Origin of the sequence: Endozoicomonas sp. GU-1, assembly GCF_027366395.1 — a bacterium.
Taxonomy (GTDB): Bacteria; Pseudomonadota; Gammaproteobacteria; order Pseudomonadales; family Endozoicomonadaceae; genus Endozoicomonas.
Genome location: NZ_CP114771.1, coordinates 3,114,256 through 3,229,598, shown reverse-complemented (window position 1 = coordinate 3,229,598; position 115,343 = coordinate 3,114,256). Strand labels below are relative to the sequence as shown.

Here is a 115,343-nt window from a genome sequence, read left to right as displayed (position 1 = left end):
GGATGGGAAAGTTGGCCAAAAGTTCAAAAGTTCAAGGTATTTGGAATGATCGTTTAGACAAGATCTGTCTGCTATCGTCACTGAAGAAGGCGGGATGGAGTTTCGGCTGGATTGTCCAGAACCATGCCAGCAGCGAAAAGGCACCAGATGTTCACGTTGTTCGAGCCAGTTACGATCGCCACCTGTCTGCTATCGACACTGAAGAAGGCAGAATTGATCGGGTAGTCATGTCTCAGAATGACCTTATTCACCCAGCTGCCGTTGGCACAACGGCCAGAGACTACAGCAGTACCATCATGGCTTGCGGTTACCAGATGGGTGCTGTCGGCGTTGAAACGTGCGGAATAGATCGGGCCGGCATGTCTGATAAGAGCTTTTGGCAGCCACTTGCCGTGCCCATCGTAACTGTAGATTTTTACCTTGAATTTGCCAGGAATGTTGTTGTTCCAAAGGCTAACCCGGCTCCAACAGAAAGTGGCAATATGTCTGCTATCAGGGCTGAAGCTGGCGTTATTGTCTGGCCCTTGAAAGTCATGGGGCATGGTGCCGCTTTCTGTCCAGCCTCTGGTTTCATCATAACTGTATATTCTGGTAGTGAGATAATCAGTGCTAATGATCGCCGCATGTCTGCTATCGGGACTGAAGAAGCCTCTTTTGCTCTCTTCCAGACAGGGAATAGAGGTCGGTATCCAGTTGCCGCGTTTGTCGCAGCTGCGGATTTCAAGGTTAAATGTATTTTTGCTAACCATCACATGACGGCTATCGGCGCTGAATTTGGGCCAATACCGGGCACCATTGTAGATAATAATCGGGATATTGCCGGTTTTCTCTATCCAGTCGCTGTTGCTGTCGCGACTGAGGATTTTCATGGTTATGCTGTCAGTTTCACCGTCTTTCCGGTTGAAGGTAATGACATGGCGACCATCGGGGCTGGCGATAACCCGTATGACCGAGCCTCCGTTGTCAGTGAGGGGTGCACTCTCCAGCCAGCCGCCATCTTTGTTCAGGCTGAGGATTTTTGCGATCTTTGCGTTGATCCCTTCAATATCACTGTACATCAGCACATGGCTGCCATCGGGACTGAAGGTGACTGATTCGGCAGAGAAGTCACTGGTGGCCTCTAATGTCCAGCCACCCTCCTCGTTCCGTCTGTGGATTTTTGTGCACGAGTTCGAGTGGGTCAGTACCCGGCTGCCATCCGGGCTGAAGCGAGCCTGCAAATTTCGCCTGAAATCGGTAATATCCGCTGCCAGCGTCCAGCGACCAGTGTCGTTCCAGCTGTGAATTCTGGCGCTGCCATCATCACAGGTAATGACGGCATGATGACCATCGTAACTTAAATCAGCTGAGCAGATCGTGCCTCCATGGAAAATGTCAAGTTGCTCAGTACAGCTCTTGTCGGCGTTATATGCGAAGATTTTTGCGGTATGTTTTCTACAGGCCAGCACATGACGGCTGTTGCTCTCAAAGTTGTAGAGAGGACGACTTGTGTTGCTCTCGTAATCAAAGTTAAATCTGGCTTGTTTATGCCATGAGCTGTTCGCTGTGTAGCCAAAAATTAGCCCGGTACGGTAGTTTTTCAAGATCACTAACTGGTCGCCACGAGTGTTCAAGCTGAGGGTATTACCATCAACACCAAGAATTTTCGTTGCCAGAACCGGTTCGAATTGTCGACAGTCAGCCATCAGTTTGCTCACCGTGTAAAACAGGACCTGGGGGAAGTATTTCCTTTTTTGTGTTTCACCGGTTTTACGACCGTCGTCTGTTGTTTGCGCTGCAAGGTATTGGCTGCAAAGTTTACCGACTACCGCTGTATCGGTGGTAAATTGCCTCAGCCAGTGCTGCAGGTCACGATCACTGATGTCACGGGCAATCTCTTTAAACTGGTTCTGCTGGTGTGTTGCCAATTTTGCAAACCACGATCTGGCCAGCAGATGTTCATCGGTGATTACCTGGTTTAAATACGTACACGTTTTTGCGGTGGCGAGTATCTCCCGGAAAGATAAATAGCCCAACAACCTGAGCAAGGGAGGCTCAGGCAAATACAATAATGAACATTGGTCCTGGCAGGGTACAACCGACATACCGTTGCTGTTCCACACATAACGGGATATCTCAGGTGTTACTCCGGCGCAGTCCGGGTTATCGCCATAATTGCCCCTGGTGTTTACAGTAATGGGAGGTTCCATTGTGAATTGTGATCTTCAGGTGGTTGCCACTCAGATATCTTGGATGGGGTTGCCGGGCAAAAGTTCACAGCAAACGGAATGATCGTATAGCACCAATTCCGCCTTCATAGAATTGTCATATTTGAGCTCTATATTTGATTCCTGGAAGTCAAGCAAGGAGGCTCACGCTGAAATGAACTCCCCAATCGCCTTGTCATGCAACTCCTCGGAACGAGAAAAACATATCGTTCTGCGGGTTAATCGTTTGAGGCGGGTACGGAGTGTCAGGTTTGTTCTCTCAATACTTTGCCACTTTGCCGTGAAAAATATTTTCACGCGCCAACGATCCCTCATGATCTTTCTTGATGGAACAGGGCGCAGATTCCGGCCCGAAATATCGCTATGGACTGAATTCGGCTTGCATAGTTTCGTTCAAAGACCTGCCCGCATTGACAAGACGCCAGATATTCACAATGTGTTTGCCACTTACGGTGACCACCTGCCTGCTATCAACACTGAAGATGGCAGATCGGACCGCAAAGCTATGCTTCAGAATGGCCTTATTCACCCAGCTGCCGTCGGCATAGCGGCCCAGGATTACTGCAGTACCATCCGCGCTTGCGGTTACTATATGGCTGCCATCGGCGTTGAAGCGTGCTGAACGGATCGGGCCAGTATGGGTGATAATGGCTCTTTCTCGCCAATTACCGTTCCCAGTACGACCATAGATTTTTGCGTGATATTTGGCACTGCCATGGGCTCGGCAACAACAGCCACAACAGAAAGTGACAATATGACGCCCATCAGCACTGAAGCTGGCGTCAATTTGTGGCCTGTTGTGGTCATGGCGAATGATGTTTTTTTCAATCCAGCCTCTGGCTGCGTTAAAGCCGTATATGCTGGCGGAGCGATGACCTGGGACGATTACCACCGCATGGCTGCTGTCGGGACTGAAGAAGGCTCTTTTAATTTTTCCCCTCAAGGGAATAGAGTTCTGCATCCAGTTGCCGTGTTTGTCACAGCTGAGGATTTCAAGGTTAGAAAGATCTTTGGCAGCCATCACATGGCAGCCATCGGGGCTGAACTTGGGGGGCAGGTCAGGGTCAAGGGGGTTAATAATGGGGATATTGCCGGTTTTCTCTGTCCAGTTGCCGTTGCTGTCACGACTGAAGATTTTTAGGGTTATGCTGTCAGTTTTAGCGTTTTGGTGGTTGACGGTAATGACATGGCAACCATCGGGGCTGATTGTAGCCCGTATGATCCAGTTTTTGTTGTTACCGAGGGTAGAGCTATCGAGCCGGCAGCCATCTTTGTTCAGGCTGAGGATTTTTGCCATCCCCCTGACACCGAACATCAGAACCTGGTTACCATCTGGGCTGAAGGTGACAGATTTGGCATCGAAGTTACTAGTGGCCTCCAATGTCCAGCCACCTTCCCCGTTCCGCCTGTGAATTTTTGTGCATGAGTCTGAGTGGGTCAGTACCCGACTGCCATCGGGACTGAAGCAAGCCTTCAAGCCCCGCCCGCCGTCGGCAATGTCCGCAGCTAACGTCCAGTGACCGGCGACGTTCCAGCTGTGGATTTTGGCACTGCCATCATAACAGGTAATAACTACCTGATGACCATCGTCACTTAAGTCAGCTGATATGATCCTGTCTTTATGGACAATGGAGAGTTGTTCTGTGCAGCTGTTATCGGCGTTACAGGCGAAGATTTTTGCGACATGGTATCCATCCCAGGCCAAGACATGATGGCCGCTGGTCATGAAGCTGGTCTCGACGGTGGGGGAAGGAGGGTTGACCCAGGAATGATAGCTGAAACCCGCTTGTTCATTCCATTGGCAGTACGCTGTGAAGCCAAATATTGTCCAGGTATGATTGTTTCTGAAGATCACTAAATGGTCGCCATGGGTGCTAAAGCTGACGGTATTTACATCAGGGTTATTAAGAATGCTCTTTGTCAGAACCGGTTTGAATTGTCGACAGTTAGCCATCAGTTGACCCACCGTGTAAAACAGGACCTGGGGGAAGTATTTCCTTTTTTGTGCTTCACAGGTTTTAAGATCGTCGTCTGTTGTTTGCTTTCCAGGGCATTGGCTATAAAGCTTATCGGCTACCGTTGTATCCATGGTAAATTGTCCCAGCCAGTACTGCAGGTCAGGATCACTGATGTCCCGGGCAATCTCTTTGAACTGGTTTTGCTGGTGTGCTGCCAATGTTGCAAACCACCTTCTGGCCAGCAGATTTGCATTGGTGATTACCTGGTTTAAATACGTACACGTTTTTGCGGTGGCGAGTATCTCCCGGAAAGATAGTAGCCCAGCAGCTTGAGTATGGGAAGCTGTGGCAAGTTCAGTAATGAACATTGGTCTTTGGGCACAACCGATATACCGTTACTGCTCCCTGCACTCCCCACACAATGGGGGGCCTCAGGCGTAACTCCCGCGCAGTCCTGGCTGCTGACATAACTGCCGCTGGTGTTCACGGTAACGGGAGGTTTCATTGTTAATTGTCATCGTCAGGTGACTGCCAATCAGATGTCTTGGATGGGGTTGCCGGGTAAAAGTTCAAGGCATTCGAATAAACCTGATTAATCTTCCCGTGCGTTCTGTGAATGGGTCGATAGACCGACCCGACATGTTTCTCAATTCTGTCTGTTTGCTTCCGGCTTTTGGTTGCCAGCATGCAGAACAACACCCTGGCCAGTCGCAGCCTGTGGGGTTCCGGGCGGATTGTCCAGAACCATGCCAGCAGCGACAAGACGCCAGATTTTCACGTTGTGCGAGCCACTTACGGTCACCACCTGTCTGCTATCGACACTGAAGAAGGCAAATTTGACCCGGCGGGTATGTCTCAGAATGGCCTTATTCACCCAGCTGCCGTCGGCACAGCGGCCAAAGATTACTGCAGTACGATCCTCGCTTGCGGTTACCAGATGGGTGCCATCGGCGTTGAAACGTGCGGAATAGATCGGGCCGGCATGGCGAATAAAGGCTTTTGGCAGCCACTTGCCGTACCCATTGTAACCGTAGATTTTTACCTTGAATTTGCTACGAATGTTATCGTTCCAAAGGGTAACTGGGTACCAACAGAAAGTCACAATATGGCTGCTATCAGAACTGAAGCTGGCGTCAGTGTATGGCCCGTCAAGGTAATGGGGAATGATGCCGCTTTCTGTCCAGACTCTGGCTTCATCATAACTGTATATTATGGTAGTGCGATAACCAGCGCCAATGATCGCCGCATGTCTGCTATCGGGACTGAAGAAGCCTCTTTTTCTCTCTTCCAGACAGGGAATAGAGGTTGGTATCCAGTTGCCGCGTTTGTCGCAGCTGCGGATTTCAAGGTTAGATGTATTTTTGCTAACCATCACATGACGGCTATCGGGGCTGAATTTGGGCCAATACTGGGCACCATTGTGGATAATAATCGGGATATTGCCGGTTTTCTCTGTCCAGTCGCTGTTACTGTCACGACTGAGGATTTTCATGGTTATGCTGTCAGTTTCACCGTCTTTCTGGTTGGTGGTAATGACATGGCGACCATCAGGGCTGGCTATAACCCGTATGACCGAGCCTTCGTTGTGCGTGAGGGGTGCACTCTCCAGCCAGCCACCATCTTTGTTCAGGCTGAGGATTTTTGCGATCTTTGCGATGATCCCCCGATAACAACTGTACATCAGCACATGGCTGCCATCGGGACTGAAGGTGACTGATTCGGCATAGAAGTCACTGGTGGCCTCTAATGTCCAGCCACCCTCCTCGTTCCGTCTGTGGATTTTTGTGCACGAGTTTGAGTGGGTCAGTACCCGGCTGCCATCCGGGCTGAAGCGAGCCTTCAAGCGCCGCCTGACATCAGTAATATCCGCTGCCAGCGTCCAGTGACCAGCGTCGTTCCAGCTGTGGATTCTGGCGCTGCCATCATCACAGATAATGACTGCCTGATGACCATCACAACTTAAATCAGCCGAGCTGATCCTGCCTTCATGGAAAATGGTGAGTTGCTCCGTGCAGCTGTTATCTGCGTTATATGCCAAGATTGTTGCGGTATGTTTATCACAGGCCAACACATGACGGCCGTGGGTCTCAAAGTTGGAGATAGGAAGATCTGCGGTGAGCCAGTAATCGAAGCTAAAACTGGCTTGTTTATGCCATGGGCTGTTTGCTGTGTAGCCAAAGATTGTCCCGGTATGATGGTTGCTCAAGATCACTAAATGGTCGCCATGGGTGCTCAAGCTGATGGCATAACCAGGAGTATCAAGAATTTCCTTTGCCAGAACCGGTTTAAATTGTCGACAGTCAGCCATCAGTTTACTCACCGTGTAAAACAGGACCTGGGGGAAGTATTTCTTTTTTTGTGTTTCACCGATTTTACGACCGTCGTCTGTTGTTTGCTCTGCAAGGTATTGGCTGCAAAGCTTACCTGCTAGCGTTGTATCCGGGGTAAATTGCCTCAGCCAGTGCTGCAGCTCACGATCACTGATGTCACGGGTAATCTCCTTGAACTGGTTCTGCTGGTGTGTTGCCAATTTTGCAAACCACGATCTGGCCAGCAGATGTTCATCGGTGATTACCTGGTTTAAATACGTACACGTTTTTGCGGTGGCGAGTATCTCCCGGAAAGATAAATAGCCCAACAACCTGAGCAAGGGAGGCTCAGGCAAATGCAGTAATGAACATTGGTCCTGGCAGGGCACAACCGACATACCGTTGCTGTTCCACACATAACGGGATACCTCAGGTGTTACTCCGGTGCAGTCCGGGTTATCGCCATAATTGCCGCTAGTGTTAACGGTAATAGGAGGTTCCATTGTGAATTGTGATCTTCAGGTGGTTGCCATTCAGATATCTTGGATGGGGTTGCCGGGCAAAAGTTCACAGCAAACGGAATGTTCGTCTGGGAGGCTGACCGAAAACCGCTTTGGCAGTCTATTCTCGGTCAGCCTCCTAGCCACAACCTTTCTTGCCCTGTGTACAACCTTTGCCTACGATAGTATTACTATTTCAATTTAGTAATACAGAAAGAGGTGTGACGTGCATAAACTAACGACCAAAAGACAAGTGACTATTCCTCAAAGTATCTGCCAAAAGCTCGGGCTAAAACCAGGCGACTATATACAGGTTTTCGAGCGCGATGGTGTGGCACATTTGGTAAAGATGACCTCCGATGACCTTTCTGGCACCATCAAATTACCTGGTGATACCCATCAACACTTAACGCGAGAGGACACCAGGAAGGCCATCAAAAACAAAACCGCCAGAAAATTCGCGGGCGAATCATGATTGCTGTTGATACAAATGTACTGTTGCGTTATCTGATAGCGCCGGTCGATGCCCGTAACCCGACCTGGCAAGCGAGAGTGGCGGCTGAAACCATTAATTCTGCTGACTCCGTTTACCTCTCAGACATTGTCCTGGCCGAAACCGAGTGGGTGCTGGAAACCGTCTTTGAATTAACCAAAGCAGAAATACACTCCGTTCTCAAACAGCTCGCCAGTAACACCCGGTTCATTTTTGAAGACTGGAGTGCCCTGCAGAGCGCGCTTATGGATTACAGCGAAACTCCCAAAGTGGATTTCTCTGATGGTCTGATTGCCCGACGTGCCACCAGCAAAGGCACCCAAACGCTCTACAGCTTTGAAAGCCGCAAAAAGCTGGGGGCTTTATCCATCGTCACCACGCTGGTAAAGGAGCAAGTTGGGAGTGACTGAGGAACGCCTCCTGCTCCCCGTAAAGCCACCCTTTAAAAATGAAAGACCCGGCCACGGTTTGCTTTCTTCACTTTTTAAAAAATGGGTGTCCTTTTTCTTTCTTTTTCTTTTTTTTCTTTTCATAGAATTGTCATATTCAAGCTCTATATTTGATTCCCGGAAGTCAAGCAAGGAGGCTCACGCCTCAGATCAACCTTTGATAGCCCTTAATGATGAGAAGGTGCTGTTAATCGAACAGGGCGCGTAAATCCTGGAGAGCAAATGATGAAAATAACAACACACGTAACGGCATTTAAGCGAGTCCTGGCTGTGTCTGCTACCGCAGCGCTGGCGTTGGCCAGTGGTGCTGCCATGGCCAGCCAGCTGGATCCATCCCTGCCAAAGTACAGTAAGTCCAGTGGCGTGTCCGGTAACCTGTCCTCCGTGGGTTCAGACACGCTGGCAAATCTGATGACGCTCTGGGCCGAAGATTTCAAGCGCATTTATCCCAATGTGAATGTTCAGATTCAGGCGGCGGGTTCTTCTACTGCACCTCCCGCTCTGACCGAAAGTACCTCAAACTTCGGCCCCATGAGTCGGAAAATGAAGGACAAGGAGCTGGAAGCATTTGAGAAAAGGCATGGTTACAAGCCAACGGCCATTCCTGTGGCGATTGATGCGCTGGCGGTCTTTGTCAACAAAGATAATCCCATCAAAGGCCTGACCATGGCCGAAGTGGATGCGATTTTCTCGTCAACCCGCAAGTGTGGCGCAGAAAGTGAAGTGAAGACCTGGGGTGATATTGGTTTGAGTGGATCCTGGCAGAACCGCTCTGTGCAGCTGTACGGACGTAACTCGGTATCCGGCACTTATGGCTACTTCAAGAAGAAGGCCCTGTGCAAGGGGGACTTTAAAAACAGTGTGAATGAGCAGCCAGGTTCCGCCTCAGTGGTTCAGTCGGTTTCTGCATCGCTGAACGGTATTGGCTATTCCGGTATTGGTTACAAAACCTCCAGTGTGAGAACCGTTGCACTGGCGAAGAAAGAAGGCCAGTCCTTTGTTGAGGCGACGCCGCTGAATGCAGTTGATGGCAGCTATCCTCTGTCACGTTTTCTGTACGTGTATGTGAATAAGCAGCCTAATAAGCCACTGTCTCCCCTTGAGCGCGAATTTGTTAAGTTGCTGCTCTCAAAACAGGGGCAGGAAGTGGTTGTGAAGGATGGCTATATCCCACTGCCAGGCAAGGTGGTTGATAAATACCTGGCTAAGCTCGGACTGGATAATACGACGATTGCCAGCAAGTAATGTGATTGTCCAGTTGATATAAAGCCACTGTCTTCAGTGGCTTTATTTTTTGGTTAACCCTTCAAAGGATACGCATTAATTACAGAATCATCGCCGCGATCCAGGCAAGCAGGATCATGGGAATGTTGTAGTGCATAAACGTTGGAATAACGGTGTCCCGGATATGGTCGTGCTGGCCATCCACATCCAGCCCGGCGGTTGGGCCAATGGTGGAGTCGGAGGCTGGAGAGCCTGCATCACCCAGCGCGCCGGATGCACCAACAAGCGCTGCGGTTGCCAGAGGTGAAAAGCCAAGGGCCAGCGCCAGTGGGACATAGAGCGTGGCAATAATGGGAATGGTTGAGAAGGAAGAACCAATGCCCATGGTGATCATCAATCCAACAACCAGCATCAGCAATGCGGCCAGTGCCTTGCTGCCATAAACCAGCTCTTCAACCATGGCCACCAGGGCAGGAATATCCCCGGTTGTCCTGAGTACTTCGGCAAAGCCAGAGGCAGAGATCATGATAAATCCACACAGGGCCATCATTCTTACACCTCGGGCAAAGACATCATCCGCTTCCCGCCAGTGCACAATGCCGCCGAGGATCATCATCATAAAGCCTGTGGCTGCACCCATGGCCATGGAGTCGGTGAACAGTTGCACGCCGAGTGCCGCAGCAATGGATACCAGGGTAATCAGCACGGCCTTTGGCTCCATGGATGGCAGCTCTTCCTTAGCGGTTTTCAGGGCGCTCTCTGCAATGTGGTAGTGGCGGGGTTTACGGTAAGTCCAGAACACAGCCACAAGCAGACCAATAAACATGCCCAGTACCGGCAGAGCCATGGCCGATGGCATCAGGTCAGGATCAATGTTCAAGCCATTATCGTTGAGGTTGCCCGCCAGGATCTGGGTCAGGTAGATATTGCCGAAACCGATGGGAACCAGCATATAGGTGGCGATCAGACCAAACGACAGGGTGCTTGCTACCGCCCTGCGGTCCAGCTGTAAGGAGCTGAAAACACCCAGTAGCGGTGGGATCAGAATAGGAATAAAGGCGATGTGTACGGGGACCACATTCTGGGAGGCAAAGGCCATCAGCAGAATGCTTCCGAGGATCGAGATTCTGAGGCCAGCTGTTTTGTGGGTCTTGGCTACCCTCTGAATAATTCGATCGGCCAGCCACTGGGGAATCCCGGATGCGGATATAGCCATGGCAAAGGCACCCAGCATACCGTAGCTGATGGCGATGCTGGCACCACCCCCCAACCCTTCGGCAAAAGCGGACAGTGTGGCATCAAACCCCAGTCCACCGGCAAGACCTCCACCAATAGCCCCGAAAAAAAGGGCAAGTACAACGTTTACACGCAAGACACTCAAGGTCAGCATGATGGCAACAGCCAAAATGACAGCGTTCATAGTAATCCAGTTTGTGTTCTTTTGAGTTATAAGCGGTTTGCGATACTTCAATCCACAGCATTATCCACAGCACGATCTATAACAGATCAGTCTATAGCAGATCAGTGCAGAGCTCGTCAGGAGCTGTCGCATTCCTTGATTGGCTGTGCCTTGAGCTCTTTTTCTAGTTGCAAATTAATATATTACACATTGAGGCTAGAAGCTCAGGCGATAAAAGTAAATGTATTCGAGCAGGGTCGAATCAGCCGTTCAATGGTGATGATGGTGTCGGTGGGCATGCAGGGAAGGGATCATGGAAAGGGCAGAGCTACATTGTTCTGATTGGGTGTCAGTACCGGGTATTGTTAGCAGATTTCTGGGTAACATCGTTATTTTCTCTGATCATGATGCGCTTGCAACAGGCCTGTAAGCTCGGTAATTCAGGCTTACAGCCGTTATTGGCAGCCACTAAATTACAATGATCTGTCGGCCCGGGCAATGATTTTTTCCCGGTGTCACATTACTGTCATATTGATTCTGTAAGTTACGGGCATGATTTAATCAGACTTGCGCCATGTATCAAAATTCGATGGATAACAGCCCGGGTATTGATTTCAATACACCGGCACTAAAAAAATATCGTTCCCTGCGCTTCTTGAAAGACCGTCTCGCCCGCTGGGGTGTTGCCTCCGGAGGTCTTGGCGTGATTGTGGCGATTCTCCTGATTTTCTTTTACCTCCTCTACGAGGTCCTGCCGCTATTTAACCGCGCTGAGATTACCCGGGTTGCTTCATACCCATCGGCCCTGACTTTCGTTGATGAGCCAGTTGCTACAAAAAAAGCACCGATATTTCTCGCCGTTGAAGAGCAGGCCGAAGTGGCCATGCAAGCAGAGGCTTCCGGTAATCTGCGTTTTTTCTCCTCCCAAACCGGTGAATGGCTACAGAATGAGTTGCTGCCAATACCTGCGGGCAATGAGGTGGTCAGGGTGGTCAGGGATGCTGCTGGTTCCAATCTGATGGCGGCCGGTCTTACCAACGGTGAGGTCATACTGTTTGATCAGGGCTATAGGATTACCTGGCCAGATGACCGCCGGAAGATCACACCGGAAGTCAGCTACCCCTATGAGCGGCAGCCCTTTGCCATCAAGGACTTTTCGGCTCCGGTTGCACAACTGGCCATCAGTGACGGTGAGGAAAAGCTGTTGATGGCCGCCAGCAGCAATAACCACCTGGTGATGGAGGTTGTCCATAAGGAAGCGGATTTTTTAACCGAGTCCATCACTGTTGAGCAGCAGTCCGTCACCCTGCCGGTGATCAGCGGGCTTTCTGCGCAGGGTGGCCTGGATATCCGCCGGTTGCTGATTGATCCGGAACAAACCTGGCTTTATGTCCTCAGCGGCAGCAATCAACTGACGGTGATCAATATCAGCGATATTGACCGTCCCTATATCCATGAGACGCTCAATCTGACCGCTAAGGGAGTGGACGTTACCACGATGACGTTTCTGTTGGGCGGGGTATCCCTGCTGGTGGGTGACTCAGAAGGCAATATCGCCCAGTGGTTTATGGTTCGTGAAGATGGCCGTCTGAATTTGCACAATATTCGCTCTTTCAGCCTCGGCAGTGACCCCATCGACAAGATTGTTCCGGAGCATCGGCGCAAAGGCTTTCTGGCGTCGGATGTGAAGGGGCAGGTCGGTCTGTATTACACCACGGCAAACCGTTCTCTGCTGGTGGAGCCATTGGCTGCGGGTCGAATAGATCAAATGGCCGTAGCGCCAAGAGGCAATTATCTGATTCTGGCCAGCCAGGGTGAGACGCAATTCCTGAAAATCGACAATGAGCATCCGGAAATATCCTGGTCTGCCCTGTGGGGTAAAGTATGGTATGAGTCTTACAACCAGCCGGATTACATCTGGCAGTCCTCGGCATCAAATAATGACTTTGAGCCCAAGCTGAGCCTGATGCCGCTGTCATTCGGGACGCTCAAGGCGGCGTTTTACGCCATGTTGCTGGCAGCGCCACTGGCCATTTGTGCGGCTATTTACACCGCCTACTTTATGGCTCCGGGCATGCGCAGAAAGGTAAAGCCGGTGATCGAGCTGATGGAGGCCCTGCCTACGGTCATTCTTGGTTTTCTTGCCGGGCTCTGGCTGGCCCCGCTGATTGAAAATCAGCTGGTGGGTATTTTTGCCCTGTTGCTCTTTGTGCCAGCGGGCATCCTGATGTTTGCTTTTGCCTGGGATGGCTTGCCTGCAACGATACGTCACCGGATTCCTGACGGTATGCAGGCCGGATTGCTGGTGCCCGTGGTGTTACTCAGTGGTGCCCTGGCCATGTCGCTCAGTTCCAGTCTGGAACTCTGGCTGTTTGACGGTGATATGCGTACCTGGCTGACCACCGAGCTGGGCATTCCCTATGACCAGCGTAATGCCCTGGTGGTAGGACTGGCCATGGGTTTTGCCGTTATTCCAACCATATTTTCCATCGCGGAGGATGCGATATTCAGCGTACCCAGGCACCTGACCTATGGTTCCCTGGCGTTGGGAGCAACACCCTGGCAGACCCTGACCCGGGTGGTTCTTCTGACCGCCAGTCCGGGTATTTTCTCTGCGCTGATGATCGGTATGGGAAGGGCAGTAGGTGAAACCATGATCGTGCTGATGGCCACAGGGAATACGCCCATTATGGATGCCAATATCTTTGAGGGTATGCGGACGCTGGCGGCCAATATTGCGGTTGAAATGCCAGAGTCTGAAGTGGGCAGTAGCCATTACCGAATTCTCTTTCTGGCCGCTCTGGTGCTGTTCCTGTTTACCTTTGTGGTGAACACGGCGGCGGAGATGGTGCGTCATCGACTTCGTAAGAAATACAGCTCGCTCTAAGAAGGGAAAAAGGATAAGAAATGACTATGAATAATTCCCTTCAAAGCCCCGGAAAACGCTCTGTTGGTGCATGGATTAACAGCGGTGCCCCCTGGGTCTGGCTAAATGCCGGTGCGGTTGCCATCAGTCTGGTTCTGGTGATCGGGCTGCTGGGGTTGATCGCTGTGCGCGGGCTGGGGCACTTCTGGCCGGGCCAGATTATGGTGGCCGATTACCAGCCTCCGGGGCAGGCCGTCCGAATGGTTGCCGGAGAGATTACTGACAGTGAAGAAGTCCCTGCGGCTCGTTTGGAGTCGTCTGGCCTTGAGGTGATCAACGGTCAGGAGTTATATACCCGTGATCTGTTGAAGCAGGGCAATCGGGACCTGAGTGGTGCTGACTTTGTCTGGATCGTCGATGAGTGGCTGAGTAATCGCCAATACCCTGAAGACATTATGGTGCTTGAGCGTCGTGAATGGGGCAATTTCTACGGCTTCCTGGAGTCCGTTCAGGAAGATGGTGTCACCGTTGCCAGCGGTGAATCGGCCTGGACCGTTTTCAATAAGCGTTTGGATCGGGCGCTCGGGATTTATCAGGCAATCTACCAGATTGAAAAGCACGACATTGGCTCAATAAACGCCGCAATAGAACAGCTGCGTCTGGCCGAGCGCCGTCTGGAGCTGAGCGGTGATAGGGACCCTGTCCGTCAGGCAGAGATTCAGGCGGAGCGAAAACAGCTGAATCAGGAATATCAGCAACTGGAAAACCAGCTGGGCGATCTTTACCGGGCGTTCAACCGTGACAGCTTTGTGGCCAGAACCGTTGCTGGTCAAACCCTGGAACAGCCAATCAGTAAGGTGGTGCGTGCCTATCAGCCCAATACCCTGTCACTGACCGATAAAATAGGTTTCTACTTTGACAAGGTCGGTGAGTTCATCCTTGATGATCCCAGGGAGGCCAACACCGAAGGCGGTGTCTTCCCCGCCATCTTTGGCACAGTGATGATGGTAATTCTGATGTCCATTATGGTGACCCCTTTCGGTGTTATCGCTGCTGTCTATCTGCGAGAGTACGCCAGTCAGGGCTGGATGACCCGGGCCATCCGGGTGGCAGTTAATAACCTGGCGGGGGTGCCCTCCATCGTTTACGGGGTGTTTGGTCTTGGTTTTTTCATCTACTTTGCCGGGGCAGAAATCGATAATCTGTTTTTTGCTGAGGCCCTGCCATCCCCCACCTTTGGTACTCCGGGGCTGCTGTGGGCATCCATCACCCTGGCTCTGTTGACCCTGCCGGTGGTGATTGTCGCCACGGAAGAGGGGCTGTCCCGTATTCCCCGCTCCGTTCGGGAAGGGAGCCTGGCCCTCGGTGCCACCAAGGCGGAAACGTTGTGGCGGGTGGTGCTGCCCATGGCCAGCCCGGCCATGATGACCGGTTTGATTCTGGCGGTTGCCCGTGCGGCAGGGGAAGTGGCACCACTGATGCTGGTGGGTGTTGTTAAACTGGCTCCCAGCTTGCCGCTGGATGGCAACTACCCCTATCTGCATCTTGATCAGAAGTTCATGCATCTGGGCTTTCATATTTTTGATGTGGGTTTCCAGAGCCCGAACGTGGAAGCCGCCAGGCCGCTGGTGTATGCCACTGCGTTGCTGCTGGTGATGGTTATTGCTGTGCTGAATCTGTCCGCCGTTGCGATTCGCAACCGGTTACGGGAAAAATACAAGAGCCTTGAGGACTGAACACGATGTCTGCGGAAGAGCTTTATAACGTCATCGATAGAAAGCCGGAAGGGGATGAAAAAAAAGATGAAAGCCTGAACAAGACTTTGAGTGAGGCTCTTACTGTGAAAACCGCCATAACGTATCCTGAAAACAGCCCTGAGAAGTACGCCAGTGTTACCGCTGATGGTCGTGCTGAACTACCTTCCGCACTTCCCGGAGCTGTTAATCCTGAGTCTCTTGGGCGTGGTCGTTCTGTACTGAACCTTGAGCTTGAACCGACCAGTATGGAGGTGTCTGGGCTGAACCTGTTCTATGGCGAAAAACAGGCGCTGTTTGATGTCTCCATGAAGATACCGCAACAGCGGGTAACAGCTTTTATCGGACCTTCGGGCTGTGGTAAATCCACGCTGCTGCGCAGTATGAACCGGATGAATGATCTGGTGGATGGCTGTCGTGTGGATGGGCAGATACGGCTCACCGATACTTCCGGTGTGCAGCAAAATATCTACGAGAAATCCGTCAATGTGGCTGATCTTCGTCGCCGGGTGGGGATGGTGTTCCAGAAGCCCAACCCATTCCCAAAAAGTATTTATGAAAATGTTGCCTATGGCCTGAGAATTCAGGGCATCAATAAAAAGCGGGTACTGGATGACGTTGTGGAGTGGGCGCTGAAAGGGGCTGCGCTCTGGAATGAAGTGAAGGACCGCCTCCATGAAAGCGCACTGGGCCTGTCCGGTGGGCAGCAGCAGCGTCTGGTTATTGCCCGGACCATTGCGGTGGAACCCGAAGTATTGCTTCTGGATGAGCCTGCATCTGCACTCGACCCTATCTCCACTTTGAAGATTGAAGAGTTGATCAATGAGTTGAAGTCCAGATTTACCATTGTGATTGTCACCCATAACATGCAGCAGGCGGCACGGGTGTCGGATTACACCGCATTTATGTATATGGGGCGGATGATTGAGTATGGCGACACCGACAGACTGTTCACCAACCCCCGCAAGAAACAGACTGAAGACTACATTACTGGCCGTTATGGCTGAAGAGCTTTCCTGAATCTCAACAGCTTCTGGCCGCCTCCAAGGATTATCCATGCCTAACCAAAGCGATTTGCTGACCCACCATATTTCCCAGCAGTTCAACCATGAACTGGAAGAGCTGCGCAATAACCTGTTGTCCATGGGCGGCATGGTTGAGAAACAGGTCAGTGATGCCATTGAGTCACTGATCAATGCCGACAGTGACCTGGCCATCGTTGTTTGTGAAAAAGACACCGACATCAACTTTATGGAAACGTCCATTGATCAGGAGTGTTCCAGAATTCTGGCCCGCCGCCAGCCTGCGGCCAGCGACTTACGTCTGGTTCTGGCATGCACCAAAGTGGCCACGGACCTGGAGCGCATTGGTGATGAAGCGGCCAAAATTGCCCGATTTGCCATAAAATTGTCAGAACAGGGGGAAGCACCCAAAGGCTATATTGAAACCCGTCATATTGGCAGCCATGTCCGCCAGATGACTCAGGATGCCCTGAATGCCTTTGCCCGGTTTGATGCAGAGCAGGCCCTTGCGGTGGCCAAAGAGGATAAAGCGGTGGATCGGGAGTATAAAAGTGCCACCCGTGAACTGGTGACTTATATGATGGAAGATCCCCGCTCCATTACCCGGGTGTTGAATATTATGTGGGTATTACGCTCCCTGGAGCGGATTGGTGATCATGCCAGAAATATTGCCGAGTACGTTATTTACCTGGTCAAGGGTAAGGATGTCAGACACATTGGTCTTAAACGGATGCAGGAAGAGGTGTTTGATAAGCAGCTGGATGATTGAAAAAGTACTGTCTTTTAATTTAATCGAAATGGTTTAGGGGAATTAAATTCCCCGTTTTTTTATTTCTGATATGAACACACATTTAAAAATGTGGTTTTCAATTTTTTATTTTTCAATTAGCTGTTTGGTATTTTGCGCTAGTCTTTAGTTATTAATACCTTTCAGGCAATCATGCTGTTTGTTTCTGAATCAATCTTTTGTAAAAAAACACGGATGAAACAATCAGCAGGTAGCTATGAATTACTCCAGTACCCTTCATGACGGCTGGGATATCCCTGATGAACACCCCGTCAGCAGCGATGACCTTCTTGAATGCCTTGCCTTGTTAACCCGCCATTATGGTAATCCGTATTCACGGGAATCTTTAAAAGCTGGAATGCCCCTTGAGAAAGGCAAATTTACTGCTGAAGTATTTATTCGATCGTCTGAAAGAGCAGGTCTGGCCTGTAAAGTTCATAAACGGGAGATTGCCGAAATATCTTCACTGGTTGTTCCTGCCGTATTGTTATTGAATAAACGCAAAGCCTGCATTTTATCTGATATTGACCACGCAGAAGGCACTGCCCGGATTATTATGCCGGAAACCGGTGAGGGCACGACAACAATCAGTATTGAAGAATTAAATGAATTTTACAGTGGCTATGTTATCTATGTCCGTGAAAAGCATCGTTATGATCGTCGGACCCCACAGAAATTAACGGTTAAATCCAGACATTGGTTCTGGGGCACTGATTCTCGGTTCATGGAGAATCTACCGTGATGTTTTATTGGCATCACTGTTGATCAACGTCTTTGTGGTTGCCAGCCCGCTGTTTGTGATGAATGTGTATGACCGGGTGGTTCCCAACCAGGCGTTTGATACACTCTGGGTTCTGGCCGTTGGTGCGTTTATTGTTTTCAGTTTTGATTTTATTCTGAAAATGGTGCGCAGCTATTTTATTGATCTGGCCGGTAAAAAGTCCGATATTCTGCTCTCTTCTGCCATCATGGAGCAGGTCCTGGGGTTGAGCATGAAGGCCAGGCCCGCTTCAGTGGGTTCCTTTGCGAAAAACCTTCAGGACTTCGAAAGTATTCGGGAATTTATTACCTCTTCAACGGTCACGGCGCTGGTTGACCTGCCGTTCACCTGTATCATTCTTTTCGTGATATTTATGCTCGGTGGGCCGACGGCAGTGGTACCTCTGGTCGCCATGCTCATCATTGGCCTCTACAGTTTCTTTATTCAGGAGCCTCTCAAAAACTCCGTTGAAAAAACACTCCGTTCCAGCCAGCAGAAAAATGCCACACTGATTGAAAGCCTCTCAGGCATGGAAGCCCTGAAAATTGCCCAGGCCGAGAGTGATATTCAGTACCGTTGGGAAAAAGCCGTCAGCCATATTGCCACCTGGAGCATTAAAACCAAACTGCTCAGTGCTTCTGCCACCAGTTTCAGTGCCTATGTTCAACAAATGGCCAATATAGGCATGGTTATTCTTGGGGTTTATCTGATCGCTGAAGGCGAGTTGAGCATGGGGGGGCTGATTGCCTCGGTCATGCTGTCTGGCCGCTGTCTGGCACCCATGGCTCAGATTGCCGGGCTGGCAACCCGCTATAACCAGGCCAAATCGGCTCTGGATGGCCTGAATCAGATCATGGACATGCCCACCGAACGTCATGAAGACAGGGATTACGTTAATCGTCCGGACCTGAAAGGCAGTATTGACTTTGATGGGGTTAACTTTTCCTATCCCGAGCAGGAAATTCAGGCCTTAAGAGATGTCAGCCTGAGCATTAAAGCCGGTGAAAAGGTTGGGATTATCGGGCGAATTGGTTCCGGCAAGACAACCATCGAAAAGCTGATACTGGGACTTTATGAACCGGGAGAAGGCGCAGTTCGGGTTGACGGTGTTGATTTACGACAGATCAATCCCACTGACCTGCGCTCCAGTATTGGCTGCGTTAGCCAGGATATCACACTGTTTTACGGCTCCATTAAAGACAATATCACCCTGGGGGCAAACCATGTTGACGACAGCCAGTTGCTTGAGGCTGCTGAGATTGCCGGAGTAACGGAGTTTGCCAATAAGCACCCTAACGGGTTGGATATGATTGTGGGTGAGCGCGGACAAAACCTGTCCGGAGGGCAGCGACAAAGTATTGCCCTGGCCCGTGCCCTGCTGATGAATCCACCGATTCTGGTGATGGATGAGCCATCCAGCTCCATGGATAACACCACAGAGCTGCGAATGAAGGAGCAGCTCAAGACCCGGTGCAGCGGCAAGACGTTGATATTGGTTACCCATAAGGCCTCAATGCTGGATCTGGTGGATCGACTGATTGTAATGGACAGTGGACGTATTGTTGCGGATGGACCCAAGGATCAGGTACATGCGGCGTTAAGGCAGGGCAAACTCAAAATAGGATAGGCTGGAATGAGTAGCAGCGATGATAAGGACGTAAAGGGTGCGACAGAGGCTCCTGTGAATCAGACTGAACCGTCAGAAGGCCACACTACCAAGTCGGCTGAGTCAGAACAGTTGATGCCAAGCCTGGCATTTAGTGTTGCTGATGGCCAGGAGCAGAGTGCTTCTGAGGATGGCAAAAGGGAGGATTCTCTGGAGAACTCTTCAGAGGCTTCTTCAGAGAACGCTTTAGAGTCGGCTGAGTCAGAACAGGAAGTGTCAGGCCAGGCATCTAATGTTGCTGATGACCAGGAGCAGAGTGCTCCTGAGGATGGTAAAGGGGAGGATTCTCCGGAGAACTCTTTAGAAAAGATAGAAGACACAGTGCTACCAGATGATATGGAATATATCTCTGATACCAATGTCGCCATGCTGATAAGAACGCCAAAAGGTGGCCGTTTACTGATATACACTATGCTGTTGGCGCTGTTCTCCGCCATCGTCTGGGCCAGTGTTGCCCGGTTGGATGAAATTACCAGGGGCCTGGGGATCGTCATTCCATCCTCGCGGTTGCAGGTGGTGCAAAATCTGGAAGGTGGGATTCTGGAGCAGATTTTTGTTGCAGAAGGGCAACAGGTGCACTCCGGGCAACCGTTGATGCAGCTGGATGACACCCGTTTCTCTTCCACCTTTCGGGAAAGTGCCATTGAGTATTACAGCGAGCTTGCCAAAGCGGCCAGACTGAGAGCCGAGTTGTCGGGTGAAACATTGAACTTCCCGGCTGAGTTGGACGACTATCCGGCTTATATGGAGCGAGAGCGGGAAATTTTTTATCAGCGTGCCGACCGCTTCATTGCAGAGCTCAATGTTGCCCGGGAGCAGGCTGTCCAGGCTGAGCATGAGTTAGCCACCACAGAGGATCAGCTGATATTTTTGACCACCAGCTTTGAACTGGGACAGGATGAACTTGAATTGACCGTGCCTCTGGCAGAGCAGGGTGTTGTCTCCAGGGTTGAGCTGATTCAGTTAAGGCAGCGGGTGAATGACCTTGAGTCACAAATGCGGAGAACTGAGCTGAGTATTCCAAAGTTACAGGCGGCCTATCAGGAGGCGCTGTCCCGTAAAGAAGAGGTTTTTCAGGAATACCGTGCTGATATTGTTCAGGAACTCAAGGAAACGGAAGTTCATCTGGATCAGTTAGGTGAGTCTAACCATGCCCTTGAAGACCAGGTAGACCGGACTCTGATCAAATCACCCATGGATGGCATTGTTAAGAAAATCCATGTCACTACGCTGGGTGGGGTCGTTCAGCCCGGCATGAGTCTGCTGGAGATTGTGCCCCTGGAAGATAACCTGATGATTGAGGCGCAAATTCAGCCCAAAGACATTGGTTTTCTGCGCCTGGGGATGAAAGCTGTGGTTAAGCTGACGGCCTATGACTTTGCGATTTATGGTGGGCTTGAAGGTGAGGTTGAGCACATCAGTGCTGATACCATCAAGGATGAGCAAGGCGAGAGCTTTTATATTGTCCGAATCAGGACCAAAAATAACTTCGTCGGCTCAGAAGATAAACCGCTTATGATTATTCCCGGTATGAGAACCAATGTGGACATTATCACCGGAGATAAGACGCTGATGGCCTATCTGCTTAAGCCTATTCTCAGGGCCAAGCAGAATGCGTTGACAGAAAGATAAACAGGATGAGGCTGGTTTCCGGTGTGATCATAGCCACTGAAGCGGCCAGCCTTACTCAATCATTGTATCCGGTGCGATTCGGGTATTGTGCAGTTGCCACTGATCAATATCTGAGTCTTTGATAATGGTTCCGATAAAACAACTCTGGCTGAAGTGTGCATCGGTCAGGTCGGTATGCTCGATCAATAAATGATTCAGATGGCAGTGGGTAAAGGATGGTGCTTTTTCCACACTGAAGCAGTCGGTGAACACGCCTTCATTGAAGCTGACTTTGTTGAATACGGCATTATCCAATTGGGCGCTGGTTAAGCTGACACGTTCCCAGACACACTGAGATATTTCGGTATTGGCCAGACTGACAGACTGCAGTTCACAGTCAGCCATGGTTACTTCATTCATTGTTGCCCCGGAAAAAGAGGGGCCTTCATCAAAACTTTCACACCCTTTGAATGATGCGTTTTGGATCGCCGCATTGTTGAATGCGGTTTTGGTCAGGGTACAGTGACGAAACTCCATATCCTGAATCTCTGCCTGTGAGAAATCGGTATTATCAAAGAATCCGTGGATGATATGACTGTTGTATAAACGTATTTCCCGGCAAGAGCTGTTGTGGAAGGTTTGTGCGGTCATATCACAGTTTTCAATCACCGCTTTATCCAGCATGGCATGATCAAAATTCGCTGCTGAGAGGTCGGAATCAATAACCCTGGCATTGGCCAGGTTGGCGTGACGAAGGTCGGCCCCGTTCAAATTACAGCCATCCAGAATGCAGTCCCGCAGATCGGTATGGCGAAAATCGGCACCACGCAGGTCACAGTTTTTCCAATAAACGCCGCGCAGTTTGCCGGACCGGAATTTACAGCGCTGCATCAGGCTGTTTTTAAAACGCATGCGCTCCAGATCCCGATGGTTCAGAGATAGCCCTGTGAAGTCGGATTGATCCGGAGCGGTCCATCCGGGGTGGAGACTTTCCAGCAATGCCCGTTGCCGCGCAGCCTTCTCTTTTTCCTGCTCAAATTGAGAAGCCTGCCCTGATGCCTGTTGGACCTGATACTGGCCAACCTCTTTGCTGACCAGAATACTGTTATTGGCTCTTAAGCCAGAGGTTTTGAGCCCATCGGTATCCAGAATATTGTGGTTACCCGACGTTGTTGAAACTTTCTTTTTTGGTGAAGACTTCTGTTCTGCAGACTTCGATGATGGGCGTTGTTTCTGTGGCACAGGTGGAAATCTCCGGACAAACTCGTTTCATTCTGAGTCGCCCGGATAGGTTAAAGGTTTAGCCCGGATATTTCATAAACGTGCTCCCGATCTCGCTTGTCCTTTGCCGCTCTAAGGGAGTTTTGTTCAGTCGACCGTACTCCCCGGTACGGCGCTCCCTCACAAAATCCCTTAGAGCGACAAAGTCCTGCGCGAGATTCGGGGCAGTTTATGAAATATCCGGGCTAATACCTGTGAAGTTTTCGCTGAAGCTTTTCCGGTAAATACAAAGCAAGATATGCCCGTGCAGCTCTCCAGCCTTCCATAGCCATTGTCGGGGTGATATTGCCAAATTCCTGATGAGACATGGCGTACACTTTGTCGGCTATTTGCAGGGCAATGGCAAAAATATTGTAGTCCCCGGGCAGCATCGGTAATTCAAAATAACGTTGATAGATACTCTCGATCTGCCTGCCCAGATCATCATCGTGCCGATGATCTGCGGCCAGAATATCAACATGCAGATGCTGCCCGAGTATCAATGCCCGAGCCATCTCATTTTGCTGATAATACTGCTGCATACGTGTTTCCAGAATAAAGCCAATATCACTCCAGTGGTTAATTTCCTGGTCAGGCAGAGGCTTTGAAACACACTCATCAAAGGCGTCAAATACTTCCTCAGCCAGAGCCTGCAGCAACACTTCAATCTTTGGAAAAAAATGATATAGGGAAGAGGGTGGAATGCCTGCTTTATGGGCAATATCGTACAGCGAAAGACTGGGGGTTGATGCTGTGGTAATCATCTCCCGGGCAACACTCAGTATTTTCCGGCGTCGCTCCAGACTTCTGGCCTGCAAGCGCCTGCCCTTTGGTGTGCCAGCCTTATCACTGGCCACCTTCTCAACTGGCAAGACATCCACTTAACTTCTCCTCACGTATCTGACGTTTACTGCGCATCCATTCACCGACGCCTATCACTAGCAAAAGGCCGAGCATTGTAGATGAGGTATGCAACAGATCATAGGTACCCAGCGGGAAAATAAAAAAGAACACAGCCATGACTGTTAGTATCCATGGTGAAAAAGCCGCCGCCCTGATCGCCCAGCTATCACGGATCAATTGCAGCCCATGGTTCGGGGAGAGGTCTCGCTCTTTCAACACCAGATAAGCCGGGAACAACAATAGGTAAGGGAGTAAAAAAATCAGATTGGCAAATGAGAACAGCGACCAGTAGAGGGCGTCAGCGGAATCGGCCATGACGCCATAAAGCAAAATGGCCAGCGATGCCAGAATACCACTCAGAACACTGGCTCCGACCGGCGTACCAGAGGTTGGGTGCTCAAGACCAAACAGCGCAGGCAGCTCTCCGGAGTGAGCCGCTTCAGCCGCTGCGTAGTTCGCTCCAATACTCCAGGTCACCATGTTGGCAACCAGGCTGAACATAATCAGTAGTCCAAGCATAAGGAGGAGGATGTCACTGCCGGGCAATGGTGCCACTATCCGTTCCAGTGTGGCCAACAGGCCATTGATCAAACCGATCTGTTCAACCGGCAGTGCGGCTAATATGCCGAAAACAGCAAACAGGTAAAAAATGGTAATGAGCCCAACGGCCATCAGTTGAGCAAACGGTAAATCTTTTTCGGGATCTTTTATTTCATCCCCGATACAGCTAATAAGGTCGAAGCCAACCAGAGAAAAGATAATGACCGGGAAAAACCGTAAGCCATCATCAAGGCTTGGCGTCAGGGTTTGCAGGTTAATCGGATTGGCTAACCCGGAGTGATAAGCCGTCATCACGCCACCAATGCCAAGCAGAAAAACCACCACTATCTTACAACAGGCTCCGGCATTGGGAATCCACTTCCCGGTGTCCAGGGACAGACAACAGATCAACACCGTCAGCCAGGTGGCAACCAGCGCAAACAGTATCTGGTAAGTGAGCGACATTGTTGGCCAGAACATCTGCGCGAAAACACCGGCCATCATGATAAATGTGGCCGGCATCCACAGTGCAACATTCACCCAGTACAACCAGCTGGTGCGAGCAGACCAGCCCGCGCCAAAAGCCAGTTTCACCCAGTGAACAATGCCGCCACGGGATGGCCAGCGGGTGCCCAGCTCAATGCTGATTAATGCGTAGGGAATGGCAAAAAAGAGGAAGGCAATCAACCACCAGGTCAGGGATTGAACCCCGACCGACGCTGCTGCTGCCAGACCGTCAATCGTCAGAACGGCGCTGAGAGTGAACAGGGTAATATCTTTGCGAGTCAGGCGTCGGTGAATATTCATGGATCACCATGCTGGTTATGTTTTTATTGAATCATTTTTTTATGGAACACAGTGGGCCAGATCCGTCTGGCCCGATGACTGGCTTACACCGCAGGCACCTGCTGGGTAATACAGTGAATGTTACCGCCGCCAAGCAGTATCTCTCTGGCATCGACACCCACCACTTCATAGCCTGGGTAGATATCTTGCAGTAATGCTTTTGCCTCTTCGTCGTATGCGGGATCCAGCAGTGGCAGAATGATCCGCCTATTGGTAATCAGGAAGTTAGCGTAGGAACCGGCCAGACGCTCACCGGCGCTGCGCTCCATGCCTTCACAGATATCGATACCACCCGCCTCATCTTCCTGAATGTAGAGTGGGCCGGGAATATGCATCTTATGAATCTTCAGCTGACGACCACGGGCGTCTGTTGCTTCAGACAGTACCCGGAAAGCTTCCTGAGAGATCTCATACTGGGGATCGTTCTCATCGCTGCACCAGGAAAGAATCACTTCACCCGGACGAACCACATGAATCAGGTTATCCACATGTCCGTTGGTTTCGTCGTTATAAAGACCCCGTGGAATCCAGATCACTTTCTCGATGTTCAGGTAGTCACCCAGAATCTCTTCAATCTCAGCCTTGCTCAGATGAGGATTACGGCTTTCATGGAGCAGACACTCTTCGGTGGTAAACAGGGTGCCTTCACCGTCGACATGAATGGAGCCACCTTCAAGAATTAATGGTGCACGGTAATGGTCATCACGGTTGATCTCACAGATTTTCCGGGCCACCTGGTCATCCCGATCCCATGGGAAATACAGCCCGTCAACCAGGCCACCCCAGGCGTTGAATTCCCAGTCCACACCACGACGTTCACCTTGATCATTCACCACATAACTTGGGCCAATATCACGCATCCATGAATCGTTGGTAGCCATTTCCACCACCCGAATATGCTCTGGCAGCATTCTACGAGCGTTGTCGTACTGTGCGGCAGACACTGCCATGGTCACAGGTGTCACTTCGGCAATGGCTTTGGCAACATTGGCGAACACCTGCTGTGCTGGCTTACCACCGTAACGCCAGTTATCTGTCCGCTCTGGCCATGCCATCCACATTTCTGCATGGGGCTCGTGCTCACCAGGCATGCGAAAACCATCGTGTTTTGGAGTACTTTCCCGGGACTTGCTCATTTGTCTTTTCCTTACGGCTTTATTGTTACAACAATTGAGTCATTAAACATTGGATTGCTCAGGCGGTGGCCACTTGCATGCGTCTGGCTGCTGTGCCCAGTATCCATTCACCAATACCAATCGTGATGGCGATACCCAGGGCGACAGGCAGGGAGTAACTCCAGTCAACATTGCCATTGCCGATGTCCGGGAAGACAAAGAGAACAACAGCCTGAACAATAAACAGGAAGCAGATGGTGCTGAGTACGGCCTGAACCGCTGTGCTTCCGGGCACTTTGTAAGGGCGTTCTCTGTCAGGGTCGCTGACACGCAGTTTGAAGAACGCCGGGAACATAAACAGATAAGGCAGCAGGAAGATGCAGGACGAGAAGGCAAAGATTGACCAGAACAGCTCGTCACTTTCACCGGAAGTCAGGCCATAGAGCAGGATAACCACGGTAGATACCATGCCGGTAATCATGTTTGCACCCACCGGGGTTTTGTGTACCGGATGCTCTTTAGCGACAAATCCAGGCAGTTCGCCCGCTTGCGCAGCTTCCATGGCGGCACGGCTGGCACCCATCGTCCAGGTGGTCATATTGGCAATGAACGTCAACAGCGCCAGAGAACCAATGCCGTATACCATGAATTGGCCAAAAGCACCGTCTCCAAACAGAGTTCTCAAAGTGGAGACAATACCAGCAACCAGACCAATCTCTTCTACTGGCAATGCCAGCAAAATGCCAAGGGTTCCGAAGACATAAAGTCCGGTAACAATGGCGGCTGAAATCAGAATGGATTTGGGAATATCCCGGCGTGGGTTTTTGATTTCCGAGCCCATGCAGGCAATCAGCTCAAAGCCCATCAGGTTGAAGATAATGACCGGCAGGAAACCAAGGCCTGAATCAATAGAGGGCATCATTGAGCTCAGGGTAAATTCATTGGCAACACCGTTCTGGCTGGCATACCAGAAGCCGCCGACACCCAGAACCACAATAACAGTAACCTTGAACAGTGCCCCAAGGTTGGTTACCCAGACACCGGCATCCACAGAGATATTACAGATCCAGATAGTCAGCCAGGTCAGACCAATACAGATCAGGATTTGCCACCAGAGCCCAAGGTCCGGAAAGAACATCTCGGCAAACATACCGGCAAACATGATGTATACCGCAGGCATCCAGAGCCCAACGTTAATCCAGTAGAACCAGGTGGTTCTTACCGCCCACTTGAAGCCAAAGGCTTTTTTTACCCAGTCGTATATTCCGCCATCTCCGGGATAGGTGGTGCCAAGCTCTGATGAGATAAGGCCGTAGGGAATCACAAAAAGAACCAGCGTAATAAGCCACCAGACGATCGATGATGGACCGATTGACGCACTGGCCGTCAGCCCGTCAACCACCAGTACAGCGCAGACACTGAACAGGGTCAGGCTGGGCAACCCCATTTTCCCCGTTGCTTCATTGGACATTATTGTTTCCCCTCTAAGGCAGCTGTTGGCCGCTTATTATTCAATCCGGCAGTCAGTTACCGGGATCAGCCAGCTTTCTGAATGCGGGATCAGTCAAACATCGATTTATTTTCAGATATGTAAACATGATAAATATCGGTTTATTTTCGATATTGATCTAAATCATTTAATTGTTCTTATTTGCTGTGGAAATTATTTCCAGGTGAGGTTTCGGTCGTTTTAGTCCTGCCGGGTGTCTGCTATTTATGCAAAAAATCTCATCAGAATTAAAAATAAAATCAATATTTATCAATATTGATCTGAATCAATGCTGATAAATATCGGGATTTTATAGTGTGCTCAACGACGGGAGCACAGACGACAAAAGTGCTCCTAAGCTTCAGTTTCCAAGACCTGCTGATGGAGACACCATCAGTTCCAAGAAAAGACGGATGCACCGCTCCGGGCAAACCGGGCGTGCATTGCATAAAGACCAGGAGTATTACCATGAAACTGCCATCTTCCAGTGCTACCAACCTGCACAAGCCAGAACTGAAGCACTTCCTGAAAACTCAGGATTACACCCGTAAAGACCTGGAAGGCATTCTGGAGTTGATGGGCCTGCTTAAAGAAGCACGTAAGGCCAATGCCGTTCCTCAATTGTTCAAAGGCAAGTCGGTTGCCATGATTTTTGAGCAGCCATCCACCCGTACCCGTGTTTCCTTTGAAACTGCGGCCACCATCCTTGGTGGACATGGATTGTTCCTGTCACCAAAAGATATCCACCTGGGAGCGAAAGAAAGTCTGGCAGACACTGGTCGTGTACTTTCCCGTATGTGTGACGTCATCCTGGCCCGCGTGGATGACCATAAAACGGTTGCCGGCCTGGCTGAACACGCCACTGTTCCGGTTATCAATGGTCTCTGTGACTGGCTGCACCCAACCCAGATGATGGCCGACCTGTTCACCATGATGGAACACCTGCCTGAAGGCAAGAAAATGGACGATCTGACCGTTGCCTTCGTTGGTGATGCCACTAACGTCTGTTCCGACCTGATGTTCTGCTGCACCAAATTTGGCATGCACTTCAAACACATTGGCCCTAAAAAGTATCAGGCTCCTCAGCTGTGGCAGGATATCGCCAAAGAAAACTGCGAAATCTACGGTGGTCGCCTCACCGTGACGGACGACACCAACGAAGTAGAAGGCTGTGACATTATTGTTGCTGACAGCTTCTACTGGTTCGGTCAGGAAGCTGAAAAAGAAGAGCGTCTGGCTACCTTCATTCCCAACTATGTAGTGACTGAAGAGATGATGGCCAAGGCCGGTGAAAATGCCATGTTCATGCACTGCCTGCCTGCCAATGACCAGCGCGAGTGCACCAGGGAAGTCATGGATGGACCACGTTCCGTGATCTTTGACGAAGCGGAAAACCGCCTGACCGCTCAAATGGCCCTGCTGGTTTACCTGACTCATAAGCATATTGAAGTGCCAACTGAAGAAACACTGGCTTTCCATCAGGATCGTATCGAAACCTTCCTCAGCCGATTCTAATCAACCGTTTTGGTGGCCCGGCTCCGGGCTGCCATTTTTTTCTCATTCAACCTCAATAAATCATAACGAGGGCTTTTATGGATAAGCCTATTCTGGTTGTCGCTATCGGTGGTAATGCACTGCTGCAGCGTGGCGAGTTAATGAGCTGTGAAAATCAGCGGAAAAGTGTTGCCGCCACTGCTCAGTCACTGGCCAAACTGAGCGAAAATTATCGTCTGGTTATTGTGCATGGTAATGGCCCACAGGTTGGCCTGCTGGCTTTGCAGAACCTCTCTTATCGTGACTGCCCGCCATACCCGATGGATGTTCTGGGCGCTGAAACCCAGGGTATGATCGGCTATTTGCTGGAGCAGGGCATCCGTAAAGAGCTGCCCCAAGCGGAAGTAACCACGCTGGTGACCCAGGTTTTGGTGGATGCCAATGATCCGTCTATTGCCGATCCATCGAAGTTTATCGGTCCTGTGTATGACAGGGAAACCGCTGAAAAGCTGGCGGCAGAGCATGGCTGGACCATCAAACCCGATGGTGCTTACTGGCGTCGTGTCGTTCCTTCACCGGCTCCGGTCAAAGTCATGGAAACGGATGCCATCAAGTGCCTTCTGGATCGCAACCATATTGTTATCTGTGGCGGCGGCGGTGGTGCCCCAGTGGTAAAAAATGGCCCGGACATTGAAGGTTTTGAGGCCGTTATCGACAAGGATGCCACAGCGTCCATGCTGGCTCAGGAAATCGGGGCTGCCGAGCTACTTATTCTGACCGATGGCGCTCACGTGTGTGTCGACTGGGGCAAGCCAAGTGAACGACCATTGACCGATGTTACTGTCACCGAAATGAGAGGCTATGCCTTCGCTGCCGGGTCCATGGGACCCAAAGTGGATGCCTGCTGTGCCTTTGCCGAGAAGACCGGAGGTGTTGGTAATATCGGTGATTTATACCATGCACTGGATGTGATGAACCGGACTACCGGCACCCGTATCCACCGTTAATCTGAACAACGCCTGATGGTTAAGTAGTTAATCATCAGGTTCTTTTTCGGCACCTATTCGATTTCTTGCCAATGGCACCGAAACCTTTTCAGTTAAGCTAATCCGCCCATTCCATTAGCATATTTCTTTAACGCAAATCAGCACTATGCATGAAAAATCGCAGTAACAATCTGAGGCGGTAGATAATGGAACCAATAAAAATAACATCGTTACAAGATTTAGAGCAGCTGGAAAAAGATTATCCCTATGAAAGCCTGAGTCAGTTTGAAAGCACTTACGAAGCTATTATGACCAGCGCCCATTTGCGCCCCGGCAAAACCGCCTTATCCTTTTTTTTAAAGGGCAGTGAATACGCTTCAGCCCATACCATCACCTATGGATCACTGATTGCTCATATCAATCAGACTGCCAACTTTTTCCATTCCATTGGCTTGGGCCCGGATGATGTTGTGGCATTTATCATGCCCAATCTGCCGGAAACCCATTACGTCATCTGGGGTGGGGAGGCTTGCTGTCAGGTATTGGCCATCAACCCATTATTAGAGTCAGAACAAATTAAAGATCTGATCAATTCTGTCAATACGAAAGCTGTGGTTACCATGAATCCAATGAAAAATATTGATTTATGGCCCAAGCTGGAACCCATTATTCCGCAGTTGACCAGTGTCGAACATGTGATCGGTGTAGATATCGCACACTATGTACAGGGATTGACGGGGCCGATCGCCAGAATGATTCAACGAAGGATGCGTAAATCCATTACCATGCCGGCCGGTAAAACCTATTACAACTTTACGCAAAGCATCAAAAAACAGCATGCCGATCAATTAATGTTTGATCGACAGTTCACCAAAGACACCATTTCATCCCTGTTTTGTACCGGCGGAACAACCGGTTTGCCAAAGATTGCACGTCGCACACACGCTAATGAACTGTTTAATGCCCGCTCATTGCAAATGATGAGTCAAAGTACCATGACATCGGAGAAATCCATTCTGGGGGGGGTTGCCCCTGTTCCATGTCAATGGTGCCCTGGTCACCGGACTGGTGCCGCTGATGATTGGTGCATCTGTCGTTATCTGCACGCCACAGGGCTACCGTGGCGAAGATGTTTTTCCGAATTTCTGGGATATCATTGCGCACTTTAAAGTATCGGCATTCAGTGGTGTACCCACGGTATACTCGACCCTGATGAACTACCCAACGAAGGGTAAAGACTTATCGTCATTAGACGCAGCCATCTGTGGCGCTGCACCGTTACCCGTAGAAGTGGCCCGTTCATTTCAGGAGGCTACCGGCGTTGAAATTCTGGAAGGTTATGGATTAACAGAAGCCACATGCGCATCCAGTTTGAATTTATTGCACGGCAAGAAAAAGATCGGCTCTATTGGCGTACGCATCCCCTATCAACAAATGGTTTGTGCTGAACTGAAAGACAATAAAATAGTACGTATTTGTGATACCGATGAAATTGGCGCACTGATCATGAGAGGGCCTAATTTATCGTTAGGTTATCAATTGGACCATCAGAATGAGGGCCTGTGGGTCACTGACGACAATGGTGACACATGGCTCAATTCCGGGGACCTGGCACGACAGGATTCCGACGGTTACTTCTGGCTGACCGGTCGTAAAAAAGAGCTGATTGTTCGGGGTGGCCATAATATTGAACCAAAACTGATTGAAGAAACCATGTGCAAGCACCCCGACGTCACCCTGGCAGCAGCTGTTGGTCGACCTGATGCCCATGCAGGTGAAGTACCGGTTTGCTATGTGCAAATCGCAGATAACAGTCAGGTTTCAGATAAAGAGCTATTAGACTTTGCCAATAGAGAAATCCAGGAAAAAGCCGCTATTCCAAAGGCCGTTCACAAGGTCAAAGAGCTGCCGCTAACCGCCATTGGCAAGGTATTTAAGCCTAAACTTGAAATGCAGGAAATTGAAAAATGCGTCATTGCCCTGGCCATGAAAGAGCTACCAACTGTGCCTGTCACAGTGGATGTCAAACAAGATCCCAAATATGGCATCCTGGCCAATGTGAATCTTGGGGAATGTGATGCAACGTCCCGGGCAGAGTTTGAAAAGACACTGGGTGTCTATACGTTTAAGTCTGCCCTTTCGTAATGGTGTTGCATTAGACTCTTGCACACCATTTCAATGAGTTTGATGTGTACAATCTCCGTTCACCCTGAGCCGAGCCGAAGGGCGCTCAGGACGAACGGAGCCAGGGAGTCATTGATAGAAGGAAGCCATCAATTACACATGCAACCATGTACCAGCCATCTATTCAGGTGGTTACTGTTCTGTGTTTAACCAACAAAAACACAAAGAACACAAAAGAAAGTCTCCTCTTCATGCTATGCCTTTTGTTAGCAACCCCTCCTTAAAGTATTAATTATCCGTTAACTGTGGATTTTTATATGCTTGAAGCCATAAAAAAATACCCTGGTTTTCGACTGGCTCGATAACAAAATGGCAGGTAGCGACGATGAGTTCTATGCAAATCCCCGGGCAAATTCATGAATATCAGCACTTGAGTCATTTGTTAACCCGGCAAAAGGCTGCCTTTTTAAACCAGCCCATGCCCAGTGCCAGGACACGAATAGAAAAGTTAAATGCGTTAAAAACATTAATTATTAACCATACCGATGAAATCGTGGCAGCCATCAACGAGGACTTTAGCAATCGTGCAGAGTCCGAAACCATGCTGGCAGAAATATTTCCATTACTGGATGCCATTGAGTACAGTAAGTCCCGCATCAAAAAATGGATGAAAACCGAGCGTCGAAAAACGCCTCTTAATCTGGCACCTGCCAGCGTCCATGTGATGTACCAGCCTATGGGGGTTATCGGCATTGTTGTGCCCTGGAATTTCCCGGTGTTTTTAGGTTTATCGCCCCTGGTATCGGCATTGGCGGCAGGCAACCGCGCCATGATCAAAATGTCGGAATTTGCACCCGGAACAGCGAATTTAGTGCAGGCGTTGATTGGCCGGTATTTCTCAGAAGACGATGTCACTGTAGTCACCGGTGAACTGGAGGTAAGCACGGAGTTCACTCAATTACCCTTTGACCATCTGGTATTTACCGGTGCTACATCCGTGGGCAAGATCGTTATGAAAGCCGCCTCGGAACACTTGACACCGGTGACCCTGGAACTGGGGGGCAAGTCACCGGCCATTATTCATGAGTCATTCCCTATAGAAGAGGCTGCTGATCGATTAGCCTTTGGTAAAGGTATGAATGCTGGCCAGATTTGCGTGTCACCGGACTATATCTTCTGCCCGGAAAACAAACTGGATGCTTTCGTCAATGCCTTTATCAAATCCATGAGCCAGGCCTACCCGACCCTGCGTGATAATAAAGACTACACGGCCATTATCAACGATCGTCAGCTGCTCCGGCTAAAGAGCTATCTGGACGATGCGAAAGAAAAAGGCGCGACCATTGTTGAAATCAATCCTGCCAATGAAAGTTTTGAAGGCACTCGTAAAATGCCTATGACCCTGGTGCTGAATACCAACGACACCATGCTTATTGAACAGGAAGAGATTTTTGGTCCGCTGATTCCAGTGAAAACTTATCACCGTATTGAAGAAGCGCTTAAGTATGTTCATGACCGTGATCGGCCGCTTGCACTCTACTATTTCGATTACGATAAAAAGCGTGCCGAAACCATATTAAGTCAAACCCATTCTGGCGGTGTGTGCGTCAACGATACGCTGAGCCATGTAGCGGTAGACGATGCACCATTTGGTGGGATCGGCCCCTCCGGCATGGGCCATTACCACGGTAAAGAGGGCTTCGTGAACTTCAGTAAAGCGAAAACCATTGTGCGCAAAGGCCGGATTAATGTGACCAAAATGGTGGCTCCGCCCTGGAACAACGCCATGTACAACATGCTGGTCAAATCGCTTTGGTTTAAGTTTAAGGTGTTAAAGCGATAATCAATCATTCAAAAGTTGAGAAGTATGATGTCGACAATAACAATAAACGACATGCACTATGACTACGTCATTGTTGGTAGCGGCTTTGGCGGTTCAGTCAGTGCCTTACGCCTTAGTCAAAAGGGCTACAAGGTTCTGGTTATAGAAAAAGGAAAATGGTTTAAGGACCATGACTACGCGAAAGGCTCCTGGAATCTTACCAAATGGCTTTGGGTTCCTACTATTGGCTTCCGTGGCATCATGAAGTTAACCATTCTCAAGCATGTGACGGTGTATTCTGGTGTTGGTGTAGGCGGCGGTTCATTAGTTTATGGTGCTACGCTTCCTACCCCAAAGGATAAATTCTTTAGCACTGGCACCTGGGCGAAGTTAGAAGACTGGCAACAGGTACTTAAACCCCATTACGATGAAGCCCTGCGTATGCTTGGGGCCGCTCCCAATCCCAATCTGACCGACGCTGATCAGGTCATTCAGGATCTTGCCAAAGATATTGGTAAAGAGAAAGATTTCCACAATGCCAGGGTCGGTGTCTTTTTTTCAGACCGGCAGGATAAAAGTGAATTTGTTCCAGACCCTTACTTCGACGGTGCAGGGCCTGATCGCAAGCCCTGTATTGAGTGCGCATCCTGCATGACCGGTTGCAGACACAATGCCAAAAACACATTAGACAAAAACTATTTGTACCTGGCGCAAAAATCAGGGGCGGATATCATCTCCGAACAGGAAGTGGTGGACGTACGCCCTTTGAATAAAACCAATGGCAAGTCAGGCTATGAGATTACCTTTACATCTTCACGTATGTTATCCAGCAGAAAAAAGCAACGTGTCACGGCCAATGGTGTGGTTTTCTCCGGTGGCGTGCTGGGCACGGTTAAGCTGTTACTGAATCTTAAGCATAAAAAGTCCCTGACCAATTTATCCGAGGTGTTGGGTGACCATATTCGCACCAACAATGAGACCGTTACGGCGGTGACTTCGTTTAAAAAAGACGTCGATTTCGCCCGGGGTGTCACCATTGGTTCTATCCTGCATACGGATGACAACAGCCATTTGGAGCCCATCAGTCAAAATAACCATGCAGGCTTTATGAAGCTGATGAGTGTTCCAAGAGTAACGGGCAAGAATTTCCTGAACAGATGCCTTTCACTGGCAAAAACCATGGCCGTTGAGCCCATCAAAAACCTGCGAGTACTGCTGACTCCTGATTGGGGAAAAAAGACCATCTATTTGCTATTTATGCAACAGTTGAATAGCACGTTATCCTTTCAGCGGGGAACCGGCGGCATCATCAGCAGTACCACAGGAATAGGGGCAGCACCCTCTTGTACCATCGAAGAGTCCCAGGCACTCACCAGCAAAGTAGAAAAAATTACAGAAGGTAAAGCCTCATCTTCATCACCGGAAGCGCTGTTAGGAACACCAACCACGGCACATATTCTCGGGGGCTGTGTGATGGGCGAGAATCGGTATACCGGCGTTATCAATAATAAAGGCCAGGTCTTCGGCTACGAGAATATGTATGTCTGTGATGGTTCTGCCATTTCTGCCAACCCGGGGGTGAATCCGTCACTAAGCATTACTGCTGTATCGGAATGGACCATGAGTCATATTCCCCATAAGAGTACTTAATGTGTATTCGGTATGGCATATATATTGACTATCAAGGTTGGCAAGCGGCCCTATGCCGCTTGCCGCTCCTCTGCATCAAGACTGGCACAGTTATACTCGTAAACACATTTTCTGAACAGTTGGACATCAGCTGTTGATAAAAGTTCAGTGTTGGAATATCCGGGTTAAACAACTGACCACTGTATATTTCACAGGAACACATATAATATGCCTGAAACCAGCAATACTCATGCTCAGGGCGCTAATGACGTGATCGACATATCTGATATTCACATGATCAAAGTGGTTACTGAAGTAGGCAGTATCAACAAAGCCGCCGAGATATTAAGTGTTTCACAGCCAACCCTGAGCAAAAAAATCAGCCGCCTTGAAAAGAAAGTAGGTGTCGAACTGTTTAATCGGGATAGCGTGGGCATGATGCCCACAGAAGCCGCCAAATTCCTGATTAAAGAAGGCAATGGTCTCAGAGCTCAGTTGCAAGTGATTGAACGTCAGCTGGAGCTTATGTCGGACATGGTGGGCGGTACGGTAAGAGTGGGGGTTGGCCCCATTATCGAACAGCAGCTGTTAGCCAAAGTGTTGCTTGATTTTGCTGAGAGAGATTATCAGTTTAAAATTTCTGTCGTCACGATGTCGGCTGATGCACTGCTGGATCAGCTGAAAAAAAGCAAGATTGATCTGGCGGTTGGCCCCTTTGTTGATTCTGATGTTCCGGATGATATTGTCGCCCCGCTGAAAACCTCAGAAAAACTGGTGGTGGCCGTGCGACAAGGTCATGACGCAGTTGCCAGGCAGGTGGTAGATTTACAGGCGATATCGAACTACAAAATCATTACGCCCAATATACCCGCCAGCCTTGGCGGACAGGTTATGGTGTATCTGGAAAATGCCGAATTAGAGCCGGACATCATTTGCGAAAGTTACACCATGGCAAAATACATCGTCATGAATTCCGATTATGTGACGGCCGGACCGGAGTCTTTATTCCTGAATGAATTTAAATCCGGAGAGCTGGTGAAACTGGAATTTCCCTATGATGTCTATTGGCAGAGTCAATGCCTGGTAAAACCGGAAACCTTATTAATGCCTATTGTAAAGAGGTCGTGGATCTGTTTGCTCAGTATATGGAGGCGCAGTAATCAGCAAAAAGAGAAGCCCCGGGTATGATTAAAGAGGGCTTCCCGGCCTGAGTGACAGGCTAAAGACAGTCGTCGATTATGCTCGAACACGCTTTACCTGCTGGCCCCGTTTCCAAAAGTTGTACAGCACTTTAAACGCTGAAAACGCACCGCGAACCCTGGTCTTAGGGGGCAAACCTTCACTCATCCGGCGAATTTGATCGGTGTACCAGCTGATTTCCATGATAGCCATATCATCGATCTTTTTAATACCAGTGGAAATGGGTTCTACACTGGAACGGTAATTCGTGCCAGTCAGTAGATGGTTGGCCAGATTGGGATCAACGACAAAGGGTCGCGCCAGACCAACCACATCCACTGAGCCGGAATTAATCGCCTCTTCCATCGCTTGCTGGCTTCTGAATCCACCGGTGACCATAATGGGTGCCGATACATTTTTCTTAAGCTGTTCAGAAAATTCCAGAAAATACGCCTCACGCTTCTTTGTACTTTCTTTTTGCTCCCCCCGTCGGTTGACCGGGTTTTCCCAGCTGCCACCAGAAACCTCAATCAGGTCGATGCCCATTTTATCCAGATGCTGACATACCTCGATGGACTCTTCCTGGCTGAAACCGCCTTTCTGGAAGTCTGAAGAGTTTAATTTAATGCCGATACCAAAGCCCTCACCCGCCTTCTCCCGGATGGATGCGTAAATTTCTTTGACAAATCTCATACGATTTTCGAGGGAACCGCCCCATTGATCATTACGCTTATTATGGTTTGGTGACAGGAATTGGCTGATCAGATAACCGTGGGCACCATGAAGTTGAACGCCATCAAACCCTGCTTCTTTTAAGATTAAAGCTGTCGTAGTGAATCGACGAATAATGTCGTTAATCTCACTCTCGGTGAGTTCCCGGGGTGGGATAAACATATCGCTCGCTAAAGGAATGGCAGAGGGTGCCAGAGGTTGGTCATTGAGAAATTTAGGCGATTGCTTGCCCGGATGGTTGAGCTGGGCCCAAATTTGACCACCTTTGGATTTAGCGCCTGCAACCCATAATTCCAACAGTTGAAAATCATCATAGTTTTCAACAGCCACGGCCAGCGGTTCATTGGCATGGCGTTTATCAACCATTATATTACCGGTGATCAGCAGTCCGGAGCCACCTTCTGCCCAGGTTCTGTATAACACTTCAAATTGTCTGACAACACCGCCTTTGCCTGTGGCGATGGCTTCATTCATGGCTGATTTGCAAATACGGTTTTTGAGTACTGAACCAGAACGTAACTTAAGTTCTTCTGATAAAGGCGATGTGGTTGTCATATACGTTCTTCTGACCTCATGGATTAATAATCCTGCTTATTATTTCGTAAGGCTTCATCCTGCGGTAATGAACTTATTTTGCCTGTGTACCAAATAAAAAGCATTGGATAGTCAATTAAAAACAGCCAACATTGATGGACTTGATTAAAGACCTTCGACGTTGACTTCGTAATCCTTTATGGCTTTTCTGATGGTGTCGGGTATTCTGACGGATATGCCTTTTTTATAGTTGCACCAGATACTCGGCACACTTGCGGTAAAGACCGGTTGTTCTTCACCCTTTCGATAAATAGCAGCCTCAAGAATAGCGCTACTGTTTCCGACTTTACTGAATCGTGTACCTGTTTCCAGTTGTGTGGGGTAGTGAAGCTGCTTATTAAATTCGCAGTTTAATCCTCTCATCACCCATCCCTGCTCCGAATCAGGCTTCAGTTCAATCTTCAGTATGTTAAAAAAGTAGTCCAGGCGTGCGGATTCAATGAGTCGCATATAAGCGGCATTATTCAAGTGCCCCAGCGGATCACAATCTCCCCAGCGGACAGTATCTTGATAGAAGTGATTGAATAACGTTCGTTGCATGGGACGGACTCTCTGGATGGATTTTCCCCAACAGGCTGAATAATTTAGAGTAATTTGACCTATTGTAATGGTCCTGAAATATACCTAACGATCTGGATTCCGGATAATGAACTTATTTTGTCTGTGTTCCAAAAAAAAGGCATAGTGAGAATGAGATGCTCGATAAAATACCAATAAATCAGATCATTTCACCCAAGAGAGATTACTGTATTTTCATTGCAGGATGACCCATCCTGACAATCATTTCCTATACACAACGATGCTGGACTATGCACCAGATTCTCAGGGGGTCAAAAAACAATTCACTGTCTATCAAAGTATTTACTTTCTAAGATGGTTTCATAAGAAAAGCACGAAAGGTGAAGATATGAAGTCCATCCGCGTGATGTGTACTATCCAGGAGGGCTCTCTTGGGTATACCAAAATCCAGCAACTGGAATCCTCCATAAAAGATATATACCAAAAGCACTTTGGCCCTGACTATAAACTGGTGTTTATGTGGTTAACCTTGCCCCATGGTCAGGCCTATCTGGCTGGCAAGTTGTCTTCCGCATCCAGTGTACAACTGCCTGTGCAAGATGGCCTGCCAGCATCCAGGCGGCACCCTTTTATGTCGGAAGTGTGCGCTAAATGGCAGGAGATAACCGGTTGCACACAGGATCAGATTATTTTGGCATCCAGTGATTTTACCGAATCGGAAAAGTTTCAGCGGGGTTTGGTCAATCGATTCAAACCGTCCAAACGTAAATCGACCATGTTGAAAATGCTGATGCGCTTTATGATGGGGCGTTTTAAGAAAGGCTATTACAACACCAGTGTTACGTTATAAAAATAAATCAAGGATAGCGCTATGCCACTGTACACTGTTACCACACGAAAAAGCTTACCGAACTCCAGGCGTGTTGAATTAGCTAACTTGATCATGAATGTTCATTGCGGCCTCACAGGTGCTCCGGAAACATTTGTGAACGTGATGTTTTGGGAAAATGCCACGTTAAACGACGGCGTTGCCATGCATGTTTATGGTGGTATACGAAAAGGTCGAACCGCAGAGATGCGAGAAACATTACAAAAGGAAATGTCCAGACGCATCTGCCAATTGATGATACTCACAGACAAAGAGCTGGAAACAGACATGTTTGAGATGCCTGCCCAATGGATCATGGAAGGTGGAGAGATCTTACCCGAACCCGGGGAAGAGCACTTGTGTGAGTGGCTGCAAAACGGGCACGGGACTGAACATAATCAGAAAGCGTTCATTTGATCATAGCTCTTGAATGATTTCAGATAGCGAGATATTACCTCTGGATCAAAAGTCCGAAAAACTTCCAGTGAGAAAAATGTGAAAAGTGATCAGTCCCCGGGGAATGGCTGCCGGAGTACTATAAATGCGCTAATACCCGGCAGCCCCCCGGAGGCTGAGCGAAAATAGTCTGCATGGGAAGGACCTTCAGGATGTGGAAGAACCGGTTTCTTTACGGAATTATGAGAGTTTAACAGGGGATGACGGAGGGGAGTCGGTTCTTATACCCAATAAGAGCATACGAACCGACCTTATAACGAGACCATTTTTACGGTTGTTTCGACATCCCCGGGATCGTTGGAACGCGCCCTTTGAATAAAAATGTCGGTAATTTTATGGCGCTACTTATCCATTGATTCTTTGTAACCAAAGTCACTGATTGTATCCCAGCGACGTTTCAGGTGATGGGCCGACATCTTGGGTTGACGGGTACGGGTAAATGCCCCCTTCTTATTACCATCAACCCGGAGGAAACCTTCCCAGGTCTGGAAGTCCGCGAAGTTCCACATCTGCTCACCAACCACTGCAGAACACCCGTCAAAGGCTTCATGCTGCTGATCAAGGTACTCACACTGGTACTCTTCAGAGAATTGCACACTGGGCAGTTTGTGGATACCGGCGACAGTGTCCGCGCCGTACTCGGTGATGACGATTGGCTTGCCTTCATTGGCCCAGCCTGACAGCTCCTGACTAAACACCTTGGCGGCATTGCGCTGCTCCAGGCCGTTCATCATGTACCAGCCGTAATAACGGTTCAGACAGATCACATCGGCAAACTTGCTTGCACGACATCTACCGTATGGTGCCATCATAAAGTTAATCAGGGTCAGCGGACGGTTCTGCGGGTCAAGCTCACGAGAATACTCAAAAATCTCTTTAAAGTAAGGCTCAGAGGCTTCCTGGGAGGTATCCGGCTGGTTAGACAGGGCCCACATGACCACGCACGCATAGTTTTTATCACGCTGGAACAGTTCACGGATGGCTTCTTTATGGGCAACCATGCCTTCTTTTTGTACTATTGGGCGGTCAAAGAACTTGGACTGGGAAGCACCACCAGCACCGGCAGACACAAAGTTCATCAAGGCATCAAACTGGCCAACCGCAGCCGTCTCATTGATGACCACCAGACCTTTGCGCTCAGCCAGCTGCATAAACTCTTCAGAGTACGGATAGTGAGAGGTGCGGATGGAGTTGGCACCGATCCAGTCAAGTAGTTCCATATCACGCAGGTTCAACGCAGCATCGTAACCACGGCCACGGATATCGGAATCTTCGTGCTTACCAAAGCCTTTGAAATAGAAGGGCTCGTTATTGATCAGGAACTGAGTACCCTGAACTTTAACGGTACGCACACCGACGGCTTGTGGATACTGGTCAACCAATTGGCCATTGTCGTTAATGCTGACTTGCAGCGTATACAGGTAGGCATTACCCGGCTGCCACAGTTTAACGTTGTCGATCTCCAGTGAGCCCTCAGCACCTTCACCATTGGCAACAACCTTGCCGTCTTCGTCCAGGAGTTCAACCGAAACGTCGCCGCTGCCCATCGCGCTGACCCGGTAATCCACTTTACCCAGGCTCTGGTCGAAGTCCGTGGTGACCGTGATATCGTCAACTCGATTCCTGGGCAACGCCATCAGCTTAACGGCACGGTGAATACCGGCATAGTTAAAGAAGTCAAAGAACGGCTTGACCTCTTTGGTACCGTCCATATGGGTAGCAACCCTGCCAGCAGGAATGGTGGCATAGCTCAGTTCATTATTGACCACGACCACCATTTTGTTCTTTTCACCAAAACGAACAACGTCGTTCAGTTGACCGGCGAAAGGCATATAGCCGCCATCGTGGCTCGCGACTTCCACACCATTAACATAAACAATGGCACGGTGGGTAGCACTGCCAAAGCGGACGAATACATCACGATCCTGCCATTCTTCGGCAATGTAAAATTCAGTTTCGTACCAAACATCACCACAGTGATCACGCAGTGCCTTGTCGGTAGTGATGTCATTGTAGCTGGATGGAACGGCCATCAACGTGGTATCAGTCAGGCCATCTTTCCAGCCATTGGTGCGACCTTCCGTTTTCGTGTCGGCGCGGAATTTCCAAATGCCGCTGATGTCGATGATGCGACGGGTTCTGGTTTCGTGTGGGTATAAAAAAGCAGTCATTTTATGCTCCGTTTAACAGCCAGTAACATTGGTTAAAACCTTTGATACTCCAGGCTCTGATCGGTCTGAGAGTGGGAGAGTCGTGAATAGCAGTTCTTTTTGTGAAGAGTTTTAGACCAATATGTCAAACCAAAAGTCAATACCGAAACTATTTTCTAGGATATGCTGAGTCATTTTTCTTGTTCTTGTAAGTCCAATTGCCTGTTATGCTAGAATAGATCGGTAAAAACGGTCAATACCCACGCCATAATTATCAAAACTTTACTGCAACGCACTCGGTTTTTTTGGCATGAATCAGCAAACATGCCACAGGTCAAATCCTTTCCGGTTTACCGCAAAATTGGTTGATCCAATTTGATCAAGTCTGATATAAAAGTCCTGGAATTACATTAGCAACCTGAAGGCAAGCCGGTAATACAATGTTTAACAAAACGTCCAACCAATCCTATCGGCCTCATCCGGATCGTCTTTTTTCCGCAGATAACAGCACCCGCAGTGTCGCACGTGCCCTGTATCAGGAAATAAGACACTTGCCCATTATTAGCCCCCACGGTCATACCGATCCGGCCTGGTTTGCAGACAATCAGCCGTTCGGCAACCCTGCTGCACTGTTGCTTCAGCCGGATCATTATGCGTTTCGGATGTTGCATAGTCAGGGTATATCCCTGGAAAGCATTGGCATCAACAGTAAAGATCCATCCATAAAGGTTGAGCAGGACCCTCGCAAAGCGTGGCAGATTTTTGCCGACAACTACTTTCTCTTCCGTGGCACCCCAACCCGTATGTGGATGGACCACGCCATGACCGAAGTGCTTGGTGTTGATCAGCCGTTAAACAGCAAAACAGCACAAGTGATTTACGATCATATTGACGCTCAGCTGAAGACCGAAGCATTTCTGCCTCGCAGCCTTTATGAGCGCTTCAATATTGACGTGCTGGCGACCACGGAAACCGCTGTTGATACGCTGAAAAGCCATCTGAAAATCAATGCCAGTGACTGGCAGGGACGTGTGATCACTACCTTCCGTCCAGATTCGGTAACGGATCCCTATCATCCTGATTTCTCCGCCCACATGGCATTGCTGGCAGAGCAGACCGGTGAAGATGTCCATCAGTGGTCTGACTATCTGACGGCATTACGCAAACGTCGGCGTTTTTCCAAAGCACGGGTGCTACCGCCACTGACCACAGCTATCCCACGGCTTACACCACGGTTCTATCAGAAGACACTTGTCAGTTACTGCTGACGAAAGCACTGGCCGGAGAGATTTCTGCAGAAGAAGCGCAGCAGTTCTGTGGCCATATGCTGGTAGAAATGGCTCGCATGTCTCAGGAAGACGGCCTGGTGATGCAGATTCACTGCGGTGTTTACCGCAATCACAACCAAAGCCTACTGGCACGTTTTGGTGCGGATAAAGGGGCAGATATTCCCTTGAAAGCAGAGTTTGTTCACAACCTGCGCCCGCTGTTGAATGAAGTGGGCAATGATCCGAACCTGACCATTATCCTGTTTACTCTGGACGAAGATGTTTACGCCCGCGAGCTGGCACCACTGGCGGGTCATTATCCGGCTCTGAAGCTGGGTCCTGCCTGGTGGTTCCACGACAGTCCGGAAGGCATGATGCGCTATCGTCGCATGGTGACAGAAACCGCCGGTTTCTATAACACCGTGGGTTTCAACGACGATACCCGTGCGTTCCTGAGTATCCCTGCCCGTCATGATGTTGCCCGTCGGGTGGACTGTAACTTCCTGGCATCACTGGTATGTGAGCATCGCATTACCGAAGAAGAAGCGCTGGAACTGGCTCACGAGTTAACCAGTGGATTGGCCCGGAAAGCCTACCGATTGTGAGGGGATGGAGATGATTAATAAGCAATATAGCAGCGACAAAATTGCAGCCAACAGCTACGACGCCTCGGAGCTGAGCGCCGGTATTGTGCATATTGGCCTCGGTGCGTTTCATCGTGCTCATCAGGCGCTTTATACCCATGAAGCGATTGCTGCCACCGGCGAGTTTCACTGGGGCATTTGTGCCGCCAATATTTTTGGTGGTCAGGAGCTGGTCGCGGATCTGCAGAGTCAAGACAACGCTTACACCGTCACGGAAATGAATCCGGATGGTTCCCGTACGGTGAAGCTGGCAACGGCTATCCGGCAGTCCCTTGCTGTAGAAGACGATCGACGTCCTCTGCTGGACATTATGGGTGTTGAAACTACCCGTATTGTCTCTCTGACCATTACCGAAAAAGGTTATTGTCTGAACCCCGCTACCGGCAGATTGATGCTGGACAACGCCCTGATTGCCCACGATCTGGCCAACCCACAAAACCCGAAATCAGCCCTTGGCCTGATCGTTACGGCACTGGATCAACGTCGTGCAAAAGGTATCGCGCCCTTTACCGTTCTGAGCTGTGACAACGTGCCAGACAACGGTAAGCGTGCCCGTGCTGCGGTGATCCAGATGGCAGAAGCCATGGACCAGGAGCTGGCAGGCTGGATTCGTGCAGAGGTGGCGTTCCCATGCACCATGGTCGATCGTATCGTGCCGGCGATGACAGAAGAGAGCTTTGCCGATGTTCAGGCTTATCTGGGCACTGACGACAAAGGAGCCATTGTTACCGAAGCCTATCGCCAGTGGGTGATTGAAGACCAGTTCACCCTGGGGCGTCCACCCTGGGACAAGGTAGACGGTGCCATGTTTGTTGCCGATGTGCAGCCTTATGAAGAGATGAAGCTGCGCATGCTCAATGGCAGTCACTCCATTCTGGCTTATCTGGGTTACCTGGCTGGCTACAAAACCATCGACGTTTGTATGCAGGATCCGCAGTTTGTCAAAGTGACCCGTCACTACATGAATAATGAAGCGGCCGCCACGCTGGAGATGCCGGAGCCTACCGACTTTGCCAGCTACGCAGAAAAGCTGATTGAACGCTTTACCAACCCGGGCCTGAAACACCAGACATGGCAAATCGCCATGGACGGTTCCCAGAAAGTGCCTCAGCGCTGGCTGAATTCGGCCAGAACCCTGCTGGCGGAAGATAAGGCATTTGCCGCCATCGCCCTGGGCATTGCCGGCTGGATGCACTACGTATCGGGAACCGATGAGCAGGGCCATGACATCGATGTGCGTGACCCAATGGCAGAGCAATTAAAGGCCACGGCAAGCCAACATCAGGAACATCCTGAGCAGCAGGTAAAGGCATTCCTGGCGCTGGATGCAGTGTTTGATCCGGCCCTGGCGCAGAATGAACGATTCGTTTCGGAAGTGACTAAAGCCTACCACTCAATCCGCGAGCATGGTGCCAAACAGGCAATGGCACTGCTGGCACAAACCCTTTAACCAATGATCTATAAACGGCTTCTGCCCGGGAGAGGATAACATCATGGAACAGACATGGCGCTGGTACGGCCCTAAAGACCCGGTCACCATTCGTGACATTATGCAGACCGGAGCCACCGGTATTGTGTCGGCACTGCATCACATTGCCAACGGTGAAGTATGGAGTATTGAGGAAATTGAAAAGCGCAAGCGGGAAATTGAGTGGGATGAGGAAAAAGGCCGCTCTACCGGATTGCGCTGGTCGGTGGTTGAGAGTGTGCCGGTCTCCGAAGACATCAAAAAACGGACCGGTGACTTCGAACGTCATCTGAAAAACTACGCCACGACCATTGGCAATCTGGGTGCCTGCGGCATCGATGTGGTGTGCTACAACTTTATGCCAGTGCTGGATTGGACCCGTACCGACCTTGCTTATGAAGTAAGAGACGGAAGTCGTGCGCTTCGCTTTGACCGCTACGAGTTCGCGGCGTTTGAACTGTATGTTCTGAAGCGCCCGGGGGCGGAAGTGGATTACAGCGAAGAAGAGCAGGCCAGGGCCAAAGAACGCTTTGCGACCATGACCGAAGCAGATATCGAGCGCCTGACCAAAAACCTGATTGCTGGTTTGCCCGGTGCAGAAGAAGGTTACACCCTGGAGCAGTTCCAGCAGGCGCTGGACAGCTACGCGCACATTGATGCCGAAGGCCTGCGTCAGCACCTGTTTGCCTTCCTGCGTGAAATCGTACCTGCTGCGGAAGCAGCTGGCGTACGTCTGTGCATTCACCCGGATGATCCACCCTGGGCGATCCTGGGTCTGCCACGCATTGCCAGCACTGAAGACGACTATATTCGTATTACCCAGGCGGTAGATAGCATCTATAACGGCATTACTTTCTGTACCGGCTCACTCAGCCCACGGGAAGACAATGATCTGCCGGGCATGGTTGAGCGTCTCGGCAGCCGTATTCACTTTGTCCACCTGCGCAGTGTGGAGCGGGAAGACGATGGCAGTTTCTATGAAGCCAACCATCTGGAAGGCATGGCCAACCTCTACGACGTGACTCGTGCATTGGTCATGGAGCAGCGTCGTCGTAAGGCTGAAGGTCGGGTAGATTGCATGATCCCCATGCGTCCTGACCACGGTCATCAGATGCTGGACGATCTTAACAAGGAAACCAACCCGGGCTATTCCTGCATTGGCCGTATGCGTGGCCTTGCCGAACTTCGTGGCCTGATGATGGGCATTGAACGGAGCCTGTAATGACCAGTCACACAGCCCATGCTGTTCGTGTCGCCTGTATTGGTGAGTGTATGGTGGAGCTGTCACCTGCAGAGAATGGCCTGTTCAAACAGGCCTTTGCCGGTGACACGCTCAATACCGCTATCTATATCGCCCGAACCGCAGCACACGCGATTGATACCAGCTATATCACCGCCATTGGCAAAGATAGCTTCAGTGATCGCATGATTGATTTTTTCCAGCGAGAGAATATCAATTGCCAATGGATTTCTCGGTTACCCGAAAAAGTACCGGGCCTGTACGCCATTGAACTGGACGCCTATGGAGAGCGCAGTTTCAGTTACTGGAGAAACGATTCTGCTGCCAGGGCGTTATTCAGCCATGGTCTTACACCGGCCCAGCGTTCTGAACTGGCGGAATCATTCGACCTCTACTACCTGTCGGGTATCAGCCTGGCTATTTTGGATGAAGTTAGCCGGGAGCTGCTGAAAAAAACCCTGACCAGAGCCAGAGAGCGAGGCGCAAAGGTCGCTTTTGACAGCAACTATCGGCCACGTCTCTGGTCGTCCAGGGAGCAGGCTCAGTCAGTGACCAGCGAGTTTCTTGCGTTAACCGATATCGCTTTGGTCACCTTTGATGACGAGCAGGCACTGTTTGGTGATCAGTCTATTACTGACACCAGAAATCGACTGTCTTCTATTCCTGAAGTGGTCATTAAACAGGGTGGTGATGGCTGCAGCATCATTGTTAACCAGGCATTGTCTTTTGTACCTGCCACAGTTGTCAGTCAGATCGTAGATACTACGTCTGCCGGTGACTCCTTCAATGGTGGTTATCTTGCCCGCAGAATGTCAGGTGATGCACCGGAAACCGCCGCCGCTTTTGCCCACCGTCTGGCGGCAAGTGTCATACAGTACAAAGGCGCTATCATCCCCAAATCTGTTACCTCCCGATTATTGGAACAAACACAGCCATGTTAACCGCCCGTGATGTTTTAAACCGTGCTTTTCCCGTCATGCCCGTGATGGTGATCGATACCATTGACCAGGCCCTGCCCATGGCCAGGGCCCTGTTGATGGCGGTATCTCGGTATTTGAGGTGACCTTGCGCAGCGAGTGTGCCGTTGCTGCGATTCAACGGATTAAACAGGAGATGCCTGACTGTCTGGTGGGTGCCGGTACGGTGGTGGACCCGGAACAATTACTGGCGGTTCATCAGGCCGGTGCCGATTTTGTTATTTCTCCGGGTGCGACCCCTGCGCTTCTTAAGGCGTCCAGAGAGCAAAACATCCTGTTATTGCCGGGTGTATCTTCTCCGTCAGAGGTTATGCAGGCCCTTGATTATGGGTTTGATGTATTGAAGTTGTTCCCGGCAGAAGTCGCAGGTGGGCAATCTATGTTAAAATCTCTGGCTGGTCCGTTTCCTCAGGTGACCTTTTGTCCTACCGGGGGCATTAATCCGGAAAACTACCAGGATTATCTGGCACTGGATAATGTTCTGTGCGTAGGTGGTTCCTGGCTGGTACCTAAATCGGTGGTTGAAAGTGGCAACTGGAGCGAAATCACGTTTTTAGCTAAACAGTTAGCACGCTGATTCCCTGCCGCAATACTTCTCGGGTATTGCGGTATAAAATAAACCAACAGACTCAAAAAGTGGCACAAAACCCAATGCTTGTCCTTTCAGAACCCAAGCGGCTATATCAGAAAATTGGACGTGATATCCGCCAGCAGATTATTGATGGCGTCTACGCGGTAGGCAGCCGCCTGCCGGCTGAACGGGATATTGCAACCATGCTCAATGTCAGCCGCACTATTGTACGTGAAGCGCTGATTATGCTCGAACTGGAAGGCTTGATTGAAGTGCGTAAAGGCTCGGGCATTCATGTTATCGCCAGTGAACGTAACCCGTCGGTCACCGCATCCGATGATCACGATCTCGTCAGTGCCAATGACGTTGGCCCATTTGAGTTACTGCAGGCAAGGCAACTGATCGAAAGCCATGTGGCTGCATTTGCGGCAACCCAGCTGAATAAGTCCAACCTGCAAAACATGAAAGCGGCTCTCGAACTGGAGAAAAAGGAAATTCGCAAGGGCATTAACAGTGGCAAGGGTGATGAGCTGTTTCATATTGCCGTGGCGGAAGCCACCCAGAACAGTGTGCTGGTTGCCTTAACCCAGCAACTTTGGGACATTCCGCAAAAACAGCGCCATGTGGAAACGTCTCCATGAATGGATTGATAAGGTAGACTACCTTGAAGAGTGGGTGAGCGATCATGAAAGGATTATTGAGGCTTTATCCCAGCGCAAATCGGAAGAGGCACGGGATGCCATGTGGCAACATCTTGAGAATGTAAAAACCACGCTCCTGCGGGTTTCTGACAATACTGAAGACTCTTTTGACCGCTTTTTGTTTGACTACAGTCCGTCCGTGATTTCTTAGCAAAGACACAAAGGTTTTCCCGGGTTTGCCTGAGCTACGCTCGGCAAACAAAAAAGATTTCCTTTGTGTTCCTCTCTTTGTGGTTCAAGGCTTTTATAACTTTTGCAATCCTCTCCCCCGGGAAGCACACCGAACCTCTCAGCAAACGAATACCGAAAGAAAGCCTTGATCAAAATAAACATCTGATTTAAATCAATATTAAGAAAAAAATCTTATTTTATACTCGCTGAGCGGTATTTTTTCTTGAATTTTCTTTATAAGCAGTCGTGTAAGTATATCGGCAATTCTTCAAGGGCTACTGATAAAGCCCAGAATCCCGGTAACACGACGGCTGACGTATAGGTATGCGCCAGGCTTATATAGTTAGCAGTTCCATATCATAAATTAGAAATATTGATGGGCTTAGCGATGATAAAAGCAGTAAAGGCTGCCATAGCCGTCGGCATGGCAGTTGTCCTTTCCGCCTGCGGGGGAGCAGAAGAAGCGGTCAAGATGAAAGACACTCTGGTGGTTGGCCAGGGTGCGGATGCCAAGACCCTAGACCCCCATGCCACCAATGACCAGCCTTCTTCCCGGGTGGCGGTTCAGATCTACAGCCAACTAGTTGAGACAGACAAGGACATGAATATCGTGCCTGGTCTGGCTGAATCCTGGAAAAGTCTGGATGACAAAACCACTCAGTTTACGCTAAGAAAGGGTGTCAAATTCCATAATGGTGAAGAACTGAAGGCATCTGACGTTAAATTCACACTGGAAGCCATGATCGCTTCGCCAACGGTGGCTCATATCGTCAACTCCATCAGCACGGTAGAAGTAATTGATGACTACACAGTGAACGTCATCACCAAAGAGCCTTTTGGTCCTCTGCTTTATCATCTAACGCACACTGCTGCATCCATTCTGAATGAAAAAGCCGTTAAAGCGGCGGGCGACAGCTACGGCCAGAAACCAGTGGGAACCGGCCCATACCAGTTTGTTGACTGGGCTGTGGGTGATCGCATCACACTGAAAGCCTTCGATCATTACTACGGTGGCAAACAGGAAATTCCTAACGTTATCTTCCGTAATATTCCAGAAGGCACTAACCGTGCCATCGCCCTGGAAACCGGCGAAATCGATATCGGTTATGACCTTGAACCGATCGACAAAGACACGGTGCGCAGTAAGGACAACCTGACACTGGTGGAAGAAGAGTCGTTCTCTGTTGCCTACCTGGGCTTCAACACCAGAAAAGCGCCCTACGACAATGTGAAAGTCCGTCAGGCGATTTCTTATGCCATCAATGCGGATGACATTGTTGAAGCGGTACTGATGGGTGCCGGTTCCCCGTCAAGCTCACCGATTGGTCCCAAGGTATTTGGCTTCAACCCGAATATCGAAAGATACCAGCAGAACTTCGATAAAGCCCGTGAGCTTCTGACAGAAGCGGGTTATGCCGACGGTTTCAAAACCTCTATCTGGACGAACGACAATCCTACCCGTGTCCAGATCGCCCAGGTTCTGCAGGCGCAGCTGCGTCAGATCGGTATCGATATGTCCATCGAAGTGGTTGAGTGGGGCGCATTCCTGGACGGTACCTCCCGTGGTGACCACGACATGTTCATTATGGGCTGGGTAACCGTGACCGGCGATGCTGACTATGGCCTCTACGCACTGTTCAACTCCGCTACCCAGGGCGGTGCCGGTAACCGTTCGTTCTACAGCAATGCAGAGGTGGACCAGCTGCTGAATCAGGCCCGTACTTCGACTGACGCTGGTGAACGAAAAGAGCTGTACGGCAAAATTCAGGTAATTCTGCAAAACGAAGTGCCTACATTCTCCATCTATGATCAGTACCAGAACATTGGTATCCAGAAGAATGTGCTTGGCTTCAGCATGGCACCTGCGGGCCACCACAAAATCAGAGGTGTCCGCTTCCAGGGCTAATTTGAGTCTGACTATCACGCTGCCCTGTGCAGCGTGACTTTCTGCCCATCAACGCTCTTTACCGATGGGCCCAGCCCCTTATCAGGTGAACCATGCATAGATTTATACTCAAAAGGCTATTGCTGCTGATACCCGTGTTGCTGGGTGTTTCCCTGCTGGTATTTGCCATCATGTCCTTCACCCCCGGCGATCCGGCACAATTGATTCTCGGGGAAAATGCACCGCCTGAAGCAGTGGCCGAATTGCGGGAAGAAATGGGGCTAAATGATCCGTTTTTGCTGCGTTATGCCCGCTTTGTCGGGAATGCGGCGACGGGTGACCTGGGCCAGTCCTACACCAGTGGCCGAGATGTATTTGATGAAATTTTTTCCCGATTCCCTAACACGCTGATTCTTGCAGCGCTGGGTGTGGTGATTGCAGTGATTATTGGAATCCCCATCGGGATCATCTCTGCTACACGACAGTATTCAATGATTGACAGTGGTTCAATGTTTTTCGCCCTGCTGGGTGTCTCCATGCCCAACTTCTGGCTGGGTTTGATGATGATTCTGCTGTTCTCCGTCAACCTCGGCTGGGTGCCCTCCGGTGGCTATTCCAGCTGGAGTTCGCTGATCATGCCCGCGATCACTCTGGGCACCGGTTCTGCCGCCATTATTACCCGGATGACCCGTTCTTCCATGCTGGAAGTCATCCGTCAGGATTACATCCGTACCGCTCGCGCCAAAGGTGTGGCTGAGAATGTGGTGATTAACCGCCATGCCCTGAAAAATGCCCTGATCCCGGTGATCACCGTGATCGGTTTGCAGTTTGGTATGTTGCTCGGTGGTGCGGTACTGACCGAGACCGTGTTCTCCTGGCCAGGAGTTGGCCGGATGATGGTGGACGCGATTCGCCAGAAAGATGCGCCAACTGTTCTGGGTACCGTGGTATTCCTTGCCACCACGTTCAGTCTGGTCAACCTGCTGGTGGATCTGCTGTACGGTTTTGTTGACCCTCGTATCAAATCCCAGTACGCCTAAGGAGCAAGAATCATGTCTCAGGAAATGACGCTGGATCCGGTACAGGGTCAGCTGGATAAGAGCCCGGCAAAAGGGGCACCGAAGAAACGCAGCCAGTGGTTAGAAGTCTGGCATCGTCTAAAGCGTGACAAGATGGCCATGCTGGGTCTGTTGATCATCACCCTGGTGGTATTGGCGGCCATCTTTGCCGATGTGATTGCCGACTATGAGACAGTGGTCATTGCCCAGAATCTTTCTGATCGTCTGCAAGGACCCAGTGCCCAGTACTGGCTGGGAACCGATGAGTTTGGCCGGGATATTTTTGCCCGGATCATTCACGGCACCCGGGTCTCTCTGATGGTGGGGGTACTCTCTGTGGCCATCGCCATTGTCATGGGCGGCGGGCTCGGTGCAGTGGCCGGTTACTACGGCGGCAAGATCGATAACGTTATCATGCGGGTGATGGATATCTTCCTGGCCGTACCCAGTATTCTGTTGGCCATTGCCATTGTTTCCGCGCTCGGGGCCAACCTGATGAACCTGATGCTGGCCATCGCGATTTCCAGCGTCCCTACCTACGCACGTGTGGTGCGGGCATCCGTGCTGACCATTCGTGACCAGGAATTTATCGAAGCCGCCCGGGCTATTGGTGCCAGTGACCTGCGGATTATTTTCCGCCATATCATTCCTAACTGTCTGTCGCCGGTCATTGTACAGGGTGCGCTGGGGGTGGCGGGTGCCATTTTGTCCACAGCGGGTTTGAGCTTTATTGGTCTTGGTATTCAGCCACCCGAACCGGAGTGGGGGGCAATGCTTGCCGGTGGTCGTCAGTATCTGCGTCATGCATGGCATGTGACGACCTTCCCGGGTCTGACCATTATGATCACGATTCTTGCCCTGAACCTGCTGGGTGATGGTCTTCGTGATGCCCTTGATCCACGACTGAAACATTAACAGATACCTATTAGAGAAATGCTATGACAGAACAAGCAAACACACAGGATCTGTTGTCTATAGAAGACCTCAGCATCGTGTATGAAGTGGATGGTGAAACCACCTACGCGGTCAACGGCTTGAATATCACCCTGAAGCGGGGGGAAACCCTTGGTTTGATCGGCGAAACCGGTGCCGGCAAAACGACAACGGCCCTTGGTATTATGGGCCTGGTGCCTAACCCTCCGGGTCGGGTTGTCAGTGGTAAAGTGGTCTTTGATGGTGAAGACCTGCTGCAAATGCCACAAGAGAAAATGCGTGGCGTTCGGGGTAATCGGATTTCCATGATTTTCCAGGATCCCATGACCTCTCTGAACCCGGTGATGACGGTCGGGGAGCAGATTGCCGAAGTGATCCTTATCCACGAAGGCGTCAGCAAAAAAGCGTCTTTCCAGAAAGCTGGCGAGATGCTGGAGATGGTGGGCATTTCGGCGGCCCGGGCGGGGGACTTTCCGCACCAGTTTTCCGGCGGTATGAAACAACGGGTAGTGATTGCCATTGCTCTTGCCTGTAACCCGGATCTGCTCATTGCTGATGAGCCCACCACAGCGCTGGATGTCACCATTCAGGCCCAGGTACTGGATCTGATGAAAGATCTGAAAAGTCGTTACAACACCGCGATGATTCTGATCACCCACGACCTGGGGGTGGTTGCCCAGGTGTGCGACAAAGTGGCGATTATGTACGCCGGTGAAGTGGTGGAGAGCGGTGATATTCGCGATGTCTATGAAAATACCAAACACCCTTACACCAGGGGGCTTTTTGGTTCGATTCCCGATCTCGATCACTCCGTTGGACGACTGAACCCCATTAAAGGCATGATGCCGGACCCGACAGACCCACCGTCCGGTTGCAAGTTCCATCCCCGTTGTCCGGATGCCACAGCAACCTGTGCGGCATCAGAACCGGCACCGGTTTTGACCGAAACCGGCCATGTTGCCCGCTGTCTTATGTTGCAGTCGATGGTAGAGCCAACAGACGTTAACAGGGTGCAGGGGTAAGGTTATGTCAAACACTATTCTGGAAGTCAGAGACCTCAAAAAATATTTCCCGACCCCCAAAGGCACACTGCATGCCGTAGATGGCGTTAACTTTGCCATCAAGAAAGGGAAAACCCTGGGCATTGTCGGTGAGTCCGGCTGCGGTAAGTCCACCACCGGCCGGGTCATCCTGCGTTTGCTGGAAGCCACCGATGGCGACATCCTGTTTGAAGGGCAGAATATTTGCCACTTCAAAAAAGACCAGATGCGACGACTGCGTGAAGATATGCAGATTATCTTCCAGGATCCTTTTGCCTCTTTGAACCCCCGGATGACCGCCAGTGAGATCATTGGTGAACCGCTGCTGATTCACAACAAAGTGAAGAATAAGCAGGAGCTGACTGAACGTGTCGCTGAATTAATGGAGCTGGTTGGCCTTAGCCCTCGACTGGTCAACACTTATCCCCATGAGCTGGACGGTGGTAGACGGCAGCGTATTGGTATAGCCCGGGCGCTGGCACTGAAACCAAAGTTCATTATCTGTGATGAGCCGGTATCGGCGCTGGATGTATCCATTCAGGCGCAGATTCTGAACCTGATGCAGGATCTGCAGGAGCAGCTTGGACTCACTTATATCTTCATTACTCACGATTTATCGGTGGTTAAGCATTTCTCCGATGAAATCGCGGTTATGTACCTGGGGCAGCTGATTGAGAAAGCACCGGCCAGGGATTTGTTCAGCAACCCGACTCACCCTTATACCAGGGCTTTGCTATCGGCTATTCCTTCGATTCATCTGGACCATAAGATGGAACGTGAGGTGCTGCAGGGCGAAATTACCTCGCCCATCAACCCGGCACCTGGCTGTCGCTTTGCGCCCCGTTGCAAGTATGCAGCACCAGAGTGCACCTCCAGAGAGATTCACCTTAACGAGATCAATGATGGGCACTTTGTTGCCTGTGCCATGGTCGGGAAAGGGTGACCCTCCTGAAATTCATGAGGTGATACCCCTACCATTCGTGCTGAGGCCTGTCGAAGGGTGCTTGGCACGATCTATCAGAGTCCGGATAACTTCAACCCGGAAGGAACGTTCTTATTATTTTGTTGTCCATTATTTCCTGACACCGGCATTCATAATTCAGGCATGGATGATCAAATGGACAAAACAACCAATGAAACTATCTACCACTCCTTGCCAAATCAAACAATAACCCATTCTTTATTACATCGAGCGGGAGACAAAAGGAAAACATCACTCTTTCCCGATGACTTGGCAGCGCCTGAGCAGCCTTCAGAAAAGCGATCAAGATTAATAGAACCGCAAAAAGTCCCAACGCCTGACTTAGGACAAAGGACAACAGTCGCCTGTCAAGTTACCTCTCACTTGCAAAGCGATCACCCCACCGCCCGCTCAACGGATCAGGAAGCGGCCCATCAGAGCCTGAGCACCGGTGAGTTCTTTTTTGCCAATACTCCGTTAACCCAACAGCGAATTATTGATCAATTACGCCGTGAACAGCCTGCAACGTATTGCATTCGCGCGCTGGATGATCTGGAAAAACAGGGCCTGATGCAACAAACCTGGCTTGAGGGCGGCCAATTACAAAAAGCAGAAGGCCGACTGTTTACGGATAAGCCGATGACCCTGGTGTTTGACCTGACTTCCATGACACCCGGTGATATCGCCAGCTTTAATGACCTTCTTCAGGCAGGCCCCAAGTGTAACGATAAACCACTGGGCGACCACATCCGGCGGGTATTTCTGGTCAACCACGGGATGCTGGACGGAAGTAAGCCCGCCAACCCCGACCTCTGGCGCAGATTAGGGCAAATGCCGGAAAAGACCCTATCAGAAGCCGACGGCAATATTGCCGATCCGGTGACCGATGAAACCTTGCTGGCCCAAAAAACCACGGAAGATATCCCGGCCAATGCTCCCCGCATCACCCTCGACTTTGCCACCACCGACCACTGGTACCGCCGACTGTTCGGCGGTATCACCCTCAATGACCGGGGGCAGCTGTTTTTTTCGGATGGTGCCCTGGCCAACCTGAAAGAGAATACCCACCTGGTGTTTAACAACGCACCCTGGGAAGACACTGGCTTTCAGACAGCCCTGGCAACGGCCATACGGGTTGGCGGATTCACCGCCAACAAGCAATGGGTCCGGCTACCTGAGCAGATATCCCTGTCCGTAGCCCATGTCGGTGCCACCGAACTCAACGCCCGGAAAGAGCAGACGATCAGCGACAGCACCGTTTTTTGTCCCCAAAGCCCGTTTGTGGTGATTAACCGCAGCTCAATCGAGCGTCTCAAAGGCCACGTGATGGTAGAGGGCACTGCCGTTGTGCAAACGGATATGCTCGCTAATCTGCTGCAAGGTTGCAGGCAACTGGTGCTTACTGGCGAGCTGGATGACAAACAGTGGTTATGGTTATTGTGCCGACTGGAGGAATTACCGGCGAGTAAAAGACCACAGTTGTTTGCCAATTTGCCAACCGATTTGTTGCTCCCTGCAAGGGCTGGCGACTGTCCAACCACGGGAGCCTGCAACCCACACTGCGCCACTTTCACTTATCAGATTAACCCCGGGGATACCCTGGAATCCCTGCAACAGGTCAACCTCACCAGCCAGAGCCGTTTCACTTTTTCCCTGACCAACAGCCGACTGCTGGATGCCCTGGTCAATGGGATGCCAACAACCCTTTATGGTCTGGAGTGCAACCCGGAATTGGCTGCCAACCTGGAAACCCTGTTATTGCCCGACCCTTACCTGTTTATTCATGGGCATAAGATGGATCTACCAAAGGCACAGGTCACCTTCATGCCTCCCCCGGGGCAGCAAACCACCGGCTCAGCATTGATCAACGCCCTGCTCAACGTTTCCGACAGCCCACCACCCGCACCGGAAAACCCGGTCTACTCACTGCTGATGTCTCTGCCCCAATCCTATAAAAAGCGCTATCCGGACAGGCCGCCCTGGACCGGGAGGATTTTCAGTATCGGTTTGAGCAACAGGGCGAGGCAGAACGCCTGCTGGACGGTAGCCCCGGGCTGCTGCCCTGCCATCAACGCCGAGCCTTGCATGTGCTGTTGGCCAAGGCGTATCGCGGCGCTCCGGAGATTTACAGTTTCATCAAGGCGAAAATTGCCGGTTATTATCCGGATCAGCCCACCGACAACCGTGCCGACCGATCCGCCCTGGAGCACTGGCTGGCCCGACACCCGGCCCCGGAGCTTAGGGACATCAAGGCCGATTTCTGGGCGCTGGCCCGGCACTGTCCGGCCACGGTTCACCAGGACAGCAAAGAATCGGATGACATAAATAACAACTCGGTGAAAGAGCTCGCCACTTATGTGGTCGCCGCTGCGCGCCGCGCACGGCAGCAGCCCATGGCACAGCGATTGGGTGTGGATCTTCGGCTGGCCCGGCAAAAACGCTTTTTTGATGGAAACCTGCGCTCAACCTTAAAAGATACCCTGATTGCTCACCGGGCATCACTCAGGCAGGGCAACATCATCAGCCAAACAGTCGGGACGCTGGAGAGCCAGATTGCCGCCATTCTGATGGGGGATCAGACCGATCAACAGAAATCACAACAGATCCGGGAATTACTGGCCACCCACTTTATTGATGATCAGTTACCCGGGCCGTGTCAGGATCTGCCCGATGCCCTCCTTGCCCGACAGCGCCATCACTGGTCCCGGCAGGAGCGGCGTCTGGAGCATTTGGCCCAGAGGGTCCGGAAGCATCCCGTGGTGTTCCTGCAGGGTGAGGCCGGAGCTGGCAAGACCTTTATGGCCAGAGCCATTGCGGCCAGGGCTGGTTATCCAGACTGTCAGGTGCTTCAGCTTGGGCCCAACCATACCTCAGAAGCCCTGTTTGGCGGACCGCAGCTGGTCAGTTATTCAGTGGGCAATGGGGCGGAGGACCATGCCACCGAATTTTGTGAAGGGCCACTGCTGCAGTGGGCATTATCGAAAGATCCACCCCTGCTGGTGCTCGATGAAGCCAACCTGGTGCCAGAGGGTCTGCTTGCCCCCCTGGCCGGTTTAACCCGGAAGCCGCCGGTACTCCATTATCAGGGCCGGGAGTACGAACTGAAGGACCGGCACCGGATTATTCTCACCGGTAATCCGGATCATTATTCGGGACGGCACCTGGATAACACGCTGAAATCACGGATTCCCACCTTCTTTTATAACCCCTTGCCGGAGACCGTGCTGGCCAACGCCATCATTCTGCCCAATCTACCGCAGGTCTGGCCTGATCACCTGAAACAACAGGCCCGTGACCGGCTATTAACCCTGTACAACCAGTTCCGGGAGCTGCAGGACCAGACCACACCCAGAGATATCACCGATGTGCTGGCCACCGTTCGCCAGATTCTCCGTCACTGTTCCGCGACCGGGGACGACACGCCAGCGCAAGTCAACGCCCTGATCAGGCGGGCATTTATGGACAGTCTGGCCGGTGCTGTAACCACGGAATACCAGCAACGGCTGAGAACCCTCAACGTCTGGTACCGGGGCCAGTTCAAGGAAGATCCGTCCCTTTTGGCGGGGGTTGACGCGAGCTTTACTGATTTTATCCAACGATTGCAGGCCGCCAACCCCGATGGTGACTTTTCTGCGGAGCCTGTCCGGCAGCTGGTCTACCACTACTGGCAAAGTCTGGACAAGGATGACTCGGGACGCACCGCCATGCTGGTGGAAGGGCCGGCGGGCTGGGGCAAGGATTTTGTGCTAAAGAGAACCATCCGGCTCTGGCAACAACAGCAAGAGAGGAAACAACAGCCAGTACGTCCGTTTGTTCATATCAATGCCAACCCGAACCAGTGGACCTATTTGGCAGAAAGCGTCAAGCAGGCGATGAGCCGGGGGCAACTGATCGCCATCAGTGAGCTTAACCTGATTCCCAGCCACTATGTAGAAGGGTTGCTGAATCATGTGTTGACCGGCCATGCAGCACGGGGATTTCGCCTGTTTGCCACCATCAATCCCGGCTATTTTGCCGGACGGGAAGCGCTGAGCAAGGCCCTGACGAGCCGCTGCACCCAGGTCAGGCTGGCAGCCCTTACCCCGGAAGAACTGGAAGGGCTGGTGCAGGGTTTGCCCAAGATACCTGACGGGTTGCCCAAGTGGCTGGCGGGTCACTTCCACCAACTGGCCACAGCACTGCATCAGCAGAACCGCCCGGTGCAACTGGCACTGGACGACCTGTTCAGCAGCGCCCGGCAGCTGGCCAGCCAGCGGCCTGAACATTGGCATCAGGCCTTGCGAAAACACTTGTCACTGCCCTTTCGTGCCTTGCCGACACCGCTGCCTCCGCTGAAGGAGGATACCGCACGCCTGGAACGAATCCAGCAGGAAGAACAACGGCGCCGGGACCTTGAGGCCAGCGCCAATAGCATACCCGGACTGTTGACGCCCATCACGGTAATATTCGGGCCTGTAACCCGTTGTGCTGACCGGATAATCACGGTGACACGGGAAGCAACAGATCAGGACGTCATGACCATTGCACAAGCCATGCAGCAAAATATGGAGACCAGCCGCAATAGCGGATCAATGGTAAACCCGCAACAAACCGGTCGTTCGGCTTACCCTTGTAAATTTGGCGATATTGTGGATCCCATCTACTACACGGTCGCCAGGTACTACCCCGAAGACCCTTACGATGCCCGCCAATATCGTCTCACTTTTCAGGAGACCCGTCTGGATGAAGATGGCCGGTTGCGTGACTACCCCATCGACTGGACAAATGGCACGCTAACACCGTTGCCAGGATGGCCAGATGATAGCGCCTGGCGGACCAACCTTGGCGCAGATGAACTGCCCGGCAAGCGTACGCTGAGCCTGAATAATCAGTGGCAGCCCTTGCCTGCCCTGACGCCCAGAGACCAGCTCCGGGCACTGCGCTGCACCCCGAAAATACCCATTGAGCTGGCTCGAAGCGAGCTGACAGGGCAACTGTTAATCAAAAGTCAGGCATCCTCAGCGTCACCGGTAACGGTGGACTTTATCATTGCCCCCGGGCAAACCTATTTTACCCAACTGAGACCGGGCGAATGGCTGACATTACCAGAGGGATTATGCAGTCAACGGCTTGAAGATCTCCTGACAGAGAATATTTTTTACTCCGAAACCAACACCTGCAAAGCCTATGCAGAGCTGCGTAACATCCATGGGATCCCGGATATCCCGCAACGACTCAGGGCGTTGCGGGGTTGGCTGGATACATTTTCCGATAGCAAAAATGTGACCGGGCAAGATGAACAGCTGTTGCTGAATATGCTCAGGGAGAAACAGGGGGCCTGCCGACACAAGGCGACGATCTTCCAGGTGCTCTGCCACTATTGGGGTATTCCTGCGCGGCAAGTAGAGAATGCCTCGCATTGTTTTGTTGAGATCAGCCCCGATGGCGGCCGCACCTGGCGACAATACCAACTCGGGGGTGGCGGACGGTCCACAGCAGATATCACAGAATACGACTGGGGGGAGTATCATCGACCAGGCCATTCTGTGCTGAAGCCACCCGAGGATTATGCCTATTCCGACCAATTTACCGATTCATCGCGCAACCTCTATGATTTAATTGATGCGAACCTTGATTGCCTTGCAAACCAATTACTGTTAAACAAAAACAAATCAGCTGTGACTGATGTTATGCACACACTTGAAGATATCTACTCTGTATTCCACAGAGAACCTTTAGACCCCAGCCTTAACAAAGATTTGCAGAAAAATTGGGGGGTACTATTATCGCCACAAATGTTTTACCGGTTTGGTAAAAACATAAATAAATGGAAAAGTATCATAGAAAAAAGCGCCTGGCTTATGGTGGATAATAGGGGCAAAAGCAATGCGATACATTGTTTCATGACTGTGGAAGTAAAGATATTATATCACCTGATAGATGCACAACAGCCTGATGTACCCTATTTGAACTGGCTATGTGATCTTTACCAATCAGTGCCTGAATTTCTGAAATATGTATTATTGTCCATCTTACAGACCTTCTCTGAGTCCTGTGACTCCTGTCAGTTAAAAGACCAGGTAAAATTAATGCTTGTGTCTTATCCTTTAAAACCCACGAAAATTAACATTGATGCTGATGAACAAAAAATTTACCAGGTACGATTATCAAAGCTCTGCAAAAACTTTATCCAAACGATGACCATGAGCCACTCACTTTTGGAGCGACTATCACAGCCTCGCATCCATCAACAACTCCACCACCAGCCTGTGGGCAATAGCATTATCATCCCTGAAAAGCTTATGTCCGGAGAGGCTGCTTTCCTGAGCGTATCAAAATCTACAAGCTACAAACCCATTATCTTCGATTGTACTTCCTTCCCAGACCAGGAGATAGACGACAAGATTGCTGGATCAATAAAATCCAGAGTAAGGTCAGGAATTATCGAAATATCCATGAGTGAAAAGCATGTAGAGTTAAGCGGGTTAATAAAAAAAATATTCTTTTATTGGCTGGTAGCACATCACATGAATGATACCACTTCTCCCGTTTGGCTGACTTGCTATTATGATAACTATTCCAGGACAATGCAGCCTTACATTGATAATTGCCTTACGCTTGATGACTGCAAAGTTGAGCCCATGGCCCAATTAAAATTACCCCCGGAACGTATAAAATACTGTTTTAACCAACCTTCCGCTGTCGTTCTTCAAACGGATGATTTGCTGGTCCTTTTAGATGAGTTTCTTGCATTGATTGCAGATTAGAAAAATAGGGAGAAGGAGTAACTGCTCAAAATTTGGTGGTAAAAATGCATTTTCTGGAAAAATTTTATCGATTTTACTGGGCTGCAGAGGTGTCTGTGTAAAATTTCCCGCCAAATTTTGAGCAGTTACGAGAAGGAAACATTCTTATTATTTTGTTGTCCTTAATCTCATGACACCGGCATTCATAAATCAGGCACGGATGATCAAATGGACAAAACAACAAATGAAGCTATCAATTATGACTCCTTGCCAAGTCAAACAGTAAACCACTCCTTACCACATCAGGAGGGAAACATAAGGAAAATATCGGACTTCTCCGATGAAGAGGCACAGCTTCAGCAATCTTCAGCAAAGCGATCAAGATTCATAGAACCCCAAAAAGTCCCAACGCCTGACTTAGGACAAAGGACAACAGCCGCCTGTCAAGTTACCTCTCACTTGCAAAGTAATCAATCCAGCGCCCGCTCAACGAATCAGGAAGCGCCCCATCAGAGCCTGAGCACCGGCGAGTTCTATTTTGCCAATACTCCGTTAACCCAACAGCGAATTATTGATCAATTACGCCATGAACAGCCTGCAACGTATTGCATTCGCGCGCTGGCTGATCTGGAAAAACAGGGCCTGATGCAACAAACCTGGTTAGAGGGCGGCCAATTACAAAAAGCAGAAGGCCGACTGTTTACGGATGAGCCGATGACCCTGGTGTTTGACCTGACCTCCATGACACCCGGTGATATCGCCAGCTTTAATGACCTGCTTCAGGTGGGCCCCAAATGTAACGATAAACCACTGGGCGACCACATCCGGCGGGTATTTCTGGTCAACCACGGGATGCTGGACGGAAGTAAGCCCGCCAACCCCGACCTCTGGCGCAGATTGAGGCAAATGCCGGAAAAGGCCGTATCAGAAGCCAACTGCCATATTGCTGATTCGGTGACCGATGAAACCTTGCTGGCCCAAAAAACCACGGAAGATATCCCGGCCAATGCCCTCCGCGTCACCATTAACTTTGCCACCACCGACAACTGGTACCACCAACTGTTTGGTGGTATCACCCTCAATGATCGGGGTCGGCTGGTTTTTGCTGAAGGGGCCCTGGCCAACCTTAAAGAGAATACCCACCTGGTGTTTAACAACGCACCCTGGGAAGACACTGGCTTCCAGACAGCTCTGGCAACGGCCATACGGGTTGGCGGATTTACCGCCAACAAGCAATGGGTCCAACTGCCTGAGCAGATATCCCTGTCCGTAGCCCGTGTCTGTGCCAGCCAACTCAGCGCCTGTAGAGAGCAGACGATCAGCGACAGCACACTATTCCAACCCCAAAACCCGTTTGTGGTGATTAACGGCAGCTCAATCGAGCGTCTCAAGGGTCATGTGATGATAGAGGGTACTGTCGTTGTGCAAACGGACATCTTTGCCAACCTGTTGCAAGGTTGCAGACAGCTGGTGCTTACTGGCGAGTTGGATGACAAACAGTGGTTATGGTTACTGTGCCGACTGGAACAGTTGCCGGAGAGTAAAAGACCATGGTTGTTTGCCAATTTACCAACCGACCAGTTGCTTGCGGCAAGTGCTAACCACCGGCCACACACAGAAGCCGCCACTGCCACCTATGAGATCAACCCCGGGGATACCCTGGAATCCCTGCAACCGGTTAACCTCACCAGCCAGAATCGTTTCACCTTTTCCCTGACCAACACTCGATTGTTGGATGACCTGGTCAATGGAACGCCAACAACCCTTTATGGTCTGGAGCGCAACCCGGAATTGGCTGCCAATCTGGAAACCCTGTTATTGCCCACCCCTTACCTGTTTATTCATGGTCACAAGATGGAACTGCCAAGGGTACGGGTTACCTTCATGCCTCCCCCGGGGCAGCAAACCACCGGCTCGACATTGATCAACGCCCTGCTCAACGTTTCCGACAGCCAACCACCCGCACCGGAAAACCCGGTCTACTCCCTGCTGATGTCACTGCCCCGATCCTGTCAAAGGCTCTACCCGGACAGGCCACCCTGGACCGGGGAGGATTTCCAGCTTCGGTTTGAGCAACAGGCCGAGGCAGAACGCCGGCTGGACGGTAGCCCCGGGCTTCTGCCCTGCCATCAGCGCCGAGCCTTGCATGTGCTGTTGGCCAAGGCGTATCGCGGCGCTCCGGAGATTTACAGTTTCATCAAGGCGAAAATTGCCGGTTATTATCCGGATCAGCCCACCGACAACCGTGCCGACCGATCCGCCCTGGAGCAATGGCTGACCGACCACCCTGTCCCAGAGCTTAAGGACATTGAGGCCGATTTCTGGACGCTGGCACGGCACTGTCCGGCCACGGTTCACGAGGACAGCAAAGAACCGGATGACATAGATAACCACTCGGTGAAAGAGCTGGCCACTTATGTGGTCGCCGCTGCTACCCCCGCACGGCAGCGACCCATGGCGCAACGATTGGCGGTCGATCTTCGGCTGGCCCGGAAAAAAGGCTTGTTTGACGGGAACCTGCGCTCCACCTTAAAAGATACTCTGATCGCTCACCGGCAATCTCTCAGGCAAGACACCATCATCAGCCAAAAGGTTGGGACGCTGGAGAGCCAGATTGCCGCCATTGTGGATCAGGCCGATCAGCATAAATCTCACCAGATCCGGGAAATACTGGCCACGGCCTTTATGAATGATCAGTTACCCGGGCCGTGTCAGGATCTGCCCGACGTATTCCTTGCCCGGCAGCGCTCTAACCGGTTCCGGCAGGAGCGGCGTCTTGAGCATTTGGCCCAGAGGGTCCGGGAGCATCCTGTGGTGTTCCTGCAGGGCGAGGCCGGAGCCGGCAAGACCTTTATGGCCAGGGCCATTGCCGCCAAGGCTGGTTATCGAGACTGTCAGGTGCTTCAACTTGGACCCAACGACACCCAGGAAGCCCTGTTTGGTGGCCCGCAGCTGGTGAGTTATGCAATGGGCAATGGGGCGGAGGATCACCGCACCGAATTTCGCGAAGGGCCACTGCTGCGATGGGCATTGTCGGACGATCCGCCCCTGCTGGTGCTCGACGAAGCCAATCTGGCACCAGAGGGTCTGCTTTCCCCTCTGGCCGGTTTAACCCGGCAGCCGCAGGTGCTCCATTATCAGGGCCGGGAGTACCGACTGCCTGAACAGCAACAGCACCGGATTATTCTCACCGGCAATCCGGACCATTATTCAGGGCGGCATCTGGATAATACATTAAAATCACGGATTCCCACCTTCTTCTACAAACCCCTGCCGGACACCGTGCTGGCCAACGCCATCATTCTGCCCAACCTGCCACAGGCCTGGCCTGAGCACCTGAAACACCAGGCCCGTGACCGGCTATTAACCCTGTACAACCAGTTCCGCGAGCTGCTGGAGCAGACCACACCCAGAGATATCATCGATGTGCTGGCCACCGTTCGCCAGATTCTCCGTCACTGTGCCGCTACCGTGAGCACCCCAGAGCAAGTCAACGCCTTGGTCCGGCGGGCATTTATGGACAGTCTGGCCGGTGCTGTAACCACGGAATACCAGCAACGGCTCAGAACCCTCAACGTCTGGTACCAGGGCCAGTTCAAGGAAGACCCGTCCCTTTTGGCGGGGGTTGACGCGAGCTTTACTGATTTTATCCAACGACTGCAGGCCACCAACCCCGATGGTGACTTCTCACCAAAGCCTGTCCAGCAACTGGTTTACCGCTACTGGCAAAGTCTGGACAAGGATGACTCGGGGCGCACCGCCATTCTGGTGGAAGGCCCGGCAGGCTGGGGCAAGGACTTTGTGCTGGACAGAACCATCCGGCTCTGGCAACAACAGCAAGGGATGAATCGCCCGTTTGTCCATATCAATGCCAACCCGAACCAGTGGACCACGATGACCGAGCGCATTACACAGGCCATGAGCCAGGGGCAACTGATCGCTGTCAGTGAGCTTAACCTGATTCCCGGCCACTACGTAGAAGGGTTGCTGAATCATGTGTTGACCGGCCATGCAGCGCCGGGATTCCGCCTGTTTGCCACCATCAATCCCGGCTATTTCGTCGGACGGGAAGCGCTGAGCCTGGCCCTGACCAGCCGCTGTACCCAAATCAGGCTGTCTGCCCTTGACTCGGAAGACCTGGCAAGGCTGGTGCAGGGATTGCCCGAGATACCCGAAGGGTTGCCCCAATGGCTGGCGGGTCACTTCCACCAACTGGCCACAGCGCTGCATCAGCAGAACAGCCCGATGCAACTGGCACTGGACGACCTGTTTCGCAGCGCCCGGCAGCTGGCCGGTCAGCGCCCTGAACAGTGGGATCAGGCCTTGCGACAACATCTGTCACTGCCTTTTCGCGCTTTAAAGAAACTGCTGCCCCCGCTGCAGGAAGATACCGCTCGCCTGGCACGAATCAAGCTGGAAGAACAACGACGCCAGGACCTTGAGGCCAGCGCCAATAGCATACCCGGTCTGTTGGTGCCCATCACGGTAAAATTCGGGCCTGTACCCCGTTGTCGTGACCGGGTAATCACCGTGACACCGATGGCAACAGATCAGGAGGTCATAACGATTGTGCAGGCCATGCAACAAGGCCTGGAGACCAGCCACAAGAGCGGGTCAACGGTAAAGCCGAAAAGAAACAGTCATTCGGCTTACCCCTCCGTATTTGGCGATATTGTGGCTCCCTGCCACTTCAGGATCACCAGATACTTCCCTGAAACCCCTTACGATACCCGCCAATATCGTCTCTTTTTGTCCAGACCCATCTGGATGAGGACGGCCGGTTGCGCGACTACCCCATCGACTGGACAAATGGCACGATAACCCCTGTGCCAGGATGGCCTGATGATATCGTCTGGCGGACCAGCCTTGGCACCGATGAACTGCCCGGCAATATTGCTCTGCCCCTGAATAACCAATGGCAGCCCTTGCCTGCCCTGACGCCCTCGGACCAGCTCAGGGCACTGCGCTGCACCCCGGACACCCCCATTGAGCTGGCCCGAAGCGAGCTGACAGGGCAATTGTTAATCAAAAGTAAGGCATCCGCACCAGCACCGGTAACGGTGGACTTTATCATTGCCCCCGGGCAAACCTATTTTTCCCCGCTGAAACCGGGCGAGTGTCTGACATTACAAGAGGGATTGTGCAGTCAACGGCTTGCAGATCTGTTGGCAAAGCAGATTTTTTGCTCCGAAACAAGCAGCTGCAAAGCCTATGAACAGCTGCGTGGCATCGATGAGGTCATTAATGTTCCGCAGCGGCTAATGGCGTTGATGGATTGGCTGGCTACATTTTCCGACAGCAAAAATGTGACCGGACAAGATGAACAGCTGTTGCTGAATATGCTCAGGGAGAAGCAAGGGGTTTGCCGACACAAGGCGACGATCTTCCAGGTGCTCTGCCACTATTGGGGGATTCCTGCCCGGCAAGTACGGAATGTTTCGCACCGTTTTGTTGAGATCAGCCCCGATGGCGGCCACACCTGGCGACAATACCAACTCGGTGGTGGCGGACGGTCCACTGCAGATATCACAGAACCCGACTGGGGGGGATTATCGTCAACCAGAGTGCACTAAGCTGAAGTCACCCGAGGAGTATGCCGGTTCCGACCAATTAATCGATTCACAGAAAGACTTCCTTGCTTTTGGTGTCGATTACTTTATTGCACAACAATTAGAGATAAACAAAAACCGATTAGCTTTGACTGAGGCTATGCATAACGATATCTACTCTACCTTAATCAGAAACCCCACCGACATTGCTTTCAACTATGTGCTGGGACATTGGGGGATAGCGTTATCGCCACAAATATTTTACCAGACTGTTGGTGCAGACATAGAATTCTGGGAACGTTTCATAGAAAAAAGCGCCTGGTTTGATGGTGAGTGCCATAGCCTTAGCCAGGCGATAAGTGATTTCGATCATTCGTATACAAAGATATTATCTCAGCTGATACAGGCAAAAAAGCCCGATGTTAATTATTTGAACTGGCTATGTGACCTTTACTGCTCAGCACCTCAATTTCTGAAATATATATTATTGGCCATCTTACAGAGGTTCTCCGGGGCCTGTGATTCCTGTCAGTTGCAAGACCGGGTAAAATCAATGCTTGAGTCTTATTCTCTGAGTCCCAAACCAGTTAACCTTGTTGAAATTGAAAACGTAGAACCAGAATTTTCACAGCACTGCATAAACCTGATCAAAACGATGACCATGAGCCGCTCCCTTTTGGAGCGACTATCCCAGCCTCGCATCCATCAACAATTCCACCACCAGCCTGTGGGCAATAGCATTATCATCCCTGAAAAGCTTATGGCCGGTGAGGCGGCTTTCCTGAACGTATCAAAATCTACCAGCTACAAACCCATTATTTTTGACTGTACTTCTTTGTCTGAAAAAGCGGTGGATGAAAAGATTGAAGAAAAAATAAAATCTGGATTAAAGGCAGTAATCAGTGACATACATGATAGTGTTAACCATTTGCCGTTCAGCGAATTAATAAGAATAATATTCTTTAATTGGCTGGCAGCGCATCACATGAATGATACCACTCCTCTCACTTGGGTAACTCATTATTATGAGGAGTATTCCGAGACAGTGCAGCCTTTCTTTACTAAGATGCTTACGCATGCCGATCAGCAAGTTGACCCCATGACCCAATTAAAATTACCGCCAAAACGTTTAAAAGACCATTTTAACCGGCCTTCCGCTGTCGTTCTTCAGGAGGATGATTTGCTGATTCTTTTAGATGAGTTTCTTGCACAGATCGAAAACAGGTAGTGGCTCTTTCAGGATTCCAGACCAATGTTTCGTGAGCTAAGTAGCCGGCCAGATGGAATCACATATTTCTGACTATTTGTGATTTCGTTTGGTAGCAATACCATCAGCATACCGGCCAGCCAGTTGAACTGGTTTTCCTTTCGGTTGAGCATCCAATCGGTGTTTCCGTAGCAGGAACCTTCTTATTATTTTGTTGTCCAAAATTTCCTGACACCGGCATTCATAAATCAGGCATGGATGATCAAATGGACAAAACAATAAACAAAGTTATCAATTATCACTCCTTGCCAAGTCAAACAGTAACCCACTCTTTACCACACCAGGATGGAAACATAAGGAAAATATCGGATTTTTCCGATGGACAGGCAAAACTTCAGCAATCTTCAGCAAAGCGATCAAGATTAATAGAACCGCAAAAAGTCCCAACGCCTGATTTAGGACAAAGGACAACAGTCGCCTGTCAAGTTACCTCTCACTTGCAAAGCGATCACTCCACCGCCCGCTCAACGGATCAGGAAGCGGCCCATCAGAGCCTGAGCACCGGTGAGTTCTTTTTTGCCAATACTCCGTTAACCCAACAGCGAATTATTGATCAATTACGCCGTGAACAGCCTGCAACGTATTGCATTCGCGCGCTGGATGATCTGGAAAAACAGGGCCTGATGCAACAAACCTGGCTAGAGGGCGGCCAATTACAAAAAGCAGAAGGCCGACTGTTTACGGATGAGCCGATGATCCTGGTGTTTGACCTGACCTCCATGACACCCGGTGATATCGCCAGCTTTAATGACCTTCTTCAGGTGGGACCCAAGTGTAACGATAAACCACTGGGCGACCACATCCGGCGGGTATTTCTGGTCAACCACGGGATGCTGGACGGAAGTAAGCCCGCCAACCCCGACCTCTGGCGCAGATTAGGGCAAATGCCGGAAAAGACCCTATCAGAAGCCGACGGCAATATTGCCGATCCGGTGACCGATGAAACCTTGCTGGCCCAAAAAACCACGGAAGATATCCCGGCCAATGCTCCCGCATCACCCTCGACTTTGCCACCACCGACCACTGGTACCGCCGACTGTTCGGCGGTATCACCCTCAATGACCGGGGGCAGCTGTTTTTTTCGGATGGTGCCCTGGCCAACCTGAAAGAGAATACCCACCTGGTGTTTAACAACGCACCCTGGGAAGACACTGGCTTTCAGACAGCCCTGGCAACGGCCATACGGGTTGGCGGATTCACCGCCAACAAGCAATGGGTCCGGCTACCTGAGCAGATATCCCTGTCCGTAGCCCATGTCGGTGCCACCGAACTCAACGCCCGGAAAGAGCAGACGATCAGCGACAGCACCGTTTTTTGTCCCCAAAGCCCGTTTGTGGTGATTAACCGCAGCTCAATCGAGCGTCTCAAAGGCCACGTGATGGTAGAGGGCACTGCCGTTGTGCAAACGGATATGCTCGCTAATCTGCTGCAAGGTTGCAGGCAACTGGTGCTTACTGGCGAGCTGGATGACAAACAGTGGTTATGGTTATTGTGCCGACTGGAGGAATTACCGGCGAGTAAAAGACCACAGTTGTTTGCCAATTTGCCAACCGATTTGTTGCTCCCTGCAAGGGCTGGCGACTGTCCAACCACGGGAGCCTGCAACCCACACTGCGCCACTTTCACTTATCAGATTAACCCCGGGGATACCCTGGAATCCCTGCAACAGGTCAACCTCACCAGCCAGAGCCGTTTCACTTTTTCCCTGACCAACAGCCGACTGCTGGATGCCCTGGTCAATGGGATGCCAACAACCCTTTATGGTCTGGAGTGCAACCCGGAATTGGCTGCCAACCTGGAAACCCTGTTATTGCCCGACCCTTACCTGTTTATTCATGGGCATAAGATGGATCTACCAAAGGCACAGGTCACCTTCATGCCTCCCCCGGGGCAGCAAACCACCGGCTCAGCATTGATCAACGCCCTGCTCAACGTTTCCGACAGCCCACCACCCGCACCGGAAAACCCGGTCTACTCACTGCTGATGTCTCTGCCCCAATCCTATAAAAAGCGCTATCCGGACAGGCCGCCCTGGACCGGGGAGGATTTTCAGTATCGGTTTGAGCAACAGGGCGAGGCAGAACGCCTGCTGGACGGTAGCCCCGGGCTGCTGCCCTGCCATCAACGCCGAGCCTTGCATGTGCTGTTGGCCAAGGCGTATCGCGGCGCTCCGGAGATTTACAGTTTCATCAAGGCGAAAATTGCCGGTTATTATCCGGATCAGCCCACCGACAACCGTGCCGACCGATCCGCCCTGGAGCACTGGCTGGCCCGACACCCGGCCCCGGAGCTTAGGGACATCAAGGCCGATTTCTGGGCGCTGGCCCGGCACTGTCCGGCCACGGTTCACCAGGACAGCAAAGAATCGGATGACATAAATAACAACTCGGTGAAAGAGCTCGCCACTTATGTGGTCGCCGCTGCGCGCCGCGCACGGCAGCAGCCCATGGCACAGCGATTGGGTGTGGATCTTCGGCTGGCCCGGCAAAAACGCTTTTTTGATGGAAACCTGCGCTCAACCTTAAAAGATACCCTGATTGCTCACCGGGCATCACTCAGGCAGGGCAACATCATCAGCCAAACAGTCGGGACGCTGGAGAGCCAGATTGCCGCCATTCTGATGGGGGATCAGACCGATCAACAGAAATCACAACAGATCCGGGAATTACTGGCCACCCACTTTATTGATGATCAGTTACCCGGGCCGTGTCAGGATCTGCCCGATGCCCTCCTTGCCCGACAGCGCCATCACTGGTCCCGGCAGGAGCGGCGTCTGGAGCATTTGGCCCAGAGGGTCCGGAAGCATCCCGTGGTGTTCCTGCAGGGTGAGGCCGGAGCTGGCAAGACCTTTATGGCCAGAGCCATTGCGGCCAGGGCTGGTTATCCAGACTGTCAGGTGCTTCAGCTTGGGCCCAACCATACCTCAGAAGCCCTGTTTGGCGGACCGCAGCTGGTCAGTTATTCAGTGGGCAATGGGGCGGAGGACCATGCCACCGAATTTTGTGAAGGGCCACTGCTGCAGTGGGCATTATCGAAAGATCCACCCCTGCTGGTGCTCGATGAAGCCAACCTGGTGCCAGAGGGTCTGCTTGCCCCCCTGGCCGGTTTAACCCGGAAGCCGCCGGTACTCCATTATCAGGGCCGGGAGTACGAACTGAAGGACCGGCACCGGATTATTCTCACCGGTAATCCGGATCATTATTCGGGACGGCACCTGGATAACACGCTGAAATCACGGATTCCCACCTTCTTTTATAACCCCTTGCCGGAGACCGTGCTGGCCAACGCCATCATTCTGCCCAATCTACCGCAGGTCTGGCCTGATCACCTGAAACAACAGGCCCGTGACCGGCTATTAACCCTGTACAACCAGTTCCGGGAGCTGCAGGACCAGACCACACCCAGAGATATCACCGATGTGCTGGCCACCGTTCGCCAGATTCTCCGTCACTGTTCCGCGACCGGGGACGACACGCCAGCGCAAGTCAACGCCCTGATCAGGCGGGCATTTATGGACAGTCTGGCCGGTGCTGTAACCACGGAATACCAGCAACGGCTGAGAACCCTCAACGTCTGGTACCGGGGCCAGTTCAAGGAAGACCCGTCGCTTTTGGCGGGGGTTGACGCGAGCTTTACTGATTTTATCCAACGACTGCAGGCCGCCAACCCCGATGGTGACTTTTCTGCGGAGCCTGTCCGGCAGCTGGTCTACCACTACTGGCAAAGTCTGGACAAGGGTGACTCGGGACGCACCGCCATGCTGGTGGAAGGGCCGGCGGGCTGGGGCAAGGATTTTGTGCTGAAGAGAACCATCCGGCTCTGGCAACAACAGCAAGGGATGAATCGCCCATTTGTTCATATCAATGCCAACCCGAACCAGTGGACCACTCTGGCCGAGCGCGTTAAACAGGCCATGAGCCGGGGGCAACTGATCGCCATCAGTGAGCTTAACCTGATTCCCAGCCACTATGTAGAAGGGTTGCTGAATCATGTGTTGACCGGCCATGCGGCACGGGGATTTCGCCTGTTTGCCACCATCAATCCCGGCTATTTTGCCGGACGGGAAGCGCTGAGCAAGGCCCTGACGAGCCGCTGCACCCAGGTCAGGCTGGCAGCCCTTACCCCGGAAGAACTGGAAGGGCTGGTGCAGGGTTTGCCCAAGATACCTGACGGGTTGCCCAAGTGGCTGGCGGGTCACTTCCACCAACTGGCCACAGCACTGCATCAGCAGAACCGCCCGGTGCAACTGGCACTGGACGACCTGTTCAGCAGCGCCCGGCAGCTGGCCAGCCAGCGGCCTGAACATTGGCATCAGGCCTTGCGAAAACACTTGTCACTGCCCTTTCGTGCCTTGCAGACACCGCTGCCTCCGCTGAAGGAGGATACCGCACGCCTGGAACGAATCCAGCAGGAAGAACAACGGCGCCGGGACCTTGAGGCCAGCGCCAATAGCATACCCGGACTGTTGACGCCCATCACGGTAATATTCGGGCCTGTAACCCGTTGTGCTGACCGGATAATCACGGTGACACGGGAAGCAACAGATCAGGACGTCATGACCATTGCACAAGCCATGCAGCAAAATATGGAGACCAGCCGCAATAGCGGATCAACGGTAAACCCACAACAAACCGGTCGTTCGGCTTACCCTTGTAAATTTGGCGATATTGTGGCTCCCCTCCACCACAAGGTCGCCAGGTACTTCCCCAGACGCCCTTACGATGTCCACCAATATCATCTCACTTTTCTGGAGACCCGTCTGGATGAAGATGGCCGGTTGCGTAACTACCCCATCGACTGGACAAATGGCACGCTAACACCGTTGCCAGGATGGCCAGATGATAGCGCCTGGCGGACCAACCTTGGCGCAGATGAACTGCCCGGCAAGTTTACGCTGATCCTGAATAACCAGTGGCAGCCCCTGCCTGCCCTGACGCCCAGAGACCAGCTCCGGGCACTGCGCTGCACCCCGAAAATACCCATTGAGCTGGCCCGAAGCGAGCTGACAGGGCAACTGTTAATCAAAAGTCAGGCATCCTCAGCGTCACCGGTTACGGTGGACTTTATCATCGCCCCCGGGCAAACCTATTTTACCCAACTGAGACCGGGCGAATGGCTGACATTACCAGAGGGATTATGCAGTCAACGGCTTGAAGATCTCCTGGCAGAGAATATTTTTTACTCCGAAACCAACACCTGCAAAGCCTATGCAGAGCTGCGTAACATCCATGGGATCCCGGATATCCCGCAACGACTCAGGGCGTTGCTGGGTTGGCTGGATACATTTTCCGATAGCAAAAATGTGACCGGGCAAGATGAACAGCTGTTGCTGAATATGCTCAGGGAGAAACAGGGGGCCTGCCGACACAAGGCGACGATTTTCCAGGTGCTCTGCCATTATTGGGGTATTCCTGCGCGGCAAGTAGAGAATGCTTCGCACCGTTTTGTTGAAATCAGCCCCGATGGCGGCCGCACCTGGCGACAATACCAACTCGGGGGTGGCGGACAGACCATTGAAGATATCGCAGAACCCGACTGGGGGGGATTATCATCAACCAGACCAATCTGCGCTGAAGCCACCCGAGGAGTATGACTATTCCAACCAATTTATCGGTTCATCGCGAGACTTTTTTTATTTAATTGATAAGAATTTTGATTATCTTGCAAACCAATTCCTGTTGAACAAAAACGAATCAGCTGTGACGGAGGTTATGTACACACTTGAAGATATCTACTCTGCATTCCACCGAGAACCTGTAAGCTCCAGCAATTACAGAGGGATTCAGAATAATTGGGGGATACTATTATCGCCACAAATGTTTTACCGGTTTGGTAAAAACATAAATGAATGGAAAAGTATTATAGAAAAAAGCGCTTGGCTTATGGTAGATAATTGGGGCAATGATGCGATACATCATTTCATGATTTCGCCTATAAAGATATTATATCGCCTGATAGATGCACAAGTGCCTGATGTGGACTATTTAAACTGGCTATGTGATCTTTACCGATCCGTACCTGAATTTCTGAAATATGTATTATTGGCCATCTTACAGACGTTCTCTGAGTCCTGTGACTCCTGTCAGTTAAAGGACCAGGTAAAATTAATGCTTATGTCATATTCTTTAAGTCCCGAGAAACTGGCCATTAATGCTGAGGAACAAAAAACTGACAAGGTACGCTTATCAAAGCTCTGCACAGACTTCATCAAAACGATGACCATGAGCCACTCTCTTTTGGAGCAACTATCACAGCCTCGCATCCATCAACAGCTCCACCACCAGCCTGTGGGCAACAGCATTATCATCCCTGAAAAGCTTATGTCCGGCGAGGCTGCTTTCCTGAGCGTATCAAAATCTACAAACTACAAACCCGTTATCTTTGATTGTACTTCCTTACCAGACCAGGAGATAGACGACAAGATTGGTGGATCAATAAAATCCGGAGTAAGGCCAGGAATTATCGAAATATCCATGAGTAAAAAGCATGTAGAATTAAATGGGTTAATAAAAAAAATATTCTTTTATTGGCTGGCAGCACATCACATGAATGATACCACCTCTCCCGTTTGGTTGACTTGGTATTATAATAACTATTCCAAGGCAGTGCAGACTTACCTTGATAGTCGGCTTACGCTTGATGACTGCAAAGTTGAGTCCATGGCCCGATTAAAATTACCCCCGGAACGTATAAAATACTGTTTTAACCAACCTTCCGCTGTCGTTCTTCAAACGGATGATTTGCTGCTCCTTTTAGATGAGTTTCTTGCATTGATTGCAGATTAGGAAAATAGGGAGAAGGAAATATTAGCAAACCGCTCAACAATGACTGCTCGATAAATGTTCATGCGTTTGTAGTGGAAGGAACGTTCTTATTATTTTGTTGTCCTTAATCTCATGACACCGGCATTCATAAATCAGGCATGGATGATCAAATGGACAAAACAATAAACAAAGTTATCAATTATCACTCCTTGCCAAATCAAACAATAAACCACTCCTTACCACACCAGGAGGGAGACATAAGGAAAATATCAGATTTTTCCGATGGACAGACAAAGCTTCAGCAATCTTCAGCAAAGCGATCAAGATTAATAGAACCTCAAAAAGTCCCAACGCCTGACTTAGGACAAAGGACAACAGCCGCCTGTCAAGTTACCTCTCACTTGCAAAGCGATCACTCCACCGCCCGCTCAACGGATCAGGAATTAGTCCATCAGAGCCTGAGCACCGGTGAGTTCTATTTTGCCAATACTCCGTTAACCCAACAGCGAATTATTGATCAATTACGCCGTGAACAGCCTGCAACTTATTGCATTCACGCGCTGGCTGATCTGGAAAAACAGGGCCTGATGCAACAAACCTGGCTAGAGGGCGGCCAATTACAAAAAGCGGAAGGCCGACTGTTTACGGATGAGCCGATGACCCTGGTGTTTGACCTGACCTCCATGACACCCGGTGATATCGCCAGCTTTAATGACCTTCTTCAGGTGGGACCCAAGTGTAACGATAAACCACTGGGCGACCACATCCGTCGGGTATTTCTGGTCAACCACGGGATGCTAGACGGAAGTAAGCCTGCCAACCCCGACCTCTGGCGCAGATTGGGGCAAATGCCGGAAAAGACCCTATCAGAAGCCGACTGCAATATTGCCGATCCGGTGACCGATGAAACCTTGCTGGCCCAAAAAACCACGGAAGATATCCCGGCCAATGCCCTCCGCGTCAACATCAACTTTGCCACCACCGACAACTGGTACCATCAACTCTTTGGTGGTATCACCCTCAATGATCGGGGTCGGCTGGTTTTTTCTGAAGGGGCTTTGGCCAACCTGAAAGAGAATACCCACCTTGTGCTTAACAATGCACCCTGGGAAGACACTGGCTTCCAGGCAGCCCTGGCAACGGCCATACGGGTTGGCGGATTTACCGCCAACAAGCAATGGGTCCGGCTGCCTGAGCAGATATCCCTGTCCGTAGCCCATGTCTGTGCCACCGAACTCAACACCCGGAAAGATCAGACGATCAGCGACAGCACCGTTTTTTGTCCCCAAAGCCCGTTTGTGGTGATAAAACGGCAGCTCAATCGAGCGTCTCAAAGGCCGTGTGATGGTAGAGGGCACTGCCGTTGTGCAAACGGATATGCTCGCTAATCTGCTGCAAGGTTGCAGGCAACTGGTGCTTACTGGCGAGCTGGATGACAAACAGTGGTTATGGTTATTGTGCCGACTGGAGGAATTACCGGCGAGTAAAAGACCACAGTTGTTTACCAATTTGCCAACCGATTTGTTGCTCCCTGCAAGGGCTGGCGACTGTCCAACCACGGGAGCCTGCAACACAGGCTGCGCCACTTTCACTTATCGGATTAACCCCGGGGATACCCTGGAATCCCTGCAACAGGTCAACCTCACCAGCCAGAGCCGTTTCACTTTTTCCCTGACCAACAGTCGACTGCTGGATGCCCTGGTCAATGGGACGCCAACGACCCTTTATGGTCTGGAGTGCAACCCGGAATTGGCTGCCAACCTGGAAACCCTGTTATTGCCCGCCCCTTACCTGTTTATTCATGGGCATAAGATGGATCTGCCAAAGGCACAGGTCACCTTCATGCCTCCCCCGGGGCAGCAAACCACCGGCTCAGCATTGATCAACGCCCTGCTCAACGTTTCCGACAGCCCACCACCCGCACCGGAAAACCCGGTCTACTCACTGCTGATGTCTCTGCCCCAATCCTATAAAAAGCGCTATCCGGACAGGCCGCCCTGGACCGGGAGGATTTTCAGTATCGGTTTGAGCAACAGGGCGAGGCAGAACGCCTGCTGGACGGTAGCCCCGGGCTGCTGCCCTGCCATCAACGCCGAGCCTTGCATGTGCTGTTGGCCAAGGCGTATCGCGGCGCTCCGGAGATTTACAGTTTCATCAAGGCGAAAATTGCCGGTTATTATCCGGATCAGCCCACCGACAACCGTGCCGACCGATCCGCCCTGGAGCACTGGCTGGCCCGACACCCGGCCCCGGAGCTTAGGGACATCAAGGCCGATTTCTGGGCGCTGGCCCGGCACTGTCCGGCCACGGTTCACCAGGACAGCAAAGAATCGGATGACATAAATAACAACTCGGTGAACGAGCTCGCCACTTATGTGGTCGCCGCTGCGCGCCGCGCACGGCAGCGGCCCATGGCACAGCGATTGGGTGTGGATCTTCGGCTGGCCCGGCAAAAACGCTTTTTTGATGGAAACCTGCGCTCAACCTTAAAGGATACCCTGATCGCTCACCGGGAATTACTAAGGCAAGACACCATCATTAGCCAAACGGTCGGGACGCTGGAGAGCCAGATTGCCGCCATTCTGAATCAGACCAATCAACAGAAATCACAACAGATCCGGGAGTTACTGGCCACCCACTTTATTGATGATCAGTTACCCGGGCCGTGCCTGGATCTGCCCGATGCCCTCCTTGCCCGACAGCGCCACCACTGGTCCCGTCAGGAGCGGCGTCTGGAGCATTTGGCCCAGAGGGTCCGAAAGCATCCCGTGGTGTTCCTGCAGGGTGAGGCCGGAGCCGGCAAGACCTTTATGGCCAGGGCCATTGCGGCCAGGGCTGGTTATCCAGACTGTCAGGTGCTTCAGCTTGGGCCCAACGACACCCAGGAAGCCCTGTTTGGCGGACCGCAGCTGGTCAGTTATTCAATGGGCAATGGGGCGGAGGACCATGGCACCGAATTTCGCAAAGGGCCACTGCTGCAGTGGGCATTATCGAAAGATCCGCCCCTGCTGGTGCTCGATGAAGCCAACCTGGCGCCAGAAGGCCTGCTGGCCCCCCTGGCCGGTTTAACCCGACAGCCGCAGGTGCTCCATTATCAGGGCCGGGAGTACACACTGCCTGAACAGCAGCAGCACCGGATTATTCTCACCGGCAATCCGGACCATTATTCAGGGCGGCATCTGGATAATACATTAAAATCACGGATTCCCACCTTCTTCTACAAACCCCTGCCGGACACCGTGCTGGCCAACGCCATCATTCTGCCCAACCTGCCACAGGCCTGGCCTGAGCACCTGAAACACCAGGCCCGTGACCGGCTATTAACCCTGTACAACCAGTTCCGGGCGCTGCTGGAGCAGACCACACCCAGAGATATCACCGATGTGCTGGCCACCGTTCGCCAGATTCTCCGTCACTGTGCCGCTACCGTGAGCACCCCAGAGCAAGTCAACGCCCTGGTCCGGCGGGCATTTATGGACAGTCTGGCCGGTGCTGTAACCACGGAATACCAGCAACGGCTCAGAACCCTCAACGTCTGGTACCAGGGCCAGTTCAAGGAAGACCCGTCCCTTTTGGCGGGGGTTGACGCGAGCTTTACTGATTTTATCCAACGACTGCAGGCCACCAACCCCGATGGTGACTTCTCGCCAAAGCCTGTCCAGCAACTGGCTTACCGCTACTGGCAAAGTCTGGACAAGGATGACTCCGGGCGCACCGCTATTCTGGTGGAAGGCCCGGCAGGCTGGGGCAAGGATTTTGTGCTGGACAGAACCATCCGGCTCTGGCGACAACAGCAAGGGATAAATCGCCCGTTTGTTCATATCAATGCCAACCCGAACCAGTGGACCACCTTGGCAAAGAGCGTCAAACAGGCCATGAGCCGGGGGCAACTGATCGCCATCAGTGAGCTTAACCTGATTCCCAGCCACTATGTAGAAGGGTTACTGAATCATGTGTTGACCGGCCATGCAGCACCGGGATTTCGCCTGTTTGCCACCATCAATCCCGGCTATTTCGTCGGACGGGAAGCCCTGAGCAAGGCCCTGACCAGCCGCTGTACCCAAATCAGACTGTCTGCCCTTGACCCGGAAGACCTGGCCAGGCTGGTGCAGGGATTGCCCGAGATACCCGAAGGGTTGCCCCAATGGCTGGCGGGTCACTTCCACCAACTGGCCACAGCACTGCATCAGCAGAACCGCCCGGTGCAACTGCCACTGGACGACCTGTTCAGCAGCGCCCGGCAGCTGGCCAGTCAGCGGCCTGAACATTGGCATCAGGCCTTGCGACAACACCTGTCACTGCCCTTTCGCGCTTTAAAGACACCGCTGCCCCCGCTGCAGGAAGATACCGCAAGCCTGGCACGAATGAAGCCAGAAGAACGGCGCCGGGCCCTTGAGACCCTCGCCAATAGCATGCCCGGACTGTTGACGCCCATCACGGTACAGTTCGGGCCTGCACTCCGTTGTCGTGACCGTGAAATCACGGTGACACCGGAGACAACAGATCAAGACATCATGACGATTGTACAGGCCATGCAACAAGGCCCAGAGACCAGCCACAAGAGCGGATCAACGGTAAAGCCGAAAAGAAACAGTCATTCGGCTTCCCCCTGTGCATTTGACGATATTGTGGCTCCCTGCCACTTCAGGATCACCAGATACTTCCCTGAAACCCCTTACGATGCCCGCCAATATCGTCTCTTTTTGTCCAGACCCATCTGGATGAAGACGGCCGGTTGCGCGACTACCCCATCGACTGGACAAATGGCACGATAACCCCTGTGCCAGGATGGCCTGATGATACCGTCTGGCGGACCGACCTTGGTGCCGATGAACTGCCCGGCAACATTGCGTTAACCCTGAATAACCAGTGGCAGCCCTTGCCTGCCCTGACGCCCTCGGACCAGCTCCGGGCACTGCGCTGCACCCCGGACACCCCCATCGAGCTGGCCCGAAGCAAGCTAACAGGGCAACTGTTAATCAAAAGTAAGGCATCCACACCATCATCGGTAACGGTGGACTTTATCATTGCCCCCGGGCGAACCTATTTTACCCCACTGAGACCGGGCGAGTGTCTGACATTACAAGAGGGATTGTGCAGTCAACGGCTTGTAGAAGTCCTGGAAGAAAAGATTTTTTACTCCGAAACGAACAGCTGCAAAGCCTATGAAGAGCTGCGTGATATCAATGGGGCCCTGGATATCCCGCAACGACTCAGGGCGTTGATGGATTGGCTGGATACATTTTCCGACAGCAAAAATGTGACCGGACAAGATGACCAGCTGTTGCTGAATATGCTCAGGGAGAAACAAGGGGTTTGCCGACACAAGGCGGCGATCTTCCAAATGCTCTGTCACTATTGGGGAATTCCTGCCCGGCAAGTAGTGAATGTTTCGCACCGTTTTGTTGAGATCAGCCCCGATGGCGGCCAAACCTGGCGACAATACCAACTCGGTGGTGGCGGACGGGTTACAGCAGATATCACAGAACCCGACTGGGGGGAGTATGGTCAACCAGGTGGTTCTGACCTGAAGCCACCCGCTACAAGAGGGTATGCCCTTTTCAACCATTTTATCAATTCAACGAAAACTGGTCCTGCATTAATGGACAAAATTGAGAATTCTCTTAAGGGCCTTGAAGATTTGTTACTATCGTGCAATAAAAAATCAGTACTGACTGATACTATGCACCAAATTAAAGATAACTACTCTGCATTCCACAGAGCACCTTTTGGCTCCAGCGCTTTGCCGAATAATTGGGGGGTGTTATTATCGCCACAAATGTTTTGCCTGTTGGGTGATAAAATACAAGATTGGCAATGTATCATAGAAAAAAGTGCCTGGAATTTGTCAGTCGTCAGGGATATTCGAAGAGCAGATATCGAATATAAACTGAGACCATTATATCGACTGATACATGCACATGAGCCTGATGTGCACTATTTGAACTGGCTATGTGACCTTTACCGCTCGGTGCCTAAATTTCTGAAATATGAATTATTGACCATCCTACAGACGCTCTGTGGGTCCTGTGATTCCTGTCAGTTAAAAAGCCGGGTAAAAGGAATGCTTGAGTCTTATTCTCCAGGACCCAGAACGGATAGCCTTCTTGAATACGAAAATCCACGATTTTCACAGTACTGCATAAACCTTTTCAAAACGATGACCTTGAGCCACTCCCTTTTGGGGCGACTATCCCAGCCTTGCATCCATCAACAACTCCACCACCAGCCTGTGGGCAATAGCATTATCATCCCTGAAAAATTGATTTCCGGCGAGGCGGCTTTCCTGAATGTATCAAAATCTACAAGCTACAAACCTATTATTTTCGACTGTACTTCTTTGTCCAAAAATGCGATGAACGATAAGATTGCTGTAAAAATAAAATCCGGCTTAAAGCCAGTAATTAGCGAAATATGTGAGAGTGAAAAGGTTAGTGTTTACAACGGAGCAATAAGAAAAATATTCTTTATCTGGCTGGCAGCGCATCACAGGAATGATGCCACTTCTCCAATTTGGGTGACTCTACAATATAATATCTATTCTGAGGCAAGGCGGCCTGACTATGAGCCGTTGCTTACAGCTGCTAATCCGCAAGATGACCCCATGACCGAATTAAAATTACCTCCAAAACGTTTAAAAGAGTATTTTAACCGGCCTTCCGCTGTCGTTCTTCAGGCGGATGATTTGCTTGTTCTTTTAGATGAGTTTCTTGCACAGATCGAAAATGAAAGCAATAAGTAGTGGCTCTTTCAGGATTCCAGACCAATGTTTCGTGAGCTATAGACAGTGTTCATAGTAGAGCAGTCCGGAAGCCAAATAGAGCCTAAGTAGTTAACCAAATGAAATCATATTTTCTGACTACTTATGATTTCGTTTGGTAGTAATGCCATCAGCATACCGGCCAGCCAGTTGAACTGGTTTTCCTTTCGGTTGAGCATCCACTCATCATGAATTGTCCATTTAGCCCTGGCGGCCAACGCCACAGCAAAATGGGGTTTCCGTGGCAGGAACCTTCTTATTATTTTGTTGTCCAAAATTTCCTGACACCGGCATTCATAAATCAGGCATGGATGATCAAATGGACAAAACAACCAATGAAACTATCTACCACTCCTTGCCAAATCAAACAATAACCGATTCTTTATTACATCGAGCGGGAGACAAAAGGAAAACATCACTCTTTCCCGATGACTTGGCAGCGCCTGAGCAGCCTTCAGAAAAGCGATCAAGATTAATAGAACCCCAAAAAGTCCCAACGCCTGACTTAGGACAAAGGACGACAGCCGCCTATCAAGTTACCTCTCACTTTCAAAGTAATCAATCCACCGCCCGCTCAACGGATCAGGAAGCGGTCCATCAGAGCCTGAGCACCGGTGAGTTCTATTTTGCCAATACTCCGTTAACCCAACAGCGAATTATTGATCAATTACGCCATGAACAGCCTGCAACGTATTGCATTCGCGCGCTGGCTGATCTGGAAAAACAGGGCCTGATGCAACAAACCTGGCTAGAGGGCGGCCAATTACAAAAAGCAGAAGGCCGACTGTTTACGGATGAGCCGATGACCCTGGTGTTTGACCTGACCTCCATGACACCCGGTGATATCGCCAGCTTTAATGACCTCCTTCAGGCGGGCCCAAAGTGTAACGATAAACCACTGGGCGACCATATCCGACGGGTATTTCTGGTCAACCACGGGATGCTGGACGGAAGTAAGCCCGCCAACCCCGACCTCTGGCGCAGATTGGGGCAAATGCCGGAAAAGGCCGTACCAGAAGCCGACTGCTATATTGCTGATTCGGTGACCGATGAAACCTTGTTGGCCCAAAAAACCACGGAAGATATACCGGCCAACGCCCTCCGCGTCACCATCAACTTTGCCACCACCGACAACTGGTACCACCAACTGTTTGGTGGTATCACCCTCAATGCCCGGGGGCAGCTGGTTTTTTCTGAAGGGGCCTTGGCCAACCTGAAAGAGAATACCCACCTGGTGTTTAACAACGCACCATGGGAAGACACTGGCTTCCAGACAGCCCTGGCAACGGCCATACGGGTTGCCGGATTCACCGCCAACAAGCAATGGGTCCGACTGCCTGAGCAGATATCCCTGTCCGTAGCCCATGTCTGTGCCACCGAACTCAACGCCCGGAGAGATCAGACGATCAGCGACAGCACCGTTTTTTGTCCCCAAAGCCCGTTTGTGGTGATTAACCGCAGCTCAATCGAGCGTCTCAAAGGCCATGTGATGGTAGAGGGTACTTCCGTTGTGCAAACGAACATGCTCACCAATCTGCTGCAAGGTGGCAAACAACTGGTGCTCACTGGCGAGCTGAATGACAAACAGTGGTTATGGTTACTGTGCCAACTGGAGCAGTTACCGGCGAGTAAAAGACCACGTTTGTTTGCTAATTTGCCAACCGACCGACTGCTCCCTGCAAGGGCTACGGGAGTCTCTAACCCACACTGCGGACACTTTTACCTACCAGATCAACCCCGGGGACACCCTGGAATCCCTGCAACAGGTCAACCTCACCAGCCAGAGCCATTTCACTTTTTCCCTGACCAACAGTCAACTGCTGGATGCCCTGGTCAATGGGACGCCAACGACCCTTTATGGCCTGGAGTGCAACCCGGAATTGGCTGCCAACCTGGAAACCCTGTTATTACCTGCCCCTTACCTGTTTATTCATGGGCATAAGATGGATCTGCCAAAGGCACAGGTCACCTTCATGCCTCCCCCGGGGCAGCAAACCACCGGCTCAGCATTGATCAACGCCCTGCTCAACCTTTCCGACAGCCAACCACCCAAACCGGAAAACCCGGTCTACTCCCTGCTGATGTCTCTGCCCCAATCCTATAAAAAGCGCTATCCGGACAGGCCGCCCTGGACCGGGGAGGATTTTCAGTATCGGTTTGAGCAACAGGCCGGGGCAGAACGCCTGCTGGACGGTAGCCCCAGGCTTCTGCCCTGCCATCAACGCCGAGCCTTGCATGTGCTGTTGGCCAAGGCGTATCGCGGCGATCCGGAGATTTACAGTTTCATCAAGGCGAAAATTGCCGGTTATTATCCGGATCAGCCCACCGACAACCGCGCCGACCGATCCGCTCTGCAGCACTGGCTGACCTACCACCCAACCCCGGAGCTGAGGGACATCAAGGCCGATTTCTGGATGCTGGCCCGGCACTGTCCGGCCAAGGTACACCAAGGCAGCCAAGACCCGCATCCTGTATCTCACGGCTCAGTGAAGCAGCTGGCCATCTATATGGTCGCCGCCGCCCCCTGGGCACAGCAGTTGACCCTGGCGCAGCGATTGGGGGTTGATCTTCGGCTGGCCCGGAAAAAACGCTTTTTTGACGGGAACCTGCGCTCAACCTTAAAAGATACCCTGATTGCTCACCGGGCATCACTCAGGCAAGACACCATCATCAGCCAGACGACCGGGACGCTGGAGAGCCAGATTGCCGCCATTCTGATGGGGGATCAGACCGATCAACAGAAATCACAACAGATCCGGGAGTTACTGGCCACCCACTTTATTGATGATCAGTTACCCGGGCCGTGTCAGGATCTGCCCGATGCCCTCCTTGCCCGACAGCGCCATCACTGGTCCCGGCAGGAGCGGCGTCTGGTGCATTTGGCCCGGAGGGTCCGGGAGCATCCCGTGGTGTTCCTGCAGGGTGAGGCCGGAGCCGGCAAGACCTTTATGGCCAGAGCCATTGCGGCCGGGGCTGGTTATCCAGACTGTCAGGTGCTTCAGCTTGGACCCAACCACACCTCAGAAGCCCTGTTTGGTGGACCGCAGCTGGTCAGTTATTCAGTGGGCAATGGGGCGGAGGACCATGCCACCGAATTTTGTGAAGGGCCACTGCTGCTGTGGGCATTATCGAAAGATCCACCCCTGCTGGTGCTCGATGAAGCCAACCTGGTGCCAGAGGGTCTGCTTGCCCCCCTGGTCGGTTTAACCCGGCAGCCGCCGGTACTCCATTATCAAGGCCGGGAGTACGAACTGAAGGACCGGCACCGGATTATTCTCACCGGTAATCCGGATCATTATTCGGGACGTCACCTGGATAACACGCTGAAATCACGGATTCCCACCTTCTTTTATAACCCCTTGCCGGACAGCGTGCTGGCCAACGCCATCATTCTGCCCAATCTACCGCAGGCCTGGCCTGAGCACCTGAAACAACAGGCCCGTGACCGGCTATTAACCCTGTACAACCAGTTCCGGGAGCTGCAGGACCAGACCACACCCAGAGATATCACCGATGTGCTGGCCACCGTTCGCCAGATTCTCCATCACTGTTCCGCGACCGGGGACGACACGCCAGGGCAAGTCAACGCCCTGATCAGGCGGGCATTTATGGACAGTCTGGCCGGTGCTGTAACCACGGAATACCAGCAACGGCTGAGAACCCTCAACGTCTGGTACCGGGGCCAGTTCAAGGAGGATCCGTCCCTTTTGGCGGGGGTTGACGCGAGCTTTACTGATTTATCCAACGACTGCAGGCCGCCAATCCCGATGGTGACTTCTCTGCGGAGCCTGTCCAGCGACTGGTCTACCACTATTGGCAAAGTCTGGACAAGGATGACTCGGGACGCACCGCCATGCTGGTGGAAGGGCCGGCGGGCTGGGGCAAGGATTTTGTGCTAAAGAGAACCATCCGGCTCTGGCAACAACAGCAAGAGAGGAAACAACAGCCAGTACGTCCGTTTGTTCATATCAATGCCAACCCGAACCAGTGGACCACTCTGGCCGAGCGCGTTAAACAGGCCATGAGCAGGGGGCAACTGATCGCTATCAGTGAGCTTAACCTGATTCCCAGCCACTATGTAGAAGGGTTGCTGAATCATGTGTTGACCGGCCATGCAGCACGGGGATTTCGCCTGTTTGCCACCATCAATCCCGGCTATTTTGCCGGACGGGAAGCACTGAGCAAGGCCCTGACGAGCCGATGCACCCAGGTCAGGCTGGCTGCCCTTACCCCGGAAGACCTGGCAAAACTGGTACAGGGTTTGCCCAAGATACCTGATGGGTTGCCCAAGTGGCTGGCGGGTCACTTCCACCAACTGGCCACAGCACTGCATCAGCAGAACTGCGCGGTGCAACTGGCACTGGACGACCTGTTCAGCAGCGCCCGGCAGCTGGCCAGTCAGCGGCCTGAACATTGGCATCAGGCCTTGCGTAAACACTTGTCACTGCCCTTTCGTGCCTTGCCGACACCGCTGCCTCCGCTGAAGGAAGATATCACACGTCTGGAACGCATCCAGCAGGAAGAACGACGGCGCCGGGACCTTGAGGCCAGCGCCAATAGCATACCCGGACTGTTGATGCCCATCACGGTAACATTCGGGCCTGTACCCCGTTGTGGTGACCGGGTAATCACGGTGACACCGGAGGCAACAGATCAGGACGTCATGACCATTGCACAAGCCATGCAGCAAAATATGGAGATCAGCCGCAATAGCGAGTCAACGGTAAACCCGCAACAAACCGGTCATTCGGCTTATCCTTGTATATTTGGCGATATTTTGGCTCCCCGCCACTACCAGGTCACCAGATGCTTCCCCATAGACCCTTACGATGCCCGCCAATATCGTCTCTATTTTCGGGAGACCCGTCTGGATGAAGACGGCCAGTTGCGCAACTACCCCATCGACTGGACAAATGGCACGCTAACATCGTTGCCAGGATGGCCTGATGATAACGTCTGGAGGACCAACCTTGGCGCTGATGAACTGCCCGGCAAGTTTACGCTGATCCTGAATAACCAGTGGCAGCCCCTGCCTTCCCTGACGCCCAGAGACCAGCTCCGGGCACTGCGCTGCACCCCGAAAACCCCCGTTGAGCTGGCCCGAAGCGAGCTGACAGGGCAACTGTTAATCAAAAGTCAGGCATCCTCAGCGTCACCGGTAACGGTGGACTTTATCATTGCCCCCGGGCAAACCTATTTTACCCTGCTGAGACCGGGCGAGTGGCTGACATTACCAGAGGGAGTGTGCAGTCAGCGGCTTGCAGATCTGCTGGCAGAGAATATTTTTTACTCCGAAACCAACACCTGCAAAGCCTATGCAGAGCTGCGTAACATCCATGGGATCCCGGATATCCCGCAACGACTCAGGGCGTTGATGGATTGGCTGGCTACATTTTCTGACAGCAAAAATGTGACCGGACAAGATGAACAGCTGTTGCTGAATATGCTCAGGGAGAAACAGGGGGTTTGCCGACACAAGACGATAATCTTCCAGGTGCTCTGCCATTATTGGGGTATTCCTGCGCGGCAAGTAGGGAATACTTCGCACTGTTTTGTTGAGATCAGCCCCGATGGCGCCAACACCTGGCGACAATACCAGCTCAGCGGTGGCGGACGGTCCACAGCAGATATCACAGAACCCGACTGGGGCGATTATCATCTAGCAGTCTATTGTGACCTGATACCAATCGAGGGGGATGCCGATTCCGACCAACTTAGCGATTCAACGGAAGACATCATTATTTCGATTAACATTTACCTGGATTGTCTTGCAAAACAATTACAGTCAAGCAAAAGTACAATCCTCTTTACCACGATCATGCACGAACTTAAAGATATCTACTCTGAATTCAACAGAAGACCTGCAGACTCCGACATTTCTATCAGAGATTTTGGGAAAAACTGGGGGATACTGTTATCGCCACAAATGTTTTATCGGTTTGGTGAAACCATAAAAGATTGGGAAGGTATCATAGAAAAAAGCACTTGGCGTATGGTGGATGATAAAAGCAATAGCGGTATGAAATATTGCTTCATTGAAAGTCAAATGAAGATATTATCTCAGCTGATACAGGCACAAGAGCCTGATGTGCACTATTTGAACTGGTTATGTGATCTTTACCGTTCAGTGCCTCAATTTTTGCAATACATATTAATGGTTATCTTACAGAGTTTCTCTGGGTCCTGCGACTCCTGTCAGTTAAAAGACCGGGTAAAAACTTTGCTTATGTCTTATTCTCTAAGACCCATGAAAACTAATACTCTTAAGCCAATAAGAAATAATGATATACGACTTTCACAATGCTGCATAAACCTTATCAAAACGATGACCATGAGTCGGTCTCTTTTAGAGCGGCTATCGCAGCATCGCATCCATCAACAACTCCACCACCAGCCTGTGGGCAATAGCGTTATCATCCCTGATAAGCTTATGTCCGGCGAGGCTGCTTTCCTGAACGTATCAAAATCTACAAGCTACAAACCCATTATCTTCGATTGTACTTCTTTATCAACAGAAGAGGTAAACAAGAAGATTGCTCGAATAAAAAAATCCGGAATAAGGTCAGAAATTAGTGAAATATATGAGAGTGAAAAGAGTTTTGTAGAATTAGACAAGATAATAAAAAAAATATTCTATTATTGGCTGGCAGCACACCACATGAATGACACTCCTCCCATTTGGTTGACTCACCTTTATGATTTCTATTGCGTTACGGCGCAGCCTTTCTGGGAGACGGCCCTTACGTATAGCAATCACAGAATTGATCCCATGGCCCAATTAAAATTACCCCCGGAACATATAAAAAGCCATTTTAACCAACCATCCGCTGTCGTTCTGCAAAAGGATGATTTGCTTGCTCTTTTAGACGAGTTTCTTGTTTTGATCGCAGACTAGGAAAATAGATACCTTATACTGAGGAAGTGTAAAAAGTTATAAGCGAGTACCTGAATACTCAAGCCTCGCTTAATCATGTAATGTGGTTGGAATTTTGAGAAGTCGTCATTTATTTTTTAAATTGTCACTTCTTTTTTAACTCTCCAAACATTTGGTTCACCGCATAGTAACAAACTCCTCAGCGGAGGTTGGGTGAATGGCAACGGTGTCATCAAACTGAGCCTTGGTAGCTCCCATCTTTAAAGCCACAGCAAAACCCTGGAGCATTTCATCCGCACCGTGTCCAATCGCATGGATACCGACGATCTTTTCTTCTGCACCGACAGTTATCAGCTTCATTCGTGATGGCTGGCGATGACTGGTCAATGCGCTGAACATGGCCGTAAACTGGCTGGTATACACTTTGACATTATCATCACCATAAGCTTCACGGGCAGCCAGTTCCGTTAAACCCACTGTACCGATCGGCGGGTGGCTGAAGACAACCGTGGCCACATTGTCGTAGTTCAAATGCTCATCCGGTTTATTATTGAACAGGCGCTCTGACAGGCGACGACCCGCAGCAACAGCAACCGGGGTCAATTCAACCTTGCCGATGTTGTCACCCACGGCATAAATGCCATCGACATTGGTATTCTGGTATTTATCAACCGGAATGTAACCCTGGGCGTCCACCGTAACACCGGCTGCATCAAGATTAATACCTGCAGTATGTGGCTTACGGCCTACAGCCCAGATCACCGTATCAACATTTAATAAGTTACCGTTTTCCAAATGAACGGTCAGACTTCCATCGTCTTCTTTTACCACTTCTTTTGGTACTGAATGGGTATGAAGCTGAGGACCTTCAGACGCCATCACTTCTACCAGCGTATCAGACAGCATCGCTTCAAAATTACGCAATGGCTTGTGTTTACGAACCAGCAAATGCGTTTCACTGCCCAGGGCGTGTAGCACACCGGCCAGTTCAACAGCTATGTAACCCGCACCCAATACAGCCACCCGGCCAGGGCGCTCAGTCAACTCAAAGAAGCCATCCGAGTCGATACCGTATTCGGCTCCGGGAACATCTGGGATCAGGGGCTCACCACCGGTTGCAATGGTGATATGGTCCGCTGTGTAATGCTCACCATTTACTTCTACTGTTCTGGCGTCAACAAATCGTCCATAGCCGTTTATTACGGTAATTTTATTATTGCCCAGAACCCGTTCATAAGAAGCATGTATACGACTGATGTAAGCCTCCCGGCTGTCGACGAGCTTGCTCCAGCTAAATGACTTCAACTGCTGGTCAATGCTGATATCAAAGCCGTAGTCAGGCCCATAACGACAGGCATCAGCAATTTGCCCGGCAAACCACATGGCTTTCTTGGGAACACACCCTACGTTTACGCAGGTTCCTCCCAGATGCTTAGCCTCTACCAGCGCCACTTTTTTACCGTACATAGCTGCACGATTTGCAGAAGCGATGCCACCGCTTCCGCCGCCGATTACCAGATAATCAAAGTGGTTTGATGTCGTCATTTTATTGTCCTGATCATTGCAGAGCCGACATATGCCTGCCCTGAGAAAGTCTCTGATTACTATAAGGTCAAACTGCCCGATTTAAAGTATTAATATGCATTTGATACCTAACTAAATGAAATCATATTTGTTACATCTATTCCGAAGGTTACATCCAGGGGGTAAACGCAGTAACAGGAAAACAGCACCAGACATCGGGTGATACAATATGAATAGCCTGTTTACCCCTTATTTACCAAGGCCTGCGGAGACATTTATAAAAGCTGGCACGCCACTTGTATTATGTCAGGCGAGAACAAAAAAATCGTCAGAACATAACAACAATAACAACGACGATTCCCAGCCTCCAAAAATAATAATATCAGGCCGGGCCACTCAAGCAGACAGGTTTGCACGGTACCTCAAGGTAGCCGACAAGCAGGGATAAGAAAGCCGAGAAGACTGACTGAGTCTGGTAACAGGCGACAAAAGGCAGCGCGGGCATTCGACAGGGAAGAAATAAAGAGCTTCTGCGTATCTGTAAACCTGTCTGTTTGTTTATTTTTTCATTCTATAAACTTCTCCCCCCCCTCTTTCTTATTTAACTCTCTTCTTTACTACCCGGAATCCAGCCTGTGACAACTTGAAGCAGGTCAATATGTCGAGTTAGTGCTATGTTGTGGGTTTTGGGTATCTACTCACAAACCATTGGCATCTCAAATTATGACCAACGATGAACAAATCGAAGCCGCCAGAGCCTATATTGCTCTGTCCAATGCGCACAGGCTGGACTGGATATCTCAAATGTTTGATGAAAGCGCCAGCTACTACTCTGCCTTTCTTGGTGACTTCCAGGGAAAAGCCGCCATTCTTGACATGATGACGGCTTTTTTTTCAAAAATCCCTGATGTGAACTGGCATGTTAACAGCTACCGCAGCCTGGATGGCTGTTGTGTAGAACTTGAGTTTGTCAGATCGGGTACTGATATTGCGTCGGATGAATCTGTGAACGTACCAGGGGTAGAAAGGATTTTTTTCTCCAACGAAGGTCTGATCAGTCGTATAGAAGTGCATAAACCCTGAACCATGTTCGTCTGTTACCCGGGTTACACTCTTCACAATCCAGTACTCAACAAGTAACAGTTCACCCTTTTTCCATGGCATGACCTGAACGGTGCAGAAAAGACTTTCCCATTAAATATCAACAAGTTAAAAAACAACAAAGGTTATTGGCACACCATTTGTATATGACCAGTAGCAAACCAAAAAATGCCAAATAATAACAACTACATGGCGAATCCTGACCACAAATAACAAAAACAACAGGTCGGTGATTAAAGCAGATAAGTTTGCAGGATACTGAAGGACATCAACTGGCAAATTGCTGGAATGTTAATAAGATTGCCGCAGTTTTTTTAAAAACTGCAACATCAGGAAGGCAACGGGACATACCAGACACCTGTCAGTCAATAACAACAATAAAGATGCCTGGTAGTTTGTAAACTTATCTGCTTATCCTTTTCTACGCTGTAACGTAAATCCGGGTACTACTTTCAAGAATCAGACAGATGGACTCGGCAATATTCAGGGCTCCAGCGCTTGCCTCTGACTCTGGCTTCCAGAGTAGTTTGTTCACATTCAGGTGCCAGCCCCTCTTCCTGCGCTTTTCTGGCTACGGCAATCGCTATATCACAAGTCACCTGATGAATACGGTTCAATTCGGGCAGAAGAGCAGCGTCCGGATTCATAACCGCTGGCGAGGCCATGGCCAGTGTTTCCACTGCCGCATCCAGCATGCCATCGGATACGCTTTCAGCGTTACTGGCCAGGACACCAAGACCCAGCCCCGGGAAAATATAGATATTGTTACATTGGGCGACAGGGTAACGGTTACCATTGTACTCAACCGGATCAAATGGGCTACCAGTAGCAATCAACGCCCGACCTTCACTCCACTGAATAATATCTTCTGGCGTGGCTTCAACCTGGCTGATGGGGTTGGACAGTGGGAAGACAATGGGGCGCTCATGGTTCTCAGCCATTTTTTCAATGACTTCCCGGGTGAACAGGCCTGGCTGACCTGATACCCCGATGATAGCGTCTGGTCTGGCATGGTTGACGACGTCTGACAATCCGGGATTCTCATCACACCCCCATTGACGAAGTTCTGCACAACGTTGTACCAGCCGCTGCTGGAATGGCCGCAGGTCTGCCATCTGGTCATTCAACACGCCATGGCGGTCAACCATGAAGATTCGCTGACGGGCTTCTTCTTCGCTGAGTCCCCGGCCAACCATCAGGCGGATCAGCTGTTCGGCAATACCGCAACCGGCTGAGCCGGCACCAAGGAAGGCAATGGTCATCTCCTCAATGGACTTGCCTGCAGCTTTGGCCGCTGCCAGCAGTGATGCGGCAGTCACACCGGCGGTGCCCTGAATATCATCATTGAAAGAACAGAGTTCATCCCGGTATTTTTCCAGCAGTGGTGTGGCATGGTCGATGGCAAAGTCTTCAAACTGTAACAGTGCTTTTGGCCAGCGACGTTTCAGTGCACGAATAAAGTCGTCCACGAACGCATAGTATTCATCGTCTGCAATGCGCTCATGACGCCAGCCCAGGTAATTCGGGTCATTCAGCAACTGGCGGTTATTGGTGCCGCAATCCAGGACGATTGGCAGTGTTTTGTTCGGTGCGATGCCACCCACCGCACTGTAGAGAGACAGCTTGCCAATACAGATCCCCATACCGCCAATACCCTGGTCACCCAGGCCCAGAATACGCTCACCATCCGTGACAACAATCACTTCAATATTGCGCTTGAAGTTGGCCAGCATGGCTGAGATATGTTCACGCTGGGGATAGGAAATGTAGATGCCTCTTGGTCGACGGTAGAGGTCACTGAAGCGCTGACAGGCCTGCCCTACAACCGGCGTGTAGATGATAGGCAGCATTTCCTGAAGATGACGTTGCAGGAGAGCATAAAAAAGTGTTTCGTTGGTATCCTGCAATGCACGCAGGTAGATGTGCTTCAGTATCGGCGTAGGCTTGACGGAGAAAGACTTATAAGCTCGACGACATTGTTCCTCCATCGACTCTACCCTTGGCGGCAGAAGACCATGAAGATCCAGCTCACTCCGCTCCTCCATAGAAAAAGCGGTCCCTTTGTTCAACAGGGAGTTTTCCAGCAACAAACGGCCTGTGAGGCCAGTATGGATGCTTTGGTCGTGTTCGCTCATTGTTTTCCTACGTTTTTTCAGCCGATGTGTCAGCCGTTTTTTCAACAAAAGTGTAACCGGAACTGCTGATATAACAGTCAGTGTCAGCAGGGGCACAAAGGATAATCCTTAGTGCAGGAGCAGAACAAACGGAATAACCGAAATAATCAAACATGTATAACGTCGGCAGCAACTGTCTGAAAAACAGACTGTCTCAACGATTTGGTGGATTTTGCCCTGAGGCCAGGAACTGGTATTTGTTACCTTGCGGGAGCATTGTCACATTTTGAGGGGGGCCAGGTAACAAATCACAACCGGTGAACTGTGCATTATTTAATCATAAAAAACACGCCATCATTCGGAAACCACGTACAGCAAGGCATAAGGGAATTATCTCTATTTTTGGCACAGCAGTTGTATTAGTTAAAGCAACAAGAACAAAACACCCACCATAAAAACAATAACAGGGTTTGGTGCCGACTCACCAAAGCGTTTTATAACAAGAACAATAAAGAGTCGGCAGTAACAAGCAGATGGGTTTACAAGGTGCTTTTTTGCGGACGCAGCACCAACAGGGATACCAGGGCGCTTAGAAGATCAGCTAAATCCGGAGTAATATCGGAAAGGCGGCCGGGCAAAACTGGAAATATGGAAGTTAAATAAAGCTATTTTCCACACAGCTTGCAAACCCATCTGTTTGTTTTCCTTTTAAGCCTTGGAGCGTCTAAGCTGCGACAGTAGCATCCCGGTCATCATCAGGCCGCACCCTAAAAAACCTCTCAGTCCAAGCTGCTCGTCCAGCAATAACCAGCCTCCCAGTACCGCAAAAACAGCTTCCAGACTCATAATGATAGCCGCATGAGAAGAAGCTGCATCTCTCTGGGCAATGATTTGAATCGTAAAAGCGACACCGGTAGAAAGAACGCCGGCGAACAGCAGAGACCCTGCACTTTTTAGAATGGCATCAAGGCTGATGGGTTCAAGATAAAGGGCAACCAGCATGCTGCATAAAGCGGTCATAAAAAACTGTATTAATGACAGCCTCAGCGGATGAACATGCCGGGAAAGCCAGCCAATAAGCAGTATTTGAATGGCATACATAAGGGCAGAGCCTAACGTCAGCACGTCACCTTTATTGAAATTAAGGCCATCCTGTACGGTCAGGAAATACAGGCCCGCCAGCGCAATGGCTCCCCCAGCCAGGTTGCAGGTCGGGTACTGTGCCCAAACCAGATCCCCAGTATTGGCACCAGAATGATATAAAAACCGGTGATAAAGCCAGAGTTACCCGCTGTGGTATACAACAGACCAACCTGTTGAAAGGATGAAGCAAGAAAAAGTACTACACCGGTCAACGGCCCCCATTTCAGCAGCAATTGACTGTCGTATTGCGTTTTATGGCCGGAGACTTTCTTTCCGGAGATGTTTTCCAATAGAAAATAAACCGGTAATAACGAGATAAAGCCCAGAGCAAAACGGCAGGCATTAAACAGAAATGGTCCAAGATGCTCCATGCCTTTGATCTGGGCAACAAAGGCAAACCCCCATATGGCAGACACCCCCAGTAGTAAAACATCTGCTCGAAGCGCTTTGGTTTTCACAGTGCATAACCCGGCTTGTTGTGGCCATCCTTTCGCCAGGCTGGCCCGATTATTATTGATGAAGGCTTGTACCGCTATCAGCGGCTTATCATTGTCGCCTGTTTTTTTGCTGAGAGCATTTTGCCACCAGCAGCAAGGCTCGAAAAGTGTTTATCGACGGATGATGCAAACCCGGGAAAATAGACTAAGCCCTCATGGCGCAATACCATTACCAATCAGTATTTTCTTAAGGTTCGGACAAGCCTATGGTCGATATGCATCAAACCTGTTGTTCTCTGCTGCCTGAGCTGTCTGAACAGGACATGGGGCGACTGGCAAAAATTTTCCAGCTGCTCGGAGACACCAAAAGACTGCAGCTGGTCATTGCCTGTCTTGAAGAGCCACAGCCGGTATGCTGTCTATCGGAAATTTCGGGCATGTCGCAACCTTTAACCAGCCATCATCTGCGCAGTTTGCGGGAAGCCCGAATCCTGCGATCAACCCGCAAAGGAAAGCAGGTACTCTATGAGTTGGATGACCACCATATCCGTCATGTCATTCTCGATATGGCGAATCATGTTAAGGAGCGTCAGTAAGATAATAAGTAGTTGGCCAAATGGAATCGTATTTTCTGGCTAAGTGGGCAGTTACTATGCAAGGCACAACGTAGGGAGCATAGCCGTAGCTATGTGACCGTAGTTGTAACGCCGCACGACTGCATGGATGCAGGAGCTAGAGCAACGCAGGAGCAGTTGCCGGGAGTGACTGTCCACTTAGTCAGAAAATATGATTTCATTTGGTTAACTACTTACGGGCTATTGCTTGAGTTTATTTTCCTGGATGCTGAAAACCGCTTCGATATGAGGTCGAAGGATGGGTCTGTTTTCATGTAGAGCCATAGATAAGGCAATATCCACTTTGGAAAACTCACTGAGCTTGTTTTCCCGATTTTGCATCTCTTTGATGTGGTCGAATGCATTTTCAAGGTGGACTCTTGCCCCATGGGTAGTTGCACCCTCGGCAGGAGTCGTATCTCTGGAATGTAAGCCATAAAATTCGTATGCCTCCATTCTTTCACCACTGGCATGGTGTAATGAGTTGAAGGCAGATGTTACCGAGCTGCTGGCAGCAGTGGCAGGGTTTTTTTTAGACGCGCCGTTTTGTACGCCATGCAAACTGAAAGCCTCAGAATCCTCTATCAATTTGCCAATCGTTTTTAAGTGGATCATTTCGTCAATTCTGGCCTGAAAATCATCCGCTGTGACAATGTCTGCACTATGCTCTATCTTTCGCTCCGCCAGTGAGGTTGCTGGTTTGGAGTTATCCCCCGGGGCTTCAGGTATCTGCTTGATGGCCTCAGTGGTAGTCACCTGTTTATTGTCAGCGGCTTTACCCGGGGAATCGGACACAATGTCATTATTTGGAATAGTTGGTTGCGATGATGAAGGACTTGCGGGGATAGCGCTCATTATTCTTTCTCCTGATAACCATTCAGCCTGATTCAAAAATCCATTATTTCTGGTATTCAGCTTAGCAGTGGATTTCTCCGCAGAGCAGTTACTGCATACTCTCCGTAAATCAAACACGGGTTTATGCTCCGGTCCATAATAAGAAAGAATTAATCGAACAGACGCTTGATAATTGCACAATGCACTTAACAATATTCATTTTCATGGCTTGACGCATCATAGATATAAAATTATTTTTATATAAACATATTTTTATATTATTACGAGTAAAGCCATGTCATCCTGCTCCGCAACCCACAGTGACAGCCCACAGAGTGACACAATGAAAAGTAGCTGTGCTGCATCTTCATGCTGCGGCAATAACACTCAATCAGAAGCTTCTACAATAGAAAGTCAGACTTCTTCGGTTTCCGGTAGTATGCAGCTAAGCTGGATCATCACTGGCATGGACTGCCCAGGCTGTGCCGCCAAAATTGAGAATGCCGTAAAGGGGCTGAACGGTGTGACTCAGGCTCGGGTCACCTTTGCAACGGAGCGCCTGCTGGTAGAGGTTGAAAATCGAGCTGGCATCAATGACGACATCCTTAAGACTCTCAAAGAACTGGGCTTTTCAGTTAAGGACGACGCCGCTTCAGAAACGGCAGCTGGCAGTGTCCTGAAAAAATACTGGCGCATTATGTCACTGGCTACGTTTATGCTGGTCGCGGTATTGATTCAGGGTACCTTTCCCGTTGCTGGCAACGTGTTTTTTTACCTGGCGACACTCTGGGGGCTCTACCCTGTTGCGACCAAAGCATGGCAATTAGCCAAAAGTGGCTCTCCCTTTTCCATCGAAACCCTGATGAGCATCGCGGCCATTGGTGCCCTGTTTCTGGGTGAAACCGTTGAAGCCGCCATGGTGCTTCTGCTATTTATGATCGGTGAGCATCTGGAAGCGTTTGCGGCAGGGCGGGCTCGACAGGGTGTCCAGAAGCTGATGGCGCTGACACCAGAAACGGCTTACCGTATTGACCCCGATGGGCATAAAACAGAGGTTTCTGCCCATACGCTGACACCCGGAGACATCATCGAAATATTACCGGGCAGCCGTCTGCCCGTTGATGGTGAACTCTTAACGCCTGACGTCAGCTTTGATGAAAGCGCACTGACCGGCGAATCCGTCCCTGTTGAACATAACCCCGGTGAGAGTGTGATGGCTGGTTCGTTATCGGTGGATCGGGTTGCCCGACTCAGGGTGATTTCAAAGCCCGGAGAGAGTGCGGTTGACCGTATCATCCGTCTGATCGAAGAAGCAGAAGAGCGAAAAGCGCCAGTTGAACGTTTTATTGATGCATTTAGCCGCTGGTACACACCATTAATGATGTTTCTGGCGGCACTGGTGGCGGTTGTTCCGCCGCTGGTATTTGCCGGGTCCTGGGTAGAATGGATCTACAAGGCACTGGCACTGTTACTGATCGCCTGCCCATGTGCACTGGTGATTTCAACGCCTGCTGCGGTTACCTCGGCCCTGGCCAGGGCGTCTCGCAACGGTGCACTGGTCAAGGGTGGTGCAGCCCTTGAGCTATTGGGTTCGGTCACAACGGTCGCCTTTGATAAAACCGGCACACTGACGGAAGGAAAGCCTGCCGTTACTCACATAGCATCGTTTGACCACTCAGCATTCAATCCAGAGCCCAACCCAGAGCAGGAAATCCTGCGACTGGCTGCAGCCGTCGAGTCAAGTTCAACACATCCACTGGCTAAAGCCATCGTCGTCAAAGCTGATGAGATGAATATCAGTCTCCCTGCGGCCACGGACATTGTGGCCAAAGCCGGACTGGGTGTGCAGGGTCAGGTGGAAGGCAAAGCGGTGGTCGTTGGCTCACCACGACACTTACAGGACAGTATTGATCTGATTACAGGCGCTCAACAGAAGCTCCAACAGCTTGAAGAGCAGGGTAATACCATTGCGGTAGTGACGGTTGAAGGGCATTTGGTGGGCTTTATTGCCCTGCGGGATGAACCAAAAGCCGAGGCTCCGAATGCCATCGCAGCCCTTAAGGCCATGGGTATCAACAGTATCATGCTCACTGGTGACAACCCACGGGCTGCGAAAGCCGTCGCCAGCCAATTAGGAATGGAGTATCGTGCGGATCTCCTGCCCGGAGATAAATCTGCTGAAATAGAGTCGCTGCGCAAACAAGGCCGGGTTGCCATGATCGGTGACGGCATCAACGATGCCCCCGCACTGAAGACGGCAGATATCGGCATTGCCATGGGATCGGGTGCCGACGTCGCTCTTGAAACCGCAGACTGTGCGCTGACCCATAACCGTGTGGCAGAACTTGCGGACCTTATTGGCCTTTCCCGCGCCACCATGTCCATTATCCGCCAGAACATTTTTCTGGCCGTGGGCAGTAAAGCCTTCTTCCTGGTCACCACCCTGCTGGGCATAACCGGACTCTGGGTTGCTGTCCTTGCCGACACCGGTGCCACAGCCCTGGTCACTGCCAATGCCCTCAGGCTATTGCGAAATAAAAAGGGAGCACGTTTATGAAATATCCGGGTTAGCGCTTTTCTGATCCAGCCTGTGATGCTTTACCACGGAAAAAATCAGCGAGCACCTCTCGTGTTTCCACCAGGGGAGATGTATTCCTCAAATCCGCTGCAATGATGGGTGACAGCAGCTGCCCGGTATCTTTATCGAAGTAATCTCCTCTTTCGATATCCATCGATAAACGAGGTTTGTTGCTGACATGTTGACTCTTATGCTCATCGATATACTGCACAATATCTCTCAGAAAGTGCAGGGTCATGACGATACGCGGAATCAACGCTGACTCTGCCCAGTGACTGAATTTCAGTTGCGAATCGGTATCCGCCCCCCACTGGTCAAAGCGGTTCATCAGTTGGCTTTCCTCACTCGAAAAACCATGGCTGAGTAACTGACGGAAAATAACTTGATATTTTTCCTGCCATTTCCGGGGATGCGTTGCCAGCTCAAACGCTATAACTGACAGATCATCATAGTTCAGTGAATGAATGTTCCTTAGCCGGTCGTCCAGGGAATCCCAGTAGGGATCCAGGCGATACGCGAAGAGGCTGTGTTGCTGCCTGGCAAACGACACCATCAAGTGACTGACCCTGTCCATGATTCCGGTATTACCAGTCGGTAATGCGTCAAGCCATATATCCCTGGCCAGACGGAAGAAGACCGGATAATCCAGATATACGCCTGGCTTGAGTAGCAGAAAATCGGGAGGCGGATTTTTGATCAGGTTCTGAATCTCCCGGGGAAACTCACCGAAATAGTGTTGAAATTCCTCTTGAGAAAGATCCTCATAGTCCTTTGGATCAAAATGTTCAAAAATACTGGGAAAATCAGGGTGAATGCGCGGATGGGCACGGGGGTAATCAGAACGATATAAACGACAGAAATTAGTAACAGACTTGAAGTCACACAAGAACTGTCTGGAATACATGCCAACCGTCAAAACCGGCCAGCCATAGCGGACATAGGCAGCCGACTCCTTCAGGGACTCTGGCCACTGGCTGACAATCCGGGACACTGCTTGCAGGTCTGGCCAGACCGAGGAGAGATGCAGGTTTATTTCACTTTTCACACATTCATGTATTGACTGGGCGAGCGTCACGACCTCTCTGGCCATGGAGGCTTTCGCCTTGAAGCTGGGAGTGTCGGAGATCACTTGGAGAATATGGTCCTTCAGATGTGTGATTGCCCGTTCATGAAGCTCCTTTCTGCGTCTGAAAGATCCCGTTCTGTGTCTGAAATATCCAGCTCGGAAAACTCCCGCATCTGCAGGTCCTCGGGCTCCGGTAAGTCAATAGCTGTGCTTCTGGAATCGAAGGTTGCCGATGGCAGGCAGCAAGCCACCTGATCTGCCGAAAGCAGTACAGGATCGAGCGCACCTCCGACAACAGGGTGAGAGTCGGATGGTATTGATGGGAAAGGATTAGCCATGAAAACTCCTGATAAGCGTAAAAACAACAGTTGTCTACTTGATCAAATGAATAATGGGCTTTTGGACTCATTTCCTCTGCTCCCCGAAGGAATGCATAGCAAATCTCTCCATAGATGTATCACTTCGGCTAAACTCTCATGCTTCTCAGGGTTTCTGTGAGGCCTTGCCTCTGAAAAAATCAGCGAGCACCTCCCGTGTTTCCTCCAGGGGAAATGAATTACTCAGATCCTTTGCCAGGATGGGTGGCTGCAGCTGCCCGGTACCCTTCTCGAAAGTAATTGCCATTCTTGATGCTCTCCAAAGAAGAGGTCATCCATGTTGAAGACCTATCCTTACGCTCATCGATATACTGCGCAATATCTTTCAGAAAGTGCAGGGTCCTGGCGGTATTCGGAATCAATTCTGACTCTGCCCAACGACTGACGTTCAGTCGCGAATCAGGATCTGCTCCCCAATTGTCAAAGTGCTTCATCAGCTTGCTTTCCTGGCTCGAAAAAATATGGCTGAGCAACTGCCGGAAAATGTCTTTATAGTTTTCCTGCCATATCCGGGGACGCGTCAGCAGCTGAAATGCTAAAGCTGACAAATCTTCATGGTTCAGTGAGTGAGCGTTCATTAATTGGTTGTGCAGTGAGTCACGGTAGCGTTCCAGGTAATGGTAATCAGTTGTGCTGTGTAGCCAATGGGTAGACGACACCATCAAATGACTGACCCTGTCCATGGCCCTGGTATTACCAGCAGATAATGCGTCAAGCCAGATATCGCTGACCAGACGGAAGAAGACCAGAAAATCCAGATACATGCCATTCTTGATTGACTTGGCATTGGCAGGATAATTTTTAACCAGATCCTGGATTTGCTGTGCATACTCGCCAAAGAACTCCTGAAATTCCTCTTGAGAAAATTTCTTCATATCTTTTAGATCAGTAACTTCAATACTAAAAGGAATATCATCGCGAATGCGACAATTAACATCCGGGTCATCAACATGATACGAGCAAACAATGTCGCTGTTAGCAGCATTGAAATTAAACAACAACTCTCTGGTATTCATGCCAACCGTCAAAACCGGCCAGTAATAGCGGATATAGGTTGCCGACTCCTTCAGGGACTCTGGCCAATGGCTGACTATTTCGGCCACTTTTTGCTTGTCTGGCCACGCCGATGTGTAGTGTTTTTGAATTTCGCTCAATGCTCCCTCTTCTATTGAATTGGCGAACTCCATGACCTCTCTGGCCATAGAGACTTTAGCCTTGATGCCGGGAGTGTCGCTGATCGCCTGAGTAATGGCAGCAAATGTGGTGGTGATGTCCACACGTTTTTTGGCAAGCATCTCAAGAATTTGATCCATCCGCGGTGTGATCGCCCGGTCATGCAGCTCCTTTACTACGCCTGAAATATCCTGCTCAGAATACCCCAGTATCTGGAGTTGATAGCGCTCAGGCAAGGCAATAGCGGTGCTCCGGGAATCGAAGGTTGACGCTTTAGCCGTTGGAGGGCAGGAGGTATTCTGATCTGCCGAAAGCAGTGCTTCGGAAGAGCTGCCGACAGCAGGGGGCAGGGCGTGTGGTAGTGATGGAAAGGGATTAGCCATGAAAACTCCTGATTAAGGAACACCACAGTTGTTAGCATGATTAAAAAGAGATGGGCTTTCGACAGACGGGTCAGAAGTAAGTTCCCTAATTCAGGAGATGCATATTCTTGCGACTTTGGTGCAAGAGGATGACAATACTTCGATACCAGCTCCTCATGCATGAACTCCTATGACAGACGTCGTAAGCAAACAGCGCAAAGTATCCCGCAAGACTCAGGCCAGAAGTCTTGAGCGGAGAAGTACCATTCTTACGGTTGCCAGGGAACTGTTGGAAGAGCTCGCCATTAATGAACTTTCACTGTACCAGGTAGCAGAAAAAGCCGGAATGCCTCCCTCCTCTGTCTATCACTTTTTCCCCAAGGTAGACGCAATACTGGAAGCATTACTGGAAGACATTTTTAGCGATTTTGAAGCGATTCTGGATCAGCCCCTTGATGAGAGTGCAATTCATCACTGGACAGATATCATGCGACAACTCCAGGTCAGGTATGTGAGCTACTACCGACAGCACAAATACGTTCGGGACCTGATTCTTGGGCAGTACACGCCCGGCTCCCTGCTGCATGCTGACTACCAGCATGACGATGTGCTGGGTGGTCGAATCCGGAAATGTTACGAAGCGCATTACCAGCTGCCACCCCTGCCAGCCGGGTTCAATATTTTTGCCATTGCGCTGCAAATAGCGGACAAGGTTTATTCAATATCCCATCAGGAGCATGGCAATATTACCGATGTTATGGCCCGTGAGGGGGTCAATGCTGCGCTGGCTTATTTGGGGGAGTATATCCCAAGGCAACTTATTAACAGACAACCACCGTTGTCTGTCCAAGCTTGAGCTGCTCCATCAGGGGGATCGGAGGTTGTGCGTCAGTGAATAGTGTATCAATGTCGGCAACATGGCCCAGCCGAATCATGGCAATTCGATCTTTTTCCGCACTCAGGTGATGTTTCCGTTGACCGTACCGGGTGTTTTCAATACTGCTGTTGGGCAGACCGGCCCCGCCATGATGGCGGGAAATCTTGCCCTGATGGTCAAGCTCATTAAGATCCCGGCGAATGGTCTGGGGCGTTACCAAAACCTGCGTAAAGCATCGCCCAATGCGGGCGGTGATATAAGCAACAAGCCCGTAGAGGGCTTGCAGAACCGGAAGTCTTATGTATTTACAGGTGTTTGGTATTTCTGTAATATTTGCGACATGAAAACAAAACGTGCCTTTAAAGAAAGATTCTACCCAACACCTGAACAGGAAGCACTCCTTGCTCAGTCGTTTGGTTGTGGCCGTTTTGTTTATAACAACACCCTCCGTTTTCGCACTTTTGGGCTGGTAGGGCGAAATACCCCAAATTCAAAAAGAGACATTCGAGGCAAAGTATACGGCTGACAAAGGCCGCTTTCAGCATGAAAAAAGGCCAACTGTTTATCGCCAAAAGCAAAGAACCGCTGAATATCCGCTGGAGCCGAGAACTTTGTTCTGAGCCTTCCAGCATCACCATCAGCAAAGATCGGGCGGGCCGGTACTTTGTTTCCATGCTTTGCGAGTTTGAAGCTAAACCAATGTCTATCAGCAACAAGACAGTAGGTATTGATTTAGGTTTAACCGATCTGTTCATCACATCGGACGGTAAAAAATCCGGCAATCCCCGTCACACCCGACGCTATGAGCAAAGGCTCGCCTACCTTCAGCGTCAACTGGCTAAAAAGCAGAAAGGCAGTAACAATCGAGCCAAAGCAAGGCTCAAGGTTGCCCGTGTCCATGCCAAAATAGCCGACTGCCGGATGGATGCTACCCACAAGGCATCCCGTACACTCATTAACGAAAACCAAGTTGTGTGCGTTGAATCGTTGGATGTGAAGGGCATGATCAAAAATCCAAAGCTGGCAAAACATATCGCAGATGCCAACTGGGGAGAGTTTGTCCGACAACTGAAGTACAAGTCTGAATGGGCTGATCGTACTGTGGTTGAGATAGACCGTTTCTTTCCCAGTTCCAAGCGGTGCTCCTGCTGTGGGTTTGTCTATGAAAGTCTGCCGTTGTCTATTCGTGAATGGGATTGCCCTGAGTGCAATACCCATCACGACAGGGACATAAACGCAGCAAAGAATATAAGAACCGCCGGACTGGCGGGGTTAGCCTGTGGAGCGACTGGAACGGGGATAGCGGCTTAAAAACCGCTATCTAGGGAAGGCGTGTTGAAGCAGGAAGGTTCTTGGAGCGATCTAAGAACCCTCGCCCGATAGGGCGGGGAGTGTCAGGTTAAAATGTTGCACCAGAGCTTCAGTAGTCACAAAGCCTTCCTGCCTGAGCAGGGTGATGATCATTTCATGGCGTCGGCTCTGTGGGATCTGTTGCTGTTTATGCACAAGCTTTGTCGTTTTCTGAACGTCCATAAGTATTGAATTCTCAGGCTAATGACTGTGCCATGAGGGTCAACGGGTGCATCACTTTATGAGCGGTGTTCATTTCTATCTGCATCTTACAGGACTCGCAGTCGGTGACCACATAATCCACATTAAGCGCTTCGATCTGATCAAAGACACCCTGGCCAATGTTCTGAGAGGTTTGATAGTTCTCTTTTTTAAAACCGTAGGTACCCGACATTCCGCAGCACTTCTGGTCCAGCATGATCACCGCCAGCCCGGGAATACTGTTTAACAATTCCATGGTGTGAATCACGCCACCCTGTTTGATCAGGTGACAGGGGCTGTGATAGGCAACCCTCAGGTTAACGGGCTTCATATCCGGCGTATTGCCTTTGGCAAATTCCCTGGTAATAAACGCAGAGGCAAACAGAATACGTTCTCTGAGGGCGTGGTTATCCACATGAAGCACTTCCGGGTATTCGTCCCGAAGTGTCATGGCACAGCTGGGTTCTGTTGCCAGTACACATTCACTGTCCGCTAATGAGTCGGCAAACTGCCCCATATTCAGTTCGGCATTTTTACGGGCCTTATCGAAGAAGCCATTGGCTATCAGCGGGACACCACAGCATTTTTCTTTCTTTAACAGCGTGACACCGATATTCATGGCATTCAGGACTGCTACCAGATGTTTGCCCACGGTGGGGTCATTGTAGTTAGTGAAACAACCGTGGAAGAAACTGATTTTACGATTGAAGCGGTTCTGCTGCGCCTTCTGCTGTTGAAACCAGCGACGAAATGTTTGATGGGTATATTTTGGCAGTGTCTGTCGTTGATCAATGCCCAACACTTTATCCAGCAGCTTTTTAACGGGTTTCAGCTGCGTGGCGATGTTGACGACAGGTGCCGCAGGGGTAGAAAGTGACCCCATCATATCGGTGTGGCTGAGAATAAATTCCCTGGGGCCTTTTTTGAAACCGCCATGTCGGGCTTTGGCCAGTTGAATAACCGTACCTACATGAACACCCGACGGGCAGGCAACTTCACAGCGTTTGCAGTTGGTGCAGTGTTGCAATGCTTCATCATACAGCGCCGGGTTCTTGATGCGTAAACGTTCCCCGTCGGGGCCGGCCTGTTTGGGACCCGGGTAGTCCGGGTTGACTTCAGCGACCGGGCAGCGGGTGGTGCAGACGGTGCATTTAATGCAGCTGTCAAAGCTGGTATCCATGGTGTTCAGCATGTTTCTTCCGCCTGAGGTATCGTGGCAATAATCCTGTTGGCAGCAAACCAGCCGGTACTGATGGCTACCCCACCCGAACTGGCTTCCTGAACCGGGTTGAAACCATTGAGCACCGCACCTGCGCAGTAAAGATTATGGATTTTCTGACCGTTTCGGTACGGGTTTAACTGTGCACTGGTGTGAATACCGAAATGGCTGAAATTATGCGGCTTTCCATCCATAAAACGATGATCTGACCACTGATCTCTACTGTCCGGGGCATCAACATCAAGGCCAAAGACCGGCTCGGACAGATGATGGCGGTCACTGGCCAGCCCCTGGCTGAAAAAGCTGCCGGTGGCCAGAATAAAGTGGCTGGCGGATATGGGCATATCGGGGTTCAGTCTGGTCTTTACCGAGCACAGTCGGTTTTCTGCAAAGCAGCCACAAAGCACCTGGTCACCTTTCAGGAACATACCGCCCAACTGCCGGAATCGCTGTTTCAGGGCAGAGGCCATACGCATTCCGGGGAGTGATGGCGGCAAGGTCGCGACTTCACAAATACGCAGGCCGGTCAGTGTTTCAAGTTGACGGATCAGGTCATTACCACCTTCTACAGCGAGGACGGAGGGTATAACCACCAGATCAGCATTACCGGCTGCCTTCTGTAAAGCAGACGACAATATGTTTATACCATTAGGCTGGCTGAACAGGTCACGCTTAAGGGTTCGGGCTAACTCCAGAGAGCGCAGCTCATAGGCATTTCTGGTATTAATGTTCAGGGTTGCCGTTTTGATATCCGCCAGGATGAACTCTGCCTCAGAGAATCCGGGATATTGCTTCATACCTGCGGCCATCAGTGCCGGCTGAAAGTCACGAAAGCCGGCAATATTGATGATGGCAACACGACGTATGCCTTCTGCAGGAGCCAGCAACGGCAGGCTGCCAGCACCTTCCTGGCTCAACCAGGCTGGGCGAATGGCTCCCAGTGCCGTCAGACGACCATGATTCTGCTGGCCAGAATTGCTCAATTGGATGCCAGCTGCTGCCATTTGTTCGGTAAAAAATGTCAATCCCTGCTGTAAAGATGCTGCTCCCACTTTCTGGTAGGGATGGATGGAAGGCAGTTGACGGATGGCTGCGAATGGATATTCCACGAAAGAATTATCTTGTCCAATTCCGAACACGTCGATGGCACCGGAAGCAAAGGCCAGGGCACTCTCTCCAGCACTGATCACAACGGTTTTCAAGCCTGCGTCTGCGCAGCGGATTGCGCCGGTTAAACCCGCAAGGCCTCCGCCAATCACAATAACGTCGTAGTTCATCGGGCTACCTCTTCCTTTGACTCTTCCCCGCAGAGCGCAGCAGCTTGGCCAGGGTTGACACTGTGGGAATTTACCGGTGCCGGGTCATTGGGTTCCAGCTGGCTGTAGCCCAGAAGATTGTTGTACAGCCAGTAGCTCAAATCGGCTTCGCGCATCGCATCACCCCACAGCACCGGCCTGACGCCCTTCCAGCGTTCCTGCATAAACTCACCCACGCTGCTCAGCGCTTGTTCGCCGTTATCGTCGTGGGTTATTTCGCTGACAATACCGGCCGCTCGACAGGCACACATTTTTCCCTGGCAAGGCCCCATGCCAATGCGGGTCCGACGACGAAGGTCAACCAGATCTCTGGCATTAAGGTTATGGACGGCGTATTCGATTTCACCGCGAGTGACCATTTCGCACTCACAGATAACCGCATTCTGCTTTTTGTCGTTGGCAAGGAACTTTGCCGCTCTTTCTCCATGGCGGTACTTTGCTGAGCCTGATACCGGGATAGAAACCTGGGGAGCGTAAATATCGCTGTGTTTGCCATTAGCTCCGGGCAGTGGTCGTATAGCTGTGACACAGGGTTTGCTGTTACCCAGGTTTTTGGCCACCGCATCCGTGGCCATTTCCGCCATCAGCCGGTAGGTCATCAGCTTTCCGCCGGTAATGGTAATAAGACCCGGCAGGGCATCGGTTTCACCGTGGTCAAGCAAGACAATTCCCCGGCTGATATTTCGACCTGATGGATCATCCCCCAGAGAGATCAGCGGGCGAACACCGCAATAGGCACGAAGTACACGGGTCCTGGCCATGATCGGACAGAGTTTCTCGCCCTCAGCCAACAGAACGTCAACCTCGTCGGGGGTCACCCGGATGTTCTCGATGTCACCGTAGGGGATTTTTTCAGAGGTGGTACCAATCAGAGAGATGGTGTCCCCGGGAACCAGAATGTCGGCATCGGAGGGTTTACGACAACGGTTAATCACCATGCCATTAATGCGGTAATCAACAATCAATAACGACCCTTTAGCCGGGAACATGCGAATGGCCAGGTCTGCGTATTCAATAATCTGCTGGCCCCAGATACCGGCAGCATTCACCACCTGCTGGGCATAAATATCGACTTTTTCACCGGTTTTCACATTGATGCAGTGAACCCCTCGTACCCGGCCATTGTTGATGATCAGGCCAACGACTTTGGTATAGCTGAGCAGACGACCACCGTATTCTTCTGCATCAAGAATATTGGCAGCGGTTAACCGAAAAGGGTCTACGGTACCGTCTGGAACACGCACTGCGCCCAGCAGTTTCGGATTCACATTTGGCTCAATGCGCAGGGCATCTGCCGGTGTTAATGCCTCGGCCTGTATACCCGCAGATGTGCAGGCGGTAATGAATGTGTCCTGAAAGGAGAGTTCGTCCTCAGGCAGGGTGATGAACAGGCCACCGGTCTCTTCGATACAGTGGCTGGCCACTTTTCTCAGAATCTGGTTTTCACGGATGCATTCAATGGCAGAGTGAGGGTCGGTCACTGCGTAGCGGGCACCGGAATGGAGCAGACCGTGGTTACGCCCGGTAGTACCGTTAGCGATATCATCCTTTTCGACCAGAATTGCACGCATTCCCCGTTGCGCACAATCGCGAAGAACCCCCGCTCCGGTCGCGCCCCCGCCGATGATGACAACGTCGGTCTCTATCTGCCTCATTGAATTTGCTCTTACATGTTCGTTTATGTTCGCGGCGCGCACTATAAATAAACGGCAATATTTAGCAAATGACACAAATCAACAAAAAAGCACGAATGGTTATCTGGTCCGACAAAAAGCGAACATCAGAATTTTCCGGGTGTGGTTAATGATTAATCGAAGTTCATGAGGCGCATGAAAATTAATGTTGTTTTGTGGATTGGCTTTGTGCGTATTTCCCGCAATTAGCCTTCTTTATGGGTAATTGATTGATTTATATCAACCTTTCAGGATTGATAATGTTTGTTGTTGTTTGTAAAAATTCGCCGCCAACAAGGCATTTGCTGAATTCAGTATTTACGACACTGCCTTAACTAATAATTGTTGATCTGCGTGAAGCAGGTGGAAGTAGCCATTATGAGAAAATCATTGCTGGGGGAATGTCTTGCCGAGTTTATTGGCACCGGGCTTCTTATTTTCTTTGGTGCGGGTTGTGTAGCGGCGCTGGTTCTGGCCGGTGTTGATTTCGGCCAGTGGGAAATATCCATCGTCTGGGGTCTTGGTGTTGCCATTGCCATCTATGTGACCGGCGGCATCTCCGGTGCTCACCTGAATCCGGCCGTGACGCTTGCGTTAACTGTCTTTAAAGGCTTCAACAAGCAAAAGGTCATTCCCTTTATTATTGCCCAGGTACTGGGTGCATTCTGCGCTGCGGCCCTGGTTTACTTCCTGTACAGTGGCTTATTCGCTGATTATGAGTTGGCCCATAATATTATTCGTGGCTCTGAGAAGAGTCTGGCCACAGCGGGTATTTTCTCCACTTATGCCCACTCGTCACTCACTAACCTGCAGGCCTTCGCTGTTGAGTTCGTCATTACCGCTGTGCTGATGGGCGGGATTCTGGCCATTGGTGATGATAATAATGGTGTTTCCAACGGTGCACTTTCCGCTCTTTTGATCGGTATTCTTATCGCGGTTATCGGGGCATCTTTCGGCCCTCTGACCGGTTTTGCCATGAATCCGGCACGGGATTTTGGCCCGAAACTCTTCGCGTTTTTTGCTGGCTGGGGCGAAGTGGCGCTGACGGGTGCACGAGCCAACCCCTATTTCTGGGTACCGATTGTTGCTCCAATCTGTGGTGCCATGACCGGCGCATGGCTTTACATCAATGTGCTGGGCAAGCAGGTAGAACCTGCTGTGTGCGCCACACCTGGTTGTGAAATCAGAACCGCCTGATCGATTATTAGCCGATTTTTGTGAGAAGGTAGGGGTGATGATACCCCTGCCAGCTAAGGAATTAAGGACAAAAGAATGACCACTGAAAAGAAATACATTGTTTCTCTTGATCAGGGTACCACCAGTTCACGGGCCATCATTTTTAACCACGATGGTGACATCGTTGGTACTTCTCAGCGGGAATTTACCCAGTATTATCCTCAACCGGGCTGGGTTGAGCACAACCCGATGGAGATCTGGGCGACCCAGAGTTCGGTTCTGACCGAGGTGCTGGCAAAAACCAATATTCGCCCGGACGAGGTGGCTGCACTTGGTATTACCAATCAGCGGGAAACCACTGTTGTCTGGGATAAAACTACCGGTCAGCCGGTCTATAACGCCATTGTATGGCAATGCCGTCGTACAACGGAGATCTGCGAACAATTAAAAAAAGCCGGTCTGGAAAGTCATATCCGTGAAACTACCGGTCTGGTTCTGGACGCCTATTTCTCTGGCACAAAAATCAAGTGGATTCTTGATAACGTTGAAGGTGCCCGTGAAAGTGCCGAGAAAGGTGACCTGTTGTTCGGTACCGTGGATACCTGGCTGACCTGGAAGCTCACCAATGGCCGCGCCCATGTGACGGATGTAACCAACGCTTCACGGACCATGCTGTTTGATATCAACCGTCTGGAGTGGGATGACACCATTTTGCAGGCGCTGGATATTCCACGCAGCATGCTGCCTGAAGTGAAGTCCAGCTCGGAAGTGTATGGCAAGACCAACATTGGTGGTAAAGGCGGCACCCGGATTCCGGTGGCTGGTATGGCAGGTGACCAGCAGGCCGCCCTGTTTGGCCAGATGTGCCATGAGAAAGGCATGGCCAAAAACACCTATGGCACAGGCTGCTTCCTGTTGATGAATACCGGCGAGACACCGGTTAAGTCCGAAAATGGTCTTTTAACGACCATCGCCTTTGGTATTGATGGCAAGGTGCATTATGCCCTGGAAGGCTCTGTCTTTATGGGTGGGGCTTCTGTTCAGTGGCTTCGTGATGAGCTTGGCCTGGTTCGTGATGCGGCGGATACCGAATATTTTGCCAGCAAAGTAAAAGACACTAATGGTGTATATGTCGTGCCGGGCTTTGTTGGCCTGGGAGCGCCCTACTGGGATCCTTATGCCCGTGGTGCTATTTTCGGTCTGACCCGTGGTGCTAACCGAAACCATATTGTGCGTGCCACGCTGGAGGCCATTGCTTACCAGTCCCGTGATCTGATTGAAGCGATGCAGCAGGATGCGGGTATCGAAATGAAACAGCTGCGTGTGGATGGTGGTGCTGTTGCCAATAACTTCCTGATGCAGTTCCAGTCAGATATTTTGAATAAGGAAGTGGTTCGTCCAACGGTGACGGAATCAACAGCAGCGGGTTCCGCTTATCTGGCAGGTCTTGCCGTTGGTTTCTGGAAGAGCATCGATGAGCTTAAGGACAAGGTAGGCGTTGATCGTGTTTATATTCCGGTGATGGATGATGAACAGCGTAGCGGGTTGTACAAAGGCTGGAAGAAAGCCGTAGAACGCAGCCTGAAATGGGAAGACCAGGAATAAACACAAGTGTTCACGGGCTCAGGGTGCGCTTGCTACCCTGAGCACTGCTTTGGCCAATGTGTGGTGTGGAGTCTGGTAGCCGATCTACACAACCGTAGCCTTATAAATCCAACCTTATTTCTCAGTTTGCCTGTCCTTTTGGGATGATTCTCTCCGTCTTTCATACCCACAATTAACATTTCATCACTCAACACTGACCGATAGTGCCTGGGCAAGATTGCCTGTGGATTTTCAAAGTTGGCCAAAGTTTTCGGCATACAGGTAAATAGGTAATCCCACCAACAAGTGTTGTTAATTACCACTTTGTCAAAAAATCACTTACTATGTGTGCCCTGATTTATAAGAAGGGCTTCTGAGACAGGCTGCCTGCACGGGGCTTCCATCTTATGAAACAGCTCAATATGCCTGAATTTTTGGTGTAAGAATGATGTCGTATGTTGTCGGTTCCTGTGATCTTGTCAATGTACAAATCAGGTAAGAATGTTGGTCGTTTTCACAGTAAAAGTTTCAGCATTGTTGATTGGGGTAAGCACTCTGAACTGGCTCCTTGTATCCGGTTCAGAAGTGCTGATGCACTGAATGAAAAGTCTATTAATTTAGCTTCCGGTGACCGTTATGCGCATAGGGATCCCTGGAGAGGTCCAGGAAAACGAGAATCGTGTTGCTGCAACGCCCGATACAGTGGGCAAGTTGCAGAAGCTCGGTTTTGACGTCGTCGTTGAACGAGGTGCAGGGGTAAAAGCGAACTTTGGGGATGAAGCATTTACTCAGGCTGGTGCCCGGGTCGTTGATCGTGATGAGGTCTGGAACTCAGACATTATTCTCAAGGTGAACGCGCCCATTGATGATGAAATTGCACTGCTTAAAGATGGCGCTACCCTGGCCAGCTTCATTTGGCCTGCCCAGAATGAAGCGCTGATGAATAAGCTTAGCCAGCGTAATGTGAACATTCTGGCAATGGACGGCGTACCGCGCCTGTCGCGCTCACAGTCCCTGGATGCCCTGAGTTCAATGGCCAATATTGGTGGCTATCGTGCGGTGGTTGAGGCATCCCACGAGTTTGGCCGCTTCTTTAATGGCCAGATCACGGCGGCCGGTAAAATTCCTCCAGCCAAGGTGCTGGTCATTGGTGCCGGTGTTGCTGGCCTGGCTGCCCTGGGTGCAGCGGGCAGCATGGGTGCCATTGTGCGTGCCTTCGATACCCGGCCTGAAGTGAAGGAACAGGTTGAGAGTATGGGGGCCGAGTTCCTTGAGCTGGATTATGAAGAAGAGCAGGACTCTTCCGATGGGTATGCCAAGGAGATGAGCCAGGCGTTTATTGATGCTGAGATGGCGCTCTTTATGGAGCAGGCCAGAGACGTTGATATCATCATCACCACGGCGCTTATTCCCGGTAAACCGGCACCAAAGCTGATCACCGAAGACATGGTCAAGGCCATGAAGCCCGGCAGTGTTATTGTCGATCTGGCTGCCCAGACCGGCGGTAACTGTGCATGTACCGTCAAGGACCAGATCACCGTTGCCCATGGCGTAAAAGTGATCGGTTATACCGATCTGCCGAGTCGTCTGCCCACCCAGTCATCGCAACTGTACGGCACTAACCTGGTGAATCTGCTGAAGCTGCTCTGTCCAAACAAGGATGGGCAGATTGATATCAACTTTGATGATGAAGTGATCCGTGGCCTGACCGTGATCCGTGACGGCAGCATCACCTGGCCACCACCCCCGGTGAAAGTCAGTGCCGCCCCGGCTGCCGGGCCGGAACCGGTGATGGCTAAAGAGCCCGAGCAGGAAGCAAAGGCCAGGCCCTGGCTGAAGCCGGTGCTGATGGCTGTCGGTGCTGTCCTCTTTGGTTGTGTGGCTAACTCGGCCCCCGGCAGTTTCCTGGAACATTTCACCGTTTTTGTCCTCGCTTCCATCGTCGGCTATTACGTAATCTGGAATGTGACGTCTGCGCTGCATACACCATTGATGAGTGTTACCAACGCCATCAGCGGCATTGTGGTGGTTGGTGGTCTGGTCCAGATGGGCAGTGACAACAATATCGTCCTTGCCCTGTCGGGTATTGCCATCACGGTCGCTGTCATCAATATTGTTGGTGGATTCGCTGTTACCCAGCGGATGCTCAAGATGTTCCGTCTGGATTAACAGGAGTCGCTCGCAATGTCTGAAGGATTACTGGTAGCGGCTTATCTGGTCGCTGCATTAATGTTTGTTATGAGTCTTGCCGGGCTTAGCCGACAGGATACGGCAAAAAACGGCAATATCTACGGCATCACCGGGATGGTGGTGGCCGTACTGGCCACCCTGGCTCATGCCCATATTGCCGGTATTACCCTGGTAACGCTCTGCATGATAGTGGGTGCGGGTGTTGGTCTTTATCTGGCGATTAAAGTCCAGATGACGGAAATGCCACAGCTGGTGGCCATTCTGAACGGCTTTGGTGGTCTGGCCGCCGTACTGATTGGTTTTGCCAGTGCGCTGGAAGTCAATGACTCACTGGCTGGCCAGTTGAAAGACCTGGTCATGTCCGCTGAGCAGTTGATTCACAGTTCGGAAATCTTTATCGGGATTATTATTGGTGCGGTGACGTTCAGTGGCTCGGTGGTGGCGGCGTTGAAGCTTCATGGCAAGATTTCCAGCCGTCCGGTATCACTGCCCGGTAAGCACTGGAGCAACCTGGCTATCCTTGGCCTGGCGGTGTTGATGGGGGTTGTCTATGTACAGCAGCACAGTATTCTGGCCCTGGTGCTGGTCACCCTGCTGGCCTTTGCCTTTGGTATCACCCTGGTGCTGGGTATTGGCGGTGCCGATATGCCGGTGGTGGTCTCCATGCTGAACGCTTACTCAGGTCTGGCGGCGGCCATGACTGGCTTTATGCTGGGCAACAACCTGCTGATCATTACCGGTGCCATGGTGGGATCTTCCGGTGCCATCCTCTCTTACCTGATGTGCGCAGCCATGAATCGGTCGTTTATTTCGGTGATTCTGGGTGGCTTTGGTACCGCAGAGGGGACGATCGTTGAAGGTGGTGATCAGGGTGAGTATACCGAAGTCAGCGCAGAAGACGTTGCGGAACAGCTGAAGAACTCCACCAGCGTTATTATCACGCCTGGCTATGGTATGGCGGTTGCCCAGGCTCAGCACCCGGTTCGTGACCTGGTCAAGAAGCTGCGGGACCGTGGGATCAAGGTTCGTTTCGGTATCCATCCGGTGGCCGGTCGTCTGCCGGGCCATATGAATGTACTGCTGGCTGAGGCAAAGGTGCCTTATGACATCGTGGAAGAGATGGATGAAATCAACGATGACTTTGCCGATACCGATACGGTTCTGGTGATCGGTGCCAACGACACGGTGAACCCGGCGGCGGCTGAAGATCCCAACAGCCCAATCGCCGGCATGCCGGTATTGCGGGTCTGGGAAGCCGGAGAAGTGATTGTCTTCAAACGCTCGATGGCGACCGGTTATGCGGGTGTTCAGAACCCACTGTTCTTCCGTGACAACAGCCGTATGCTGTTTGGTGATGCCACCGACAGTGTTGAGCAGATTCTCAAACAGTTCTGATATTCCCTCCTGTCTGGCTGGCAGCAAGCGCTGTCAGCCAGGAACATTTCTGCCAGGAACGCTCAGTAATCCCGGTACTGTTAAAAATAAAAAACAATCATTCTTATTTGCATCTACATTTGTATTCCGAATCCTGTAACCTCGGAAACTTTGAAATGCACTCTGTACTTACTTCCTGCGTAACCATGACACCACCGTCTGATTCGGCTGCCACTGATAGTGGCCATATCCCGGAGGGTTCGTGCTGGTCGGGTATCTGGAATGTCGGTAAGACCGTGGCTAAATCCTTTCATCCGGACTTTGATCCCGGGCAACGGTCTGTTCAGTCGGATGGCCCATGTATACAGCTGAAGATTCAACCTAAAGAGCTGGCCCTGCGTCTGGCCCAGAAAGCCATACCCGCCGATAGCTATTTCAATACTATCAACCAGGTGGCCATGGCTTGTCTGGCGCTGGCCAGCCTGCCGGGTTG

79 protein-coding genes and 4 pseudogenes (1 of these 83 running past the window's edge) are annotated in these 115,343 nt (G+C 51.0%); 56 read left to right on the top strand and 27 right to left on the bottom strand.

Annotation, left to right across the window (positions count from 1 at the left end):
* Positions 1 to 77: 77 nt before the first annotated feature.
* The 4 genes and pseudogenes from O3276_RS13170 to O3276_RS13155 all read right to left on the bottom strand — a co-directional run bounded on the left by O3276_RS13170 (position 78) and on the right by O3276_RS13155 (position 6,977).
* Complete coding sequence (locus O3276_RS13170; protein WP_269671762.1) at positions 78 to 2,189, bottom strand: WD40 repeat domain-containing protein; 2,112 nt, start codon at positions 2,187 to 2,189, stop codon at positions 78 to 80.
* 162 nt (positions 2,190 to 2,351) lie between these two features.
* Positions 2,352 to 2,513, bottom strand: a pseudogene (locus O3276_RS13165) (IS1 family transposase); the annotation flags it as partial.
* A gap of 55 nt (positions 2,514 to 2,568) precedes the next feature.
* Positions 2,569 to 4,533, bottom strand: a complete 1,965-nt coding sequence (locus tag O3276_RS13160; RefSeq protein WP_269671761.1) for a WD40 repeat domain-containing protein — start codon at positions 4,531 to 4,533, stop codon at positions 2,569 to 2,571.
* 278 nt (positions 4,534 to 4,811) lie between these two features.
* The gene (locus tag O3276_RS13155) at positions 4,812 to 6,977 is read right to left on the bottom strand and encodes a WD40 repeat domain-containing protein (protein ID WP_269671760.1); all 2,166 of its coding nucleotides are present in this window, start codon (positions 6,975 to 6,977) and stop codon (positions 4,812 to 4,814) included.
* Positions 6,978 to 7,200: 223 nt separating this feature from the next.
* On the opposite strand from O3276_RS13155, the gene O3276_RS13150 reads away from it, so the two are divergent.
* The 3 genes from O3276_RS13150 (at position 7,201) to O3276_RS13140 (ending at position 9,161) form a co-directional block, all read left to right on the top strand.
* Positions 7,201 to 7,449 carry an AbrB/MazE/SpoVT family DNA-binding domain-containing protein gene (locus O3276_RS13150; protein WP_269671759.1) on the top strand — a complete coding sequence of 83 codons (249 nt, stop codon included), beginning with the start codon at positions 7,201 to 7,203 and terminating at the stop codon, positions 7,447 to 7,449.
* Entirely contained in the window at positions 7,446 to 7,877 is a 432-nt protein-coding gene (locus O3276_RS13145; RefSeq protein WP_269671758.1) for a type II toxin-antitoxin system VapC family toxin, read from the top strand. Before O3276_RS13150 ends, O3276_RS13145 begins: the two co-directional genes overlap by 4 nt.
* Positions 7,878 to 8,141: 264 nt before the next feature.
* The gene (locus O3276_RS13140; protein ID WP_269675985.1) at positions 8,142 to 9,161 is read left to right on the top strand and encodes a PstS family phosphate ABC transporter substrate-binding protein; all 1,020 of its coding nucleotides are present in this window, start codon (positions 8,142 to 8,144) and stop codon (positions 9,159 to 9,161) included.
* 79 nt (positions 9,162 to 9,240) lie between these two features.
* Here O3276_RS13140 and O3276_RS13135 read toward each other — a convergent pair whose 3' ends face one another.
* Complete coding sequence (locus O3276_RS13135) at positions 9,241 to 10,560, bottom strand: Na+/H+ antiporter family protein (RefSeq protein WP_269671757.1); 1,320 nt, start codon at positions 10,558 to 10,560, stop codon at positions 9,241 to 9,243.
* A 553-nt stretch (positions 10,561 to 11,113) separates the two neighbouring features.
* On the opposite strand from O3276_RS13135, the gene O3276_RS13130 reads away from it, so the two are divergent.
* The 7 genes from O3276_RS13130 (at position 11,114) to O3276_RS13100 (ending at position 21,026) form a co-directional block, all read left to right on the top strand.
* Entirely contained in the window at positions 11,114 to 13,426 is a 2,313-nt protein-coding gene (locus tag O3276_RS13130) for an ABC transporter permease subunit (protein WP_269671756.1), read from the top strand.
* A 26-nt stretch (positions 13,427 to 13,452) separates the two neighbouring features.
* Positions 13,453 to 15,141: a phosphate ABC transporter permease PstA gene (gene pstA, locus O3276_RS13125; RefSeq protein ID WP_269671755.1), complete on the top strand. Its 1,689-nt coding sequence runs from the start codon at positions 13,453 to 13,455 to the stop codon at positions 15,139 to 15,141.
* A gap of 5 nt (positions 15,142 to 15,146) precedes the next feature.
* Positions 15,147 to 16,166 carry a phosphate ABC transporter ATP-binding protein PstB gene (gene pstB, locus O3276_RS13120; RefSeq protein ID WP_269671754.1) on the top strand — a complete coding sequence of 340 codons (1,020 nt, stop codon included), beginning with the start codon at positions 15,147 to 15,149 and terminating at the stop codon, positions 16,164 to 16,166.
* 49 nt (positions 16,167 to 16,215) lie between these two features.
* Positions 16,216 to 16,950, top strand: a complete 735-nt coding sequence (gene phoU / locus O3276_RS13115; protein WP_163370418.1) for a phosphate signaling complex protein PhoU — start codon at positions 16,216 to 16,218, stop codon at positions 16,948 to 16,950.
* A 235-nt stretch (positions 16,951 to 17,185) separates the two neighbouring features.
* The gene (locus O3276_RS13110; protein WP_269671753.1) at positions 17,186 to 17,710 is read left to right on the top strand and encodes a cysteine peptidase family C39 domain-containing protein; all 525 of its coding nucleotides are present in this window, start codon (positions 17,186 to 17,188) and stop codon (positions 17,708 to 17,710) included.
* A gap of 7 nt (positions 17,711 to 17,717) precedes the next feature.
* Complete coding sequence (locus O3276_RS13105; protein WP_269671752.1) at positions 17,718 to 19,355, top strand: type I secretion system permease/ATPase; 1,638 nt, start codon at positions 17,718 to 17,720, stop codon at positions 19,353 to 19,355.
* 6 nt (positions 19,356 to 19,361) lie between these two features.
* On the top strand, positions 19,362 to 21,026 hold the full coding sequence (locus tag O3276_RS13100) for an HlyD family type I secretion periplasmic adaptor subunit (RefSeq protein WP_269671751.1): 1,665 nt from the start codon (positions 19,362 to 19,364) through the stop codon (positions 21,024 to 21,026).
* 51 nt (positions 21,027 to 21,077) lie between these two features.
* On the opposite strand, the gene O3276_RS13095 is transcribed toward O3276_RS13100, so the two are convergent.
* The 5 genes from O3276_RS13095 to O3276_RS13075 all read right to left on the bottom strand — a co-directional run bounded on the left by O3276_RS13095 (position 21,078) and on the right by O3276_RS13075 (position 27,140).
* On the bottom strand, positions 21,078 to 22,247 hold the full coding sequence (locus O3276_RS13095; protein WP_269671750.1) for a pentapeptide repeat-containing protein: 1,170 nt from the start codon (positions 22,245 to 22,247) through the stop codon (positions 21,078 to 21,080).
* A 224-nt stretch (positions 22,248 to 22,471) separates the two neighbouring features.
* Positions 22,472 to 23,146, bottom strand: a complete 675-nt coding sequence (locus O3276_RS13090; RefSeq protein WP_269671749.1) for a TetR/AcrR family transcriptional regulator — start codon at positions 23,144 to 23,146, stop codon at positions 22,472 to 22,474.
* Positions 23,127 to 24,515 (bottom strand): APC family permease, encoded by a 1,389-nt coding sequence (locus O3276_RS13085; protein ID WP_269671748.1) that lies wholly within the window; start codon positions 24,513 to 24,515, stop codon positions 23,127 to 23,129. The genes O3276_RS13090 and O3276_RS13085 overlap by 20 nt, the downstream gene beginning before the upstream one ends.
* Before the next feature lie 83 nt (positions 24,516 to 24,598).
* Positions 24,599 to 25,690, bottom strand: a complete 1,092-nt coding sequence (gene aguA / locus O3276_RS13080; protein ID WP_269671747.1) for an agmatine deiminase — start codon at positions 25,688 to 25,690, stop codon at positions 24,599 to 24,601.
* 58 nt (positions 25,691 to 25,748) lie between these two features.
* Positions 25,749 to 27,140: an APC family permease gene (locus tag O3276_RS13075; protein ID WP_269671746.1), complete on the bottom strand. Its 1,392-nt coding sequence runs from the start codon at positions 27,138 to 27,140 to the stop codon at positions 25,749 to 25,751.
* A 486-nt stretch (positions 27,141 to 27,626) separates the two neighbouring features.
* Here O3276_RS13075 and ptcA point away from each other — a divergent pair, with 486 nt between their 5' ends.
* The 7 genes and pseudogenes from ptcA to O3276_RS13040 all read left to right on the top strand — a co-directional run bounded on the left by ptcA (position 27,627) and on the right by O3276_RS13040 (position 36,401).
* A complete protein-coding gene (ptcA, locus tag O3276_RS13070; RefSeq protein ID WP_269671745.1) occupies positions 27,627 to 28,673 on the top strand; it encodes a putrescine carbamoyltransferase in 1,047 nt (348 codons plus the stop codon).
* Between the two features lie 77 nt (positions 28,674 to 28,750).
* The gene (arcC, locus tag O3276_RS13065) at positions 28,751 to 29,659 is read left to right on the top strand and encodes a carbamate kinase (protein ID WP_269671744.1); all 909 of its coding nucleotides are present in this window, start codon (positions 28,751 to 28,753) and stop codon (positions 29,657 to 29,659) included.
* A 185-nt stretch (positions 29,660 to 29,844) separates the two neighbouring features.
* Positions 29,845 to 31,114: pseudogene (locus O3276_RS13060) on the top strand (AMP-binding protein); the annotation flags it as partial.
* A gap of 30 nt (positions 31,115 to 31,144) precedes the next feature.
* Positions 31,145 to 31,783 carry an AMP-binding enzyme gene (locus O3276_RS25775; protein ID WP_442876601.1) on the top strand — a complete coding sequence of 213 codons (639 nt, stop codon included), beginning with the start codon at positions 31,145 to 31,147 and terminating at the stop codon, positions 31,781 to 31,783.
* A gap of 364 nt (positions 31,784 to 32,147) precedes the next feature.
* Positions 32,148 to 33,605 (top strand): coniferyl aldehyde dehydrogenase, encoded by a 1,458-nt coding sequence (locus O3276_RS13050; protein ID WP_269671741.1) that lies wholly within the window; start codon positions 32,148 to 32,150, stop codon positions 33,603 to 33,605.
* 24 nt (positions 33,606 to 33,629) lie between these two features.
* Positions 33,630 to 35,234, top strand: a complete 1,605-nt coding sequence (locus O3276_RS13045) for a GMC oxidoreductase (protein ID WP_269671740.1) — start codon at positions 33,630 to 33,632, stop codon at positions 35,232 to 35,234.
* 207 nt (positions 35,235 to 35,441) lie between these two features.
* On the top strand, positions 35,442 to 36,401 hold the full coding sequence (locus O3276_RS13040; RefSeq protein WP_269671739.1) for a LysR family transcriptional regulator: 960 nt from the start codon (positions 35,442 to 35,444) through the stop codon (positions 36,399 to 36,401).
* 48 nt (positions 36,402 to 36,449) lie between these two features.
* On the opposite strand, the gene O3276_RS13035 is transcribed toward O3276_RS13040, so the two are convergent.
* Complete coding sequence (locus O3276_RS13035) at positions 36,450 to 37,679, bottom strand: NADH:flavin oxidoreductase/NADH oxidase family protein (protein ID WP_269671738.1); 1,230 nt, start codon at positions 37,677 to 37,679, stop codon at positions 36,450 to 36,452.
* 144 nt (positions 37,680 to 37,823) lie between these two features.
* Positions 37,824 to 38,258 (bottom strand): acyl-CoA thioesterase, encoded by a 435-nt coding sequence (locus O3276_RS13030; RefSeq protein ID WP_269671737.1) that lies wholly within the window; start codon positions 38,256 to 38,258, stop codon positions 37,824 to 37,826.
* 367 nt (positions 38,259 to 38,625) lie between these two features.
* On the opposite strand from O3276_RS13030, the gene O3276_RS13025 reads away from it, so the two are divergent.
* Both O3276_RS13025 and O3276_RS13020 read left to right on the top strand, forming a co-directional pair.
* Positions 38,626 to 39,087 carry a hypothetical protein gene (locus O3276_RS13025; protein ID WP_269671736.1) on the top strand — a complete coding sequence of 154 codons (462 nt, stop codon included), beginning with the start codon at positions 38,626 to 38,628 and terminating at the stop codon, positions 39,085 to 39,087.
* A 21-nt stretch (positions 39,088 to 39,108) separates the two neighbouring features.
* Positions 39,109 to 39,522, top strand: a complete 414-nt coding sequence (locus O3276_RS13020) for a hypothetical protein (protein WP_269671735.1) — start codon at positions 39,109 to 39,111, stop codon at positions 39,520 to 39,522.
* A 380-nt stretch (positions 39,523 to 39,902) separates the two neighbouring features.
* Here the strand turns inward: O3276_RS13020 and uidA are convergent, their stop codons facing one another.
* Complete coding sequence (gene uidA, locus O3276_RS13015) at positions 39,903 to 41,732, bottom strand: beta-glucuronidase (RefSeq protein ID WP_269671734.1); 1,830 nt, start codon at positions 41,730 to 41,732, stop codon at positions 39,903 to 39,905.
* Positions 41,733 to 42,151: 419 nt separating this feature from the next.
* Here uidA and uxaC point away from each other — a divergent pair.
* From uxaC to O3276_RS12875, 28 genes and pseudogenes are all read left to right on the top strand, one after another.
* A pseudogene (gene uxaC, locus O3276_RS25770) lies at positions 42,152 to 43,584 on the top strand (glucuronate isomerase).
* 10 nt (positions 43,585 to 43,594) lie between these two features.
* The gene (locus O3276_RS13000; protein WP_269671732.1) at positions 43,595 to 45,073 is read left to right on the top strand and encodes a mannitol dehydrogenase family protein; all 1,479 of its coding nucleotides are present in this window, start codon (positions 43,595 to 43,597) and stop codon (positions 45,071 to 45,073) included.
* A gap of 43 nt (positions 45,074 to 45,116) precedes the next feature.
* Entirely contained in the window at positions 45,117 to 46,313 is a 1,197-nt protein-coding gene (uxuA, locus tag O3276_RS12995) for a mannonate dehydratase (RefSeq protein ID WP_269671731.1), read from the top strand.
* Complete coding sequence (locus O3276_RS12990; protein WP_269671730.1) at positions 46,313 to 47,272, top strand: sugar kinase; 960 nt, start codon at positions 46,313 to 46,315, stop codon at positions 47,270 to 47,272. Before uxuA ends, O3276_RS12990 begins: the two co-directional genes overlap by 1 nt.
* Positions 47,266 to 47,394, top strand: coding sequence for a hypothetical protein (locus tag O3276_RS25505; protein ID WP_332328104.1), 129 nt, complete (start codon positions 47,266 to 47,268; stop codon positions 47,392 to 47,394). The genes O3276_RS12990 and O3276_RS25505 overlap by 7 nt, the downstream gene beginning before the upstream one ends.
* Before the next feature lie 2 nt (positions 47,395 to 47,396).
* Positions 47,397 to 47,885 (top strand): bifunctional 4-hydroxy-2-oxoglutarate aldolase/2-dehydro-3-deoxy-phosphogluconate aldolase, encoded by a 489-nt coding sequence (eda, locus tag O3276_RS12985; RefSeq protein WP_332328103.1) that lies wholly within the window; start codon positions 47,397 to 47,399, stop codon positions 47,883 to 47,885.
* A 74-nt stretch (positions 47,886 to 47,959) separates the two neighbouring features.
* Entirely contained in the window at positions 47,960 to 48,520 is a 561-nt protein-coding gene (locus O3276_RS12980; protein ID WP_269671729.1) for a GntR family transcriptional regulator, read from the top strand.
* Positions 48,501 to 48,731 carry an FCD domain-containing protein gene (locus O3276_RS12975; RefSeq protein WP_269671728.1) on the top strand — a complete coding sequence of 77 codons (231 nt, stop codon included), beginning with the start codon at positions 48,501 to 48,503 and terminating at the stop codon, positions 48,729 to 48,731. The genes O3276_RS12980 and O3276_RS12975 overlap by 20 nt, the downstream gene beginning before the upstream one ends.
* A gap of 408 nt (positions 48,732 to 49,139) precedes the next feature.
* A complete protein-coding gene (locus tag O3276_RS12970) occupies positions 49,140 to 50,657 on the top strand; it encodes a glutathione ABC transporter substrate-binding protein (RefSeq protein WP_269671727.1) in 1,518 nt (505 codons plus the stop codon).
* 92 nt (positions 50,658 to 50,749) lie between these two features.
* A complete protein-coding gene (gene nikB, locus O3276_RS12965) occupies positions 50,750 to 51,676 on the top strand; it encodes a nickel ABC transporter permease (protein WP_101747425.1) in 927 nt (308 codons plus the stop codon).
* A gap of 12 nt (positions 51,677 to 51,688) precedes the next feature.
* A complete protein-coding gene (gene nikC, locus O3276_RS12960) occupies positions 51,689 to 52,609 on the top strand; it encodes a nickel transporter permease (protein WP_269671726.1) in 921 nt (306 codons plus the stop codon).
* A gap of 23 nt (positions 52,610 to 52,632) precedes the next feature.
* Positions 52,633 to 53,649 carry an ABC transporter ATP-binding protein gene (locus tag O3276_RS12955; protein ID WP_269671725.1) on the top strand — a complete coding sequence of 339 codons (1,017 nt, stop codon included), beginning with the start codon at positions 52,633 to 52,635 and terminating at the stop codon, positions 53,647 to 53,649.
* Positions 53,650 to 53,653: 4 nt separating this feature from the next.
* Positions 53,654 to 54,610 carry an ABC transporter ATP-binding protein gene (locus O3276_RS12950; RefSeq protein WP_269671724.1) on the top strand — a complete coding sequence of 319 codons (957 nt, stop codon included), beginning with the start codon at positions 53,654 to 53,656 and terminating at the stop codon, positions 54,608 to 54,610.
* A gap of 174 nt (positions 54,611 to 54,784) precedes the next feature.
* Positions 54,785 to 56,953, top strand: coding sequence for a hypothetical protein (locus O3276_RS12945; RefSeq protein ID WP_269671723.1), 2,169 nt, complete (start codon positions 54,785 to 54,787; stop codon positions 56,951 to 56,953).
* Between the two features lie 68 nt (positions 56,954 to 57,021).
* A complete protein-coding gene (locus O3276_RS12940) occupies positions 57,022 to 61,374 on the top strand; it encodes an AAA family ATPase (RefSeq protein ID WP_332328265.1) in 4,353 nt (1,450 codons plus the stop codon).
* A gap of 207 nt (positions 61,375 to 61,581) precedes the next feature.
* Complete coding sequence (locus tag O3276_RS12935) at positions 61,582 to 66,174, top strand: AAA family ATPase (protein ID WP_269671722.1); 4,593 nt, start codon at positions 61,582 to 61,584, stop codon at positions 66,172 to 66,174.
* Positions 66,135 to 66,926 carry a transglutaminase-like domain-containing protein gene (locus tag O3276_RS12930; protein ID WP_269671721.1) on the top strand — a complete coding sequence of 264 codons (792 nt, stop codon included), beginning with the start codon at positions 66,135 to 66,137 and terminating at the stop codon, positions 66,924 to 66,926. The genes O3276_RS12935 and O3276_RS12930 overlap by 40 nt, the downstream gene beginning before the upstream one ends.
* Complete coding sequence (locus O3276_RS12925; RefSeq protein WP_269671720.1) at positions 66,820 to 68,130, top strand: hypothetical protein; 1,311 nt, start codon at positions 66,820 to 66,822, stop codon at positions 68,128 to 68,130. Before O3276_RS12930 ends, O3276_RS12925 begins: the two co-directional genes overlap by 107 nt.
* 245 nt (positions 68,131 to 68,375) lie before the next feature.
* Positions 68,376 to 69,275, top strand: a complete 900-nt coding sequence (locus O3276_RS12920) for a hypothetical protein (RefSeq protein WP_269671719.1) — start codon at positions 68,376 to 68,378, stop codon at positions 69,273 to 69,275.
* A gap of 17 nt (positions 69,276 to 69,292) precedes the next feature.
* Entirely contained in the window at positions 69,293 to 73,762 is a 4,470-nt protein-coding gene (locus O3276_RS12915) for an AAA family ATPase (protein ID WP_269671718.1), read from the top strand.
* Positions 73,683 to 74,954: a hypothetical protein gene (locus O3276_RS12910; protein WP_269671717.1), complete on the top strand. Its 1,272-nt coding sequence runs from the start codon at positions 73,683 to 73,685 to the stop codon at positions 74,952 to 74,954. Before O3276_RS12915 ends, O3276_RS12910 begins: the two co-directional genes overlap by 80 nt.
* Before the next feature lie 380 nt (positions 74,955 to 75,334).
* A complete protein-coding gene (locus O3276_RS12905; RefSeq protein ID WP_269671716.1) occupies positions 75,335 to 76,321 on the top strand; it encodes a hypothetical protein in 987 nt (328 codons plus the stop codon).
* Positions 76,311 to 77,276 (top strand): hypothetical protein, encoded by a 966-nt coding sequence (locus O3276_RS12900; RefSeq protein ID WP_269671715.1) that lies wholly within the window; start codon positions 76,311 to 76,313, stop codon positions 77,274 to 77,276. The genes O3276_RS12905 and O3276_RS12900 overlap by 11 nt, the downstream gene beginning before the upstream one ends.
* A 68-nt stretch (positions 77,277 to 77,344) precedes the next feature.
* Positions 77,345 to 79,708, top strand: a complete 2,364-nt coding sequence (locus O3276_RS12895) for an AAA family ATPase (protein WP_269675982.1) — start codon at positions 77,345 to 77,347, stop codon at positions 79,706 to 79,708.
* Positions 79,709 to 79,947: 239 nt separating this feature from the next.
* Positions 79,948 to 81,675: a transglutaminase-like domain-containing protein gene (locus O3276_RS12890; protein WP_269671714.1), complete on the top strand. Its 1,728-nt coding sequence runs from the start codon at positions 79,948 to 79,950 to the stop codon at positions 81,673 to 81,675.
* A gap of 337 nt (positions 81,676 to 82,012) precedes the next feature.
* A complete protein-coding gene (locus tag O3276_RS12885) occupies positions 82,013 to 83,635 on the top strand; it encodes a hypothetical protein (RefSeq protein WP_269671713.1) in 1,623 nt (540 codons plus the stop codon).
* A 1-nt stretch (position 83,636) separates the two neighbouring features.
* Entirely contained in the window at positions 83,637 to 85,592 is a 1,956-nt protein-coding gene (locus tag O3276_RS25500) for an ATP-binding protein (RefSeq protein ID WP_332328264.1), read from the top strand.
* A complete protein-coding gene (locus O3276_RS12875; RefSeq protein WP_269671712.1) occupies positions 85,547 to 88,588 on the top strand; it encodes a transglutaminase domain-containing protein in 3,042 nt (1,013 codons plus the stop codon). Before O3276_RS25500 ends, O3276_RS12875 begins: the two co-directional genes overlap by 46 nt.
* A gap of 156 nt (positions 88,589 to 88,744) precedes the next feature.
* On the opposite strand, the gene gorA is transcribed toward O3276_RS12875, so the two are convergent.
* Complete coding sequence (gene gorA, locus O3276_RS12870) at positions 88,745 to 90,112, bottom strand: glutathione-disulfide reductase (RefSeq protein ID WP_269671711.1); 1,368 nt, start codon at positions 90,110 to 90,112, stop codon at positions 88,745 to 88,747.
* A 702-nt stretch (positions 90,113 to 90,814) separates the two neighbouring features.
* Between gorA and O3276_RS12865 the strand changes: the two genes are divergently transcribed.
* Positions 90,815 to 91,174, top strand: a complete 360-nt coding sequence (locus O3276_RS12865) for a nuclear transport factor 2 family protein (RefSeq protein WP_269671710.1) — start codon at positions 90,815 to 90,817, stop codon at positions 91,172 to 91,174.
* A 470-nt stretch (positions 91,175 to 91,644) separates the two neighbouring features.
* Here O3276_RS12865 and O3276_RS12860 read toward each other — a convergent pair whose 3' ends face one another.
* The 3 genes from O3276_RS12860 to O3276_RS12850 form a co-directional block, all read right to left on the bottom strand.
* A complete protein-coding gene (locus O3276_RS12860; protein WP_269671709.1) occupies positions 91,645 to 93,327 on the bottom strand; it encodes an NAD-dependent malic enzyme in 1,683 nt (560 codons plus the stop codon).
* A 687-nt stretch (positions 93,328 to 94,014) separates the two neighbouring features.
* Positions 94,015 to 94,407 (bottom strand): DMT family transporter, encoded by a 393-nt coding sequence (locus tag O3276_RS12855; protein ID WP_269671708.1) that lies wholly within the window; start codon positions 94,405 to 94,407, stop codon positions 94,015 to 94,017.
* 59 nt (positions 94,408 to 94,466) lie between these two features.
* On the bottom strand, positions 94,467 to 94,907 hold the full coding sequence (locus O3276_RS12850) for an EamA family transporter (RefSeq protein ID WP_269671707.1): 441 nt from the start codon (positions 94,905 to 94,907) through the stop codon (positions 94,467 to 94,469).
* 245 nt (positions 94,908 to 95,152) lie between these two features.
* Here O3276_RS12850 and O3276_RS12845 point away from each other — a divergent pair, with 245 nt between their 5' ends.
* Positions 95,153 to 95,482, top strand: a complete 330-nt coding sequence (locus O3276_RS12845; protein ID WP_269671706.1) for an ArsR/SmtB family transcription factor — start codon at positions 95,153 to 95,155, stop codon at positions 95,480 to 95,482.
* 219 nt (positions 95,483 to 95,701) lie between these two features.
* On the opposite strand, the gene O3276_RS12840 is transcribed toward O3276_RS12845, so the two are convergent.
* Entirely contained in the window at positions 95,702 to 96,355 is a 654-nt protein-coding gene (locus tag O3276_RS12840) for a hypothetical protein (RefSeq protein ID WP_269671705.1), read from the bottom strand.
* A gap of 274 nt (positions 96,356 to 96,629) precedes the next feature.
* On the opposite strand from O3276_RS12840, the gene O3276_RS12835 reads away from it, so the two are divergent.
* On the top strand, positions 96,630 to 98,891 hold the full coding sequence (locus tag O3276_RS12835) for a zinc/cadmium/mercury/lead-transporting ATPase (protein WP_332328102.1): 2,262 nt from the start codon (positions 96,630 to 96,632) through the stop codon (positions 98,889 to 98,891).
* A gap of 10 nt (positions 98,892 to 98,901) precedes the next feature.
* Here O3276_RS12835 and O3276_RS12830 read toward each other — a convergent pair whose 3' ends face one another.
* The 3 genes from O3276_RS12830 to O3276_RS12820 form a co-directional block, all read right to left on the bottom strand.
* Positions 98,902 to 100,041 carry a hypothetical protein gene (locus O3276_RS12830; RefSeq protein ID WP_269671703.1) on the bottom strand — a complete coding sequence of 380 codons (1,140 nt, stop codon included), beginning with the start codon at positions 100,039 to 100,041 and terminating at the stop codon, positions 98,902 to 98,904.
* A 17-nt stretch (positions 100,042 to 100,058) separates the two neighbouring features.
* Entirely contained in the window at positions 100,059 to 100,316 is a 258-nt protein-coding gene (locus O3276_RS12825) for a hypothetical protein (protein WP_269671702.1), read from the bottom strand.
* A 218-nt stretch (positions 100,317 to 100,534) separates the two neighbouring features.
* Positions 100,535 to 101,911: a hypothetical protein gene (locus O3276_RS12820; RefSeq protein WP_269671701.1), complete on the bottom strand. Its 1,377-nt coding sequence runs from the start codon at positions 101,909 to 101,911 to the stop codon at positions 100,535 to 100,537.
* A gap of 169 nt (positions 101,912 to 102,080) precedes the next feature.
* Here O3276_RS12820 and O3276_RS12815 point away from each other — a divergent pair, with 169 nt between their 5' ends.
* Positions 102,081 to 102,746, top strand: a complete 666-nt coding sequence (locus tag O3276_RS12815; protein WP_269671700.1) for a TetR/AcrR family transcriptional regulator — start codon at positions 102,081 to 102,083, stop codon at positions 102,744 to 102,746.
* On the opposite strand, the gene O3276_RS25765 is transcribed toward O3276_RS12815, so the two are convergent.
* Entirely contained in the window at positions 102,712 to 102,987 is a 276-nt protein-coding gene (locus O3276_RS25765; protein WP_442876521.1) for a DeoR family transcriptional regulator, read from the bottom strand. The two genes, O3276_RS12815 and O3276_RS25765, sit on opposite strands and share 35 nt — an antisense overlap.
* A gap of 120 nt (positions 102,988 to 103,107) precedes the next feature.
* Here O3276_RS25765 and O3276_RS12805 point away from each other — a divergent pair.
* A pseudogene (locus tag O3276_RS12805) lies at positions 103,108 to 104,078 on the top strand (RNA-guided endonuclease InsQ/TnpB family protein).
* A 51-nt stretch (positions 104,079 to 104,129) separates the two neighbouring features.
* Here O3276_RS12805 and O3276_RS12800 read toward each other — a convergent pair.
* From O3276_RS12800 to glpA, 4 genes are all read right to left on the bottom strand, one after another.
* Positions 104,130 to 104,231: a hypothetical protein gene (locus tag O3276_RS12800; protein WP_269675980.1), complete on the bottom strand. Its 102-nt coding sequence runs from the start codon at positions 104,229 to 104,231 to the stop codon at positions 104,130 to 104,132.
* Positions 104,232 to 104,313: 82 nt separating this feature from the next.
* Positions 104,314 to 105,510, bottom strand: a complete 1,197-nt coding sequence (gene glpC / locus O3276_RS12795; protein WP_269671699.1) for an anaerobic glycerol-3-phosphate dehydrogenase subunit GlpC — start codon at positions 105,508 to 105,510, stop codon at positions 104,314 to 104,316.
* Positions 105,504 to 106,814, bottom strand: coding sequence for a glycerol-3-phosphate dehydrogenase subunit GlpB (gene glpB, locus O3276_RS12790; RefSeq protein ID WP_269671698.1), 1,311 nt, complete (start codon positions 106,812 to 106,814; stop codon positions 105,504 to 105,506). Before glpB ends, glpC begins: the two co-directional genes overlap by 7 nt.
* On the bottom strand, positions 106,811 to 108,508 hold the full coding sequence (glpA, locus tag O3276_RS12785; RefSeq protein ID WP_269671697.1) for an anaerobic glycerol-3-phosphate dehydrogenase subunit A: 1,698 nt from the start codon (positions 108,506 to 108,508) through the stop codon (positions 106,811 to 106,813). The genes glpB and glpA overlap by 4 nt, the downstream gene beginning before the upstream one ends.
* A gap of 396 nt (positions 108,509 to 108,904) precedes the next feature.
* Here glpA and O3276_RS12780 point away from each other — a divergent pair, with 396 nt between their 5' ends.
* From O3276_RS12780 to pntB, 4 genes are all read left to right on the top strand, one after another.
* Positions 108,905 to 109,723 carry an MIP/aquaporin family protein gene (locus O3276_RS12780; RefSeq protein ID WP_269671696.1) on the top strand — a complete coding sequence of 273 codons (819 nt, stop codon included), beginning with the start codon at positions 108,905 to 108,907 and terminating at the stop codon, positions 109,721 to 109,723.
* A gap of 75 nt (positions 109,724 to 109,798) precedes the next feature.
* Entirely contained in the window at positions 109,799 to 111,307 is a 1,509-nt protein-coding gene (glpK, locus tag O3276_RS12775) for a glycerol kinase GlpK (RefSeq protein ID WP_269671695.1), read from the top strand.
* A 615-nt stretch (positions 111,308 to 111,922) separates the two neighbouring features.
* Positions 111,923 to 113,455 (top strand): Re/Si-specific NAD(P)(+) transhydrogenase subunit alpha, encoded by a 1,533-nt coding sequence (locus O3276_RS12770; protein ID WP_269671694.1) that lies wholly within the window; start codon positions 111,923 to 111,925, stop codon positions 113,453 to 113,455.
* A gap of 15 nt (positions 113,456 to 113,470) precedes the next feature.
* On the top strand, positions 113,471 to 114,871 hold the full coding sequence (gene pntB / locus O3276_RS12765) for a Re/Si-specific NAD(P)(+) transhydrogenase subunit beta (RefSeq protein WP_269671693.1): 1,401 nt from the start codon (positions 113,471 to 113,473) through the stop codon (positions 114,869 to 114,871).
* 113 nt (positions 114,872 to 114,984) lie between these two features.
* Here pntB and O3276_RS12760 read toward each other — a convergent pair whose 3' ends face one another.
* Positions 114,985 to 115,343 carry the 3' portion of a hypothetical protein gene (locus O3276_RS12760; protein ID WP_269671692.1) on the bottom strand. Its footprint extends 19 nt past the window's final position, so 359 of the gene's 378 nt are visible here — the last part of the coding sequence; its start codon lies beyond the right edge, outside the window; the stop codon is at positions 114,985 to 114,987.

Bases quoted from the DNA above. Each gene is read 5' to 3' on its own strand.
- O3276_RS13170 (WP_269671762.1), bottom strand. From the start codon at position 2,189: ATGGAACCTCCCATTACTGTAAACACCAGGGGCAATTATGGCGATAAC.
- O3276_RS13160 (WP_269671761.1), bottom strand. From the start codon at position 4,533: ATGTTCATTACTGAACTTGCCACAGCTTCCCATACTCAAGCTGCTGGG.
- O3276_RS13155 (WP_269671760.1), bottom strand. From the start codon at position 6,977: ATGGAACCTCCTATTACCGTTAACACTAGCGGCAATTATGGCGATAAC.
- O3276_RS13145 (WP_269671758.1), top strand. From the start codon at position 7,446: ATGATTGCTGTTGATACAAATGTACTGTTGCGTTATCTGATAGCGCCG.
- O3276_RS13140 (WP_269675985.1), top strand. From the start codon at position 8,142: ATGAAAATAACAACACACGTAACGGCATTTAAGCGAGTCCTGGCTGTG.
- O3276_RS13135 (WP_269671757.1), bottom strand. From the start codon at position 10,560: ATGAACGCTGTCATTTTGGCTGTTGCCATCATGCTGACCTTGAGTGTC.
- O3276_RS13130 (WP_269671756.1), top strand. From the start codon at position 11,114: ATGTATCAAAATTCGATGGATAACAGCCCGGGTATTGATTTCAATACA.
- pstA (WP_269671755.1), top strand. From the start codon at position 13,453: ATGAATAATTCCCTTCAAAGCCCCGGAAAACGCTCTGTTGGTGCATGG.
- pstB (WP_269671754.1), top strand. From the start codon at position 15,147: ATGTCTGCGGAAGAGCTTTATAACGTCATCGATAGAAAGCCGGAAGGG.
- phoU (WP_163370418.1), top strand. From the start codon at position 16,216: ATGCCTAACCAAAGCGATTTGCTGACCCACCATATTTCCCAGCAGTTC.
- O3276_RS13110 (WP_269671753.1), top strand. From the start codon at position 17,186: ATGAATTACTCCAGTACCCTTCATGACGGCTGGGATATCCCTGATGAA.
- O3276_RS13100 (WP_269671751.1), top strand. From the start codon at position 19,362: ATGAGTAGCAGCGATGATAAGGACGTAAAGGGTGCGACAGAGGCTCCT.
- O3276_RS13085 (WP_269671748.1), bottom strand. From the start codon at position 24,515: ATGAATATTCACCGACGCCTGACTCGCAAAGATATTACCCTGTTCACT.
- aguA (WP_269671747.1), bottom strand. From the start codon at position 25,690: ATGAGCAAGTCCCGGGAAAGTACTCCAAAACACGATGGTTTTCGCATG.
- O3276_RS13075 (WP_269671746.1), bottom strand. From the start codon at position 27,140: ATGTCCAATGAAGCAACGGGGAAAATGGGGTTGCCCAGCCTGACCCTG.
- ptcA (WP_269671745.1), top strand. From the start codon at position 27,627: ATGAAACTGCCATCTTCCAGTGCTACCAACCTGCACAAGCCAGAACTG.
- arcC (WP_269671744.1), top strand. From the start codon at position 28,751: ATGGATAAGCCTATTCTGGTTGTCGCTATCGGTGGTAATGCACTGCTG.
- O3276_RS25775 (WP_442876601.1), top strand. From the start codon at position 31,145: ATGAGAGGGCCTAATTTATCGTTAGGTTATCAATTGGACCATCAGAAT.
- O3276_RS13050 (WP_269671741.1), top strand. From the start codon at position 32,148: ATGAGTTCTATGCAAATCCCCGGGCAAATTCATGAATATCAGCACTTG.
- O3276_RS13045 (WP_269671740.1), top strand. From the start codon at position 33,630: ATGATGTCGACAATAACAATAAACGACATGCACTATGACTACGTCATT.
- O3276_RS13040 (WP_269671739.1), top strand. From the start codon at position 35,442: ATGCCTGAAACCAGCAATACTCATGCTCAGGGCGCTAATGACGTGATC.
- O3276_RS13035 (WP_269671738.1), bottom strand. From the start codon at position 37,679: ATGACAACCACATCGCCTTTATCAGAAGAACTTAAGTTACGTTCTGGT.
- O3276_RS13030 (WP_269671737.1), bottom strand. From the start codon at position 38,258: ATGCAACGAACGTTATTCAATCACTTCTATCAAGATACTGTCCGCTGG.
- O3276_RS13025 (WP_269671736.1), top strand. From the start codon at position 38,626: ATGAAGTCCATCCGCGTGATGTGTACTATCCAGGAGGGCTCTCTTGGG.
- O3276_RS13020 (WP_269671735.1), top strand. From the start codon at position 39,109: ATGCCACTGTACACTGTTACCACACGAAAAAGCTTACCGAACTCCAGG.
- uidA (WP_269671734.1), bottom strand. From the start codon at position 41,732: ATGACTGCTTTTTTATACCCACACGAAACCAGAACCCGTCGCATCATC.
- O3276_RS13000 (WP_269671732.1), top strand. From the start codon at position 43,595: ATGATTAATAAGCAATATAGCAGCGACAAAATTGCAGCCAACAGCTAC.
- uxuA (WP_269671731.1), top strand. From the start codon at position 45,117: ATGGAACAGACATGGCGCTGGTACGGCCCTAAAGACCCGGTCACCATT.
- O3276_RS12990 (WP_269671730.1), top strand. From the start codon at position 46,313: ATGACCAGTCACACAGCCCATGCTGTTCGTGTCGCCTGTATTGGTGAG.
- O3276_RS25505 (WP_332328104.1), top strand. From the start codon at position 47,266: ATGTTAACCGCCCGTGATGTTTTAAACCGTGCTTTTCCCGTCATGCCC.
- O3276_RS12980 (WP_269671729.1), top strand. From the start codon at position 47,960: ATGCTTGTCCTTTCAGAACCCAAGCGGCTATATCAGAAAATTGGACGT.
- O3276_RS12975 (WP_269671728.1), top strand. From the start codon at position 48,501: ATGTGGAAACGTCTCCATGAATGGATTGATAAGGTAGACTACCTTGAA.
- O3276_RS12970 (WP_269671727.1), top strand. From the start codon at position 49,140: ATGATAAAAGCAGTAAAGGCTGCCATAGCCGTCGGCATGGCAGTTGTC.
- nikB (WP_101747425.1), top strand. From the start codon at position 50,750: ATGCATAGATTTATACTCAAAAGGCTATTGCTGCTGATACCCGTGTTG.
- nikC (WP_269671726.1), top strand. From the start codon at position 51,689: ATGTCTCAGGAAATGACGCTGGATCCGGTACAGGGTCAGCTGGATAAG.
- O3276_RS12955 (WP_269671725.1), top strand. From the start codon at position 52,633: ATGACAGAACAAGCAAACACACAGGATCTGTTGTCTATAGAAGACCTC.
- O3276_RS12950 (WP_269671724.1), top strand. From the start codon at position 53,654: ATGTCAAACACTATTCTGGAAGTCAGAGACCTCAAAAAATATTTCCCG.
- O3276_RS12945 (WP_269671723.1), top strand. From the start codon at position 54,785: ATGGACAAAACAACCAATGAAACTATCTACCACTCCTTGCCAAATCAA.
- O3276_RS12940 (WP_332328265.1), top strand. From the start codon at position 57,022: ATGGCACAGCGATTGGGTGTGGATCTTCGGCTGGCCCGGCAAAAACGC.
- O3276_RS12935 (WP_269671722.1), top strand. From the start codon at position 61,582: ATGGACAAAACAACAAATGAAGCTATCAATTATGACTCCTTGCCAAGT.
- O3276_RS12925 (WP_269671720.1), top strand. From the start codon at position 66,820: ATGGCGGCCACACCTGGCGACAATACCAACTCGGTGGTGGCGGACGGT.
- O3276_RS12920 (WP_269671719.1), top strand. From the start codon at position 68,376: ATGGACAAAACAATAAACAAAGTTATCAATTATCACTCCTTGCCAAGT.
- O3276_RS12900 (WP_269671715.1), top strand. From the start codon at position 76,311: ATGCTCGCTAATCTGCTGCAAGGTTGCAGGCAACTGGTGCTTACTGGC.
- O3276_RS12895 (WP_269675982.1), top strand. From the start codon at position 77,345: ATGGCACAGCGATTGGGTGTGGATCTTCGGCTGGCCCGGCAAAAACGC.
- O3276_RS12885 (WP_269671713.1), top strand. From the start codon at position 82,013: ATGGACAAAACAACCAATGAAACTATCTACCACTCCTTGCCAAATCAA.
- O3276_RS25500 (WP_332328264.1), top strand. From the start codon at position 83,637: ATGGATCTGCCAAAGGCACAGGTCACCTTCATGCCTCCCCCGGGGCAG.
- O3276_RS12875 (WP_269671712.1), top strand. From the start codon at position 85,547: ATGCTGGTGGAAGGGCCGGCGGGCTGGGGCAAGGATTTTGTGCTAAAG.
- gorA (WP_269671711.1), bottom strand. From the start codon at position 90,112: ATGACGACATCAAACCACTTTGATTATCTGGTAATCGGCGGCGGAAGC.
- O3276_RS12865 (WP_269671710.1), top strand. From the start codon at position 90,815: ATGACCAACGATGAACAAATCGAAGCCGCCAGAGCCTATATTGCTCTG.
- O3276_RS12860 (WP_269671709.1), bottom strand. From the start codon at position 93,327: ATGAGCGAACACGACCAAAGCATCCATACTGGCCTCACAGGCCGTTTG.
- O3276_RS12855 (WP_269671708.1), bottom strand. From the start codon at position 94,407: ATGTATGCCATTCAAATACTGCTTATTGGCTGGCTTTCCCGGCATGTT.
- O3276_RS12845 (WP_269671706.1), top strand. From the start codon at position 95,153: ATGGTCGATATGCATCAAACCTGTTGTTCTCTGCTGCCTGAGCTGTCT.
- O3276_RS12840 (WP_269671705.1), bottom strand. From the start codon at position 96,355: ATGAGCGCTATCCCCGCAAGTCCTTCATCATCGCAACCAACTATTCCA.
- O3276_RS12835 (WP_332328102.1), top strand. From the start codon at position 96,630: ATGTCATCCTGCTCCGCAACCCACAGTGACAGCCCACAGAGTGACACA.
- O3276_RS12825 (WP_269671702.1), bottom strand. From the start codon at position 100,316: ATGGCTAATCCTTTCCCATCAATACCATCCGACTCTCACCCTGTTGTC.
- O3276_RS12820 (WP_269671701.1), bottom strand. From the start codon at position 101,911: ATGGCTAATCCCTTTCCATCACTACCACACGCCCTGCCCCCTGCTGTC.
- O3276_RS12815 (WP_269671700.1), top strand. From the start codon at position 102,081: ATGACAGACGTCGTAAGCAAACAGCGCAAAGTATCCCGCAAGACTCAG.
- O3276_RS12800 (WP_269675980.1), bottom strand. From the start codon at position 104,231: ATGATCATCACCCTGCTCAGGCAGGAAGGCTTTGTGACTACTGAAGCT.
- glpC (WP_269671699.1), bottom strand. From the start codon at position 105,510: ATGCTGAACACCATGGATACCAGCTTTGACAGCTGCATTAAATGCACC.
- glpB (WP_269671698.1), bottom strand. From the start codon at position 106,814: ATGAACTACGACGTTATTGTGATTGGCGGAGGCCTTGCGGGTTTAACC.
- glpA (WP_269671697.1), bottom strand. From the start codon at position 108,508: ATGAGGCAGATAGAGACCGACGTTGTCATCATCGGCGGGGGCGCGACC.
- O3276_RS12780 (WP_269671696.1), top strand. From the start codon at position 108,905: ATGAGAAAATCATTGCTGGGGGAATGTCTTGCCGAGTTTATTGGCACC.
- glpK (WP_269671695.1), top strand. From the start codon at position 109,799: ATGACCACTGAAAAGAAATACATTGTTTCTCTTGATCAGGGTACCACC.
- O3276_RS12770 (WP_269671694.1), top strand. From the start codon at position 111,923: ATGCGCATAGGGATCCCTGGAGAGGTCCAGGAAAACGAGAATCGTGTT.
- pntB (WP_269671693.1), top strand. From the start codon at position 113,471: ATGTCTGAAGGATTACTGGTAGCGGCTTATCTGGTCGCTGCATTAATG.